94 protein-coding genes and 1 tRNA gene are annotated in these 92,823 nt (G+C 64.2%); 49 read left to right on the top strand and 46 right to left on the bottom strand.

The features are described from left to right. Nucleotides 1-114: 114 nt before the first annotated feature. From AC0L30_RS06690 to AC0L30_RS06675, 4 genes are all read right to left on the bottom strand, one after another. Nucleotides 115-1,764 (bottom strand): ABC transporter ATP-binding protein, encoded by a 1,650-nt coding sequence (locus tag AC0L30_RS06690; protein WP_219683863.1) that lies wholly within the window; start codon nucleotides 1,762-1,764, stop codon nucleotides 115-117. 14 nt (nucleotides 1,765-1,778) lie between these two features. Beyond that, nucleotides 1,779-2,666, bottom strand: coding sequence for an ABC transporter permease (locus tag AC0L30_RS06685; protein ID WP_007602531.1), 888 nt, complete (start codon nucleotides 2,664-2,666; stop codon nucleotides 1,779-1,781). Nucleotides 2,667-2,687: 21 nt separating this feature from the next. Next, entirely contained in the window at nucleotides 2,688-3,629 is a 942-nt protein-coding gene (locus AC0L30_RS06680; protein ID WP_007602533.1) for an ABC transporter permease, read from the bottom strand. 167 nt (nucleotides 3,630-3,796) lie between these two features. Beyond that, nucleotides 3,797-4,927 carry a M20/M25/M40 family metallo-hydrolase gene (locus tag AC0L30_RS06675; protein ID WP_473404054.1) on the bottom strand — a complete coding sequence of 377 codons (1,131 nt, stop codon included), beginning with the start codon at nucleotides 4,925-4,927 and terminating at the stop codon, nucleotides 3,797-3,799. 274 nt (nucleotides 4,928-5,201) lie between these two features. Here AC0L30_RS06675 and AC0L30_RS06670 point away from each other — a divergent pair, with 274 nt between their 5' ends. Together AC0L30_RS06670 and AC0L30_RS06665 are read left to right on the top strand one after the other, a co-directional pair. Beyond that, the gene (locus AC0L30_RS06670; RefSeq protein WP_473404053.1) at nucleotides 5,202-6,809 is read left to right on the top strand and encodes an ABC transporter substrate-binding protein; all 1,608 of its coding nucleotides are present in this window, start codon (nucleotides 5,202-5,204) and stop codon (nucleotides 6,807-6,809) included. Between the two features lie 206 nt (nucleotides 6,810-7,015). Continuing rightward, a complete protein-coding gene (locus AC0L30_RS06665) occupies nucleotides 7,016-8,647 on the top strand; it encodes a glycosyltransferase family 39 protein (RefSeq protein ID WP_473404052.1) in 1,632 nt (543 codons plus the stop codon). Nucleotides 8,648-8,851: 204 nt separating this feature from the next. Here the strand turns inward: AC0L30_RS06665 and AC0L30_RS06660 are convergent, their stop codons facing one another. Both AC0L30_RS06660 and AC0L30_RS06655 read right to left on the bottom strand, forming a co-directional pair. Continuing rightward, a complete protein-coding gene (locus AC0L30_RS06660; protein ID WP_473404051.1) occupies nucleotides 8,852-10,102 on the bottom strand; it encodes a multidrug effflux MFS transporter in 1,251 nt (416 codons plus the stop codon). A gap of 159 nt (nucleotides 10,103-10,261) precedes the next feature. Beyond that, nucleotides 10,262-10,350, bottom strand: a tRNA-Leu gene (locus AC0L30_RS06655). 172 nt (nucleotides 10,351-10,522) lie between these two features. On the opposite strand from AC0L30_RS06655, the gene AC0L30_RS06650 reads away from it, so the two are divergent. Continuing rightward, nucleotides 10,523-10,957, top strand: coding sequence for a hypothetical protein (locus AC0L30_RS06650; protein ID WP_007602541.1), 435 nt, complete (start codon nucleotides 10,523-10,525; stop codon nucleotides 10,955-10,957). 15 nt (nucleotides 10,958-10,972) lie between these two features. On the opposite strand, the gene AC0L30_RS06645 is transcribed toward AC0L30_RS06650, so the two are convergent. Together AC0L30_RS06645 and AC0L30_RS06640 are read right to left on the bottom strand one after the other, a co-directional pair. Beyond that, nucleotides 10,973-12,175, bottom strand: a complete 1,203-nt coding sequence (locus AC0L30_RS06645) for an FAD-dependent monooxygenase (RefSeq protein ID WP_473404050.1) — start codon at nucleotides 12,173-12,175, stop codon at nucleotides 10,973-10,975. A gap of 19 nt (nucleotides 12,176-12,194) precedes the next feature. Then, nucleotides 12,195-12,440 (bottom strand): zinc-finger domain-containing protein, encoded by a 246-nt coding sequence (locus AC0L30_RS06640; RefSeq protein ID WP_007602543.1) that lies wholly within the window; start codon nucleotides 12,438-12,440, stop codon nucleotides 12,195-12,197. Nucleotides 12,441-12,744: 304 nt separating this feature from the next. Here AC0L30_RS06640 and AC0L30_RS06635 point away from each other — a divergent pair, with 304 nt between their 5' ends. Continuing rightward, nucleotides 12,745-13,881: a hypothetical protein gene (locus AC0L30_RS06635; protein WP_007602544.1), complete on the top strand. Its 1,137-nt coding sequence runs from the start codon at nucleotides 12,745-12,747 to the stop codon at nucleotides 13,879-13,881. 34 nt (nucleotides 13,882-13,915) lie between these two features. Then, a complete protein-coding gene (locus tag AC0L30_RS06630; protein WP_473404049.1) occupies nucleotides 13,916-14,671 on the top strand; it encodes an alpha/beta fold hydrolase in 756 nt (251 codons plus the stop codon). Nucleotides 14,672-14,820: 149 nt separating this feature from the next. Here the strand turns inward: AC0L30_RS06630 and AC0L30_RS06625 are convergent, their stop codons facing one another. Then, complete coding sequence (locus tag AC0L30_RS06625; RefSeq protein ID WP_007602546.1) at nucleotides 14,821-15,783, bottom strand: AraC family transcriptional regulator; 963 nt, start codon at nucleotides 15,781-15,783, stop codon at nucleotides 14,821-14,823. A 214-nt stretch (nucleotides 15,784-15,997) separates the two neighbouring features. Between AC0L30_RS06625 and AC0L30_RS06620 the strand changes: the two genes are divergently transcribed. Next, nucleotides 15,998-16,768, top strand: a complete 771-nt coding sequence (locus tag AC0L30_RS06620; RefSeq protein WP_473256057.1) for an alpha/beta fold hydrolase — start codon at nucleotides 15,998-16,000, stop codon at nucleotides 16,766-16,768. A 315-nt stretch (nucleotides 16,769-17,083) separates the two neighbouring features. Here AC0L30_RS06620 and AC0L30_RS06615 read toward each other — a convergent pair whose 3' ends face one another. Further along, a complete protein-coding gene (locus AC0L30_RS06615; protein WP_473404048.1) occupies nucleotides 17,084-18,442 on the bottom strand; it encodes a hypothetical protein in 1,359 nt (452 codons plus the stop codon). Nucleotides 18,443-18,717: 275 nt separating this feature from the next. Here AC0L30_RS06615 and cysE point away from each other — a divergent pair, with 275 nt between their 5' ends. From cysE to AC0L30_RS06600, 3 genes are all read left to right on the top strand, one after another. Next, nucleotides 18,718-19,542 carry a serine O-acetyltransferase gene (gene cysE / locus AC0L30_RS06610; RefSeq protein ID WP_007602549.1) on the top strand — a complete coding sequence of 275 codons (825 nt, stop codon included), beginning with the start codon at nucleotides 18,718-18,720 and terminating at the stop codon, nucleotides 19,540-19,542. Between the two features lie 150 nt (nucleotides 19,543-19,692). Further along, a complete protein-coding gene (locus AC0L30_RS06605; protein WP_007602550.1) occupies nucleotides 19,693-19,911 on the top strand; it encodes a DUF3126 family protein in 219 nt (72 codons plus the stop codon). Nucleotides 19,912-20,005: 94 nt separating this feature from the next. Beyond that, nucleotides 20,006-21,196 carry an FAD-binding domain gene (locus AC0L30_RS06600; protein WP_473404047.1) on the top strand — a complete coding sequence of 397 codons (1,191 nt, stop codon included), beginning with the start codon at nucleotides 20,006-20,008 and terminating at the stop codon, nucleotides 21,194-21,196. Nucleotides 21,197-21,363: 167 nt separating this feature from the next. Here the strand turns inward: AC0L30_RS06600 and AC0L30_RS06595 are convergent, their stop codons facing one another. Continuing rightward, nucleotides 21,364-22,071 carry a hypothetical protein gene (locus AC0L30_RS06595; RefSeq protein ID WP_473404046.1) on the bottom strand — a complete coding sequence of 236 codons (708 nt, stop codon included), beginning with the start codon at nucleotides 22,069-22,071 and terminating at the stop codon, nucleotides 21,364-21,366. Nucleotides 22,072-22,293: 222 nt separating this feature from the next. Here AC0L30_RS06595 and AC0L30_RS06590 point away from each other — a divergent pair, with 222 nt between their 5' ends. From AC0L30_RS06590 to AC0L30_RS06580, 3 genes are all read left to right on the top strand, one after another. Then, the gene (locus AC0L30_RS06590) at nucleotides 22,294-22,623 is read left to right on the top strand and encodes a DUF6949 family protein (protein WP_007602553.1); all 330 of its coding nucleotides are present in this window, start codon (nucleotides 22,294-22,296) and stop codon (nucleotides 22,621-22,623) included. Nucleotides 22,624-22,713: 90 nt separating this feature from the next. Further along, on the top strand, nucleotides 22,714-23,244 hold the full coding sequence (locus AC0L30_RS06585) for a gamma carbonic anhydrase family protein (protein WP_473404045.1): 531 nt from the start codon (nucleotides 22,714-22,716) through the stop codon (nucleotides 23,242-23,244). 174 nt (nucleotides 23,245-23,418) lie between these two features. Beyond that, the gene (locus AC0L30_RS06580) at nucleotides 23,419-25,065 is read left to right on the top strand and encodes a PAS-domain containing protein (protein ID WP_473404044.1); all 1,647 of its coding nucleotides are present in this window, start codon (nucleotides 23,419-23,421) and stop codon (nucleotides 25,063-25,065) included. A gap of 31 nt (nucleotides 25,066-25,096) precedes the next feature. Here AC0L30_RS06580 and AC0L30_RS06575 read toward each other — a convergent pair whose 3' ends face one another. After that, nucleotides 25,097-25,261: a hypothetical protein gene (locus tag AC0L30_RS06575; RefSeq protein ID WP_473404043.1), complete on the bottom strand. Its 165-nt coding sequence runs from the start codon at nucleotides 25,259-25,261 to the stop codon at nucleotides 25,097-25,099. A 143-nt stretch (nucleotides 25,262-25,404) separates the two neighbouring features. Between AC0L30_RS06575 and AC0L30_RS06570 the strand changes: the two genes are divergently transcribed. Continuing rightward, entirely contained in the window at nucleotides 25,405-25,707 is a 303-nt protein-coding gene (locus AC0L30_RS06570) for a hypothetical protein (protein ID WP_007602556.1), read from the top strand. Nucleotides 25,708-25,810: 103 nt separating this feature from the next. Continuing rightward, complete coding sequence (locus AC0L30_RS06565; RefSeq protein WP_354158947.1) at nucleotides 25,811-26,173, top strand: hypothetical protein; 363 nt, start codon at nucleotides 25,811-25,813, stop codon at nucleotides 26,171-26,173. 174 nt (nucleotides 26,174-26,347) lie between these two features. On the opposite strand, the gene AC0L30_RS06560 is transcribed toward AC0L30_RS06565, so the two are convergent. The 6 genes from AC0L30_RS06560 to AC0L30_RS06535 all read right to left on the bottom strand — a co-directional run bounded on the left by AC0L30_RS06560 (nucleotide 26,348) and on the right by AC0L30_RS06535 (nucleotide 31,935). Continuing rightward, nucleotides 26,348-26,842, bottom strand: a complete 495-nt coding sequence (locus AC0L30_RS06560; RefSeq protein WP_473404042.1) for a hypothetical protein — start codon at nucleotides 26,840-26,842, stop codon at nucleotides 26,348-26,350. Nucleotides 26,843-27,018: 176 nt separating this feature from the next. Next, the gene (locus tag AC0L30_RS06555) at nucleotides 27,019-27,750 is read right to left on the bottom strand and encodes an aspartate/glutamate racemase family protein (RefSeq protein WP_007602560.1); all 732 of its coding nucleotides are present in this window, start codon (nucleotides 27,748-27,750) and stop codon (nucleotides 27,019-27,021) included. A 20-nt stretch (nucleotides 27,751-27,770) separates the two neighbouring features. Beyond that, entirely contained in the window at nucleotides 27,771-28,649 is an 879-nt protein-coding gene (locus tag AC0L30_RS06550) for an ABC transporter permease (protein ID WP_007602561.1), read from the bottom strand. Nucleotides 28,650-28,652: 3 nt separating this feature from the next. After that, the gene (locus AC0L30_RS06545) at nucleotides 28,653-29,612 is read right to left on the bottom strand and encodes an ABC transporter permease (protein WP_473404041.1); all 960 of its coding nucleotides are present in this window, start codon (nucleotides 29,610-29,612) and stop codon (nucleotides 28,653-28,655) included. Between the two features lie 4 nt (nucleotides 29,613-29,616). Continuing rightward, on the bottom strand, nucleotides 29,617-30,906 hold the full coding sequence (locus AC0L30_RS06540; RefSeq protein WP_007602563.1) for an ABC transporter substrate-binding protein: 1,290 nt from the start codon (nucleotides 30,904-30,906) through the stop codon (nucleotides 29,617-29,619). A gap of 42 nt (nucleotides 30,907-30,948) precedes the next feature. Beyond that, the gene (locus AC0L30_RS06535; protein ID WP_473404040.1) at nucleotides 30,949-31,935 is read right to left on the bottom strand and encodes an ABC transporter ATP-binding protein; all 987 of its coding nucleotides are present in this window, start codon (nucleotides 31,933-31,935) and stop codon (nucleotides 30,949-30,951) included. 265 nt (nucleotides 31,936-32,200) lie between these two features. On the opposite strand from AC0L30_RS06535, the gene AC0L30_RS06530 reads away from it, so the two are divergent. Further along, a complete protein-coding gene (locus tag AC0L30_RS06530; RefSeq protein ID WP_473254224.1) occupies nucleotides 32,201-32,905 on the top strand; it encodes a GntR family transcriptional regulator in 705 nt (234 codons plus the stop codon). A gap of 18 nt (nucleotides 32,906-32,923) precedes the next feature. Here the strand turns inward: AC0L30_RS06530 and AC0L30_RS06525 are convergent, their stop codons facing one another. Then, entirely contained in the window at nucleotides 32,924-33,133 is a 210-nt protein-coding gene (locus AC0L30_RS06525; RefSeq protein WP_007602565.1) for a hypothetical protein, read from the bottom strand. A gap of 804 nt (nucleotides 33,134-33,937) precedes the next feature. Between AC0L30_RS06525 and AC0L30_RS06520 the strand changes: the two genes are divergently transcribed. Continuing rightward, nucleotides 33,938-35,233 (top strand): metal-dependent hydrolase family protein, encoded by a 1,296-nt coding sequence (locus AC0L30_RS06520; protein ID WP_473404039.1) that lies wholly within the window; start codon nucleotides 33,938-33,940, stop codon nucleotides 35,231-35,233. A gap of 15 nt (nucleotides 35,234-35,248) precedes the next feature. On the opposite strand, the gene AC0L30_RS06515 is transcribed toward AC0L30_RS06520, so the two are convergent. After that, nucleotides 35,249-36,226 carry a Bug family tripartite tricarboxylate transporter substrate binding protein gene (locus tag AC0L30_RS06515; protein WP_219683843.1) on the bottom strand — a complete coding sequence of 326 codons (978 nt, stop codon included), beginning with the start codon at nucleotides 36,224-36,226 and terminating at the stop codon, nucleotides 35,249-35,251. Between the two features lie 115 nt (nucleotides 36,227-36,341). Next, nucleotides 36,342-37,154 (bottom strand): helix-turn-helix domain-containing protein, encoded by an 813-nt coding sequence (locus tag AC0L30_RS06510; protein WP_354128724.1) that lies wholly within the window; start codon nucleotides 37,152-37,154, stop codon nucleotides 36,342-36,344. 326 nt (nucleotides 37,155-37,480) lie between these two features. Here AC0L30_RS06510 and AC0L30_RS06505 point away from each other — a divergent pair, with 326 nt between their 5' ends. Next, nucleotides 37,481-39,241, top strand: coding sequence for a CYTH and CHAD domain-containing protein (locus tag AC0L30_RS06505; protein WP_473404038.1), 1,761 nt, complete (start codon nucleotides 37,481-37,483; stop codon nucleotides 39,239-39,241). A gap of 131 nt (nucleotides 39,242-39,372) precedes the next feature. Here AC0L30_RS06505 and AC0L30_RS06500 read toward each other — a convergent pair whose 3' ends face one another. The 4 genes from AC0L30_RS06500 to AC0L30_RS06485 form a co-directional block, all read right to left on the bottom strand. Continuing rightward, the gene (locus AC0L30_RS06500) at nucleotides 39,373-39,999 is read right to left on the bottom strand and encodes a transglutaminase-like cysteine peptidase (protein WP_354128727.1); all 627 of its coding nucleotides are present in this window, start codon (nucleotides 39,997-39,999) and stop codon (nucleotides 39,373-39,375) included. A 330-nt stretch (nucleotides 40,000-40,329) separates the two neighbouring features. Further along, entirely contained in the window at nucleotides 40,330-40,941 is a 612-nt protein-coding gene (locus AC0L30_RS06495) for a PilZ domain-containing protein (protein ID WP_007602573.1), read from the bottom strand. A 68-nt stretch (nucleotides 40,942-41,009) separates the two neighbouring features. Continuing rightward, the gene (locus tag AC0L30_RS06490) at nucleotides 41,010-42,176 is read right to left on the bottom strand and encodes an MFS transporter (protein ID WP_007602574.1); all 1,167 of its coding nucleotides are present in this window, start codon (nucleotides 42,174-42,176) and stop codon (nucleotides 41,010-41,012) included. A 71-nt stretch (nucleotides 42,177-42,247) separates the two neighbouring features. Next, nucleotides 42,248-43,489 carry an MFS transporter gene (locus tag AC0L30_RS06485; protein WP_473254221.1) on the bottom strand — a complete coding sequence of 414 codons (1,242 nt, stop codon included), beginning with the start codon at nucleotides 43,487-43,489 and terminating at the stop codon, nucleotides 42,248-42,250. Nucleotides 43,490-43,743: 254 nt separating this feature from the next. On the opposite strand from AC0L30_RS06485, the gene AC0L30_RS06480 reads away from it, so the two are divergent. The 5 genes from AC0L30_RS06480 to AC0L30_RS06460 all read left to right on the top strand — a co-directional run bounded on the left by AC0L30_RS06480 (nucleotide 43,744) and on the right by AC0L30_RS06460 (nucleotide 46,550). After that, nucleotides 43,744-44,895, top strand: a complete 1,152-nt coding sequence (locus tag AC0L30_RS06480; protein ID WP_354200964.1) for a zinc-binding dehydrogenase — start codon at nucleotides 43,744-43,746, stop codon at nucleotides 44,893-44,895. Between the two features lie 2 nt (nucleotides 44,896-44,897). Next, complete coding sequence (locus AC0L30_RS06475) at nucleotides 44,898-45,122, top strand: hypothetical protein (RefSeq protein WP_354128730.1); 225 nt, start codon at nucleotides 44,898-44,900, stop codon at nucleotides 45,120-45,122. Further along, a complete protein-coding gene (locus tag AC0L30_RS06470; RefSeq protein ID WP_473404037.1) occupies nucleotides 45,089-45,379 on the top strand; it encodes a DUF5680 domain-containing protein in 291 nt (96 codons plus the stop codon). Before AC0L30_RS06475 ends, AC0L30_RS06470 begins: the two co-directional genes overlap by 34 nt. A 102-nt stretch (nucleotides 45,380-45,481) precedes the next feature. Further along, a complete protein-coding gene (locus AC0L30_RS06465; protein ID WP_354128732.1) occupies nucleotides 45,482-45,922 on the top strand; it encodes a VOC family protein in 441 nt (146 codons plus the stop codon). Between the two features lie 115 nt (nucleotides 45,923-46,037). Then, nucleotides 46,038-46,550, top strand: a complete 513-nt coding sequence (locus AC0L30_RS06460; RefSeq protein ID WP_473404036.1) for a hypothetical protein — start codon at nucleotides 46,038-46,040, stop codon at nucleotides 46,548-46,550. 23 nt (nucleotides 46,551-46,573) lie between these two features. Here AC0L30_RS06460 and AC0L30_RS06455 read toward each other — a convergent pair whose 3' ends face one another. Together AC0L30_RS06455 and AC0L30_RS06450 are read right to left on the bottom strand one after the other, a co-directional pair. Beyond that, nucleotides 46,574-46,927: a cupin domain-containing protein gene (locus tag AC0L30_RS06455; RefSeq protein WP_354128734.1), complete on the bottom strand. Its 354-nt coding sequence runs from the start codon at nucleotides 46,925-46,927 to the stop codon at nucleotides 46,574-46,576. 52 nt (nucleotides 46,928-46,979) lie between these two features. Further along, nucleotides 46,980-47,720: a metallophosphoesterase family protein gene (locus tag AC0L30_RS06450; protein WP_473404035.1), complete on the bottom strand. Its 741-nt coding sequence runs from the start codon at nucleotides 47,718-47,720 to the stop codon at nucleotides 46,980-46,982. Nucleotides 47,721-48,088: 368 nt separating this feature from the next. Between AC0L30_RS06450 and AC0L30_RS06445 the strand changes: the two genes are divergently transcribed. Continuing rightward, entirely contained in the window at nucleotides 48,089-50,083 is a 1,995-nt protein-coding gene (locus AC0L30_RS06445; protein ID WP_473404058.1) for a DEAD/DEAH box helicase, read from the top strand. Between the two features lie 65 nt (nucleotides 50,084-50,148). Here AC0L30_RS06445 and AC0L30_RS06440 read toward each other — a convergent pair whose 3' ends face one another. After that, nucleotides 50,149-50,658 carry a GNAT family N-acetyltransferase gene (locus AC0L30_RS06440; protein ID WP_007602586.1) on the bottom strand — a complete coding sequence of 170 codons (510 nt, stop codon included), beginning with the start codon at nucleotides 50,656-50,658 and terminating at the stop codon, nucleotides 50,149-50,151. A gap of 147 nt (nucleotides 50,659-50,805) precedes the next feature. On the opposite strand from AC0L30_RS06440, the gene AC0L30_RS06435 reads away from it, so the two are divergent. Then, entirely contained in the window at nucleotides 50,806-51,195 is a 390-nt protein-coding gene (locus AC0L30_RS06435; protein ID WP_219683834.1) for a COG4315 family predicted lipoprotein, read from the top strand. Between the two features lie 13 nt (nucleotides 51,196-51,208). On the opposite strand, the gene AC0L30_RS06430 is transcribed toward AC0L30_RS06435, so the two are convergent. Further along, complete coding sequence (locus AC0L30_RS06430; RefSeq protein WP_354128737.1) at nucleotides 51,209-51,763, bottom strand: PAS domain-containing protein; 555 nt, start codon at nucleotides 51,761-51,763, stop codon at nucleotides 51,209-51,211. Nucleotides 51,764-52,228: 465 nt separating this feature from the next. Here AC0L30_RS06430 and AC0L30_RS06425 point away from each other — a divergent pair, with 465 nt between their 5' ends. Both AC0L30_RS06425 and AC0L30_RS06420 read left to right on the top strand, forming a co-directional pair. Further along, nucleotides 52,229-53,065: a rhomboid family intramembrane serine protease gene (locus AC0L30_RS06425; RefSeq protein WP_473404034.1), complete on the top strand. Its 837-nt coding sequence runs from the start codon at nucleotides 52,229-52,231 to the stop codon at nucleotides 53,063-53,065. Between the two features lie 189 nt (nucleotides 53,066-53,254). After that, nucleotides 53,255-53,683 (top strand): CBS domain-containing protein, encoded by a 429-nt coding sequence (locus tag AC0L30_RS06420; RefSeq protein WP_219683832.1) that lies wholly within the window; start codon nucleotides 53,255-53,257, stop codon nucleotides 53,681-53,683. On the opposite strand, the gene AC0L30_RS06415 is transcribed toward AC0L30_RS06420, so the two are convergent. Further along, nucleotides 53,684-54,724 carry a patatin-like phospholipase family protein gene (locus AC0L30_RS06415; RefSeq protein ID WP_219683831.1) on the bottom strand — a complete coding sequence of 347 codons (1,041 nt, stop codon included), beginning with the start codon at nucleotides 54,722-54,724 and terminating at the stop codon, nucleotides 53,684-53,686. Nucleotides 54,725-54,964: 240 nt separating this feature from the next. On the opposite strand from AC0L30_RS06415, the gene AC0L30_RS06410 reads away from it, so the two are divergent. The 4 genes from AC0L30_RS06410 to AC0L30_RS06395 all read left to right on the top strand — a co-directional run bounded on the left by AC0L30_RS06410 (nucleotide 54,965) and on the right by AC0L30_RS06395 (nucleotide 60,140). Further along, nucleotides 54,965-56,038 (top strand): hypothetical protein, encoded by a 1,074-nt coding sequence (locus AC0L30_RS06410; RefSeq protein WP_007602595.1) that lies wholly within the window; start codon nucleotides 54,965-54,967, stop codon nucleotides 56,036-56,038. 356 nt (nucleotides 56,039-56,394) lie between these two features. After that, complete coding sequence (locus AC0L30_RS06405) at nucleotides 56,395-56,634, top strand: hypothetical protein (RefSeq protein ID WP_007602597.1); 240 nt, start codon at nucleotides 56,395-56,397, stop codon at nucleotides 56,632-56,634. Nucleotides 56,635-56,717: 83 nt separating this feature from the next. Further along, a complete protein-coding gene (locus AC0L30_RS06400; protein ID WP_473404033.1) occupies nucleotides 56,718-57,110 on the top strand; it encodes a hypothetical protein in 393 nt (130 codons plus the stop codon). A gap of 567 nt (nucleotides 57,111-57,677) precedes the next feature. Further along, complete coding sequence (locus AC0L30_RS06395; RefSeq protein WP_473404032.1) at nucleotides 57,678-60,140, top strand: putative bifunctional diguanylate cyclase/phosphodiesterase; 2,463 nt, start codon at nucleotides 57,678-57,680, stop codon at nucleotides 60,138-60,140. Here AC0L30_RS06395 and AC0L30_RS06390 read toward each other — a convergent pair. The 3 genes from AC0L30_RS06390 to thrS all read right to left on the bottom strand — a co-directional run bounded on the left by AC0L30_RS06390 (nucleotide 60,126) and on the right by thrS (nucleotide 64,196). After that, on the bottom strand, nucleotides 60,126-61,394 hold the full coding sequence (locus AC0L30_RS06390; protein ID WP_473404031.1) for a serine hydrolase domain-containing protein: 1,269 nt from the start codon (nucleotides 61,392-61,394) through the stop codon (nucleotides 60,126-60,128). The two genes, AC0L30_RS06395 and AC0L30_RS06390, sit on opposite strands and share 15 nt — an antisense overlap. A gap of 63 nt (nucleotides 61,395-61,457) precedes the next feature. Continuing rightward, a complete protein-coding gene (locus AC0L30_RS06385; protein ID WP_473404030.1) occupies nucleotides 61,458-62,021 on the bottom strand; it encodes a nitroreductase family protein in 564 nt (187 codons plus the stop codon). Between the two features lie 93 nt (nucleotides 62,022-62,114). Next, nucleotides 62,115-64,196 carry a threonine--tRNA ligase gene (gene thrS / locus AC0L30_RS06380; RefSeq protein WP_473404029.1) on the bottom strand — a complete coding sequence of 694 codons (2,082 nt, stop codon included), beginning with the start codon at nucleotides 64,194-64,196 and terminating at the stop codon, nucleotides 62,115-62,117. A gap of 186 nt (nucleotides 64,197-64,382) precedes the next feature. Here thrS and AC0L30_RS06375 point away from each other — a divergent pair, with 186 nt between their 5' ends. After that, a complete protein-coding gene (locus tag AC0L30_RS06375; RefSeq protein WP_473404028.1) occupies nucleotides 64,383-65,555 on the top strand; it encodes an MFS transporter in 1,173 nt (390 codons plus the stop codon). A 92-nt stretch (nucleotides 65,556-65,647) separates the two neighbouring features. After that, entirely contained in the window at nucleotides 65,648-66,040 is a 393-nt protein-coding gene (locus AC0L30_RS06370; RefSeq protein ID WP_219683825.1) for a hypothetical protein, read from the top strand. A 33-nt stretch (nucleotides 66,041-66,073) separates the two neighbouring features. Here the strand turns inward: AC0L30_RS06370 and AC0L30_RS06365 are convergent, their stop codons facing one another. Further along, on the bottom strand, nucleotides 66,074-67,414 hold the full coding sequence (locus AC0L30_RS06365; RefSeq protein WP_473404027.1) for an alpha/beta hydrolase: 1,341 nt from the start codon (nucleotides 67,412-67,414) through the stop codon (nucleotides 66,074-66,076). A 329-nt stretch (nucleotides 67,415-67,743) separates the two neighbouring features. On the opposite strand from AC0L30_RS06365, the gene AC0L30_RS06360 reads away from it, so the two are divergent. Both AC0L30_RS06360 and AC0L30_RS06355 read left to right on the top strand, forming a co-directional pair. Then, nucleotides 67,744-69,111, top strand: coding sequence for an APC family permease (locus AC0L30_RS06360; RefSeq protein WP_354128743.1), 1,368 nt, complete (start codon nucleotides 67,744-67,746; stop codon nucleotides 69,109-69,111). A 2-nt stretch (nucleotides 69,112-69,113) separates the two neighbouring features. Next, nucleotides 69,114-70,328 (top strand): hypothetical protein, encoded by a 1,215-nt coding sequence (locus tag AC0L30_RS06355; RefSeq protein ID WP_219683824.1) that lies wholly within the window; start codon nucleotides 69,114-69,116, stop codon nucleotides 70,326-70,328. Nucleotides 70,329-70,347: 19 nt separating this feature from the next. Here the strand turns inward: AC0L30_RS06355 and AC0L30_RS06350 are convergent, their stop codons facing one another. Then, entirely contained in the window at nucleotides 70,348-70,911 is a 564-nt protein-coding gene (locus AC0L30_RS06350; RefSeq protein ID WP_007602622.1) for a helix-turn-helix domain-containing protein, read from the bottom strand. A gap of 357 nt (nucleotides 70,912-71,268) precedes the next feature. Here AC0L30_RS06350 and AC0L30_RS06345 point away from each other — a divergent pair, with 357 nt between their 5' ends. From AC0L30_RS06345 to AC0L30_RS06335, 3 genes are read left to right on the top strand one after another with little or no spacing between them, the layout of a single operon-like run. Next, complete coding sequence (locus AC0L30_RS06345; protein WP_219683823.1) at nucleotides 71,269-72,582, top strand: MFS transporter; 1,314 nt, start codon at nucleotides 71,269-71,271, stop codon at nucleotides 72,580-72,582. 55 nt (nucleotides 72,583-72,637) lie between these two features. Continuing rightward, a complete protein-coding gene (locus AC0L30_RS06340; protein ID WP_473404026.1) occupies nucleotides 72,638-73,159 on the top strand; it encodes an MOSC domain-containing protein in 522 nt (173 codons plus the stop codon). Next, nucleotides 73,156-74,112: a PDR/VanB family oxidoreductase gene (locus AC0L30_RS06335; RefSeq protein ID WP_473404025.1), complete on the top strand. Its 957-nt coding sequence runs from the start codon at nucleotides 73,156-73,158 to the stop codon at nucleotides 74,110-74,112. The genes AC0L30_RS06340 and AC0L30_RS06335 overlap by 4 nt, the downstream gene beginning before the upstream one ends. A gap of 9 nt (nucleotides 74,113-74,121) precedes the next feature. Here AC0L30_RS06335 and AC0L30_RS06330 read toward each other — a convergent pair whose 3' ends face one another. Both AC0L30_RS06330 and yidD read right to left on the bottom strand, forming a co-directional pair. Further along, nucleotides 74,122-74,334, bottom strand: coding sequence for a hypothetical protein (locus tag AC0L30_RS06330; RefSeq protein WP_007602626.1), 213 nt, complete (start codon nucleotides 74,332-74,334; stop codon nucleotides 74,122-74,124). A gap of 90 nt (nucleotides 74,335-74,424) precedes the next feature. Beyond that, nucleotides 74,425-74,763 (bottom strand): membrane protein insertion efficiency factor YidD, encoded by a 339-nt coding sequence (yidD, locus tag AC0L30_RS06325; RefSeq protein ID WP_035994626.1) that lies wholly within the window; start codon nucleotides 74,761-74,763, stop codon nucleotides 74,425-74,427. A gap of 241 nt (nucleotides 74,764-75,004) precedes the next feature. On the opposite strand from yidD, the gene AC0L30_RS06320 reads away from it, so the two are divergent. Next, nucleotides 75,005-75,904, top strand: coding sequence for a COG3904 family protein (locus tag AC0L30_RS06320; RefSeq protein WP_007602628.1), 900 nt, complete (start codon nucleotides 75,005-75,007; stop codon nucleotides 75,902-75,904). Nucleotides 75,905-75,966: 62 nt separating this feature from the next. On the opposite strand, the gene AC0L30_RS06315 is transcribed toward AC0L30_RS06320, so the two are convergent. Further along, nucleotides 75,967-76,422, bottom strand: coding sequence for an iron-sulfur cluster assembly scaffold protein (locus tag AC0L30_RS06315; protein ID WP_473404024.1), 456 nt, complete (start codon nucleotides 76,420-76,422; stop codon nucleotides 75,967-75,969). 231 nt (nucleotides 76,423-76,653) lie between these two features. Here AC0L30_RS06315 and folE point away from each other — a divergent pair, with 231 nt between their 5' ends. The 4 genes from folE (at nucleotide 76,654) to AC0L30_RS06295 (ending at nucleotide 80,344) form a co-directional block, all read left to right on the top strand. Further along, nucleotides 76,654-77,346, top strand: coding sequence for a GTP cyclohydrolase I FolE (folE, locus tag AC0L30_RS06310; protein ID WP_007602630.1), 693 nt, complete (start codon nucleotides 76,654-76,656; stop codon nucleotides 77,344-77,346). A 27-nt stretch (nucleotides 77,347-77,373) separates the two neighbouring features. Beyond that, nucleotides 77,374-77,796, top strand: coding sequence for a phosphoribosyl-AMP cyclohydrolase (hisI, locus tag AC0L30_RS06305; RefSeq protein WP_275168366.1), 423 nt, complete (start codon nucleotides 77,374-77,376; stop codon nucleotides 77,794-77,796). Nucleotides 77,797-77,883: 87 nt separating this feature from the next. Then, nucleotides 77,884-78,963 (top strand): lysozyme family protein, encoded by a 1,080-nt coding sequence (locus AC0L30_RS06300; protein ID WP_035995691.1) that lies wholly within the window; start codon nucleotides 77,884-77,886, stop codon nucleotides 78,961-78,963. Nucleotides 78,964-79,168: 205 nt separating this feature from the next. Next, on the top strand, nucleotides 79,169-80,344 hold the full coding sequence (locus AC0L30_RS06295) for a DUF2336 domain-containing protein (protein WP_473404023.1): 1,176 nt from the start codon (nucleotides 79,169-79,171) through the stop codon (nucleotides 80,342-80,344). 122 nt (nucleotides 80,345-80,466) lie between these two features. Here the strand turns inward: AC0L30_RS06295 and AC0L30_RS06290 are convergent, their stop codons facing one another. The 3 genes from AC0L30_RS06290 to AC0L30_RS06280 all read right to left on the bottom strand — a co-directional run bounded on the left by AC0L30_RS06290 (nucleotide 80,467) and on the right by AC0L30_RS06280 (nucleotide 82,490). Then, entirely contained in the window at nucleotides 80,467-81,045 is a 579-nt protein-coding gene (locus AC0L30_RS06290) for an Hpt domain-containing protein (RefSeq protein WP_007602646.1), read from the bottom strand. A gap of 31 nt (nucleotides 81,046-81,076) precedes the next feature. Continuing rightward, nucleotides 81,077-81,622 carry a response regulator gene (locus AC0L30_RS06285; RefSeq protein ID WP_007602647.1) on the bottom strand — a complete coding sequence of 182 codons (546 nt, stop codon included), beginning with the start codon at nucleotides 81,620-81,622 and terminating at the stop codon, nucleotides 81,077-81,079. Between the two features lie 88 nt (nucleotides 81,623-81,710). Next, complete coding sequence (locus AC0L30_RS06280; RefSeq protein ID WP_007602648.1) at nucleotides 81,711-82,490, bottom strand: NAD kinase; 780 nt, start codon at nucleotides 82,488-82,490, stop codon at nucleotides 81,711-81,713. A 255-nt stretch (nucleotides 82,491-82,745) separates the two neighbouring features. On the opposite strand from AC0L30_RS06280, the gene AC0L30_RS06275 reads away from it, so the two are divergent. Next, a complete protein-coding gene (locus tag AC0L30_RS06275) occupies nucleotides 82,746-84,311 on the top strand; it encodes a S10 family peptidase (protein WP_219683810.1) in 1,566 nt (521 codons plus the stop codon). Here the strand turns inward: AC0L30_RS06275 and AC0L30_RS06270 are convergent. Both AC0L30_RS06270 and AC0L30_RS06265 read right to left on the bottom strand, forming a co-directional pair. Beyond that, a complete protein-coding gene (locus AC0L30_RS06270; protein ID WP_007602652.1) occupies nucleotides 84,298-85,686 on the bottom strand; it encodes a serine hydrolase domain-containing protein in 1,389 nt (462 codons plus the stop codon). The two genes, AC0L30_RS06275 and AC0L30_RS06270, sit on opposite strands and share 14 nt — an antisense overlap. 108 nt (nucleotides 85,687-85,794) lie before the next feature. After that, nucleotides 85,795-86,337, bottom strand: a complete 543-nt coding sequence (locus tag AC0L30_RS06265) for a tetratricopeptide repeat protein (RefSeq protein ID WP_007602654.1) — start codon at nucleotides 86,335-86,337, stop codon at nucleotides 85,795-85,797. Nucleotides 86,338-86,589: 252 nt separating this feature from the next. Between AC0L30_RS06265 and AC0L30_RS06260 the strand changes: the two genes are divergently transcribed. The 4 genes from AC0L30_RS06260 (at nucleotide 86,590) to AC0L30_RS06245 (ending at nucleotide 89,237) form a co-directional block, all read left to right on the top strand. Beyond that, the gene (locus AC0L30_RS06260; protein ID WP_473404022.1) at nucleotides 86,590-86,958 is read left to right on the top strand and encodes a His-rich protein BRANT; all 369 of its coding nucleotides are present in this window, start codon (nucleotides 86,590-86,592) and stop codon (nucleotides 86,956-86,958) included. A 389-nt stretch (nucleotides 86,959-87,347) separates the two neighbouring features. Continuing rightward, nucleotides 87,348-87,743 carry a hypothetical protein gene (locus AC0L30_RS06255; RefSeq protein ID WP_035961651.1) on the top strand — a complete coding sequence of 132 codons (396 nt, stop codon included), beginning with the start codon at nucleotides 87,348-87,350 and terminating at the stop codon, nucleotides 87,741-87,743. A 289-nt stretch (nucleotides 87,744-88,032) separates the two neighbouring features. Beyond that, entirely contained in the window at nucleotides 88,033-88,740 is a 708-nt protein-coding gene (locus AC0L30_RS06250) for an outer membrane protein (RefSeq protein WP_063996919.1), read from the top strand. 254 nt (nucleotides 88,741-88,994) lie between these two features. After that, nucleotides 88,995-89,237: a hypothetical protein gene (locus tag AC0L30_RS06245; RefSeq protein WP_018455389.1), complete on the top strand. Its 243-nt coding sequence runs from the start codon at nucleotides 88,995-88,997 to the stop codon at nucleotides 89,235-89,237. Nucleotides 89,238-89,275: 38 nt separating this feature from the next. Here AC0L30_RS06245 and AC0L30_RS06240 read toward each other — a convergent pair whose 3' ends face one another. Then, nucleotides 89,276-89,530, bottom strand: coding sequence for a hypothetical protein (locus AC0L30_RS06240; protein WP_219683802.1), 255 nt, complete (start codon nucleotides 89,528-89,530; stop codon nucleotides 89,276-89,278). A gap of 304 nt (nucleotides 89,531-89,834) precedes the next feature. Continuing rightward, entirely contained in the window at nucleotides 89,835-90,209 is a 375-nt protein-coding gene (locus AC0L30_RS06235) for a hypothetical protein (RefSeq protein WP_473404021.1), read from the bottom strand. Nucleotides 90,210-90,311: 102 nt separating this feature from the next. On the opposite strand from AC0L30_RS06235, the gene AC0L30_RS06230 reads away from it, so the two are divergent. Next, nucleotides 90,312-90,476 carry a hypothetical protein gene (locus tag AC0L30_RS06230; RefSeq protein ID WP_007602663.1) on the top strand — a complete coding sequence of 55 codons (165 nt, stop codon included), beginning with the start codon at nucleotides 90,312-90,314 and terminating at the stop codon, nucleotides 90,474-90,476. 3 nt (nucleotides 90,477-90,479) lie between these two features. Here the strand turns inward: AC0L30_RS06230 and AC0L30_RS06225 are convergent, their stop codons facing one another. Next, the gene (locus AC0L30_RS06225; RefSeq protein WP_198288282.1) at nucleotides 90,480-90,659 is read right to left on the bottom strand and encodes a hypothetical protein; all 180 of its coding nucleotides are present in this window, start codon (nucleotides 90,657-90,659) and stop codon (nucleotides 90,480-90,482) included. 246 nt (nucleotides 90,660-90,905) lie between these two features. Here AC0L30_RS06225 and AC0L30_RS06220 point away from each other — a divergent pair, with 246 nt between their 5' ends. Continuing rightward, nucleotides 90,906-92,603, top strand: a complete 1,698-nt coding sequence (locus AC0L30_RS06220) for a methyl-accepting chemotaxis protein (protein ID WP_473404020.1) — start codon at nucleotides 90,906-90,908, stop codon at nucleotides 92,601-92,603. The last annotated feature ends 220 nt before the right edge of the window (nucleotides 92,604-92,823 follow it).

Genomic DNA, 92,823 nt, shown 5'->3' with positions numbered 1-92,823 from the left:
AACGTCGCTGCCGTTTCGTCATCTGACACCTCTTGCTGTCTAAGCTATAGGTGTCCACCGATTTAGGGGAGGCTCAGGATTGCTTCGCTGCGCTCGCAATGACGAGGAGAGTGACTAGGCGCTAGCCGCCACGCCCTCGGCCACCGGCCGGAAGTTCGCGAAATCCCAGCCGCGGCCCGGTGCTGCCTCGAGTAAGGCTCTGGTGTAGGCTTCCTTCGGATGCGTCAGCACTTCGGCGGCCGGACCCTGCTCGACGACGCGGCCGTGCTGCATCACCACGACCTCGTCGCAGATCTGCGCTGCGACGCGCAGATCGTGAGTGATGAACAGGATGGCGATGCCGAGCCGCGTCTGGATCTCGTCGAACAGGTCCAGCACCTGCGCCTGCACGGACACGTCGAGGGCGGAGACCGCCTCGTCCGCGACCAGCACGTCGGGATCGAGCGCGAGCGCGCGGGCGATCGCAATGCGCTGACGCTGGCCGCCGGAGAACTGGTGCGGATAGCGCGCGACCGCATCGGCGGGCAGGCCGACCAGCTCGAGCAATTCGCGCGCACGCTTCATTGCGTCGGCATGCGACACGCCGTAATTGATCGGGCCTTCCGCGATGCTTTCGCCGACAGTGACGCGCGGGTTGAGCGAGCGGTAGGGGTCCTGGAATACGATCTGGATCTTCTTCCGATGCGGCTGCAACAGCCGCCGCGAGATGTCCGAGATCTCGCGGCCGGAGAGGCGCACGCCGCCGGAGGTCGGGTCGATCAGGCGGACGATGCAGCGCGCCACGGTCGATTTGCCGGAGCCGCTCTCGCCGACGATGCCGAGCGTGCGGCCCTTGCGCAGCGTCAGCGTGACCTTGTCGGCGGCGACGACTTCGCGGCCTTTACCGAAGAACGCGCGCTCGCGATAGACCTTGCCGAGTTCGTTGGCCTCCAGCACCACCGGTTCCCTGGTCTCAGGCCGCGCCGCGCGCGGCACCAGGCTCGGCACCGCGGAGAGCAGGTTGCGGGTGTATTCCATGGTCGGATTGCGCAGGATGGAATCCAGCGTTCCGGTCTCCACCAGTCGGCCCTGCCGCATCACCGCGACGCGGTCCGCGATTTCGGCGACCACGCCCATGTCATGGGTAATGAACAGCACGGCGGTTCCGTGATCGCGCTGGAGGTCGCGGATCAGGGTCAAAATCTGCTTCTGCGTTGTGACGTCGAGCGCGGTGGTCGGTTCGTCCGCGATGAGCAGCTTCGGTTCGAGCACGAGTGCCATCGCGATCATGATGCGCTGGCGCTGACCGCCGGAGAGTCGGTGAGGGTAGGAGGAAAAGATACGCTCGACCTGGGGCAGGCGCACCTGCTCCATCATGTCGAGGATACGCTTCTTGCGCGCCTTCGCATCGAGTTTGGTGTGCGCGCGCAGGACTTCGTCGATCTGGCGGCCAACCGGCATCACCGGATTGAGCGCCGTCATCGGCTCCTGGAAGATCATCGCCATCCGCGTCGCGCGGAGCTGCCGCAGGCGGCGGTCGGTCGCGGTGAGAATCTCCTCGCCGACCAGCTTGACGCTGCCGCCGGTCGGAATCAGCGTGCCCTTCGGCAGCAGACCCATCGTGGTCAGCGAGGTTACCGACTTGCCCGAGCCGCTTTCGCCGACGAGGCACAGCGTCTCGCGCTCGTGCACCTGGATCGAGATGCCGTCGATGATGTTTGCGGCATTCGGCTTCTTGCCGACGGAGACGACGAGGTTGTTGATGTCGAGGATCGGGCTGGTCATCACTTGATCGGTCATCATTTGCCTTCCCGCTGCTTCATGCGCGGATCGAGTGCGTCGCGGGCGGCATCGCCGATCAAATTAATGCTGAGGATCGCGATCGAGAGCAGCAGGCCCGGCCAGAAGATCAGCGTCGGCTTGAGCTGGAAGTACTGACGACCCTCGGCCATGATGTTGCCCCAGGTCGGCGTTTCCGGCGAGATGCCGGCGCCGAGGAAGGAGAGGATGGCCTCGGTGAGGATCGCGGACGCGCAGACATAACTACCCTGCACGATCAGAGGCGCGATCGTGTTCGGCATCAAATGCCGCCACATGATCTTTGGCAGGGATGAGCCGACCGAGATCGCTGCTTCAACATAGGGCTCTTCGCGCGCCGACAGTACGACCGAGCGCACCAGGCGTGCCACGCGCGGAACTTCAGGGATCGTGATTGCGATCAGCACGGTCCAGAGGCTGGCGCCGGACAGCGACACCACGGCGATTGCCAGCAGGATGCTCGGCATTGCCATCAGGCCGTCCATGATCCGCATCATGACGGAATCGACCAGCTTGAAGAAACCGGAGACCAGGCCGATCGCCAACCCAATGACGATCGACATGATCGCCGAGCCGATGCCGATCAGAAGCGAGATGCGTCCGCCATACATGACGCGCGACAGCAGGTCGCGGCCATAGGCGTCGGTGCCGAGCAGGAATTGCGCCGAAGAGGGCTTCAGCCGCTGCGAGGGCGCAAGCTGGATCGGATCATACGGCGCGATCAAGGGCGCCAGGATCGAGATCAGCACAACCAACGCCAGGCAGATGGTCGCCGCCGCGATGATCGGCGTCGAGGTCAGGAATCCGAAGCGCGGCCGCAGCGGCGACGTGATCGGGATGGACGACTGGGGAAGGGTATCGACCGACATTTTTCGTTGTTATCCTTAGCCCTAGTACCGGATCCGGGGATCGAGCAGCGTGTAGGCGACGTCGATCAGAAGATTGACGACGACATAGATCAAGGACGTCAGCAAAATCATCGCCTGGATCACCGGATAGTCGCGCGCCAGCACCGCATCCACCGTGAGGCGGCCGATGCCGGGGATGTTGAACACGCTCTCGGTGACGACGACCCCGGAGATCAAAAGCGCAAAGCCGGTACCGATCACCGTGATCACGGGCACGGCGGCGTTGCGCAGCGCATGGCGCATCATCACGGCGACTTCGTTGATGCCTTTTGCGCGCGCGGTGCGGACGTAGTCCTCGCCGAGCACGTCGAGCATCGCCGCGCGCGTCATGCGCGCGATCAAAGCGATGTAGATAAAGGACAGCGCACAGGTTGGCAGGATGATGCGCTCGAAGAACGGCCCAAACCCGTTCGAGATGCTGCGGAAGCCCTGCACCGGCACCCAGCGCAGGTCGATCGCGAAGACCTCGATCAGGATGTAGCCGACCACGAACACCGGCACCGAGAAGCCGAGCACGGACAGGCCCATCACGAAGCGGTCGATCCAGGTGCCGTGCTTCCAGGCAGCGATTACACCGAGGGGAACGGCGACGATGACCGCGAGGATGATGGTCGACAACGCGATCGAGATCGACGGCTCGACCCGCTGGCCGATCATCTTCATCACCGGAAGGTTGGAGATGAGCGACGTTCCGAGATCGCCATGCAGCAGCTTGTTCAGCCAGGTGATGAACTGCACGATCAGCGGCTCGTTGAGACCGAGCGAGGTGCGGATGCGCTCGAGCCGCTCCGGCGTGGCGTTGTCGCCGGCAAGAATCGCGGCGGGATCGCCGGGGGTGAGGCGGAGCAGGAGGAAGACGAACAGCGCCACCACGCCCATCACGGGCACGGCGGCGAGAATTCGGCGAAGGAGATATCCGAGCAAGTTGGATCCCGTCAGATTAGAGTCAAATCAGAGGCAGCGGCTGAAGGCTGCGTTCTGCCACCAGCCTAACATTTCAGCAATTCCCATGCCATCCGGGCCACGGTTTTTGCAGTGCGGTCACCTTGTTTTGGTGATCTCACCCCCTTTTGGTGCCGTGGCTCGCGCCATCACTCCAGAGTCGCGAGCAGCCCCGCCATCAGCCGGCCGCGTTCGACCAGACTTTCGACCTCGATATACTCTTCGAGCGTGTGGCCGTTGCCGCCACGCACGCCCAGGCCGTCGAGAGTCGGGATGCCCATTGCGCCGGTGAAATTGCCGTCGGAGCCGCCGCCGGCGCTCGCATGCGGCAGTTCTGCGCCGAGCGATTTGGCGATCCCGCGCGCCTTTTCGTAAAGCGCCATGGTGCCGGCATCGGGCTCCCAGACCGGACGTGTCACGCCGCGCGTCACCTTGAAGGTGACATCATTGGTTGTACCGGAGAGCGCCAGCATCCTCTCGACGCCGCGCTCGAGGTCGGCCTGGCGCTTGGCCATCGAAAGCGCTTCGCCGGTGGCGGTCGTGGCAACGCAATTGACCCATTGCCCCCCGTGCACCACGCCGACCGAAAACGTGCAGTCTTCGCCCGTCATCGCGTCGATGGCGAGGATTTGCCGCGCCATCTCGCGGATAGCAGAGCGGCCCGCCGACAAGGTCGCGCCGGCGTGGCTGGGCCGGCCGGTCGCCTCGAGATTGAAACGCGCAATGGCGTAACGTCCGGTGGTGACGCCGTTGTCAGCGCGGCCGGGCTCGGGGACCAGCACGTATTTGTTGCGCGCGGCTTCCGCCTCGATGATATCGCGCGTGGAGGGTGTGCCGACTTCCTCGTCGGGCGTGAACAGCACGGTGATCGGCAGCGGCGTCGTGAACGAGGCGCGGGCCAGTTGGCGGATCGCTTCCAGCGAAAGATAGTTGCCGCCCTTCATGTCATAGATGCCGGGTCCGTAGCACTTGCTGCCCTCGCGCCGCCATTTCAGCTTCTCGATGGTGCCCGTGGGGTGGACGGTATCCATGTGTCCGGCAATCAGGATGCCGGGCTCGCCTTGCTTCGGATGCGGAAAGCGTGCGCGGATCACGCCGCCAAAGCCCTGACGACCGGCGATGCGCTCGATCGTCGCACCCATGATTGCCATCTCCCGCGCTGCGATATCGAGCATGCGATTCACGGCGTTCGCGTCCCAGGTCGGGCTTTCGCATTCCACCCAGCCGCGCAGACCCTGGAGCATCGCTTCGGAATCGAAGGGAAGATTGGCTGGATTCATCTCAATGTCTCTCCAATGTCTCTTGGGCTTCGGAACATGGAACGCGCATTGCATCGGCGCGGGCAGGCGGAGAGGGTTGTAGAGCCAAACCGGTCCTTGTGGAGCCCGTGCGCGCGCCGCTTGGGCTTGCAGCGAAACCGGATTGACGCGCTCGGCACTGTCTGCAAGTCTCGAAAAGATAAAGGCATTGCATGAGGTTAGTTCGCCTAAAGAACGAACCGGATGCTCAATCAATAACCTGCCTTTGAACAGTTTCACGTCAGGAGAACTTTTTATGTTGAAGTTGATGCGCCGGGGGCCTCGCGCGTTCGCCTCCAAACTTGCGCTGTCGGTCGTCGCGCTTTCGACCGCACTGGCCTCGCCGGTGCTTGCGGCTGGCAAGACCATCACCGCGGTGATGCATTCGGATCTGCGCATCATCGATCCGATCTTCACCACGGCCTACATCACGCGTGACCATGGCTACATGATCTACGACACACTCGTGGCGCCCGATTCGAACTTCAAGATCCAGCCGCAGATGGCGGACTGGAAGATCTCCGACGACAAGCTCACCTACACGTTCACGCTGCGCGACGGCCTGAAGTGGCATGACGGTGCGCCGGTGACGGCGGAGGACTGCGTTGCCTCGCTCAAGCGCTGGGGCGCAGTCGACGGCATGGGCCAGAAACTTTTCGACTTCACCGCGAGCATCGAGGCGACCGATGCCAAGACCATCACGCTGAAGCTGAAGGAGCCCTACGGCCTCGTGCTCGACTCGATCGGCAAGCCGTCCTCCCGCGTTGCCTTCATGATGCCGAAGCGCCTCGCCGAGACGCCGCCGGACAAGCAGATCCCCGAGCAGATCGGCTCGGGTCCTTTCAAGTTCGTGCAGTCGGAATTCCAGCCGGGCGTGAAGGCGGTCTACGTCAAGAACACCGACTACGTGCCACGCAAGGAGCCGTCGAGCTGGACCTCCGGCGGCAAGGTGGTGAAGGTCGACCGCGTCGAGTGGATCACCATGCCGGACTCGCAGACCGCGGTGAACGCGTTGCAGTCGGGCGACATCGACTTTGTGGAAAATCTGCCTTACGACATGCTCCCGTTGCTGGAAGCGAACAAGGAGATCACGATCGAGGTCTCGAACAAGTTCGGTTTCCAGACGCTCGGCCGTATGAACTTCCTTTATCCGCCGTTCGATAATGTCAAAGTGCGCCGTGCTGCCTTTCTGGCGATAAACCAGAAGGACGTTCTCGACGCGCTCGTCGGCAACGCCAAATATCAGAAGATCTGTGGCGCCTTCTTCGTGTGCGATACGCCGTTCGCGACCGAGGCCGGTGCCGAGACCCTCGTGAAGGGCAACGGCATGGCCGAAGCCAAGAAGGCGCTCGCCGAATCCGGCTATGACGGCACCCCGATCGTGATCATGGCCCCCGGCGATGTCACGACGCTGAAGGCACAGCCGATCGTTGCGGCTCAGCTGCTGCGCGAGGCTGGCTTCAAGGTCGACCTGCAAGCGACCGATTGGCAGACGGTGGTGAGCCGCCGCGCCAGCCAGAAGCCTCCGAAGGAGGGCGGCTGGAACATGTTCTTCACCAACTGGGTCGCGGCCGACGTCTCCAACCCGATCGCCAATCTCTCGATCGGCGGTCAGGGCAAGAAGGGCTGGTTTGGCTGGGCCGAGAACGCCAAGATCGAAAAGCTCAAGGACGACTTCGTTCGCGCCGCCTCGCTCGACGATCAGAAGAAGATCGCCGCTGACATCCAGAAGGAAGCCTATGAGCAGGTGATTTACATCCCGCTGGGGCAGTATCTCCTGCCGAGCGGCTGGCGCAAATCGCTGACCGGCGTGCTCGACGGTCCCGCGACCCCGCTGTTCTGGAACGTCGACAAGTCGGAGTAGGGCGAAGGCTCTTCCTTTCGTCCGGATCATCCTGCGGCGCCGCTGTCATCAGCGGCGCCGTTGTCGTTTGTCGATCTTGGTCTGTTGTCGACCTTGCGCCGGCTGAGAAGGCGGAGAATTCAAGCTTTTCCAGTTTCCAATCATTGCTATTTGTTTCCGTCCTGAACTAGATGTGCCGTCCTTGCGCATCACCTTCCTTCCTCCATTTGATTCCAGTGCCGATCGATTTTGCATTCCAGGCGATGGCCGAACGGTCCGATCGCACGCCGGCACGATGGCGCCGGCCATTCCTGCGTTGGCTCGATGGCGTCGAGACGGGCTGGGCGGTGCCGCTTCTCATCGCGGGCTTCGTCGCGATCTGGACACTTTATCTAGCGGTCGCCTATGCCGGCGGCGGTCTGCACCCCGATACGCTGGAGGCCTGGACGCTGGGGCGGCATTTCGCGTGGGGCTATCCCAAGCATCCGCCCTTGACCGGCTGGGTTGCCGCGAGCTGGAGCGCCATTTTTCCGCTCACTGACTGGTCGCTGCAATTGATGGCGATGGCCAATGCCGGGCTTGCGCTGGTCTTCGTCGACCGGATCGCGCGGCAATTCGTGACGGGGCACAAGCGCGTCCTTGTGCTGTTGCTCCTGATGCTGACGCCGGCCTATCAGTTCCATGCCCAGCGCTTCAATGCCAATGCGGTGCTGCTGGCCGTCTGGCCGCTGGCGACTTGGTGCTTCGTCCGCGCATTCGAGACCCGCGCGGCGTCGTGGGCGATCGCCGTGGGATTCACGACGGCGCTGGCCATGGCCGGCAAATATTATTCGATCTTCCTTGTCGCGAGCTTCACGTTTGCCGCGCTGGCGCATCCGGCGCGTCGCGCCTATTTCACTTCCGCCTCGCCCTGGATCTCGGTCGTCGTCGGGCTTGCGGCGCTGTCACCGCATGTTCACTGGCTCGCCACGACCGGGGCGCCGACCTTCACCTACGCGCTGAACCATGCCAACGGCACTGCGGCGAGCTCGCTCGGGGAGGCCAGGAACTTCCTTCTGGGGCTGTTGGCGGCCATCAGTGTGTCATCCGTCACCTGGATGTTGATCGCCGGCACGCGGCTGAAGCAGTTTCCGGACGATTTCGCGGCGATGAATCCGGGCCTGCGGCTCCTCTTTTACGTTGCCGTCGGCACGATTGCGCTGCCGGTTCTGATCTCGCTCGTGATCGGCACCGATCTGCCGTCCCTGTGGGCGTTGCAGGGGTTGTTCCTGTTCGCCATTCTCGTGGTCTGCGGCACAAATTACCCGATCGAGCGCTTTTACACCGTCAACCTCACCTTGGTCGTGGCCGGCGTCGCGCTCACGGCCGTCCTCGTCGCCGCGCCGATCCATGCCGTCTATCGCAACGATCACGGTTACGAAGAGGGGCGCAATTTCTACGCGCAGGCCGCCAGCGAATTGACTCGCGAGTGGCGCGAACTGACGGGCGAGCCGCTCGCCGCCGTTAGCGGCGACGATGCGCTGGCCTTCGCGATGGCCTTCTACAGCCCGGACCACCCGCACTACGCCCAGCCGTTCGAGGATCAATCTCCCGGAGGCTTGCCGCGCAAGACGACGCTGGACCGCGGCTGGGCCGCGCTCTGTTTCCGCGATCAGGATGATTGCAGCCGGTGGATGGACGGGGTGGCCGGGCGGGCCGGGCACTTCGTCAGGCGGGAATTTATCGTACAGGCGCAGCTATGGGGCCGGCCCGGTCTCACGCGGGACGTGGTTGTGCTGATGGTGCCGCCCCGTGAAGGCCGCGCGGCACCCGAGGGCGTTGCGGACGATTTCAGCGCCAACAGGCGCGCAACGGAATAGACGTGTTGCTCAACAGTGGCTGTCGCGGACCCGCTCGAGCCCTTCACTCGCGAATGGCACGGTGACGGCGGTCTTTTCAACGCTCGACGGCGTGCGTTCCGTCTTCGCCCGCTCCGTGGCGTCGTGGTCTTTACGGGGTTTCGGTTCCATTGAAGCGCCTTTTCAGATTGTTGCAGTACAACATCGAGAGCGCCGCGAAGTTCCTCACCCGATGGCGCGATGATGCGGCTTGAACAGCCGTCCTCTCTCCACCACCAGCACGATCGCGAGCGCGGCGAGTGACGACACGAAGAAGCCGACCGAGAACGGCAGCAGCGTGCCGTCGAAGCTTTGTCCGATCGCCATGCCGACGACGATGCCGATAAGCGTGGTGATCGAGCCGTAGAGCGAGGACGCCGTGCCGGCGATGTGGCCCTGCGGCTCCATGGCGAGTGCGGTGAAGTTGGCGACCATCATGCCGAACGAGAACATCATCAGCGCCGAGAGCACCATGAACAGGGGAAGCGGCAACGCGCCGAGGCTTTCGGTCAGCAGCATCACGCCGGCCACCGCGGTGTAGAGCGTCAGCGCGCCGTGCGAGATCACGCGCATGCCGAGGGTCCCGACGAATCGCGCATTGAGAAAGCCGGCAATGGCGGTGCCGGCTGCGATCGCGGCGAAGGCGAGCGGAAAATAATGGCCGAGGTGATAGATGCCGACAAAAACCTGCTGGGCCGAAAACACGTAGGCGAACAGCGCACCCATGACGCTTCCGGCGGCGAGCGCGTAGCCGAGGGTTTGGCGATTGGTCACGGTCTGCCAGTAGGCCGTGAGCACGTCGGCCGGCGCGAGCGACCTGCGTTCGCTCTCAGGCAGGGTCTCTGGAAGCCGCAGCACGGACCATGCAAGCGCGAGCAGCCCGTACAGCATCAGCACGACGAAGATGCCGCGCCATTGCGTCACCAGCAGCACCGCCTGTCCGAACGAGGGGGCGATCACGGGGACGGCGATGAAGATCATCATCGCAAGCGACATCACGCTCGCCATGCGGCGGCCGACATAGCAGTCGCGCACGATCGAGGTCGCGATCACGCGCGTCGCCGAGGTGCCGAAGCCCTGCAGTGCGCGCGCCAGCAGCAGCGTCTCGAACGACGGCGCGGCGATCGCCAGCACGCTCGCCACCGCATAGACCGCCATCCCGCCGAGCAGCACCGGGCGGCGGCCGAAACGATCCGACAGCGGACCCATGACGAACTGCCCCGCGCCAAAGCCGATCAGGAAGGTCGACAGCACCAGCTGAAGATGGTTGGCGACGGGGATATTGAAGGCCGACCCGATGTTGGGCAGCGCCGGGAGCATCATGTCCATCGCAAGCGGATTCAGCGCCATGATCGACGCGATCACGATGACGAATTCGGGGAAACCCATCGGCCGGTGTCCCGAGGACACCCAATCGTCGGCATTGACGTCGGACAAGCAGCTCACCTCTGATTTGAGGCCCCTGTCTATCTTCAATGCTGCGTTGCACAAGCGACGTTTCGGGATAGCTGGCAGGCGGTGCAGGAGCGGACAACATTGACGAGGTATCAGCGCTCGGGGCCGCGGCGATCGGCGGGATCGTCCGCGCGTCTCTCGTGGTGCGGGCAGCCGGGGTCGAACCGGCACAGCGCTTGCGCACCGAGGGATTTTAAGTCCCTTGCGTCTACCAATTCCGCCATGCCCGCTTGATCCAACGAGATCAATCACTTAAGTCCCTTGCCGGCCGTCTGGAATTGGCGTTTGCAGGCCGGAGGGGCGGTTCTTCCTTAGGCGAGCCGGCCGCACAAGGCAAAGCCTCAATCCGGACATCTGTTGTTGCTTTAGGCATTCTCAATCCACGGGGACTATTCATCCGGCATGGCTGCTTTGATCCGATATCGCCTGCGCACGTGCTGCGTGGCCGTCGCGCTGCTCGCGGCCGGCTTCGCACTGTCCGGCTGCGCAGGCATCAGCGAGACGGTCGCTCCGGCCTTTGCCGATCCTGCCAGGTACGAATTGTACGATTGCAAGCTGCTCGAAGCCGAGCGCAAGGGGCTCGCTAACCGCACCGCTGATTTACAGAGGCTGATGGACAAGGCACAGACCGGCGCGGGCGGCGCCGTCGTGTCGGAGCTTGCCTATCGCAATGACTACGTCGCGGTGCGCGGGCACGCGCAGATGGCCGATGACGCTTGGCGCCGCAACAAGTGCCGGGAAACGCCCCCCGAGGCGACGCCCGCCGCTGCGCCGGCGCCCGCAGCCAATCCTGGCCCGATCAAGCCTGCCCCGAAATCGACAAGAGCAGTGCGCTGAAACCGGCGCCTCGCATCAGGGTCGCCAGCCGTAAATCCAGTGCTGCCGTGCCAGCATGCGTTCCGGGCCGAGGGCGCGCACCGCAAGATCGCGCGCGAACGCGAGCGGCCCAGTGAAATGATAGATGCGGCCCTGCTGCCGCGCGGTCCGCTGCACCCGCCGGACGCGCGCCTGGCGCGTACGGCCGTATTGTCTCAGCGCAGCTGTGATGCCCGCGGTGCTGTCGGCGACCTCAAGGCTCAAATGCTGCGCGAGCACCGCGGCGTCCTCGATCGCCATGCCGGCGCCCTGGGCTGCAAACGGCAGCATCGCATGCACGGCGTCGCCGAGCAGCGCGACCGGGCCGTTGCTCCAGGGGCAGTCGTCAGGCACGCCGAACAGCGCCCATTTCCGCCAGCTATCGACCGTGGCGAGCATCATGCGCGCCGCTGGCGGCCAGCGCGGCGCGGCGAAGGCGTCCATCACCTCGCGCGGATCGCCGGGCGTGCTCCAGCCCGGTCTATTCCAGGTGCCCGGCAGCACCGCGACCACGTTGATCTGGCGTCCGCCCGCGATCGGGTAGGCGACGAGATGGGCGTTCGGGCCCATCCAGAGCTGGACCCGGCGCGCGGTGTAGTCCTTCGGCAGTTGCGTGGCGTCGAGCGTGCCGCGCCAGGCGATCAGCCCCGAGAAGCGCGGCTGCACCTCGGGAAACAGATGCTGGCGCACTGTCGACCAGATGCCGTCGGCGCCGATCAGCGCACTGGCGAGATCGCTGCGCCGGATCGTGCCGCTGCGATGGACGACCGTCAGCCCCTTGGCGTGAGGCGCGACGTCTTCGAAGGTCGCGCCGAGTTTCAGGTCGATATCGGAATGGTCGGAGACTGCGCCGGCGAGTGCGGATTGCAAATCGGCGCGGTGCACCACCCAATAGGGGGCGCCGGCGCGCGCGGCGGCGGCTTCTCCCAGCGGCATGCGCAACAGCTCGCCGCCGGCCCGCGCGCTCATGATCGAGACCGCCTCCGGGATCACGGCGCGCAGCTTGAGGCGCTCGGTAAGGCCGAGCTCGACCAGCACGCGGCTGGCATTGGGAGAAAGTTGCAGACCGGCGCCGACTTCCTCGAGCCGCTCGGCCTTTTCCAGCACGACGATGCGGAAGCCGCGTGCCGCGAGCGCAAGCGCAGCCGTCAGTCCACCTATGCCGGCACCGGCGATGACAATCGTTCGGGAGAGCGCCACCCCTGACCGATGGAAGCGATCAGGCCACCTTGTCCTTCAGGACGCATTCCGGCGGACGGGCTTCGCCCGCCTTCAGGTCGGCGGCGAAACGGTACAGCGTCGAGCAGTAGGGGCAGATGATCTCGTTGTCGTTGCCGAGGTCGAGGAAGACGTGCGGATGATCGAACGGAGGGTTGGCGCCCACGCACATGAACTCTTGCGAGCCGATTTCGATGACGGGGACACCGGCATCGTTGTGGAAGTGCGGGACGACATGGTCGGACATCGTACTCATCCTGGAGTGGCAATGGCGGCAGACACAATCACGACTGACGCGGCATTATTAAGGCGCCGCGGACCATACTGGCGGGTGTGGATGATTGCTAGTCCAGCGGAACCGAAAGCTCCGCAATGCCCCATGCTCATTTGCTCATGCAAATTCGACACAATCTTGCGGCCTGAGAGAAGCCCTTCTTTCGTCGGGGACGTTGTGTCGCAATTTTGGCATACTATGTCTGTGGACGAGCGTAATTGCGACGAAAGACCAACCGTTAGGCGTCAACGATCTCAGGACCGTCCAGGCTCTCCGCATGAAGTGGTTGCGAATCAGCACAGCGTTGACCGGTATCGTGGCTTGCGGCTTCATGCTCGCGCAGGTAGCACCGCCTGCCCGCGAGGCCGGGGCGATTCTGGCCGCCCAGGACGATCCCGCCGCGCTCTCCGAGATCAAGCTCGACGCGCTGCTGCGGCACAATGACCGCATGATTCAGGACAACATCGAGGCCGCGCTCGCGTCGGGCGATGCCGATCTCGCCGACAGTTTTGTCGCGCTGGCGCGCGACCGCAACATCGCGCTGCCTGACGACCTCCTGAGCCGTGTCAGCGACGCGGTCAAAGCCGAAAATTCCACCTCGCATGTCGCAAAACGGTTTGCCACGGGTCTCGTCACCGGCAACGCGGACGATGTTGCGAGCCTGTCGGGGACCGTGGCCGGCGATCTCTTCGTCATCGGCGACATCAGGGATGTCGTGCGCGAGGGCAAGCACCTCGCCATGGGCGAGGAGACCGATCGCCTGGTGCTGGGCCTTGCGGCCGCGGGTCTCGCGGTCACGGCCGTGACCTACGTCTCTGTCGGCGGTGCCGCGCCGGTTCGCGCCGGGCTGACGCTGGTGAAGGACGCGCGCAAGGTGGGCCGGCTCGGCGAGGGACTGGCGGCATGGGCCGGCCGGTCCGCGCGCGAGGTCGTCGATACCCCGATGCTCCAGAATGCGGTTGCCTCCGGCTCGGTGCTGCGGCCGGGCCAGACCTTGAGCGCGATCAAGGCCGCGTTCCGCGCCGAGAAGGCCGGCGCGCTGGTTCGGCTCGGCAAGGATGTCACGCGCGTCGTCGAGAAGACCGGCACGCGCGGCGCGATGGATAGCTTGCGCATCGCCGAAGGTCCGAAGGACGTCGCACGCGCGGCGCGGCTCGCGGAAGCGCAGGGCGGCAAGACGCGCGCGATCCTGAAGCTGCTCGGCCGCGGCGCACTCCTGTTGATCGGTGGGGCGTTCAATCTTGCACTCTGGCTGTTCGGTGCGGCCCTGACGCTGTTCGGCCTGTTGTCCTCGATCAAGGCGACGACTGAGCGCCTGACCCAGGCTTGGTGCGATCGCAGACGGGCGCGGCGACTTCGCCAGGCCCGGATCGCCGCCGAAGCCGTCCTGGCAAGCGCTGCCGTCACGGCCTAAGATACCTCTTCCCCTCAAGATTGCGGAACTGATGATGCCGAGCTTTCACAACGGCGCCGTTGAAATTGCCTATCTCGACGAAGGCGAGGGCGATCCGATCATCCTGGTGCACGGCTTTGCCTCCAGCAAGAACGTGAACTGGGTCTATCCGACCTGGGTCTCGGAGCTGCGCAAGAACGGCCGCCGCGTCATTGCGCTCGACAATCGCGGCCATGGCGAAAGCGCAAAGCTCTACGAGCCCGCGCAGTACTCGATCCCGACCATGGCCGGCGACGTGCTCGCGCTGATGGATCACCTTGCCATCCCGCAGGCCGATCTCATGGGCTATTCGATGGGCGGACGGATGACGGCCTGGCTCTCCCTCAACGAGCCGCAGCGCCTGCGTTCGGCAATCCTCGGCGGCATCGGCATCGGCGGCCTGATCGAGGGCACCGGGCCGGGCGAGAACGTCGCGAAGGCGCTGGAAGCGCCCGCGCTCGACGACGTCACCGATCCCGTCGGGCGCACCTTTCGTGCTTTTGCAGACCAAACCCGTTCCGACCGCAAGGCGCTGGCCGCCTGCCTGCGCGGCACGCGCGACCTCATGACGAAAGAGCAGGCCGCACGCATCGACGTGCCCGTGCTGATCGCGGTCGGTTCGACCGACGACGTCGCGGGATCGGCCAGCGCGCTCGGCGCGATCATCCCGGGTTCGGAAGTGCTCGACATTCCGAACCGCGATCACATGCGCGCAGTCGGCGACAAGGTCTACAAGACCGGCGTGCTGGATTTCCTCTCACGCAGGAGCTGAGGCGATGAGGCGGTTTCAGCTATCCTGAAATGTCTCGTTACAATGGGCCATCCACTCCCTTCGGGGCAACCGTCCATTCCTCTACGCAGGCACCGGGGTTCGCTAAGCGCGCATATGAGACTCAGCTCAAAGCCACAGCCTTATCCAGGTCAATCGGATACTTGCAATTCCGATCCGTCCAACTGCGCACGGCCTCCGTCGGCGCGTCGCGCAGCCCGGTAACGGCCGGGCGACTGACCAATGTGCCGGTGAAACAACTTCGAAAACGCCGCTGCAGTCTCGTAACCGACCCGGTTGGCAATCCGTGCGATCGGCTCGTCGCTGGTTTCGAGCAGGAACGCCGCCTCCGTCATCCGGCGTTCGATCACATAACGTTGCATGGGCTGGCCCACGAGCCTGGTGAAGCGCGCCGAAAATGCCGAGCGGCCGAGCCCGACGCGACGGCCAAGGTCGCTCAGCGTCCAAAGCTGCTCCGGACTTTCGTGAATCAGCTTCAGCGCGGGTCCGATATGGGGGTCAGAAATGGCCCCGATCCAGCCGCCTTGTCCGGGGCTGAGAGACGCGATCCAGCTTCGCAGCACCTCGACGAAGAGCACTTCCGTCAGTCGTGAAAGCGCGACGCCTTGGCCAGGACGCTCGAGCGCGGACTCGCTCATCATGCGGCGCAGGATGGCTTCAAGCCAACCACGGTCCGACGTCGGCTTCAGCAAGAGCACGGGTGGAAGCAACTCCAGCACGCTGCCAAACGTCGGCCGCGACACCGTGAAATTGCCGCAGAGCATGGTCGAGAGCGGCTTTGCACGGCTGCCGTGGCGAAGGAAGCCGAGGCGTGGCGACGACCGTTCGATATCCACGATGCGCAAAGGCTCGGCCCGGCGATCCGAATAAAACACATGGGGCTCGCCACGTGTGATGACGACAAAATCGCCCCCGGTGATCTGGATTTCCTCTCCCTGTTCGAGCGCGAGGGTCGCTGAACCTTGGCTGAGATAGTGAAACAGGGCGTAGGGGCGCGCCGGCAACTCAAGATGCCAGGGATGGCCGAGCTCGAAGTGAAAGAGCAGCGTCCCGCCGAGACGAACCCGATCGAGCACCTGGGTAAGTATATCCATCCACCGAGACTAGATCCATGGACGATCGGACACAAGACGCGGACGATTGGTCCCTATCGTCCGATAAGTCCATGGAATAGGTCATGCCACGGCGGGCCGACGCGACGTGCGGCAACCATTTCGCCAACGGCAGATGGAAGAACCGCGACCTTGCTGGAAACGCCTGTCCATTCCCCCGGACTGTGTTCGTCCGACATACCAACAGGAACAATCAATGCTAAATTTCCTACTTTCAGCAGCCGCCGTACTCCTGGCCGGATCGACAATGGTCGGGCCCGCCCGTTCCGCCGAACTGCCCAAGGGGGCAGCCCACAATATCGTGCTCGTGCACGGCGCCTTTGTAGACCAGACGAGCTGGCAGCCGGTTGCCGATATTCTCACGAAGAAAGGCTACAACGTCACGCTCGTCGAAAATCCACTCACTTCGCTCGCCGCCGACGTCGATGCGACCAAACAGGCGCTCGCGAAGCAAGCCGGCAGGACCGTTCTGGTCGGCCACTCATGGGGCGGCGTGGTGATCACGCAAGCCGGCAACGATCCCAAGGTTTCGGCGCTGGTTTATGTGTCCGCCTTTGCGCCGGAGATCGGTGAATCCCTGGCGTCGCTGACGAAGGCCGGTCCGCCGACCGAAGGCGGCAAGGCGATCCACCCCGATGCGAAGGGCAATCTGTACATCGATCCAAAGGTGTTTCCGTCAGCCGTCGCGGCTGACCTTCCTCCGGAGATCGCCGCGCACCTGGCCAACTCGCAGCTTCCGCTGAACCACGTTGCGTTCGAAGCTCCGGTCGACGTTGCGGCCTGGCATGACAAGCCGAATTTCTACGTCATCAGCACGAAGGACAAAGTCCTCGCGCCCGAGGCCCAGAAGTCGTTCGCAGCCAGGATCCATGCTCAGACGACGGAAGTCGCCGGCAGCCATGCCTCGCTCGTCGTCCATGCGAAGCAGGTCGCTGAGGTGATCGAAAAAGCGGCCCTCGCGAAGTGACGGTGCCGCTCCCGGCGCTTTGGCGCCGGGAGCCCGCACGCTTCCGCTCGACCATTTGAGCCAGGCATCCGGAGAATGACATTACCCAACTCGACATGGCGACTGGATGCACAGCTTGCAGCAGTTACGGAGGACCAATGACAATCGCTAAAGTCGAGGTCGAGCGTTTCAGCCTTAGGGGCTCGAAGCCATTCGACGTTGTCGCGGCAGCGTTCAAGTCGGCAGTCGGGCAACCCGACATGGTCGAATTTTCAAGGAGACGAGGGCGACGAATTCGTTCCAAGAACTGGAGCGCGATAGCGCTTCACCCCAATCTCACCGCGCTTTGCTGTCTTCCCCAAGGCGACGTGCCAGCGCCATTAGCACGGTGAAGGTCGCGACCCACGCCATCCGCGCGCCGTAGCGGTCGTGCGGGCCCGAGATCACGCCGCAGATGAAGGCGTTGCCGAGCAGCGCCAGCGTCACGGTTGCCGCCAGCAGCGTCAGGTCGTCGAGCCGGCGGATCGCGAGGGCATGCGCAAGCAGCGCGACAAGCGCCAGCATCGAGGCCAGCGCGACGGGCACGTGCAGCCAATTGACATAGTCGAAATCGACGCCCCAGTGCTGCTGGCGCGCGGCGCGCATCGGCGCGGCCTGCGAGGGGATATAGCGTTCGATGATGCCACGGGTGTGCGGGATCCAGCCATTGGTGCCTTCGCCGGTCGCCACATGCAGCAATTGCTGGCCCAGCGCCCGCAACGCCGCGCCGGCCTGCCAGGCCGGATAGTCGGCGAGCGAACCCACGACGATGATGCCCATTTCGTCGTTCATGCCCTCGAAGCGGCCAAGCGTGTTGAACATGCTCTTGCCCCACAGAAATTCGTCGGCGGTCGCCGGCAATTGGTCGCGATAGGGGCAGAGCTTGAGTTTTTCGCGCGGGCAATGGTCGTTGAGATAACGCGCAACGATGCCGTCCTGCATCATGCGGCCGAAGGCAACGCCGGTGCCGCCGGGCGTCCAGGCCCATTTGCCTGACAGCGCATGGTTGGCTGACACCAGCATCAGCCCGCCCACGACGATGGTCAGGCTCGCCTGCGCCAGTCCTGCGACGGGCAGACGCGCGCGCAGGAACGGCCGCATCATCCAGCCGGCAACGCAGAGCCCGAGCAGCACGCCGAGCGTGGCGCTATGGGTCGCGGCGGCAAAGGCGGTGAAGACGAACAGCGAGATTTTTTCGAGCGTTGATGTCCGCTGGCTGCCGACGACCAGCAGAAACAGCGACAGCACCGAGAGCCCTGCGAAGATGTCCGTGAGCAGCATGCTGGCGAGCCAGGGCAGCGCGGTCGACAGGATCAGGAGCAGACTGATCGCGACGAAGAGGAACGTCTGCATCATCGAGAGCACGCGCAAGGTGAGCTGGAGCAGCCACAATGTCGCCAGCGATTGGATCGCGAGGTTGATCCAGAAGCCAAAACTCTCGCCATAGTGCAGATAGAGGCCGAACACGGTGGAGCGGCTCGGAACGAGATAGCCCTCGTACCAGCGCGCCAGATAGCCGCCGGTATCCCATTGCAACAGCGGGTAGCCGTTCCAGAGCGCCGGCGCGATCATCAGGAGAGGCAGGGCGACCGCGGCGAGCCGCAGCCAGAGTGAGCCCGCGGCGCCCGCGCGCAAATGATCGGTGGTGATGGTCAAATCCGCTCCGTCCTCACTCGGACCATGCCCGCAATCACGGTTGAGGCGGAATTCACCAATAGTTTGACGCCGCCCGGCTTGAATTTGGCGAAACCCTGACCATTTTGAGCCGACCTTGCCGCCGGGGGTGTCGGAAGAAACTGTTGTGATTCAACGTGTTGGCATGCCCCCGCTGGGCAACGCACTGTTCACTCTCAGGCAAGCCCGTCAGGACTTTGTCGCTTAGACTGTGTTATAGAACCATCGAAACGAGCCAATTCGAAAGAGCAGATCTCATGGCAGTGCATCAGGTCAATCCGGGAGGAAAGCTCGCAACGCTTGATCCGATCTGGGATCGGATCCGCGGCGAAGCGGAGGACATCGTCCATCGCGAGCCGGAGCTTGCGACCTTCATCTATTCGACGGTGCTGCATCACAGCCGCCTGGAAGATGCTGTCATCCATCGTGTCGCCGATCGGCTCGATCATTCCGCGCTGTCGGGCGATCTCGTGCGCCAGACCTACGACGAGGCGCTACGCGATGATCCCGATCTCGGCAACGCGTTCCGCGCCGATCTCGTCGCCGTTTACGACCGCGACCCCGCGACGTCGCGCTTCATCGACCCGTTGCTCTATTTCAAGGGCTTTCACGCCATCCAGACCCACCGCCTCGCGCATTGGCTCTATCTGAAGGGCCGCAAGGATTTTGCGTATTATCTGCAGAGCCGGGCGTCTGCGGTATTCCAGACCGACATCAATCCCGCCGCGCGCATCGGCCGCGGCATCTTCCTCGACCACGCCACCGGTTTCGTCTGCGGTGAGACTGCGCTGATCGAGGACGACGTCTCGATCCTGCACGGCGTCACGCTCGGCGGCACCGGCAAGGAGAACGAGGACCGCCATCCGAAAATCCGTCACGGGGTCCTGATCGGCGCGGGCGCAAAGATCCTCGGCAATATCGAGATCGGTCATTGCGCGCGCATCGCGGCGGGCTCGGTCGTGGTCAAACCGGTGCCGCACAACGTGACGGTCGCAGGCGTGCCCGCCAAGGTCGTCGGCGAAGCCGGCTGCGCCGAGCCGTCGCGCACCATGGATCAGATGATCAACGCCATGGGACTTTGAGGCGGGACTCTGAGGCGGACTTCGAGCTTGTCGGAAGGGCGGGATTTCCCGCCCCTTTCGGTCCCCAAATTCTTTGGCAATTCATGCTGGCGGTTGGTCGCGTCTCGTCCTAAAACCCGCGCCAACCTAGATTTCGATTGGAGACTTGCCGTGGACGTCAAGGAAGTTAGGAAGCTCGACGCGTACCTGAAACGCGTATTCGGCAATCCCAAGATCCGCGTCGTGCCGCGGCCTAAGAAGGATGATTCCGCCGAAGTCTATATCGGCGAGGAATTCATCGGTGTGCTCTTCGTCGACGACGAGGACGATGATCGCTCGTTCCAGTTCCAGATGGCGATCCTCGAGGACGATCTGGTCGACCAGGAGTGATGCGACACGACTGGTGAGGCGGAACTTCCCGCCCTCACCATTTGGTGTCTGACGCGGCGGTGCGATCGGCCGCCGCTTTTCCCATATTCCTTCCATGCGAACAGTTCTGATCTCCGGGGCGGGGATTGCAGGGCCGACGCTCGCCTATTGGCTCAAGGCGGCGGGCTACGCGCCGACGCTGGTCGAGCGCGCGAGCGCACTTCGTCGCGGCGGCTACGTGATCGATTTCTGGGGACTCGGCTACGACATCGCCGAACGGATGGGGCTGCTGCCGGCGATCGAGAACGCCGGCTATCGCGCCAGGGAAATGCGGATCGTCGACGATCATGGCCGGCGTATCGCCGGATTTGGCACGGACGTCCTCGACGATCTCACAGGCGGCCGCTACGTCACTCTGGCACGAAGCGATCTGTCGCGCCTGCTGTACGGTACGGTCCGCGACGGTGTTGAAACGATCTTCGATGAGGAGATCGTTGGCCTGGAGCAGCAGCCTGAATGGGTCGACGTCCAGTTGCGGCGCGGCGGGAGCCGACGTTTCGATCTCGTCGTCGGTGCTGACGGCTTGCATTCGCAGGTGCGCAGCCTTGCGTTCGGCTCGATCGGGACGTTCGAAAGAAATCTCGGCTATGGCGTCGCGGCATTCGAAACCCGCGGCTATCGTCGTCGCGACGAGAATGTGTATCTGATGCACAACCGGCCGGGCCGGATGATTGGCCGTTTCGCGCTGTGCAATGATCGCACCTTGTTCCTCTTCGTGTTTCGCGGCGATGCAGGCGGGCCTGCCGCAAAGGCACAGCTGCGTGATCTCTATCGCGACGCCCGCTGGGAATGCCCAGACATTCTGAACGAACTCGAGCGCACCGATGATTTGTATTGCGACCGGGTCAGCCAGATCAGGATGGACGGCTGGTCGCGGGGCCGCGTCGTGCTGATTGGAGACGCTGCCTTCTGCGTGTCGCTCGTCGCCGGGCAGGGCTCGGCTCTGGCCATGATCTCTGCCTATGTGCTTGCGGGAGAACTCGCACGCGCCGACGGGCGCCACGAGCAAGCATTCAGCGCCTATGAGACCCGCCTTCGCAGCTATATCGGCGCCAAGCAGCGCGGAGCGGAGCGCTTCGCCGCGGCATTTGCGCCGCGGACGTCATGGGGATTGTGGTTTCGCAATCAGGTCGTGAAGGCGTTCTCGTTGCCAGGCGCGGCGAGACTCGCCATCGGCCGAGACCTTGCCGACAAGCTTGATCTGCCGACTTATCGCTGGAGCGATCACAAGGAGATCGGCGTTTGAATTGCCTGCGGCTTTGAATCATTTTCGAAAAAGACGAATTCTCGGGAGGGGCCGAATTTTTTGCAGGCTGGCTTCGAAAATACGAAGTCATGCCAGGCACTTGGCTACTGTGCATGGGGTTGTTTTCGCAGTTTTTGTTTTGGAGGCTCGGGGCGCAGAGGCTGCGCTCAGCCCTTCGGGCCGCGCAGTTGCGCCGTCAGCTTCTCCATCGCTTCCGCCGCATCGCGCCACTGCGATAGCCAGCTGCGCGGAAAGCGGAAGGTGAGGTCGGCGCCGCCGACGCGGCGTTCGGCGAGGCACATGCCGGGCGTCGCCGCATCCCGCGTGCAGCGCGCGGTCAGTGCAGGACTCGCGGCAGAATAGAGATCCTCGTTGCCGTAGGGCGTATCGGCGCGGAACATCCGCATTGTCAGCCCGTCCTGGGGCGTTGCCGCGGCCTGGTCGAGATAGCGCGGATAGATCGTGGCGGTGCGCTGCTCGGGCGAGAGCGCATCGCGATGCGCGGCGATCGACAGGAAGATGCGGTCGATCGGCTGCATCGCCGCATCCACACTATCGGCGGTGACGTGCTTCGGCGCGCCCGGCGGCTCGAGCGAGGGATACAGGAAGTCGAGATCGATCCGCTCCTGCGGCCCGGAGTGGCGCTGGATCTTCATGCGGATCGCGTTGGTCGGCAGGTTGAACAGCGTGCCGCCGACGCTCACCGGCAGCTTGTCCGGGGCGTTCACGCCGCTCGGGCCCCAGGTCGGCCACAACAAATAGGCGACGAGCGCGACGGCGCACACCGCGGCAGTGCCGCCGAGCACGATCGGGATGACGTGTGCCCGGGTGTGCGCTCGGGGAGATTGAGGGGAAATTGCCGAAAACACCGTCATGAGCCGCGCGAATGAGCCGGAAGTCGGCCGATGGCCGTCGAATCAGCAGCGAATATGCCACGCGGCTGCGATTTCGCGGAGCGTTCGCCGACTGCAGGGAAGGGAGCCAGGCCTGCGTGGAACGGCCGGCGGCGTTAACCTTCCCTTAAGGATAATGTAGCGTTAACCGGCACTCTTTGTCACAGGAAGTCACCTCGCGTTGCGTAAGGGCGGACCGTTCCGATGACACCTGAAGCTCTCAATACATTCTTCTCGATCGGCATCGGTTTCGCGCTCGCGGGAGCGCTCGTCAGCGGATACCAGACGGTCGCACAGCGGCCCGCCGGCTTCGGTCTGTTGCAGGACGGCGTGGCGCCGAAGACCTTCGCGGCGGTTCCGTTCCTGGTGTTCGCGGCTCCCTTCATCATCATGCGCAACACCCTGCGCGGCAGGCAGGTGGAGAGCCGCCGCGTCGAATTCGTGATGATGGCGACCGTGATCGCCGGCTTCTGGAGCATGATGAGCGGCACCTTCTTCCTGATGACGCTCCGCGCGGCCGGCGTTCTGGTCTGATACGGGCGCTGTAGGGCTGCCTGCGCGGCGGGCCTTTGCGTCAAGGCTGCCGTTTCGCTATGGCTGGGGTTGACCCGACAGGAGACCCTCATGGCGATCTACGAGCTCGACGGGCAGGCGCCCGACCTTCCCGCCGACGGCAATTACTTCATCGCTGAGACCGCCACCGTGATCGGCCGCGTGCGCCTGAAGCCGGGCGCGAGCGTCTGGTTCGGCGCGGTGCTGCGCGGCGACAATGAGTGGATCGAGATCGGCGAGGGATCCAACGTGCAGGACGGCTCGACCTGCCACACCGATCTCGGTTTTCCGCTTCACATCGGCAGAAACTGTACGGTCGGCCACAACGTCATCCTGCACGGCTGCACCATCGAGGAGGGCGCACTCGTCGGCATGGGCTCCATCGTGATGAACGGCGCCAGGATCGGACGCAACAGCATCGTCGGCGCCGGCTCTGTCATCACCGAGGGCAAGGAATTCCCCGAACGGTCCCTGATCATCGGTTCGCCGGCGCGGGTGATCCGCACGCTCGACGACGTCCAGGTGCAGAAGATGGGCAGCGCGGCGAAGTTCTACGTCGCGAACGGCCCGCGCTTCACGAAGGGCCTAAAGCGGATCGACTGAGATGCACGCAGGCCGTGTGCGGCCGGCATCTGGTTCCGTACCGTAAAAATACCCGCCCGTATTTTAATCCTCCGCTAGCGCCATCATGCCTATCCTGGAGCGTTTTCAACCAGGAGGAGTGGCGCCATGGATGCTGCGGCGCTGGGATCCGGACTCGGCGCCGGAACCAAATTTGTGAAAAAGCTCGTTCGTTTCGCTCGCGGCGCGGATACCCTGAGCGTTGCGGAGAAAGTCTACAGCATTGCCGGCTTTCTCGCGATCGTCACCACCTTCCTGCTCGTGATGTCGATCCAGACCGTCCGCCTGCAGACGACCTACCGCCACATGCACGCCTCTTCGGCGGAGGCGGCGATCAATGTCGGGCGTATCAACACGCTGATCTACGCCGTCGTCATGGAATCGCGCGGCATCTACATGTCCGCCGATCGCGGCGCGATGAAGCAGTTCGCCGACGGTCTGGTGCGCCGTAACCGCGAACTCGCCGAGGCGGTGAAGAGCATGGAGCGGACCGTCGCCGCCGACGATGCCGCGCAAGTCTCGAGCTTCCGCCAGCGCATCGCGCAGTTCATCGAATTTCGCCAGGAACTTGTTCGGCGCGGGCTGGAGATCAGTCCGGCCGCAGCGCGCGAATGGGGCGATAACGACGCCAACCGGACGCTACGCAACAAGCTCAATCTCGATCTGGAGACGCTGGAACGGATCTACGGGCAGCGCGCCCGCGAGGCGGACGAACTTGCCAACGAGAACCGCTATGCCGCGGCTTATTTGTTCGTGCTCGGGCTCGTGGCGCTCGTTTTCGCGGGGCTGAACGTCGTTGTGATGCGGGGCTCGGTGGTCGGGGCGCTGGCTGAGATCACGCAAGCGACCGACCGCATTGCCGACGGTGACGTCAAGAGCGAGGTGCCGCATCTCGGCCGTCACGACGAGATCGGTCGTCTTGCGCGAGCCGTACAGAACTTCCGCGATGCGGTGGCGCGGATCTTCGAGCTCGAGGAGATCGAACTCGGCACAGCGCAGGCGCGCGACGCGGCCATGACCGAGCGCGACAAGTTCAACGACAAGTACCAGGCCAAGAAGTGGCAGCTTTCGGCAGCTATCAACAGCATGCCGCAGGGCCTGGTTATGCTCGACGGCAAGGCCAATGTGGTCGCGATGAACACCAACTACCGGGGGATCTACAATCTACCCGAGACGATCCAGGCCGGGTCGACGCTCGAGGAAATTCTCCAGCACAGAGTCAGGAGCGGGTTGTTCAGCGGTAACGTCGCGAAATATGTCGCGGCGGTCCTCGACCGGATCACCAAGCGCGAGCCGGCGGTCGACGAGGTCGCCCTGAATGACGGCCGCATCATCAAGATCTACGAGCGTCCGATGGACGGTGGCGGCTGGGTGTCGGTGCAGGAAGACGTCACCGAGCAGCGTCAGCGCGAGCGCATTCTCGAGCGGATGGAGCGCTTCCTCGCCACCATCATCGAGAACGTGGCCGAGGGCATCATCGCCAAGGACGCGCGCAATTTGCGTTACGTCTTCGTCAACAAGGCGGCCGAGAAGATGATCGGCATGTCGCGCGGCGAGATCATCGGCAAGACCGCGCGGGAGTTGTTCTCCGCGGAGGCAGCCGAATTGATCGAGCAGCGCGACCAACAGCTTCTGGCGCAGAAACAGCAGCTCGAGCCGATCGTCGATACCATCGACAATGCCGCGCGCGGGCGCCGCGTGATCTCCGCCCGCCGTGTCCAGATCGGCGGCGCAGGGGAAGAGTCCCACATGTTCGTGACCATGGTCGAGGACCGGACCGAGGGGATGGTGGCGGCCGCGTAGTTCAACGGCGCGCGCCATTCGAAGCGGCGCCTCAGCTTCCCTCGGATTCGCGCGCTTCGATCGCACCCGCGACCCTCTCGTGACCGGCAGCCCACAACGCGTGTTCGTCGCTGCCGTCCGAGTAAGGATTGGCTTCTGCCGGAATGTTTTCGCGCGCGGCGCGTTCGCCCTCCGCAAAAGGATCGCGATCCGTCATCCTGATTTCGCCTCTCTGGTTTGCAGCGTCGAACGCGATCGGCTTTCGCATGATCGTGGCTCTCCCCCTTTCAAGCTGAACTGACGGCAATTGTTCCGGAACCGGTCATCGATGCGGCGGTTGATCGGTAAAGGAGCATTCGAATGGCAACATCGTCCGCAACCTGTTCAATCAAGACCATGATTGTCATCTTCGCCCTTGCCGCGATGCCGGCCGTAGCGTTCGCGCAAGCGAGCGGCGGCGCAGCGGGATCGGCCGGAGGTGTCGCCAATTCTCCGGCTCCGCCGCCCGGGACCAACAGCCTGGGTACGGCGCAATCATCGGGAGCGAATGCCACCTCCGGAACCACCACCGGGACCGGCGCAGGTGGATCCACCGACGCCGCCGTCAACGCCGAGAACCGGCTGCTCGACAAGAAGCTCAAGAGCATCTGCCGCGGCTGCTGACGCTCGCGCGGAAGTGAGGCAGCGTGGCTGTCCGGAATGCCCAGGGAACGCTAGCTTGATCCTGCTTTGAGCGTGGAGCGTGTCCACGCGGAGGATCGAGTGGATGTTACGCAAGATGATGATGGCGGCGCTGGCCGTCGCGATAGTCGGGCTGTCAGCCCCACAGGCCGCCCAGGCGCGGGGCGGTTTCGGCCACGGTGGTGGCGGCTGGGGCCACGGTGGCGGCTGGGGTCACGGCGGCCACTGGCATGGCGGTGGCTTCTGGCCGGGAATCGCCATCGGGGCGGGTATCGCCGGCGCGGGTTATTACGGCGGCTATTACGGCTACGGCCAACCGTATTACGGCGATCCCTATTACTATGGTACCGGCTACGACGATGGTGGCTATGGCGGCTGCTACGTCGTGCGCAAGCGCGTCATGACGCCGTCGGGCTGGCGCATCCGCTCCGTGGATGTCTGCGAATAGGCGGCGGTACCCGTTAAAAAACAAGGCCGTTGACGCAATATACCGTCAACGACCTTGCCAGCCCCGGACATTGAAATCGGCTCACGCCATCCGGTGACGGCGAGCATCGCTCGGAATCATACGGGCGAATGTGATCCAGTTCACAAGTCCAAAAATTTAGGCGGCGCCGGCTGCTCAGCTGCGCGAGCGCTTACGTGCACTGGCATGGACACGATGCCGCGCCGGTTTCCTGCGGGTAACCGAGGGAGTCTCCGCCTCGGTCGCCCGGGCGCTCGCAAAGGATTGCCGCAGGCCGTCGATGGACTCGTTGAGTGTCGTGACCTGCTCGGACAGACGCTTGGTGTCGGCCTGCTGGAATGCGAGCAAGCGCTTCATACTCTGGAGCTGGTCCTGCACGACCTGAAGCTGGTCGATCGATTCCTGCTGGGTTGCCTCCAGCCCCTTGGTCTTCTCGACCAGCTGCTCGGATGCCTGTGCGGTCCGAGCCTGCAGCTGCCGCGACGCCACCACCCGGTCGGTCTCAGGGGCTGAGCCGGTATAGGCGCGCCAGATCGCGATCGAGGTCACACCGGCGATCAGCAGGAGGAGGGCGGCGGCGGTCAGCGCGATAGGCTGGGCGCCGAGGCGAAGAAGCGGGTTGGACGGTGCGTCCTCTGCGAGATCGATCATCGCTGACAAAACCCAAATTGAAACTTGGTGAGTGGCGAAGACCGGCAACCTGAGGCCACCGGGGCGTCCCGAAAGCGTTACGTTTCGGCAAGGAATGGGACCAAAAAGAGGCTAAGAGCAAAAAAACCAGCAATCAGGATGCCTTAGGGCATCCAAGCGCCCGTCAGAGGCAGAGATCAGGGCTGAAACGGCGAAAACGGACCTGAATAAGTCTTCGATCGGGGCGCCGCATAGGGTCCGAGCCGGGAGGTTTTCAGTCCCAATCGCACCAGTGATTCCGCCAAGGTCACCGCGGCCGCGACGCCGTCGATCACGGGCAGGCCGTGCGTGGCGGCGAGTTCATTGGCGAGATCGGCCATGCCGGCGCAACCGAGCACGATGGCCTCTGCGCGGTCGTCGCGGATCGCGGCCGTGATTTCCGTAGAGATTTTTGCGAGCGCATCGGTGTTGCGCTCCTCCAGCGCGAGCACCGGCACCTCGGCGGCGCGGACGCGGGTGCAGCGGTCGGTGAGGCCGTATTTCCGCAAATTATGTTCGATCGGCACGATGGAAACACCGAGCGTCGTCACCACGGCGAAGCGCGCGGCGATCAGGCTCGCCATGTGGAAGCCGGCCTCGCCAATGCCGATCACGGGCGTCTTTGCCGCGGCGCGCGCGGCGTCGAGACCGGTGTCGTCGAAGCAGGCGATTATGTGCGCATCCGCGCCGTCGCGGTCGGCCTCGCGGATGCAGCCGAGCATGCCGGGCACCGCGAACGCCTCGTCGTAAAATCCCTCGATCGAGACCGGGCCCATCGTGGGCTGGCGCGCATCGATCATCGTGTCGGGCAGGGCGACGCTTCGCGCGGCAGCGGCGATCTTCACCGTCATGGTCGCAGTGGTGTTGGGATTGACGACGTGAAGCCGCATCAGATCAGACAAGCCCCTTTTCAGACAAGCCCCTTGCCGGCGTCCGAGCCTTTGGCCGCCTGTCGCTTGTTCAGCATGTGGATGGTGCCAAGCGCAAGCGCGATCACCGTGAACGAGACGGCCGAGATCACGGTGCCGAGCGCATAGATGTCGGGGTTGGTCACGGTGGTGGTGAGGCCCTGGAGATCGAGAGGCAGCGTGTTCACGGCCCCGATCGCCTGGCTGGAACGCGCGAGTTCGTCCCAGGACAGCGTGAAGCCGAACAGGCCGATACCGATCACGGAGGGCAGGATGATCGGCAGCACGACATGACGGAAGGCCTGCCACGGCGTCGCACCGAGATCGCGCGCGGCTTCCTCGAGCCTGGGATCGAAGCGGTTGAAGATCGCGAACATGATGAGCAGGCCGAACGGCAGCGTCCAGGTCAAATGCGCGCCGAGGCCGGAAGTGAGCAGGCCCATCGAGGTCTCGAAATTCTCGTTGAAGGTGCCCTTGATCACATCGTCGATGATGCGGAATTCAAGCGAGATGCCGAGCGAGGTGATGATCGAGGGCACGATGAGGCTCGCGATCGCCGAGTAGAACAGGATGCTTTGCGCCTTGAACTTGCGGCGAAACGCCATGCCCGCGGCGACCGACAGCACGACGGTGACGATCATCACGATAATGCCGAGCAGCAGCGAACGGCGAAAGGCCGCGCCGAGATCGACGATGCCGGTACCCTGGAACAGTTTTGCGATCCAGAAAGTCGACACACCGTTCATCGGGAAGGTGAGGCCACCCTGCGGCCCCTGGAACGACAGCACGTAGATCGCGATCATCGGGCCGTAGAGAAACAGCGTGTAGGCTGCGAAGAAGATCGCGAGCACGTAGAAAGAGCGCGGGCGTCCTTCCTTCATGCTCTAGAGCTCCTTCTTGATGTCGACGATGCGCGACATCATGGTGATGATCAGGAAGGTGATGACGAGCAGGATCACGGCGTTGGCCGCTGCTGCCGGGAATTGCAGCGCGTTCACCCGCGTCTCGATGATCTTGCCGGCGGCCGCGATCTGCTGCCCGCCCATCACGCCGATGGTGATGAAATCGCCCATCACGATGGTGATGACGAAGATCGAGCCGATCACGATGCCAGGTTTTGCCAGGGGAATGATGACGTTGACGAGGGTCTGGAAACCGGTCGCGCCGGCGTCATAGGCGGCCTCGATCAGCGATTTGTCGATGCGAACCATCGAGTTGAAGATCGGCACCACCATGAAGAAGGTGAAGAGGTGCACAAGTGCCAGCACCACGGAGAATTCGGAGAACAGCAGCCATTCAACGGGATGGTTGATCAGCCCCGTCTTCACCAAGCCTGAGTTGACAAGGCCGTCGCGTCCGAGCAGCGGAATCCAGGCGATCATGCGGATCACGTTGGAGGTCCAGAACGGGATCGTGCAGAGCAGCGACAGTCCCATCTGCCAGGTCTTCGACTTGACGTGGAAGGCGAGGAAGTAGGCGACCCAAAAGCCAATGAAAAGTGTGATGACCCACACGAGGAAGCACAGCTTCAGCGTCTTCAGATAAGTCTTGGCGATCGTGCAGAGATCGGGGAGCTGCGCGATGCAGCCTTCGAACGTGTCGGTGTAACCGCGGCCCGAGAAGGCCGGCAGCAACTGGTATTCGTTGTAGTCCCAGAACGAGACGATGACGACGAAGACGAGGGGGATCAGGAAGAAGGCGAGGAACACCAGCATCATCGGCCCGGCCTGAAGCCAGGAGATGAAGGAGGGTGACAGCCGCGCCGCTTTGCTGCGGCGCGCCGTCTCCGATCCCCGGACCAGGTCCGGGGATGCCTGTTGCAAAATGTCCTCCGACGTGTCCATCAGATTACGCTGCGATGAACTCGTTCCACTTGCGCACCATGTAGTCGTTCTCGTCCATCACGGCGTTCCAGCACGCGACGCCGCCCATGCGGTCCTCGTAGGAGCCGCCGTCGCGCACGGCGCCGGCCTTCTCGAGCAGCGAGCCGTCGGGCGCCTTGATGTCCTTCTCTGCCGCCTTGCCTTCCATCCAGTAGGCCCACTCGTACGGCTCCATATGCGCCTTCGCGGTGGAGAGCACGGCGGAGTAGTAGCCCTGGCGGTTGAGATAAGCGCCGGCATAGCCGGAAAGGAACCAGTTGACGAACTCGTAGGCCCATTCGAGCTTCGCACCCGAGACGCCCTTGGAGACACAGAAGCCGGACGCCCAGGAGCGATAGCCTTCCTTGAGCGGCTGGAAGGTGCAGGCAATCCCCATCGAGCGGACCTTCGTCACCGCCGGCGACCACATCGACTGGATGACGGTCTCGCCCGAGGCCATCAGGTTGACGCTCTCGTTGAAGTCTTTCCAGAAGGCGCGGAACTGACCGGCCTTCTTGGCTTCGGTCATCACCTTCATCGTAAGATCGATCTCTTCCTTGGTCATGTTGCCCTTGTCGGCATATTTGTACTTGCCGGTGGCTTCCACGACCATCGCGGCATCCATGATGCCGATCGAGGGGATGTTGAGGATCGAGGCCTTGCCCTTGAACTCGGGATTGAGCAATTCGGCCCACGAGCTGATCGGACGCTTGATGATGTCGGGGCGGATACCGAGCGTGTCGGCGTTGTAGACGGTCGGGATGAGCGTGACGAACTCGGTTGCCGAGGTCGCGAACTTCTTGGAGTCCTTGCCTTCGAGATAGAGCACCTTCCAGGGCGCGGTGCCCTGGCCGCCGATCTTCTTGCCGCCGGGAGTGACGCCCTTGGTGAAGACGGGCGTGATGTTGTCGAATTCCTTGATCTTCCTGGCATCGAGGGCAAGGATGTTGCCCGACGGCACGATCTTCTTCAGCGCGAAATATTCGGTGTCGAGCACGTCGAAGGAGTTCGGCTGGGTCATCACGCGCTTGGTGACGTCGTCGGTGGTCGCGGTGATGTATTCGATCTTGATGCCGGTGTCCTTCAGGCACTGCTTGGAGATCTCGTCGCCCTCGTTAACCGCGGTGCCGAGATAGCGCAGCACCTTCGGCTCGGCCGACATGACGTAGGGAAATCCGGTGATGGCGCCGGAGCCGGCGGCAAGGCCGGCGAGACCCGCGGTGCTCTTCAGTAGCGTGCGGCGGCTAAGGCCCTTCTTCCTGGTCGTTTCGGTCATATCACTGACTCCTCTGTTGCGCATTCCGGTGATTGATCGGCGCTATTGCAGACGTTGCGCCTTGGCGGGATCCCAGGTGGCCAGCACGCGATCGCCCGGCCGGAACTGGTGGACGTCGAAGGCGGCCTCGGGAAGGTGGGAGAACAGGGCGGTCCCGTCTTCGAGCGTGAGCGAGACGGCGATGTAGGAGCCCTGGTACTCGGTCTGGGTCAGCAGCGCCGGCGCGCCGACCGCGCCGTCGGCGATCGGCACGATGCCGAGCTGATCGGCGCGCACGGCGATGAGTTTGCCTGCGTCGCTGAGGACGTTGTGGCCGCCGATGAAGCGCGCCACGAATTCGGTGCGGGGATGATGGAAGATGTCGCGGGCGCTTCCCTGCTGCTCGATCCTGCCCTGGTTCATCACGACGATGTGGTCGGCCAGCGCCATCGCCTCTTCCTGGCCGTGCGTGACCTGAACGAAGCTGATGCCGAGCTCGCGCTGCAGCCGCTTCAGTTCGCCGCGCATCCTGACCCGCAGGAATGGGTCGAGCGCCGAGAGCGGCTCGTCGAGCAACAGGATCTGCGGCTCGGTGATCAGCGCGCGGGCCAGCGCGACGCGCTGCTGCTGGCCGCCGGAGAGCTGTGCGGGGAGGCGGGCCGCGTAGGGCGTCATCGCCACCAGCTCGAGCAGCTCGCCGGCGCGCTTGTGCCGCGTCGCCCGGTCGATGCCGCGCATTTTCAGGGCAAACGCCACGTTGTCGATCACGGTGAGGTGTGGAAACAGCGCGTAGGACTGGAACATCATCGCCGTACCGCGCTTGGCGGGTTCGAGATCGGTGACGTTCTGCGGGCCTATGATGATGTCGCCCTCACTGACGGCCTCGTGGCCGGCGATCATGCGCAAGGTCGAGGTTTTGCCGCAGCCGGAGGGGCCGAGCAGGCAGCAATAGGTGCCGGCCGGGATCTTCAAATTGACGGTGTCGACCGCCAGCGTCGTGTCGTAGCGCTTGGTGACGGCGACCAGTTCGAGGGCGGCGGGAGTGGCCATGGCGTGTCCGGGGCGAGGGCGATGCTGCGCCTCTCTCCGCAAGGTCCATGCCAATCGCGCTTGAATCGTTCTCGGCCGGCCGAATTCCAAAACAGTGCAGCGGAGTCAGATCGTTAGATCGAATCCCTCGGGCGTGGGCGGCTCGTTGCCTTCGCAGCTGCGTGCACACAAAACAGGCGCGGATTGTATAAAGTTTCGCCTGTGATTGGATACAGCTGGTCGATTAGGATTCGACGCCATCTTCGACGATCGAGTCCTCACCCCCATGGCCGCCAAGTCCCGACCGAAATCCGACGCGCCAGATGCGAGCGATCGCGTCAGCCGCATCCGGGAAGGCGTGACCGCGGCGATCCTCGAGCATCGCCTGCTGCCCGGCACGAAACTCGGCGAGGACGAGATCGGCGAGATCTACGGCTCAAGCCGGACGCTGGTTCGCACCGCGCTGCAACAGCTCGCGCATGAGGGCATCGTCAACATCGAGAAGAACCGCGGCGCCTTCGTCGCGCGGCCGACGCCAGCCGACGCCCGCGAAGTGTTCGAGGCGCGCCGCCTGATCGAGCCGACAATCATCGATCACGCCGTTGACGCGGTGTCGCCGGCCTGGATCGGGCGTCTCCAGCGGCATCTTGCCGAGGAACGCGAGGCGGAGCTGCGTGGCGATGCGCGTGCTTCGGTCCGCCTCTCCGGCGATTTCCATCGACTCGTCGCCGAGATGAGTGGCCACAGCATCTATCTCGGTTTTCTCAAGGAGCTGATCGCGCGCTCGTCGCTCATCATCCTGCTCTACCGCCGGCACGACACGCCGGCCTGCGGCACCGATCATCACGCCGGCATCGTCGCTGCGATTCGCAAATGCGACAGGGAAGCCGCGCGCGCGCAGATGTTGTCGCATCTGAACGAGATCGAGGCCGAGCTGTTCCTGAAGGATCCAGCCGACGAGTTGCGGCTCGCGGACGTGCTGGGCGCGTGAGCAAGCTGCGCCGGCGGCTTATGGCGACGGAGATCCTTCGTTTCGCCTGACTATCTTCAGCACCAGCAAACCTGCGCCAAGAACCAGGAAGAGAACGCCGAAGAAAGTCGTGCCGCCGGATTCGAAGGTTACACCGACCGCGGTCAGCAGGCATCCGAGGATGATTGCGAAGAGCCCGCCGAGCTTCTTGACCAGCAGGACATATCCGTCACTCGTTTGTGCTACCATGTTGCGCCTCGTTCACTTGATGTAGGGCTGTCCTCGCGTCTCCCTTCGCCCATGACCCTCTCGCGTAGCCCGTGGCCGATCGTATTCCAGCGCACGGGTATTGCAATCTCGCGTTGAGAGTTGCTCTTCGCTCTTTTGATTTGAGTTCGATGCAAGCGCGACAGTAGCGCTTACACACGTGCCGAAAATTCCCGGCGTTTTGTGCAGTCATCCATGTCTCATAGAGTCGTATGGCTGAAATGCAAAATCGCCTTATGGTTGTAAATTGACTCGCGGCGATGATGGGAATCAACTGAAGCGTGAGCGTCGAGTTCTAGAACGGAGCCGACATCAGGTGAATCCGTTCTGCGGAGTGCTGCCATGGCGCGAGCTCTGGCTGACGAACGAGAGACCGCCTACGTTTCGACCGGCCACTTGCCCGCTCCCGAGATTGTGCAAGCGCTGGTGAACGAGGCGCAGCGGCGGTTTCAATCAATCGCGACGGAACAAACTCGCAGGTCTACCCTGCGCTCGCCCGCGTTCCGAGCGAGCTGTTCGGGGTCTGCGTCGTCGGAACCAGCGGACAGGTCTAGGCGCCGGCGAGGTCTCATCATCCTCACCGGCTTTCCGCTCACGGGGCTCTGGGTCCTGGGATTGCTGCTCGGCATTGACCTGTTGTCCCACGGCATCGGATGGCTGAGCCTTGCATGGCGGCCTGCAGCTGCCGCTGCCTAGCGCGCGCACCGGATGCGGAGAGCGAAGATGCGGGGTTTGGGTTCGCGGGCTGGACTCGCGAGAGCTGCCGTTCTGCTGACGTTGGGGACGATGAGCATCTTCAGCCCGTCGCCTGCGATGGCCCAGCAGGACTCCGCCGTTCTGTTCCGCAGCGTGCGGATATTCGACGGAAAGAACGGCGCGCTCTCTGCCTCATCCAATGTTCTCGTCAGGAACAAGACGATCGAGAAGATCTCGGCCACGGACATCACGGCAGAAGCCAAGGTGATCGACGGCGGCGGCCGCGTGCTGATGCCGGGGCTGATCGACGCGCATTGGCACGCGATGCTGGTACGGCCGACCCCGATGGCCGTGCTTGCAGGTGACGTCGGCTACAACAATCTGCTCGCTGCCACTGAGGCAGCGGCCACGCTGATGCGCGGCTTCACCACCGTGCGTGACATGGGAGGACCTTCGTTCGGATTGAAGCAGGCCATCGACGAGGACCTCGTTGCGGGTCCACGCATCTATCCCTCCGGCGCCATGATCACCATTACTGCCGGCCATGGCGACTTCCGCCAGCTTGCCGATCTGCCGCGAACGATCGGCGGCATGCTCAGCCGCATGGAGCGGATTGGCGGCAGCATGGTCGCCGACAGTCCCGACGAAGTCCGCGTGCGGGCGCGCGAACAGCTGATGCAGGGGGCTTCGCAGGTCAAGCTCACGGCGGGCGGCGGTGTCGCGTCGCCGTTCAGCCCACTTGACGTCTCCACCTTCACCGAGCCCGAGCTGCGCGCCGCCGTTGAGGCCGCCGACAATTGGGGCACCTATGTCGCTACCCACGCTTACACGCCGGTCGCGATCCAGCGCTCGATCGCGGCCGGCGTGAGATGCATCGAGCATGCCCACCTCATTGACGAGGCGAGTGCACGGCTGATGGCGGAAAAGGGGATCTGGTTGAGCACGCAGCCATTCCTGGATATCTCCGGCGCCGCCGCGCTGGGACCAGCGGAGCAGGACAAGATGCGGCAGGTGGTTGCCGGCACCGACCGCGTCTACGCGCTGGCGAAAAAGTACGGCATCAAGACAGCGTTCGGGACCGACGTCCTGTTCTCGCAGGCGCTGGCGGACAAGCAGGGCGCGATGCTGGCCGCGCTGACGCGCTGGTATACGCCGGCCGAGGCGCTGACCATGGCGACATCGACCAATGCCGAATTGCTGGGCTTGTCGGGCCTGCGCAATCCCTATCCCGGAAAGCTCGGTGTGGTCGAGGAGGGCGCGGTGGCCGATCTCCTGCTCGTCGACGGCAATCCGCTCGAAGACATCGCCCTGGTCAAGGATCCCGCCAAGAACTTTGTGCTGATCATGAAGGGCGGCAGGATTTACAAGAACAGTCTCGCGCAGTGAGGAGCCGCCCCGAATCTATTGCGGCTCCAATCCGAGAGTCTTGATCGACTCGAGCCAGATCGGCCCTTCTTTTTCGTAAAGCGCAATCGAGGAGGCGCGATCCATGGCCGGCTGGTCGACGCCGAAGGCATCGAGCAGCTTCTGCACGCGCTCCGTCTTGCCGCCTTCGACCATCAGCTTGGCGAGCATGTCGATCCGGTCTGCAGGCATCGCAGCAGGCGCCACCAGCGCGGTAAAGCTGATGAGCTGGAAGACATTGCCGGTGACCCCTTGCTCGGCAAATGTCTTGGTCTCGGGCAGCTTCTTCATGCGCACCGGTGTCGGCACGGCAATTGGGCGGCCGATGCCGGTATCGAGCACCGGCAGCGCGGCCTGATAGCTTCCGACCGCCGCCTGGATCACCCCGGCGGCAAGATCCTGCCACATCGGCGCTTCGCCGCGATAATGCACGATGGAAATGTCGAGACCGAATTGCCGGTTGAGCTCGGCGATCGCAATGTGCGCGAACGAGCCGATCCCGTACGAGCCAGCCGTGACCTTGTTGCTACGTGCGTACGCGACGAACTCTTCGATCGTCTTTGCATTGGTGGCGGAATGGACCACCAACGGCAGATGCCCCGAAGGCGTCACCGCGACGATCGTGAAATCCTTGTCCGGATCATAGGCCAGCGATTTCAGCAGCAGCCGGTTACCGAGCAGGGTGGACGAGATCGTGTACATCAGCGTGTAACCGTCGGCCGGGGAATCCTTCACCGACTGTGCCGCCAGCGCGCCGCTGGCTCCGGTCTTGTTTTCGACAATGACCGGCTGGCCAAGCTTCTGCGAGATGTAGTCGCCATAGGCGCGGGCGAAGGCATCGGTGATGCCGCCTGCCGGTGTGGAGACGACGATCTTGATTGCCCGGGTCGGCCAGGCTTCGGCCCAAGCCGTTTCAGAAGCGGCCAGCGTCAGGCATGCAATCGCGGCAGCCCAAATTCTCGCGGATGTCCGCACTTCGGCCTCCCCTTTTCCGTGTGTCATTGGGCAGCCGGCAGCCGCCGCAACGAGGTGTCACATGGGCAAGGAGGAGGGTCAAGAAATCAAAATATCGTTTCACTGTGTGAAATGGTCACGGCCGACCTGCAGGAGAGCCTGGCGCGGCAAGCTTGGCGCCGAGCGCCTCGGCAAGTGCGGAAGCGACCTTCTTCATCGGAGGTACGAAGCGGCGTATGCCTTCCTCCGGACTGACCGCTTCGCGGAGCATCATCACGTTCATGCTGCCGAACAGCCGGTTCGGAAGCGCGACGGGAACGCCAAGCGCCCAGACTGCGCCGCCGAAGATACTGCGGCTGTAGCTGTCGTCCATCACCGCGAACCCGGCTTTGCGGATCGTGCGCAGCGCCTTGGTGAGCTTGTCGGGATTGCGCGCCAGATCGTTCCAGGGCTCGGGACCGAGGGCAAGCCGCGCGGCAATGCGCTCCTGCTCGGCAGGCTCGCAGAAGGCGAGATAGGCGCGTCCCATCGAGGTGCCAAGGACGGGAAAGCGAAAACCCGGCGGGCGGCTGAACAGCAGCGATCCATCCACGCGGGTTGTGTGGGCGATGACCATGGATTCCTGATCGAGCACCGCGATGTCTGACGGCCAATGGATCTGCTTACGGAATTTGTTGAGGATGGGTTCGGCGATGCCGCCAATCCAGGTCGGCTCGTCATAGCCTGCGCTGAGCAGCAGCGCGCGTCCCGTCGGCGCGTAGCTGGCCGGCTCGGTACGGCGCACCACATAACCTTCATGCTCCAGCGTCTCGAGCATGCGGACGATCGTCGCCTTGTTGAGCCCCGTCGCCTTGTGCAGCGAGCCGACGGTCGACTGCCGTTCCTGATTGATCACCCGCAGGACTTCGAGGCCCCTGGACAACGCGATGACGGGACGGAACGACGTCATGGCAGCTCCTTGTGATTGCCTGTGCCGCTACCTGGTGAAGCAACCGCGGGAGGGACAGGGCAGCGCGCTCGACGCCATCGCCTTCACCGATTGCGGGAAGGTTGGCATGAGTCAAGCTCGCTGACGCGTTCATCTCGGTTTCGAGTAGAGCGGAATTCGCAGTCAATTCGATCGCTTGCTGCGCCCGGCGGCAATTTAGTTCCTGTGGTCAAGCCGCTCGCGGCCTCGTGTGGACGGTGGGGTACTGCGACGTAAGGTGACTATTCCTCGCGCGCGGCAGCGGCTATACGCTGTCGCTCTGTCATTGAACTGTCATGTTACCTCAAATGCTGAAGTCAGACGCAACGCCGGTCCGCAAGCATCCGAGCGCGCGGGATGGGAGTCCTGTTGCGAAGGACAACAAGAGAACGCAAGCCGTCGCCGGCTTCCTCAGGCAACGCGAACCCGCCGCGGAACCTGTGATCGTCGAGGGCGCTGTGATCGATCAGACGCCATCGCAAGACGCGGAACCGGCAACGGAACCACTCCGGTCGAGCGCTGCCCCGCATTGTGCCGGTGAGATCGAACTCAAGCTTCTCGTCGATGCCGATCGCATGGCGCATTTCAACGCTGCGCCTGTGATCGCGACGAACGCGCGCAACAAGGGCACGCGCAAACATCTCAAGTCCGTCTATTACGACACGCCGGAGCGGACACTTCGGCGCAACGGCTTGAGCCTGCGCGTTCGTCAGAGCGGTGCGCGCTTCGTGCAAACCGTGAAGACCGATGCGGTGGACGATCCACTCCGCCGTGGCGAGTGGGAGGCGAGCGTGCCTTCGCTTGCGCCCGACCTCGCTTTGGCAGTGCCCTTCATTCCTGAGAAGCTTCGCGGCCACCTGGAAGCGCAGCCGCTCGAAGCGGTCTTCACCGCCGATGTCCATCGCCATGCGCGGCTGATCGAGCTGCCGTCAGGCGCGGTCGAGATCGCCTTCGACCGGGGTGAGTTGACGGCCGGCGACCGTTCACTGCCGGTGAACGAGATCGAGCTGGAGCTCAAGAGCGGCAGCGCCGGCGCGATCTACGAGATCGCGCTGCGGCTCGCGGAGCACGGCGACGTAAAGCCGTCGATCCGCACCAAATCGGCGCGCGGGTTCGATCTTGCCACCGACAAGCCGCCCTCGGCTCGACGTCCGCGAAAACTTCGTCTCGATGCGTCGGTCACGCTCGACGAGGCCTTCGCCACGATTCTGCGCTCCTGTTTCCTCCATCTGCTCCAGTCGCTGCCGGCTGCCGAGGATGGGCGCAATCCGGAAGGAATCCATCAGCTGCGCGTCTCGCTGCGCCGGCTGCGGTCGGTGCTGGATCTGATGCATTCGGCGGGCGTGTCGAGCAACGTCGACACGCTGCGAACCGAAGCCAGATGGCTGGCGCAGGATTTGTCCGCCGCGCGCGACTGGGATGTGTTCCGGCTCGATACTTTGCCGACGATCGCAACAGCCTGTCCGTCGGTCGCGGGCTTTGACGCGCTGGGCCAGGTTGCGGCCGAACGCCAGTCGGATGCCTATCGCAAGGCGCACGATGCGCTCGACGATCGCCGCTGCGCGATGTTCCTGATCAGCCTCGGCGGGTGGATCGAGACGCGGGGCTGGCGCAACGACATCGCCGCGCAGGATCTCGGCCAGCTCGCCGACCCCGCCGTCGACTTCGCGCAGCGCATTCTGTCGGAGCAATATGCGAAGGTGCTCAGGCGCGGCCGCCGCTTCAAGTCGCTTCCCGCCGAAGGTCTGCACCGCGTACGGCTCGCGACCAAGCGGCTGCGCTATCTCAGCGAGTTTCTGCTGCCGCTGTTCGCAGACCGCAAATCCGCGCGAAAATTCTCGCGCAGGCTCGCCGGCTTGCAGGAGCGGCTTGGCGCCTTCAACGACATGGCGGTCACGGCATCATTGCTCGATGGGCTCGACGCCGAGCCCGACGGCGCCATCGCCGCGGCGGCGATCGCCGGCTGGCAGGCGCGTGCGTCGGTCGGGGTGCAGCCGGCCCTACAAAGCACATGGCGCGATTTCACCGCCGCGCGCGTGCCCTGGTCGCGGCAGACGCCGCAGGACTAAGCGAAGTACGTCCCCAAAAAAGTTGCGCCCAGCCATTGGGGGATGGCTGGGCGCGCGCGAACCGGTCTGGGACGGGGAGGGGTGGGGATGTGACCGGTCGCGTATCTCTTTCGTTTGTCTCTACTGATCTGCTACTGGTCCCTTGCGCTGGCGGTGGAGACCGCCGGCTTGGTGTCGCCGAGCGAGACCCAGACATTGGGATCGCTCTGCGACTGGCGCTTGACGAAGCGGTAGCCGGTCTCCGTCCAGGCAACGACGTTCTCGTTCTGATTGTCGAGAACGAACTCGCCCTTGTCGGTCTTCACCGTCAGCACCGCGTGTCCTTCGCCCTTCTTGTCGCGCACGACGGTGATGAGCAGGGCCTCGCGCGGCCATCCGGCATCGATCAGCATCTTGCGCTTCAACAGCACGTAGTCTTCACAGTCGCCGTAACCGTCGGACGGCAGCGACCATTTTTCGATCACGCCCCAGTGCTCCTGGTCGGTCAAAGGCTTGACGGTCTCGTTGACCCAGCGATTGACCTTGACGAGGTCGCGCCATGCAGCCTGCGACATCACGATGTCGCGCGGTTGCGTCGGTGCGCCCTGGCACTGAGCGGCATTGTCCGCACAGAACTCGACCCAGCCGATCGGCGCACGCGTGGTGTCGCCGAGGCTTGCGTAGAGCAGACGGCCTTCGCCGGCCTGCGCTGCCGCGCTCATTCCGAAGAGCATGGCGGCCAGCGCCATTCTCTTCCCCTGTCCCCTGAAATCAAACATTGCGGCCCCCGTTTCTTGTTGGGACCACATTGCGCAGGGAGCTTTTGAGTTGCCGCTAAGTCAGTCAAGTCAAGTCGAGACGAATACAAGTAAAACGCGCGGCGAATTCGATCTATACTTGAGTCAAACTTGAATAAAATTCGATATGACTGCAATTGATTCAAATTTTATCGATTAACGCGGAAACGCTGGCGGAACCGTTGTTTGCACGCACCCGCGACCTCCGCGTTAACCCGCGCGAGGCCCGTCACGACCATGAAAAAGGCGGCGTCCGCATCGCGGAGGCCGCCTTCAGTACTGGAAATGCAGTGGTTTTGGTGCCTTCGCGCTTTACCGCGCGGTAACGCTCTCTTCGAGAGTTTCAATCGGCTGCGAATGCATGAACTCGAGCGCGAAGCCGTCTTCGAGGTTTCGGACCACGCGACCCTGCACCCGGCCGAGCAGAACCGTCGATTTCAGCGGGGGACGGTTTTCCGCGGCGATGGCGGCGCCCGACAGCGAGAGGTCGATGATGCGGCAGGTCATCTTGGTGCCGTCCTCGAGAGTCAGCACCGCGATCGGATTGCGCGGCACGATACGATCGTGGCGGCGGTCTTCCGGCAAATTGAGGATGTCGCGGTTGGCGAGCCAGGTCAGCTGTGCCGCAAGCTTGTCGCGCTTTCGCGGCGTCGCACCGACCGTCATGGCGAAGCCATTGTCGATGATGCGGGTGATCTTGCCCTCGACGCGGCCGATATGGTCGAGATAGGCGACCACGCGGTCGCCGACATTGCCGATGCCGGGGGCCAGCAGCGCCAGCCCGCCCGGCGACATGTTGATCACCTGGCAGGGGAATTCACGGCGGTCCGGCAACATGTAGCGGCCGAGCAGGTGAACCTTCACCCGCTGGAAACGCCGACGTTCCTCGGCGGCCGGAAGAAATTTTTTGTGCGCCAACGCCATTTTCACAACCCGACCCCCCGCCTGGCGGAGTCCGGGACCACCCTAAGGTGCACAGGGTTAATGCTACGTTAGGATCGGGCGCGGCGATGACGAACAGACACGATGCGTTCGAAAAGCCACATCAGGGGCGGGCAGGCCAGCACCGTCAGCGCGCCGAGGTCGAGCGCGACGGCGGCAGTGCCGGCCGATTTGGCGAGCCGACCCGCCACCGCCGGCCCCAGCATCATCGCGGCATAGAAGAGAGTGTAGAACACGCCCATCCCGACCGCTCGTGTCTCCGGCGCGAGTACGCGGGCGGCCAGGCTCATGATCGGGCCGGCGGGAAGGCCGCCGATCAAGCCGCCCAGGACGAGGATCGCGATCACAGCGTCGGACCGGGTCAGCCAGGCCAGTAGGGCGGCCACCACGAGGCTCGCCGCGATCGCCACGACAAAGGGGCGCTTGGTGCGATCGGCGAGATATCCGCCTGATGGCACCGAGATCACCGACAGCCACATCACGAGGCTGATCGCCGAGCCTGCCGCCGCAATGCTCCAGCCGCGCTCGACGAGCAATGAGGGGCCGAACGAGAAAATCATGGCGAAGCCGATATTATAAAGGCCCCAGATCGCACCCGCGACGATCACCGCCAGAAGCGCGAGCGGATCAAGCAGCCTGGAGCCGGCCGCGCTGGCGGTTGCTCCCGGCGGCGATTGGTAGAAAATGATCAGCACGATGCCGATCGCGGTCAGCGCGCCGGCCACGAGGAACACGGCGCCGGCGCCATACGCCGTGCCGATCGCCGGCAGCACCAGCAGCGAGATCGCAACGCCGGCCGGCCAGGAGTTGACGAAGATCGCCATCGCGGTGGCGATCTCCTTACCCGCAAACCAGTCGGTGCCCATCTTGGTGAGCTGCACGGTCAGCAGCACGCCGCCGGCACCGGAGGCGAGCCGGCCCGCCATCTGCCAGCCCCAGACGTCGGTGGTGGCCATGACGAGACTGCCCGCTGTCATCAGCAGCAGCGCCACGATCGTGGTGGGCTTGTCGCCAAGCGTCCGGCCGATCGCGCCGCCCGGCAGCGCCAGCACGATGCCCGGTGTGAAATAGAGTCCGATCAGGATGCCGATATCGGCGAGTCCGACGCCGAAGCTCTGCTGCAGCAGCGGCGCGACCGCGGCCACGCTCTGGAATTGGAACGCGATGGTGAGGCGAACGACGAACAGGATCGCAAGTATGCCCCAGCGATTGCGCAACGCTTCATCTCCCCAAACCCTATATCGAGCGTGCGGTGGGGAGACGCCGGAGTCAACCGCAAGCTCTGAGCTTACGACTTCCTCGTCGCACGCCGATAGAGGAGACATAGCAGCGCCAGCAGCACCGCGGCCGAGAGCCCGAGCGACCAGTGAATGCCGATCGCCGCACCGAACAGGCCGACCGTGATGCCGCTGAAGGCTCGCATCCCGAGCCCGGCCATGTTGTAGAGGCCGACGACGCGGCCGCGAATATCGGACGGCGCGTTCAACTGCACCAGCGCCTGCGCCATTGTGTTGAACGACAGCTCGAAGAAGCCTGCAAAGAACAGCAGCACGATCGCGACCGGATAGATCCGCACCGAGGCGAAGCCGAGCAGCGCCACGCTCCACAGCATGGCGAGCAAGATCGCGGTGCGCGGCGTGCCCTTGAGCCGTCCCCAGGATTCCAGCGCGATGCCGGCGAGCAGCGCGCCGGCAGCATCGGCCGCGAGCAGCACGCTATAGGAGATGCCGGGATCGCCGTGGCCGAGATCGCCGGCAAAGCCGGGCATCTGTGCGTGATAGGCGTTGCCGATCATGAACGAGGTGAGGCCGGCAAGCCATGTCATCGCCGTCAGCACCGGCTGCGTGCCGATGGCACGGATCGTCAGCATGATGTCGGCAAGGCCGCGCACGGCGAAGCGCCGCACAGCGACACTCTTGTCCCGCACCGGCGCCCAGAACAGCCACAGCAGCATCGGCAGATAGAACAGCGTGTTGAAGATGATGCCATGCGAGGTGCCGAGCGTCAGCATGATGATGCCGCCGACGGCAGGTCCGACCAAAATGCCGAGATAGCGCGCCATCGCATTCAGCCGCACCGCGCTCGGAAGATCGGCGGGGCCGACGAGATCATAGAGCAGCAGCTGGTTCGGCGTCTGCCACAACACGCCGGCGCAGCCATGGATCACCAACAGCAGCATGGCGTGCCACATCTCGATGGTGTCGGTGATGAAGAAGAAACCCCATCCGGCCGAAGCAACGATGAACAGCAGCATGCCGCATTGAATGATGCGGCGCGGATCGACCCGGTCGGCGAGCCCGCCAACCGCGACCGAGAACAGCAGGAACGGCAGCCAGTGCGACAGCACCGCAAAGCCCGCCAGCGCCGGCGAATGGAATTTCTGGAACACCACCCAATAACTGATCACATGCTCAATATTATCCGCCATCATCGCCAGCACGTAAGCGATGAACTGGAGCCGGTACGGCACCGACTTCATCGCCGCGAACGAGCCGGACGCGACGACAGGATTTTGAGGGAGGGGGTTCAAGCGGGCACCTGGGGTGGGACTTTTCGCGCCGTGCCTACACGTTCGCCGTCGAGCGCTCAAGACACTTGGGTGTGTGAGGACAGCGGTCCCGTAGCCCGGATGAGCGAAGCGATATCCGGGAACGCCGGCCCCGCGTGTCGCTTCGCTCATGCGGGCTACGAGGCCGCGGCTTGGCACGACCGTGCATCTCACATACGCTGCTCGTCAGCTCGCACCAATCAGCCATAATAAAAGCGGGCATCGAGGAAACCTCTATGGACCAGATCCGCGTCTGCACCCACGCAGGGCCGGGCAGCGAACCCGTCATCCGCTCCGTGCCGTGGCCGAAGGTCGGCCGGAAGGCGGCGCTGATCAAGGTCGGTGCGTGCGGCGTCTGCGGCACGGACCTGCACATTTTGAAGGGGCACTGGCCGAAGCCGCTGCCGTGGCCGTTCACGCTCGGCCACGAGCTCGGCGGAATCATTATCGAATGCGGCGACGAATTCACCGAGGACTTCATGAGCAAGCCGCTGAAGGTCGGATCAAAGGTGATGATCCCGCCGCTGATGCCCTGCGGCCGTTGCTATTACTGCATCCATTTTCCGCAAGTCGCCAACAAGTGCCTGACGCCGGTCTATTACGGCCGCTATCTCGGCTTCGACAAGGCGCCTCACATGTGGGGCGGCTGGGCCGAATATGTCTATGTCGATCTCGATATGCTGCCGGGCACCAAGATCTACAAATTGCCTGACGACATGTCGCTGCGGCTGGGGGCGCTGTCGGAGCCGCTGACCTCCTGCATCCGCGCCTTCAATCGCGCCAGCCGCGCCGGTGGTTTCACCTGGGGCGACACGGTGGTGATCCAGGGCTCGGGCCCGATCGGCATTCTCGCGGTTGCCGCCGCGCAGGAGATGGGAGCAGGGCGCGTCATCTGCGTCGGTGCGCCGGAGGAGCCGCGGCTCAAGCTCGCGCGTGAGTTCGGCGCCGAGGCGACGGTGAACATCGACGAACTGAAATCGCCCGAGGCACGCATCGCCCGCGTGCGCGACATCGTCGGCGGCTTCGGCGCCGATCTGGTGATGGATTGCTCGGGCCATCCCTCCGCCGGCCCCGAAGGCATCGAGATGCTGCGCGACGGCGGCACCTATGTCGAGATGGGCCAGTTCACCGACGCCGGCTCGATCGAGACCTCCTGGCACCGCATCTGCACCAAGGACCTCAATGTGCTGGGCTCCTGGGGTTTTACCGCCAACGATCTGCCGCTCGGCGTCGACATGCTCTATCGCACCCGTGACAAATATCCCTGGCTGAAGATGCAGACGATCTATCCGTTCACGGAAGAAGGCGTCGCGCAGGCGGTCAGGGATGCGATGGCGATGAAGACGGTGAAGTCAACCATCGTGCCGTGGCCGGAGCTGGTGGAGTAGCGATGGCATCGATCCCGCACGAGCTCGCGGCGTTTCTGGTCGAATCCAAGCGCCGCACCTATGCGGGGCTGGACGACGACGCCACCGTGGCCGCTCCGCTGCTCAGAGGCTCCAAGCAGCTCGAGCATCGCGCGTCGCCTTATGCCTATCGCGATATCTATTTCGGATGGGGTTCTTCGTCGGGCAGGAGACCGTGTCCCGGGATGGGCGCGTCATCTGGTCGATGAGCTACAGCGGGGGCGTCCGCGCGGAGATCACGGGGCGAGACACCTTCCTTGCGATCTACAAATTCCTGCGCCAGGCACTACTGGCCGGATCCGTGGAGGAGCCGTACCGGGGGCCGCATCTGTTTGAGCAGGACGGCATGCTTTACCGTAACGAGGTCGAAGGCTCGCTCGATCGTTTCCACGGCATCGAGACGATTGCGCAGGAGGATGGCGCGCTGCTTTACGAGCTGCGCTATGGTGGCGGGCTGCTGCGCTAGATGATCCGTAGCCCGGATGGAGCGCAGCGCAATCCGGGATTCTCGCCTGCGGCTCCCCGCATTCCGCTACGCTGCATACGGGCTACGGGGCCGGCGTTTGGAATGAAGGACGAGATGACAAACGAACAAACGACCGAACCAGGCCAGCGCACCCGCTCACCCTTCAGCTCCATCCGTGCGATCGACTACACCGTCATCTTGGTACGCGATATGGTGGCGATGCGCCGCTTCTACGAGGAGGTTCTCGCATTTCCGGTGCTGCGGGAGTTGTCGGCGAACTGGATCGAGTACGGCCTGGGCCCTAACACGTTGGCTCTCGCAAAGCCGGGCCGGACTGCGACTGACGCGCCTGTGCCGCACAGGAGCGCCTCGCTGCAACTGGCCTTCAAGGTGTCCGCGGCCGAAGTCGATGCATGTGCCGACGAACTCGCACGCCACGGCGTGGCCCTGCTGTCGCCGCCGACGAACCAGTCGTTCGGGCACCGGACGCTGTTCTTCCGCGACCCCGACGGCAATCTCTTGGAGGTCTATGCGGAGATCTGAAACGCGGGAGCGGTGGGCCTGTGTACGAAAAGTTCCATCGGAAATCCGCGAGTTATTCACGCCGGGGTGAAACTTAGACCGGGGTTTCGGCTTTCAGTTCACGGGAGAGTTCATCGTGAAGCGGATCCTGAAACCCGTCACTTACATCCTGGCCGCCATCTACTTCCTGGTGGATGCGGTCTTCATGGCCGTGGCGAGGCCAATCTCGGGCTGGATCGAGCGGCATCTCCAATTGAAGCGATTGCGCGGCTGGATCAGATCGCTGTCGCCTTATTGCTCGCTCGCCCTGTTTTCCGTGCCCGTCATTATCCTGGAGCCGGTCAAGCCCGTGGCGGCCTATCTCGCCGCAACCGGCCAGATCGTGAGCGGGGCCGTGACTTTCATCGTCGGCGAACTGCTCAAGCTAGTGCTGGTCGAGCGCCTGTTCCATCTCACGCGTGACAAGCTGATGCGGATTCCGGCCTTCGCCTGGGCCTATGGGAAGTTCACCGAGGCGAGAGCATGGCTGCAGGCAACCGAAGCCTGGCGCGCGGTCCGCGCCTTGGGCCGTGCGGCGAGGGACACCGTTGCGCGGACCAGAGCCAGGCTGGCCGGCGGCTTCGGCAGGCTGGTGGCCTCCAGGGATTAGGGCTGCGCCGGGCGAGTTGCTCTCTATGCGAGCTTGCGGGCCGCGGCGGTGGCCCTGTCGCCCGTGTTCGGCGTGCCGGTCGGCTCGATCAGCAGGAGATGGACCTCCTCGCGCGCGACCGGGCGATGCTCAACACCTTTGGGCACGACATAGAGTTCGCCCGGACCAAGCGTCACCGTGCGATCCCGCAATTTGATGTCCAGACTGCCTTTCAGGACGAGAAAGAAATCGTCGGTGTCATCGTGCTTGTGCCAGGTGAATTCTCCCTTCACCTTCACCACCATCACGTCGCAATCGTTGAAGGTCGTGATCGTGCGTGGCGACCAGAAATCCCCAAAAGTCGCGAGTTTGTCGGCAAGCGAAATGCCGTCGGCCATGTGTTCTCCCGTTCTTCCGTGCGGCACGATTTGGGTCGAGCGATGCCAGCAGCTATTTGACATATCCCGACGATATGGCCCGCGCCCATTTCGGGTGGTCGTTGGCGAGGGCACGGGACGATGCGGCGTCCCAATCGTATTCGAGGGCCAAGAGTTCGGCCTGCCAGCCCCTTTGTCGCTTCGTGAGGATTGCATATCGCGCGTGCGGCGAGCGGTATTCCAGGTTTGCGACAACGGGAATGTCTGCGAAGACCGGGCAACCAACGCTCCCTGGATTGAGAACCAGACAGTCATGAGGTCCGTGAACGACGGCCTGGCGGTGGCTATGACCACACAGCACCACACGCGCCGTCGGCTCACTCGCGAGGCGCATTGCCAGCACGTCGCGGCGTGCCGGTACGAAGCGGCCGTCGTCGAGCGTTTCTTCCAGCAGGCATGTCGTATCGTTGTCGGGCGTGCCGTGGCAGGCCAGAATACCATCGTCCAGCCGTATTTGGGAAGGCAGGCTGTGGAGTGCGAGACGTTGCTCCGCAGTCAATGCGTTGCGCGCAAACAGGCCTGCGGACGAGAGCTTGTCGTCCGGAAACTCCTCAATCCAGCGATCATGGTTTCCGCGTACGGTCGGCAACGACAGCGCCTCGAGAGCTTCGAAAGTCTCTTTCGGCCACAACGGACTGGTGACGCAATCGCCCAGGTTGACCGTACGATCGACGCCACGCGCCTTGATGTCGGCCAGCACCGCCTCCAGCGCGGCAAGGTTGCCGTGGATATCGGAAATGACTGCCAATCGCATCGTCGTGCTCCCTAGTCCAATCGGCCTGAGCTTAGCCCTGTTGTGCGTCTCCGGCAGCTCCAACCGCGCATAATTTAAGCGAGGTGGCCGTGAAAATCTGCAGCCTCGCCCCAAAATCCCGCTATATGCAGCAAAACGGCTCGAAAACGCTGGATGTAGTGGGTCGAGCTGGCCAGTAAGCTTATTCTCGGCATCGCCAAAGCCATGCGTCATAGGCATGGTGATTTGCCCGCACTTGGCGTAAAGAGCGTCCAAATCAAATCACCACGCGTGCGGCTGGACCATTTGCCGCCTACGCAGCTTCAGGTCGCGCGGCTCGACGTTCCGCGCCTGGACCAACCAAGGTTTATCCCGTGTCTTTTCCGACCATGAGTGCGCCGCTCGCCCGAGCTTTGGCCGAGCGCAACTACGACCGTCCGACCCCCGTTCAGCTCGCAGTGCTCACGGACGAGGCCGCTGACCGCGACCTCTTGGTTTCGGCCCAGACCGGCTCCGGCAAGACGCTGGCCTATGGGCTGGCCATGGCCAAGGACCTGCTGGGTGACGCCGAGCGGTTCGAGCGGGCGGGTGCACCGCTCGCCCTGATCGTGGCGCCGACCCGCGAGCTCGCGTTGCAGGTCCATCGCGAGCTGGCGTGGCTGTACGAGCATGCGAGCGGGCGCGTCGTCTCCTGCGTCGGCGGCATGGACCCCAGGCGCGAGCAGCGCGAGCTTGCGGCCGGCGCTCATATCGTCGTCGGCACGCCCGGCCGGTTGTGCGATCATTTGCGCCGCGGCCGTCTCGACATCTCGGAATTGAAAGTGGTCGTGCTCGACGAGGCCGACGAGATGCTCAATCTCGGCTTTCGCGAGGACATGGAGTTCATCCTCAAGACCACGCCGGACACCCGCCGCACCCTGATGTTCTCGGCGACATTCCCGCGCGGCATCGTCGCGCTGGCCAAGCAGTATCAGCAGCGGGCGTTCCGGATCGAGGTCGCCGGCGACGAAGGCGGTCATGCCGATATCGAGTACCGTGCGATCCGGATCGCGCCCGGCGATGCCGAGCACGCCGTCGTCAACGTGTTGCGCTTCTACGAGGCGCCGAGCGCGCTGGTATTCTGCAGCACGCGCGATGGCGTCCGGCATTTGCAGGCGGCGCTGCTGGAGCGCGGCTTCTCCGTGGTCGCCCTGTCGGGCGAATTGACGCAGAACGAACGAACCACGGCGCTGCAGTCGCTGCGGGACGGACGCTCGCGCGTTTGCGTGGCGACCGACGTCGCCGCCCGCGGCATCGATCTGCCGAGCCTCGATCTCGTCATTCATGCCGACCTGCCCAACGACGCCGAGGTCATGCAGCATCGCTCCGGCCGCACCGGCCGCGCGGGCCGCAAGGGGACGAGCGTCATGCTGGTGCCGCCCGTGCGGCGGCGGCGTGCGGAAATGCTGCTGAACGTCTCGGGCATCGACGCGGTCTGGGGGACGGCGCCGCAGCCGGATGAGATCCGCAAGCTCGATCATGAGCGCATGAAGGACGTGCTGTTCACGGAGGAGACGACCGCCGACGATCTGGCGCTGGCGCAGGCGCTATTGGCCGAGCGGTCGGCCGAGGAGATCGCCGCGTCTCTCGCACGGCTCTATCGCGCGCGGCTGCCGTCGCCCGAAGACATCATGGATTCCGGCGAGCGAGCTGGCCGGCCGCGCGAGGATCGCGGTCGCAACGATACGCGCGCACCGCGCGACGATGTCCGCGCTTCGCGTGGCGATGACCGCCCCGAAAGGGCTCGACCCAAATCGGGGAAATCGTCGAAACATGGCATGGCCGATGGCAGCGTCTGGTTTCGGGCCAACATCGGACGAAAAAAGAATGCGGAAGCGCGCTGGCTGTTGCCGATGATCTGCCGCCGTGGCGGCATCGACAAGAACGATATCGGCGCGATCAAGATCATGGACACCACGACCGAGTTCGAGATTTCCGAGCGGGTCGTGGAATCTTTCGCCGCCAAGATCAAGCGTCCGGACAAGGAAGACAACATTCGCATCGAGTCCATGGCGGATGCGCCGCAACGGCAGGCATCTTCGGAAGAGCGGTCCCACGCGCCGCGGCGCGAGAGCAGCGACAGCGACCATCGTGAACGCCGCGACGATCGCCCGCGCGAGCCGGGCGGGTTCAAACCGCAAGGCAAGCCACACGGCAAGACACACGGCAAATCGCACGAAAAGCCATACGGCGAGCGTACGCCGAAATTCGACGATGCTCCTTCCTTCGCAAAAAAGAAGAAGCACAAGAACAAGCCGGGCTATGCTGAGCCCTCGGTCACGTCGTGGTCTGAGAAGGGCGCTCCCGGGAAAAAGCCGAAGACGAAAAAGAAGTATCGCGCCTGACTGCAGCTGCACGGCGCGGACGGCAATGATGCTGCCGGATTTCACCGGCGGCATTATCTCGGAAATCAAGTCTGAGCAGCGAGGTCGCGCAGCATGTATGTTGCGCTGTCGCTGTAGGTCGCGAGCTTTGCCCGCAGCTTCGCATCAGTCGTGACGGACCGAAAGCCGAGACGCTCCCACAGCGGCCGCGTGGCGTAGACCGACACCAATGCGAGCGTCGCAATCGCTGACGCGCGCGCGAGCTGTTCGATTGCCAGCACATAATCGCGCACGACACCGCCGCGAAAATCAGGCAGCACCGCGACGTCGTGCAAATAGAGGCAATCCGCATCGTCGGGCAATTGCTCGAGCAAGCCGTCGAGCGGGGGAATCCGGTGCTGCATCCAGGGATGCGCGAGACCGTAGCCGACGATCCCGTCGTCCGCGACGAGCACGCGGCAGCCGTCGGGATAGAGCCGCATTTTTTCCGCGAGCACCTCGGGGCGTTCAGGCAGATCAGGATGGATCCGCACTGCGATCGTGCTGATCGCCGGCAGATCGGAGGCGCGCCCGGGACGCCAATGCGGCTTGCTCATGTCGATCCGTCGTTCCGTCTCAATCATTTCCAGTTTATTCCGATGCGACGATGCGTGCAGCGAAAAATATCTTTGCCGCCATCTCAGGAATACGACGGCTCGCGCGGCGTCCTATCGATGCAAGCCCATTGCATGACAGGAGAGACCATGACCACAACCTCGATCCGCCTCGCGCTCACGCTCGCAATATCGCTGGCGCTGGCTCCCACTGCTTTCGCGGCACCGCCGGCCAAGACCGGCAAGACCGACAAAGGCAACGTGCTCACCGATGCCAAGGGCATGTCGCTCTATACTTTCGACAAGGATGCTGACGGCAAGTCGGCCTGCAATGGTCCGTGTGCGACCAACTGGCCGGTGCTGAAAGCCGAGGCCAGCGATGCCGCCGCCGACGGCTACACCGTCATCACGCGCGACGACGGCTCGAAGCAGTGGGCCTACAAGGGCAAGCCGCTCTACACCTTCGCCAAGGACACAAAGCCCGGCGACGTCACCGGCGACGGCTTTCTCAACGGTGCCTGGCATCTGGCGATGCCGTGAGCAGGGTGCACTGCTAGCGCAGCCCCTCATACACCATCAGCCCGCGTGCGATTTGCAGCTTGCGGATCGCGCGTGGCAGCAGTTTTTCCGGCTGGTGCAGATAGCGCCAGGAGGTGAGGGCGAACGGGCCAAGGGCGCCGCATTCGTCGTCGAACGGCGCGAGCACGCCTGTCACGCTCACCGGTGTATGCGGGCGGGCATTGAACGGCAGCAGCAGCAGCTCGAGATGCGCCTTGCTGCCGTCCTCGCGCGCGGCGGTGACGCCGGCGATTGCGCCGAGGCTCTCGTCGGCGACGATGGTCGTGATCTCCTCGATCTCGCGGCGGCTAGCCTCGTTGAACAGCGCCGCAAAACTCGAGTCCTTGAGGTCGCGCCCTGCGAGCGCGCAAACGCGCGTGCCGGCGACGCGGAACGGGAAGCCGAGATGGGGCTCGCAGGACAGCACGAAGATGTCTCCGAGTAGGCCGCGCACGGCAGCCGGATCGATATCGGCCCGGTCTGGCGCCCGCGCAGTGCCGCGCTTTTCGTTCCAATATGCGAAGAATTCGCGGCTTGACGGATGTTTCATGACTGAACGCTTACCCCGGGGCGCAACCTCGCGGGACAAACCTGTCCCGCTTCAGTGCAGCCGCAATCCCTGTGTTGTTGTGCAGGAGGGGCTTTGCAGCGTCCATGCCGCAGCGGCGTTTTCGGCGTCCCTGGCGCTGCCTTTGCGTCGTTAACGTTAAGTTAACTGTGCGCTTTCCGCGCGCCACGCCGCTGCTATGGTGATCGCGGTCGCAAGCTTCGCCGCTTTTCTCCAGGTTCTCGGCGAGGCCTGTACACAGGCGTCAAACAGTTTGGTCACCGGCCGCGGGGAGGGGTGGGGATATTCCCGTCTCTCTGGGTACCGGAAGTCCGACACGGATAGGCAGGGCTTTCCCAGGGCCCTGCCTTTTCCTTTTGTGCACTTGCGCAGGGCGGGCAAAGGCGACTATCTCCAAGGCCTGTCGTCAAGCCTGTCGCTCCGATCGCGCCTGAAAGCGAAGCCGCCTTGGATTCCCCGCCAAATTCTCCGCCGCAAGATCCTCCGTCGCAAGATGCTTCGCTGGCAGTGCCGGCCGTCGTTGAGGAGGCTCCGCGCGAGCCGATCCTGACGCTGCCGTTCGCGCTGACGGCCTATATCCTCTTGCTTGCCGTGATCCATCTGCGGGTGCTGCTGCCGCCGGAGCTCGAGAACTGGACCATCGACGTCTTCGGTTTCATCCCCAAGCGTTACGATTCCTCGCTGCTGAATCTGGAGATCCCCGGCGGGGCCGGCGCCAAGGTCTGGACCTTCGTCACCTATTCGCTGCTCCACGCCAATCTCACCCATATCGGCTTCAACGTGTTGTGGCTGTTGCCGTTCGGCAGCGCGCTGGCGCGGCGCTTTGGCGCCATCAGGTTCTTCCTGTTCCTCGCGGTGACGGCGGCGGCCGGCGCGCTCGCCCATCTCGTCACCCACGAGCACGCGGTGGCGCCGATGATCGGCGCCTCGGCCTCGGTGTCGGGCGCGATGGCGGCGGCGATCCGCTTCGCCTTCGTTCGCGGCAGCTTCCTGTCATTCAGCCGATCGGATGCCGATACCGCCGCAAGAGTTCCGGCGCTGCCGCTGTCGCGCGCGTTGCGCGACGGGCGGGTGCTCGGCTTCCTCGCGGTGTGGTTCGGCGTCAACATCGTCTTCGGCGTCGGCGCGATCGGCGTCGATAGCGAGACCACGAGCGTTGCCTGGCAGGCGCATATCGGCGGCTTCCTTGCCGGCCTATTGCTGTTCACGCTGTTCGATCCCGTGCCGCGCGTGCGAAGCGATGCTGCGGATGCGTCATCACGGGACATTTCAGACCGCATTTGAAGCGGCGCTTGCGGCGCCGCCCGAATTCATCCATCATTCCCGAGAAGAATGTTCCGAAGCGACAGGCCGCTAGAGGCGATGCTTCGCAAAGCGCCTGAGCGTGAAACCGGCGCTGAAACTGTTAGTTGAAGACTCGAAGAACAAGTCCGGACCGCGAACAGCGGACGGTTCCGATTCAGGGAGGCGACAATGACGGTACGTTCGATTCTCAACACCAAGGGCCACCAGATCATGAGCGTCGAGCCGGACGCGAAGCTGGCGGCCGCGGTCAAACTGCTCGGCGAGAAGAAGATCGGCGCGGTGCTGGTGATGAACCAGAGCCGGCTGGAAGGCATCCTGTCGGAGCGCGACATCGTGCGGGTGATCGGCGAGCGCGGCGCCGGCGCGCTCGAGGAGCCGGTCGCTCAGGTCATGACCCGCAAGGTCGTCACCTGCAAGGAGACCGACACGGTCGCCGAGCTCATGGAGATGATGACCACCGGAAAGTTCCGCCATCTGCCCGTGGTCGACAATGGCAAGGTGGTCGGCCTGATCTCGATCGGCGACATCGTCAAGCGCCGGGTGCAGGAATACGAGTCCGAGCAGGAAGCTCTGCGCGACTACATCAAGACCGCCTGATCAGGCTTGCTGGTCGGCTTTGGGCGCGGCGCCCTCGGGCGCCGGCGCCAGCTCGTGGATGGCCTCCTGGATGGACTCCAGCGCACGCTCGGCAGCGCGGGTGCCCAGGGCTATGAGGTCCTCGGAGCGGTGGAAATCGAACCAGCCGAATTGGCCGATCCGCGGTGTGATCAGCATATCGGGCGGATCGCCGGCGAGGCGGGCGCGGGTGATGCGGTCCTGCATGATGTTGAAGGCGTCGACCATCACCGAAGAGAGGCCGGGCCGGGCGCTGCCGCCGCCGAAGAACTCGCGCTTCACCGTCTTCTCGGGCGAGAAGAATCTCGGGAAGCGCCGCTTTGACGGCGGCTCTTCGGCCGCGGGGATCACCGGTTCAGGCATCGCGCCGTGCGAATAGACCGTCGTCGAATAGGTGAAGATGTCGCTGGAAAGATTTGCGGCGATGACGATTTCCGCGCCGAGCGCGCGGGCCGCCGAGACCGGCACCGGGTTCACCAATGCGCCGTCGACCAGCCAGCGATCGCCGATCAGGACCGGAGAGAAGATGCCCGGCAGCGCGTAGGAGGCGCGCATCGCGTCGACCACGCGGCCGCGCGTCAGCCAGATCTCGTGGCCGGTGCGGACCTCGGTCGCGACGGCGGCGAACTTGACCGGGAGGTCCTCGATCTGGCTCTGGCCGCAGGCGGCCTCGAGCCGGGTCGCCAGCTTCTCGCCGCCGATCAGGCCGGAGCCGTTGAGGCGGATGTCGAGGTAGCCGAGGATGTTGCGCATCCCTTGCAGGCTGCGGCCCCATTCTTCCAGCGTATCGAGCCGGCCGGCCGCATAGAGGCCGCCGACCACCGCGCCGATCGAGGTGCCGACCACGACGTCGGGCACGATTCCGTTGGCGAGCAGGGTCCGGATAATGCCGATATGAGCGAAGCCGCGCGCCGCGCCGCCGCCAAGCGCAAGGCCGATGACCGGCCGGCGGATGCTGCCCAGGCCGACTTTCTCGGTGACCTTATCGCTGTTCGAACCCCGACCCTTCAATATGTCCAGCACCGAAACTCTCCTACGCCGGGACCCGCCATCAGACTAGGCACCGTACTCGCGCTCCGCCAGAACCGGGCCGAAGCATGGTTTATGCCGGTTTGGGAAGCGCGCGGGGCAGGAGTATGGCGAGGCGCGGCTGCCTCTCGGGTAATCACGCAGGCGTCAACCGGGTTCCAAAACCTGTCGGGCCGTATTTCTCAGGGGGACAGAGGCTTGAATTTGCCGCGTTTTCGGTGAAAAGCAGGTGGCATGACTCTCGGGGGTGACGGCATCATCGGATGGCGGCGCAGCGCATCGCTGCTGCCGGCCTTGGTCCTTGCTGCCTGCCTCTATACCCTTGGCCAAAATGCTGCGCAGGCGCAGCTTTTCTCCGATCGTCCGCCGCCGGTACCGCCGGCTTCAGTGCCCGATCCCGGCGGTGCCGTCAGCCTGGCGCCGCCCTCCGGCCCGGGTGCCGGACCACCGAGCCTGCCGCCGACCCTGTTGCAGCCGACCACGCCCAGCATGCCGCCGCCCGCGGTCACGACCGTGCCGTCCGCCCCGCCGCTCAACGCGGCCGTACCCGGACAGGGCGTGCTGTCGCTGACGGCGAAATACGGCAAGGACACCCCGCCGATCACCAGCGGTCTGGTCTGGCGCGTGTTTGCCGATCGTCCCGACGAGAATGGCACCTTCAAGCTGATCCGCGAAGACCGCAATGCCACGCCGAACATCGTGCTGCCGCCCGGCAATTACGTCGTGCACGTCGCCTTTGGCCTGGTCAGCGCGGTGCGCACCGTCAGCCTGAAGGCCGAAACCGACCGGGAATCCTTCGTGCTGCCCGCCGGCGGCTTGCGCATCGAGGGCCGCGTCGGCACCAGCCGCATTCCGCAGAACCAGATCTCGTTCGCGATCTACAAGGGCAGCCAGTTCGAATCCGGCGAGCGCGCCTCCCTGGTGCCGAACGTCGCCGCCGGTGACGTCGTGCTGCTGCCGGAGGGCACCTACTACATCATCTCGAATTACGGCGACGCCAATTCGGTGGTGCGCTCGGACATCCGCGTCCAGGCCAGCAAGCTCACCGACGTCACCATCACCCACCGCGCCGCCGTCATCACGCTCAAGCTCGTCAGCGACAGGGGCGGCGAAGCGCTCGCCAACACTGCCTGGTCGGTGCTGACCCCGGGCGGCGACGTCATCAAGGAATCGATCGGCGCCTTTCCGCGCGTCGTGCTCTCCGAAGGCGAATACCGCGCCATCGCCAAGAACGAGGGCAAGGTCTACGAGCGCGGCTTCAACGTCGTCAACGGCGTCGACGGCGAAGTGGAAGTCGTCGCGCGGTAGTGTTTGAGCGGTGATGCCGCATGCGGCCCGACGCTGATCTCCGTGTCTGGTGAACGCTTCTCATTCAGCGCACGGATCCCCCATATCGTATTACCGCCAGTCCCGTGTGCGAAAGCAGATGCTCTCCGCTGCTCCGTTTGGTGTTGCGATTTGCTTGGTGTTTCGATTTGAACAGCTCTGGCAGCGCTACCAAGCAGGACCGATCAACATCGGCATCGCCGGCTTATTCCGGCGGCGCCGCGACTTCCTCACAGCCGGTGCAAGATACCTATTTCCGATAATCAATTTTATTCGCTTTCCATCCTGCCGCGTTATATGTCGGGCATCACTCCAACGGGGGAGGCCGGAGCAGGCTCGTGCGTCTGCGAGACCGGCAAGGAGCAGGGGCCAAGCTCGTCGGCATGTTCGAAGTGATCCTCACCAGGCGTAAGCGGTTCGGCTGGCGGTGGCAGGTGTGCGACCAATCCGGCAAGAAATTTGCCGATGGCTTCGAGCGCACCCGGCCGTCCGCCAAATATCATGGCGAGCGCGCATTGTTCTTCCTGTTGTCGCAGGCCCATCTGCGCAATCGCTTGGCGACGTCCAGCGAGGACTAGTCGCGACTCGCGCGCAGTCGGGTAGGTCTCGTAGCCCGGGTGAGCGAAGCGATACCCGGGACAGCTCGTGGTCGGAATCCCGGATGTCGCTTCGCTCATCCGGGCTACAAGATATCGCGTTGCCCGTCGGGCAAAACACCCAAGCTGCCGGTCAACCCGCGTGGCTCAAAATATTCCACTTTACCGAATTTCGGAATTGCGTATATTTCGCCTCACTCCGGCCCAAGAAAGAGGGGCGTATCGCGATCGTCACGAACGCGGGCCGGACGGCGGTGGACGTGGGCCACATCGGCGCGAAGGGTTTCGCAGGGCGGGCAACCGTGAGCGAAGCCGCCGCGCACACGACCGGTGTGATCGGCGTACGGCGAAATCGTGTGGTCCTGGCGCCCGGGGTCTGTGCGCCAAGCGTTGCGGTGATGTCGCGGCCCAACCGGGGCGCGTGCATCAGCCATCCGCAAGGCGACGGGGGGCAATAGTGCATCGCTCCCCGGGGAGAGCGCGACATAAGCCGTAAAACCACTGCGCAGGGAAGGCCGGATGTTTTGGCTTCACCTGTATGCCGCTGTGCATTGTTCTTACGACAATTTCGCACAGTGGACCGCGGGTGCCAGCCGGCACCCGGTCTTCCCTGCGCCCTCTTTTCATTTGAGGGTGAGGCATCGAAGCAAAGCTCGGGCGAATGCGCCGCGAGGATGCGAAGGTGCGTCTGCGATCGAAAATGTGAATGGAAGCGTGACGCTGCCGCCCAGAGACTCCGTCATTGCGAGCGCAGCGAAGCAATCCAGTCTGCCGCCGTGGAGAGATTCTGGATTGCGTCGCTGCGCTCGCAATGACGATGCTGATGCAGCGGTGCGCCAAAGCTTCGGTCTCACGCGCCTCCTACGCAACGCCTTCGCACAACCGTCACAGTCTCTAACGCGCACTAACCAACGTCCGACTTTAAACTGTCATAATCGCCGAACGGAACCCGCGCTCGTGCGCTCTTTACACGCCGTTAAGCGCGGCTGCATTGGATGCGCCGGGAAAGTGCGTTGGGGACTGCCATGAGTGCCGTGAGGAAAGTGTCGGGAAAACCGGCCGCCGAAATGTTCGACGACATCCCGGTGCTTCAGCGCAAATGGCGTGCCGCGTTGAAGCCGGGCGAACGGCTGCCGCGCTACGAGGACGTGATGCTCGGCAGCCTGGGACGGCTCGCCGACCACATCGCGCTGCTCAAGGGCGACGGCGCGCTCGAACTGTCGCGCAGCGGACGCTACGTGCAGAAATGGCTCGGCGAAGAGCGCTGGGACATCCCGGTCGCCGCGCTCTCGCCCGATTGCGCTACCGCGCTGTCGGAAGCCGCGGCGAGCGCGCTTGCCAACGGGCGGCCACACCTGGCCAGCGCCCATTGCGTGCGCGACGGCATGGTCAGGACATTTGATGTGCTGGCGCTGCCGACGGCGTCGCGCTGGGGCGCGACGCTGGTCGGCGCCTACATCAACGAACGCGGCGCGCAATACAATCTCCTGGACGCGATCTTCGCTTCAACCGACGACGCGGTGGTCTCGCTGGCGACGCTGCGCGACGCGGGTGGCAAGCCGTTCGATCTCCAGATCGTGCACCACAACAAGAGTGCGGCGCTGCTGCTGAAGGCCGAAGGGGCGAGCCTGCTGTGGCGCCGGATCGGCGAGGGCGACACGCTGCTGGCCTCGGTTGAAGTCATGGAATTCTTGCTCAAAGCCGTCTCCGGCGGTCGCGGCGAGCAGCTCGAGATCGAGAGCGACGGACGCCATCTCCGGCTGAGCGCCACCGCGTTTGCCGACGTGGTCTCGCTGACGATCTCGGATGTCACTGTGTTGAAGCGGCGCGACGCCTCTTTCCGCCTGCTGTTCGACAACAACCCGATGCCGATGTGGGTGTTCGACGCCGCGAGCAAGCAGTTTCTCAGCGTCAACGACGCCGCGGTCCAGCATTACGGCTACAGCCGCGCCACCTTCCTACGCATGAAATTGGACGAAATCTGGCCGCAGGACGAATGGGGCAGCCACGCCGAGGCGCTCGAACGCGTCGGCGACGCCTATCACTCCTCGCGCAACTGGCGGCATCTGCGCGCCGACGGCAGCGAGATCGAGGTGCTGACCTTCGGCCGCCGCGTCGCCTTCGACGATCGCGACGGATATCTGGTCGCGGTGGTCGACATCACCGAACGGCGCAAGGCCGAGGCGCGGATCGCCCACATGGCGCACCATGACGGGCTCACCGATCTGCCGAACCGCGAATATTTCCAGGAGCGCTTGAAGCAGGCGCTCGACCAGGCCAGCGGAAAGCGGGTCGGCGTGCTCTACCTCGACCTCGACCTGTTCAAGAACGTCAACGATTCCTTCGGCCATCCGGTGGGCGACCGCCTGTTGAAGGAGGTTGCCACCCGTCTGAGCACCGCGGTCCGCGGCGCCAATCTCGCGGCCCGGCTCGGCGGTGACGAGTTCGCGGTGATCCTGGCGGCCGACGTCACGCCCAACGAGGCCAGCGCCTGCGCGGGCTTGCTGATCGACCTGCTGAAGGCGCCCTACGAGATCGACGGTCAGGAGATGGTGATCGGCGCCAGCATCGGCATCGCGCTATCGCCGGGCGACGGTACGACGTCGGAAGAGTTGATGCGCAACGCCGATATGGCGCTGTACCGGGCGAAATCCGACGGCGGCGGCGTGCATCATTTCTTCGAGCGCGAGATGGATCTGCAGGCGCAGAAGCGCCGTGACATGGAGCTCGATCTGCGCCGCGCGTTTGCCAATGGCGAGTTCGAGCTGCACTACCAGCCGCTGGTCTCGATCGCCTCCGACCGCATCTCCGGCTTCGAGTCGCTGCTGCGCTGGCATCACCCCGACAAGGGCATGATCTCGCCGGCGGAGTTCATTCCGGTCGCCGAGGACATCGGCCTGATCACCCAGCTTGGTGAGTGGGTGCTGCGCGTAGCTTGCTCCGAGGCGGTGAAATGGCCCGTCGACGTCAAGGTCGCGGTCAATCTGTCGCCGGCGCAGTTCCGAAGCCGCAATCTGGTTCAGGTCGTGATCTCGGCACTGGCGCAGTCCGGCCTGTCGCCGAAGCGGCTCGAGCTGGAGATCACTGAGTCGATCTTCCTGGCCGAGACCGACGCCAATCTCGCCATCCTGCATCAGTTGCGCGAGCTCGGCGTCAGCATCTCCATGGATGATTTCGGCACCGGCTATTCCAGCCTCAGCTATCTCCGCAGCTTCCCCTTCGACAAGATCAAGATCGACCGCTCCTTCGTCAAGGATCTGGCAGGGCGGCCCGATTGCGTCGCGATCGTTCGCGCGATCTCGGGGCTTGGCCGCAGCCTCAACATCACCACGACCGCGGAAGGCGTCGAGACCGAGGATCAGCTCGCGTGGTTGCGCGCCGAAGGCTGCAACGAAGTGCAGGGCTTCTTGTTCAGCGCGGCGCGGCCCGCGGCCGAGATCGCAAAGCTGCTCGCCGATTTCGGCCAGCGTGCTTCACGGGCGGCGTAACTCGGACGGATAACAATCATAGACCAGCGCTTTGAAGGCGGGCGTGATGCGGCTGCGTTCGTTCTGGGTCTGCTGCATCAGCAGGTAGACCATGTCGAGCTTGGGATCGACGCCGAAATAGGTGCCGCTGCCACTGTCCCATTTCAACTCGCCGAGCGAGCCCGGCGGCGGCGGTCTGGCGTTGCCGGGATCGGTCCGCACCGCGAGGCCATAGCCATAGCCGAAGCCGTCGCCCGGAAAATAGAAGTAATCGCGTCCGACGCCCGAGCCCGGCCCGACGTGATCGGTCGTCATGGCCTTGAACGCGGCGGGGCTCAGATAGCGCTTGCCGTCGAACTCGCCGCCATTGAGCAGCATCTGCGCGAAGCGCTGATAGTCGGTGATGGTCGAGAGCAGCCCGCCGCCGCCGGACTGCCATTCGGGATGGTCGAGGCGCTCGCGCTCGGCGGCGAGCAGGATGTTGTCGTTCGGCAGCGGCCGCGCCATCCGCGCGAGCTCGTCCTCGGTCGCCAGCGCGAACTTGGTGCTGCTCATAGCGAGCGGATCGAAGATGCGCTGCTTGAGGAATGCGTACAGCGTCTGGCCCGAGATGATCTCGATGACGCTGCCGAGCACGTCGGTGGAATGACCGTAGCGCCACAGGGTCCCCGGCTGCCGCGCCAGCGGCAGCTTCGCGATGCGTTGGGCGAATTCCCTGTTGTCGAATTGACCTTCGAAGATATTGGCGGCCTTGTAGGCCTGCTCGACCCATTTGCCCCCGATATAGTCGTAGCTGATGCCGGAGGTGTGCCGCAGCAGATCCTCGATGTTGACGGGACGGATCGGCGCCACGAGATCCAGATGCAACGTGCCGTCGGGATTGGTGACCTCAAGTCCCACCTTGGTATCGGCAAAGAGGGGAACGTATTTCGACACCGGGTCGGTGAGCGCGAGCTTACCCTCGTCGATCAGCATCATCGCGCCAAGGCACGTGACCGGCTTGGTCATCGAGTGGATGGCGAAGATCGTATCGGGCGTCATCGCGAGGCCCGTCCTGGTGTCGCGCACGCCGAAAGTCTTCAGATAGACCGGCTTGCCGTGCTGCTGGACCAGGACCACGGCGCCCGGCAGCCGGCCGCTCGTCACCTCGTTGTCAAAGTACGCGGTGATGCGGTCGAGCCCCTCGGACGACGGAGCGGGGATGTCGGCGGCGCGGGCCCGCGCCATCGTGCCGGCCAGCAGCGCGGCTCCGACCAGAAATTCACGACGCTTCATCCGGGCTTCCTCCCTTGCCGGGATCAAAGCCGCAAGACGTCGAAGGCGTCAACACGCCTTCGATTAAAATCGCGTCACGATTTCGGAAAGGACCGGTCGCGGACGGTCCTCGCTCGGCTTGGTCGGCTTGCCGATATGGACGAAGCCGGCGAGTTTCTCGTCCGGCTTGAGGCCGAGGCCATCCAGCACGTCGCGATCGAACGCGAACCAGCCGGTCAGCCAGCACGCGCCGTAGCCGAGCGCGGTCGCGGCCGTGACGATGTTCATGACACTGGCGCCGGCCGACAATTCCTGCTCGAAGGCCGGCACCTTCGGATGCGGCTTGGTGAAGCTGACGATGCCGATCACCAGCGGCGCATCCGTGAGGCGTTTGCGCTCGGTCTCGACGTCGGCCGCCGGCGCGCCGGGATTCTTCCGGGCAAACACCTTCGCGATCACTTCGCTGGCGCGCTGGCGCGCATCGCCCTCGAAGATGATGAAGCGCCAGGGCGCGAGCTTGCCGTGGTCGGGCACGCGCGCGCCGATGGTGAGGATGGTCTCGAGCTCGGCCGGGGAGGGGCCGGGTCCGGACATCTCGCGCGGCTTGACCGAGCGGCGGGTCTTCAGGAGTTCGATGGCGTCGGGCACTGCGGTTTCCTCTTCGGCTGGTCGTCGGGCGTGCAGTCCCCACATAGGAATGCACGCCCGCAACCGAAAGCGAGTTTAGACCGATTTCAGATGTCAGGCCGCGCCGCGGCTCCGCTTCACATCCGGCGGGGTCGCCTCGTCGACGAGGGCGGCGATGGCCTCCGCCGTCGTCGTCACCGTCTGGCCGTCGCTGCCGAGGCGGCGGATCGAGACCGACTGCGTCTCGGCCTCTTTCTTGCCGACCACGAGCAGTGCCGGAATCTTGGCCAGCGAATGCTCGCGGACCTTGTAGTTGATCTTTTCGTTGCGCAGGTCGATCTCGGCCCGAAGTCCCGCACGCCGGACCTGCTCAAGCACCTGCTTGGCGTACTCGTCGGCTTCCGACGTGATGGTGGTGACCACCACCTGCACCGGCGACAGCCAGAGCGGGAAGTTGCCGGCATAGTGCTCGATCAGGATGCCGATGAAGCGCTCCATCGAACCGCAGATCGCGCGGTGCACCATCACCGGCGGCTTCTTGCCGCTGTCGTGGTCGATGTAGAACGCGCCGAACCGTTCCGGCAGGTTGAAGTCGACTTGCGTGGTGCCGCACTGCCAGTCGCGGCCGATGGCGTCGCGCAGCACATATTCGAACTTCGGCCCATAGAAGGCGCCTTCGCCGGGATTGATCTCGGTCTTGATGTGATTGTTCTGCGACTGGATCTCGCGCAGCACCGTCGCCATCACGCGCTCGGCGTGATCCCACATCGCGTCGGTGCCGACGCGTTTCTCCGGCCGGGTCGACAGCTTCACCGTGAGATCGCCGGTGAAGCCGAAATCGGCGTAGGTCGACAGGATCAGCTCGTTGATCTTCAGGCACTCGTCGGCGAGCTGATCCTCCATGCAGAAGATGTGCGCGTCGTCCTGGGTGAAACCGCGCACGCGCATCAATCCGTGCATCGCGCCGGACGGTTCGTAGCGGTGCACCACGCCGAACTCGGCGAGCCGCAGCGGCAGGTCGCGGTAGCTCTTCAGGCCATGCTTGAAGATCTGCACGTGGCCGGGGCAGTTCATCGGCTTCAGCGCGAACCAGCGCTTGTCCTCGGCCTCCTCGCCGGCCGACTGCGCCGCGAACATGTTTTCGCGGTACCAGCCCCAATGGCCGGAGGTCTCCCACAACGACTTGTCGAGGATCTGCGGGGCGTTAACCTCGCTGTAGTCGCCGGCGAGGCGTCGCCGCATATAGGCGATCAGCTGCTGGAAGATGGTCCAGCCCTTGGCGTGCCAGAACACGACGCCCGGGCCTTCCTCCTGGAAGTGGAAGAGGTCGAGCTCGCGTCCGAGCTTACGATGGTCGCGCTTCTCCGCTTCCTCGATCTGCTTCAGATAAGCGTCGAGGTCCTCCTGCTTGGCGAATGCCGTGCCGTAGATGCGGGTCAGCATCGGGTTGTTGCTGTCGCCGCGCCAATAGGCGCCGGCCACCTTCATCAGCTTGAAGGCGTTGCCGACCTTGCCGGTCGAGGTCATGTGCGGGCCGCGGCAGAGATCGAACCAGTCGCCCTGGTAATAGATTTTGATCGGCTCGTTGCCGGGAATGGCGTCGACCAGCTCGACCTTGAACGCCTCGCCCTTGTCGCGGAACACCTGTTTGGTCTTTTCGCGATCCCAAACCTCCTTCGTAAAAGGCTTGTCGCGCGCGATGAGCTCGCGCATCTTTTTCTCGATCGCGGCAAAGTCTTCCGGCGTGAACGGCTCGTTGCGGAAGAAATCGTAATAAAAGCCGTTCTCGATCACGGGGCCGATGGTGACCTGCGTGCCCGGCCACAGCGTCTGCACGGCTTCGGCAAGCACGTGGGCGCAGTCATGGCGGATCAGCTCGAGCGCGCGCGGATCGTCGCGGTTGATCAGCTCGATCCTGGCATCGGCTTCGATGGGATCGTCGAGGTCGGAGATCACGCCGTCGAGCGCCATCGCGACCGTGCGCTTGGCCAGCGACGGCGAAATGCCCTTGGCGAGTTCAAGGCCGGTGATGCTCTTGGCGTATTCGCGCCGGGCGCCGTCGGGGAAGGTGAGGGTGATTTTTTCCGGCGGGGTCACGGGTCTCAAATTGCTGAGGCTGTACTGAAAGCCGGATTCGGATTTGGGCTGCTCGGACTTGGATTGGTCCTTGGATTGGTCCGTGGGCTGGTCGGTCATGGCATGTCTCCTGAGGCTCACTCCTGCGAACGAGCGCAGGTAAGCGGGATCGAGCGATATATCAGGCGATTCGGCCTGCGCAATCCGGCATTTCCAAGAAAACGGCGCGCAAAAGCGGGGGCGCTGCACGAACTATTCCGGGCAATGCCCTTTAACTGGTCGCAAGGCGGTTCTACATGCGTTTGCATGGAAAATGCACGCGCCGGCCGTTTCGCGCCAACCGCCCTGATGCTCGGCAATCTCGTCACCGGCTGCTCGGTCTTGGCACCGGCCGGCATGCTGCCGGAATTGGCGACGGGGCTCGACGTCAGCATCCATGCGGCCGCGCTCCTGATCACCTTCGGGGCTGTCATCCTGTGCATCGGCTCGCCGCTGACGGCCTGGCTCACCAGCCGGATCGAGCGCCGGGCGCTGCTCACCACGACGCTGGCGGTGCTCGCCTTTGGCAACCTCGCTTCGGCCTTTGCGCCCGACTATGCAAGCCTCCTCGTCATCCGCCTGGTGATGCTCGCGGTCGGCGCGCTTTACACGCCGCAGGCCGCCGGCACGGCGGCGCTGATCGTGCCGGTGGAGCGTCGCGGCAGCACGATTGCCTACATCTTTCTCGGCTGGTCGCTCGCTGCCGCCGTCGGCCTGCCGCTGATCACCTTCATCGCCAGCCGCTATGGCTGGCGCGCGGCCTATGGCGGGATCGGCGCGCTCGGTTGCGTCAGCCTGCTGCTGTTGCTGATGCGGCTGCCGGCGGGCTTGAAGGGGTCGTCGGTGGATTTGAAGACCTGGAGCGCGGTCGGTCGCAACAGAACCATCCTGCTGCTGCTTGCGATCACGATGTTGCAGATGTCCGGGCAGTTCGTGGTGTTCACCTTCATGGGGCCGCTGCTCAACAAGCTGACCGGCGCAGGGCCCGATGCGATCGGCCTGGTGTTCGCTCTCTATGGCGTCTGTGGCTTCCTCGGCGTTGTCATCGCGACCCGCATCGTCGACACATCAGGACCCTATCGCACCTCGCTGTTGTTCACCTGCCTGCTGCTTGCGGGGATCACGGGCTGGGCGCTCGGTGCCGGTACGCTCGCGTTGATGGCGGGTGCGGTCGCGATCTGGGGCCTCGGCTTTGCCTCGACCAATTCGATGCAGCAGGTGCGGCTGGTCTCGGCCGCACCATCGCTGGCATCGGCGACTGTCGCACTCAACACCTCCGTCCTCTATATCGGCCAGGCGATCGGCTCTGCCGTCGGTGGACTGTTGTTCGCCCGCGGGCTCCTGCATACGCTCGGCTTCGTCGCGGTCGGTTTCGTCGTGGTCGCGCTGATCCTGGTGGTCCTGACCCGGCCCCGGCCGGCAGCTGCCGCCCCGGCCTGAACGGAAGCGTGTCCGTGTGCGCAAGGTGCTTGGCAAACCGCGCGCGGGAGCGCTAGAAGGCGAGGCATGGGGACCAAAGAGGGTTGACTGAAATGAGGATGATTCTGGCGGTTGTCGCGGTGCTCTATTCAGCCTCCGCTTTCGCGCAAGCCGACAAGCCACCGCCGATGGTCGGGGACAAGCCGTTGGTGCAAGTCAAGCCCAAGGGCACCAAGGCGGGGACCAAGGAGGCGGCGGCCAAGCCGGCCGCCGCGCCGAAGGGCAAGCCACAATCGATCGCGGCGCGGCTCCAGGCTTGCCTCGACCTCGATGACGGCACCAAGGACCGGCTCAATTGCTACGACGCCGTGATCCCCCCGGCGCCAAAGCCGAAGCCGGCGAAGGCCAAGGGCTACGCCGATTGCCGTTTCTTCAAGGAAGAGGACGAGCGGCTGGCCTGCTTCAATGGGTTTGCCGAGAGCATTCCGAAGCTGCCAAAGAGCTGAGCGACAGACGTAGGCTTAGCGAGTCACGTCCAATCAGCGACTCGATGCGGATGACGCCGTAGCTGCGACGCGCGTCAGCGCCAGTGCCGGCGTCGCTGACATCTTCACCAGCACGTCCTTGAGCGGATATTGCGTCCAGGCGCGATTGACATAGTCACGATGGGTGATGCCGTCCCCGGTTTCGACGAACACCACGCTGCCCGGACGCAAGGGGCCGTCCATATCTTCGGAGACGGTGATGCCCTTCTGCCGCAGCGTGCTCATCAGTTCGCGGTCGCGCCGCGCGGTGTAGCGGGTGTAGGAGCTGACGAAGAAGCCGGAGCGGTGGCTCTCGATCCATGAGGCGAACTTGTCCATCTCGCCATAGACGGCGTCGAGCAACACGACGCCGCGGACGCGGTCGCTGATGCCACCAACCTCGAGACTCCAGGCCGTCGGCAGGAAGCCGCCGCTGTAGCCGACGATCACGATCGGCATGTTGGCGAAGGCGCGGGCGCTGTTGGGATCGCCGGTGAGGCGGGCGAGATGGTTTGCCGACTCGTCGATGAAGCGCTTGAGGCCGCCGGCCTGCCAGAATTTTCCTGCGCTGGAATCGGCGGCGTCGACCGCCATCTGCGGTGCGAGCAGGATGGCATTGGCGCCGGAATCGGTGATCTGTTGCGGCACCAGCTGGCGGTCGCGCACGTCGCGCTCCAGCGTCGCGCCATTGCCGTGGAAGAACACCACGATCACGCCTGGCTTCCGCACGTCGAAATGTTCGGGCACGTGCATCAAGACGCGGTTGTCGTTGTAAGTCTCGTCCTGCCAGAACACGCGCCCGGAATAGCTGCGGTGGCCGCGGCGGTCGCCCTTGGAGATGTTGAGGAACGGCGCGTCGGAGGCAGGGTTGTTGCCGAAATAGGGGAAAGCTGACGATTTCATGCTGACGAGCGTCGTCAGGTCCTCGCGTGGCGGACGCTGGTAGGGGGCCTGCGGCGCGAGCGAAGCAACCTTGTAGGGCGCCTGCTCCGGCTGCTGCTGCACGGCGCGCTTGGGTGAGAAGTCGGACATCTGCCGTTGCAGAAAACCCTCGCTCGCGGATGGGAAGCGTTCCCTGAACTGGGGGGCCGGGAAGCGATCCTCGAACGTGTCGCTGCTTGCTAGCTGGTTTGTCTTCGCGACGACCTGGACGTTGGCTGGGACGTTGCCTTGGACATCGGCCTGCGAGTTCGCCGCGAGCGCTGCCGGATTGGGCGCCTTGCCGCATTGAACCAGCGTCAGCGACAACGGCACCAAGGCTGAGATCAGAGCGGTCCGAAGCGCACGACCGCGTGCGCCGGACGTGGTCCGGTCGGCGCGGATGTCAGCTCTCGGTTTCGGAACGGCCCCGACCATTCACCCATGACCCCAAGTCATGACCACAAGTCCATCGGCAATCATTAAGGCGATTGAGCCGATGGGCGTTTAGGCGACGTTAAGTGTCCGGAGAAACTTCCCCACATCCGGAACGCTCAAAGGGACCACGCAATCGTGTCGTGATTGTGGGGGAGGGAAGCGGGATGTCCCGGTGTTTACGAAGCTTTATTGTCCGGATCGTGCATTAATGGTGCTGCAGTACCGATTTGGCCTCGCCTCATTTAACCCTTGTTAACCCTGCTTGAATTGACTGGACCGAACTGCACGATGCTTCCCACGAGGCGCAACGCCTGAGGTTGAGGACGGCGATGACGGCATCAGATGCGGGTACTGCACCCTGGACCGGCCGGCTGACCGGACGCGGGTCGGGGGTCTCCGTTCTGGTCGCAACCGCCATCGTCGTGGCCGACATGATCGGGGTCGGCGTCTTCACCAGCCTCGGCTTCCAGGTCAAGGACATCCCCTCAGGCTTCTCGATCCTCTTGCTGTGGACCGTCGGCGGCATCGTCGCGCTATGCGGGGTATTCTCCTACAGCGAGCTCGGCGCCATGTTTCCGCGCTCGAGCGGCGAGTACAATTTCCTCGGCCGCGCCTATCATCCCGCCTTCGGCTTTCTCGCCGGCTGGGTGTCGGCGACCGTTGGCTTTGCAGCACCCGTCGCGCTCGCCGCGATGGCCTTCGGCGAATACGCCAAATCGGTCGTGCCCGGTGTGCCGCCGATCCCGCTTGCCATCGCCGTGGTGTGGCTGGTCTCGCTCGTGCAACTGACCGGGGTCAGGCACTCCTCGACCTTCCAGTTGATCTCGACCATCCTGAAGGTCGTGCTGATCGTTGCCTTCCTGGTTGCAGGATTCATTGTCGGCGTGCCGCAGCCGATCGCCTTCACGCCGCAGGCGGGCGATCTCGCGCATATCGTCAGCGCGCCCTTCGCGATCGGGCTCGTCTTCGTGATGTATTCTTTCTCGGGCTGGAATGCCGCAACCTACATCATCGGCGAGATGAACATGCCGCAGCGGGACCTGCCGCGTGCGCTGCTCGCGGGCACGCTGATCGTGCTCGTGCTGTACGTCGCGCTGAATGCGGTGTTTCTCCATTCGACGCCGGTCGGTGCGCTCGCGGGTCAGCTCGACGTCGCCAGCATCGCCGGCAGCGCGATTTTCGGCAATCTCGGCGGCCGGATCGTCGGCGCGATGATCTGTTTCGGCCTGATCTCCTCGATCAGCGCGATGATGTGGATCGGCCCGCGCGTGATGATGACGATGGGGGAGGATATTCCGGCGCTGCGCGTGTTTTCGCAGAGGTCGGTGCGCGGCGCGCCGGCCTATGCCATCCTGTTTCAGCTCGCCGTCGCCAATCTGCTGCTGTTCACGCGCAGCTTCGAGGCCGTGCTCGACTTCATCCAGTTCGCGCTGCTGTTCTGCTCGTTCTTCACGGTCGCCGGCGTCATCAAGCTGCGCATCACGGATCCCGATTTGCCGCGGCCCTATCGCGCCTGGGGATACCCGTTCACGCCGCTCGTTTTCCTGCTCGTGACCGGGTTCATGATGTACTATTTGTTGACCGAGCGGCTCGTGCAATCGCTGTCGGGGATGCTCGTCATGCTCTCGGGCCTGTTGATTTATGCTGTTTTCCGCAGGCGGCCGGTCGCCGCTGGCACGTCACACAATCGCGAATAGACATGTTTCGACCCATGAGAATTGCGGCCGTGGCTCTCGCCTTGCTGGCTGCGGCCGTCCCGTCCGCACGTGCTGCCGAGGCAACCTTCGACGACACCGCGCGCTTCCTCGCGGGCATGCAGCCTTCGGCGGATTCGCCGCTGGTGCCGCTCACAAAGGACCCGGGCTGGCAGCGCCACGCGAGATTCTTCGACGGCGCCTTCGCCCAGCTTGAGGAGCGCCAGCTCTCGAAGATCCGCAACTGGGCCGACGTCAATCTGGCGGCGCCCAGACCGACCATGTTTTATTTGTTCAGCGGCCCCGACTTCCTCTACGCCAACGCCTTCTATTCGAAGGCCAGCACTTACGTGCTCGGCGCGCTGGAGCCGGTCGGTGCGGTGGCTGACCTGACGCGATTGCCACGCGGTTCGGTCGGCGCCGCGCTCTACAATGTCGAGCGCTCGCTCGGCTCGATCCTGAGTTTTTCCTTCTTCATCACCAAGCAAATGAAGGTCGACCTGCACACCAACCAGGTCAACGGCACCTTGCCGATCCTCTACGTCTTCCTCGTCCGCTCCGGCAAGACCATCCGCAATGTCGAAATGGTTGCACTCGACGACAAGGGCGGGATGCATGTCGGCAACGACAACCCCGGACCGAACGCGACGCGCGGCGCCCGCATCACCTTTGCAGGCCCCGACGGCGAGGCGCGCACGCTGTATTATTTCTCGACCGATCTCTCCAATTCAGGTGCACGCGCAGCCGGCTTCCTGAAGTTCTGCGAGACGCTCGGCCCCGGCAACAGCCTGATCAAGAGCGCGTCTTATCTGCTGCACTCCGGCAATTTCACCGTCGCGCGCGACTGGTTGCTCGCCAACAGCGCGACCATCGTCCAGGACGATTCCGGCATTCCGCTTTCGAGCTACAATTCGCGGCAATGGCGCTTCTTCCCGTTCGGCCGCTATCTCGGACCCATCAGCGAATTTCCCGGCCGCTACCAGGAACGCTACGCCGCGCTGTTCACGCGCGCCCAGCCGATCGATTTCGGCGTCGGCTACCGCTGGCGGATGCACGAATCGAACTTGCTGCTGGCGGTGAAGGTGCCGGCAAGCGAGACAGCGCCCGGCGCGGAGACCACCTCGTCCGCCGAGCCCTCGCCGAAACCACCGCGTCCGAAGCGGCCACGTCCGCCCGAGCCGGTCCCGCCGCCACCCGGGCGCTTTTTCTGGTCCCGCTAAACCTGGTGCTCGGCCGGCGTTACGCCGCCGGGCTCTGGGCGACCACAACCAGGACCTCCGCCTTCTGTCGGCCGAGGCTCCTGACCTCGTGCGGTGTCTCGCCTGAAAAATATAGGCAATCGCCCTTGCCGAGGACGAGTTCTTCGCCGTCGAGCTTGATCGCGATCTTGCCGTTGATGACAAACAGCAACTCCTCGCCCGCATGCGAGGCGCGCGTCGCCGATTTGTGCGGCGGGCTCAGGAGGAACGGCTCCATCATCTTGCGGGTGCGGCCGGTTGCCAGTGGCACTACGCCAAAGGTGTCCTGAAACAGCGGCACGCTGCCGCCTTCACGGCGGAACAGCGTGTAGCGCGGCGCGGGCTCGGCGTTCGGGTCGAAGAAGGTCGCGACGTTGACCTCGAGCGCGGCTGCCATCCGTAGCAGGGCGGCGAGCGAAGGGATCTTCAGGTTGCGCTCGACCAGCGAGATATAGCCGCGCGTGAGATCACTCTGTTTGGCAAGCTGGTCCAGTGTCAGGCCCTTGGCGATGCGCGCCTGGCGAATGTTGGCCCCGACGGCTGCCGCTTTGCTGACGTCAAGCACGCATGAGTCTCCCGAATTGCTGACGTCTCTTTTGCAACAGATGCCGCTCGACTGCCAGTCCGGCGGGTGCGCGCTGTCCCTTCCGTGTACGCGCCGGCTGTATTCCAAAGGAAAACATATGTGCAGAAATTTAGAGCAAGGTCGCAGATATTGTAAGCAAAGACTCTGGTTTATCGCCTAAATCAGCTCAATTAAAGGGCAATAAGCGTGCTTTGCCGCTCCGGACGGCATTTGCCGCGTTCCGCACCGTTGATTTCCAACAGTAAACATGATCGAATTTTACCGTCCGGGCTGCCGATGGGCTCCGCGGACAGAACCAACTGCTTTCCCTGGCGCCGGTACTTTTTGGAGACATCGATGACCGTAGCAGACGACGTAACCCTGAACGTAGCCCCGGACGAGGCGGCGAGCTTGCGGCGGATCGTGTGGTCGAGCGTGATCGGCACCGCGGTCGAATGGTACGACTTCCTCATCTACGGCACGGCGACCGCGCTGGTCTTCAACAAGGTCTTCTTCGCTGCCGGCAACCCCGCGCTCGCCACGATCGCGGCCTTCGGCACTTATGCGGTCGGCTTTCTGGCGCGACCGCTTGGCGCCGCGATCTTCGGTCACTACGGCGACAGGGTGGGCCGCAAGGCGATGCTCGCGATCACGATCATGGTGATGGGCATCGGCACCTTTCTGATCGGCTTGCTTCCGACCTATCAGCAGATCGGGATCGCCGCGCCGCTGCTCTTGATCGGCCTGCGATTCCTCCAGGGCATTGGCCTCGGCGGCGAATGGGGTGGTGCGGTGCTGATGGTGGTGGAGAATTGTCCGACGCACCGCCGCGGCCTGCTCGGCAGCATGGTGCAGGTCGGCAATCCCATCGGCAATCTCGCCGCGATCGGCATGTTTGCGCTGGTGGCGAGCCTGCCAGAAAGTGAGTTCATGTCCTATGGCTGGCGCATTCCGTTCCTGATCTCGATCTTGCTGGTCGGCGTCGGTCTCTACATCCGCCTCAACATGGAAGAGACCGTGGCCTTCCGCCAGGTCCAGGCCAAAAAGGAGGTCGCAAGTCTGCCGCTGGTCGAGATCTTCAGGCATCACCGCCGTCCTTTCTTTACCGCGGTCGGACTGAAGATCTCGGAGATCGCCTATGCCAGCATCGGCGGCGTGTTCGTGATGTCCTACGCCACCGCGAATCTTGGCTTATCGCGTACGGTGGTGTTGAACGGCGCCTTCGCGGCATCGCTGGTCGCGCTGCTCGCCATTCCGCTGTTCGGTTGGCTGTCCGACATCGTCGGGCGCAAAAAGATGTTCTATGCAAGCTGTCTGTTTTCGGCGCTGTTTGCCTTTCCGCTGTTCTGGCTGCTCAACACCCGCGATCCCACCATCGTCATCTGGACCATCGTGGTGGCGATTACTTTCGGGCAGATGGTGATGTTCGGCATCGGCGCGCCCTGGTACTCCGAGCTGTTTTCCGCGCGGCTGCGCTATAGCGGCGCCTCGCTCGGGTTCCAGGTCGGGGCCGCCATCAGTGGCGGATTGACGCCGCTGATTGCGGCGGCTCTGATGGGCTGGAGTGGCGGCGCCACCTGGCCGGTTTCGCTGCTGCTGATTGGCTGCGCCGCCATCACGGCGACCGCGACCACGTTCGCGCCGGAAATGGCGAACAAGGAACTGACCTGATCCCGCGGCGCGCCGCTGCCGGCGGCGCGCCATTGCTTCTCACAAGGATTTTGTCATGCTCGATGAGATAGGCGCCGGCTCGGCCGATAGCACAGCACGCCTCGGCTGGACTGGCTTGGTCCGCTTCCTCCATCTCGCTCCACGCGCGTTCCTGCCAATGCGCGCGATGGAGCACCTCGTTCTCGTCGCCGGCCAAGGGATAGAAGGCGACCGCTACATGATCGGGCGCGAGGAAGGATTTTATTCGCACAAGCCCGAAGAGGGCCGGCAGGTCACCTTGTTCGAGCTCGAAACCTTGGTTGCGCTCAAGCGCGACGCGGGAATCGAACTCAGTCCCGAGGAGCATCGCCGCAACGTGACGGTCGAGGGCGTGCCGTTGAACCATCTGGTCGGCCGCCGCTTCTGGTTAGGTGAGACCTTGCTGGAAGCAACCCGATTATCGATCCCATGCCGGCATATCGAGGAGATCACCGGCAAGGCGATCTTCAATCCGCTCATCAACCGCTCGGGCCTCAACTGCAGGATATTGCAAGGCGGCATCGTCAGGGTCGGCGACACCGTGCGGAACATGGCATGAGCGCACGGCCGATAACGACGATCAAGACGGTTGTCGCCGGCATCGAAGAGGCCGGTGCGGGGATCAAGGTGTTCACGTTGGCCGATCCCGACCGTTGGGACCTGCCGCCGTTCAAGCCCGGCGCCCACATCGACCTGCATCTGCCGAACGGTCTCGTGCGGACCTATTCGCTGTGCAACGAGCCCGCCGACAACTCGCGTTACGTCATCGCGGTCAAACGCGAGGCCGATGGGCGCGGCGGTTCGCGCGCGCTTCACGACGAGGTTGGCATAGGCGACGTCATCGGCGTGTCACTGCCGCGCGGCGGGCTGGAGCCGGGTGCGGACATTGCGCATCATGTGTTCGTCGCCGGTGGCATCGGTGTAACGCCGTTCTTGTCGATGGCCCGTCACCTCCTGCAGATTGGCAATACAGGCTTTGTGCTGCACCTCATCGTGCGCGAGGAGGTGCCGCTTGCCGCACACCTCGCGCCGCTGATCGATGCGGGGCGTGTCGTCGTGCACCGCACGTCCTGCGCCGGGCGTCCGAATCTCGCTTCGCTGGTCGGCGAAGTTGGGGGGCAGACGATGGTCGCCTGCTGCGGGCCGGAAGGCATGACCGACGAGTTCGAGCGCCTGACCGCAGCCTGGCCCGCAGCCAATGTTCACATCGAGCGTTTCGTCGCGCCGCCACCGGTGATCGACCCTGACGCAAAGCCCTTCACGCTGTTGCTGGCGCGTACGGGGACCGAAATCCCGGTTCGCGCCGGCCAGACCATGCTGGCGGCCTTGCAGGAAGGAGGAATCGATATATCGACGTCCTGCTGCGGCGGTATCTGTGGCGCCTGTAGGGTCGGCTGGATCGAGGGCAAGCCCGTGCACCGCGACCGCGTCCTGTCGCCGTATGAGCGCGAACGCTTTCTCATGATCTGCGTCGCCGGATCGGATGCCGACCGGCTGGTGCTGGACCTCTAAAGTCTAGCTCTACCAGTGCACGCTCTGGCTCGGCACGATGAACGCCGTCGTACTGGGCGGCGTGGCAGTGCTCGTGGCCAGATACCAGCCGGAGCCGACCGCGAGCATCAAGAGGACGATGATGGCGAGCATGTCGAGGGTTCTGGGATCGTGGCCTCGCGAACCAATCCGCGAATCCGGTCCAGACCTGAAGTGAAAATGAGGGCTGATTTTCCAGCGCATTGTTTTTCCTCCCGCGGGAGCGTCACATCAACGCGAGGGGAGAATTTCGGTTCCACTCAAGGTAGCGACGCGTGAGGCGCCGCGCCGTGCTTAGGATGCATTGACACCGCGCCAGCGGCCGTAGCGCCAGGGCGAGTACCAGCGCGCGCCCTGTGGCGCGGTGAGGGGCACGTTGTCGATGCCCGAGGTGCCGAAGGGGTTGCAACGGAGCAGGCGCGCCAGCGTCATCCAGCCGCCGGCCCACAGCCCGAACCTTTCGATCGCCTCGTCGCCATAGGCGGAGCAGGTCGGCAGGTGCCGGCAGTTGTAGCCAACCAAGGGCGAGAGCGTGTGGCGGTAGATCCAGATCAGCGCGCGGCCGAATCTGCGCGGAAGCCGGAGCGCGCCCGCGACGGAATTGGAACAGTGCTCGCAGGCTGATTGCTTCATGGGCGCTTTGCTGAGATCGTAGGCGAGGTTTTGCGTGGTTCCGATGCAGGGAACTGTAAGCTGTTGTTTGCACGCCATATTTTGCGTGCTTTTTGGGAGCAGTGCAGCAAGTACCTATGGACGATCTGTATTCCCCCGGATACCATTTTTGTGACGCCCATGTGAGACTCATGGAACGTCAGAACGGGGCTTGCCTGAATCGGCTTTGGCTTATTGCTTTGGGCTTGGGGAAGGGACCAGTTTGAAACTTCTGAAGTCGCTCAAACTTCGCGGCTGGTTGCTGGTAGGAACCGCTGCTTGTGGAGTCGTGCTGGCTGGCGCCGTCGCGACGCTCGGGTCGTCGGCCCGGGCCGGTGCTGCCCTCGAAGAGCGCAAGCTGCCGATGAAGTTCAATTGGGTCGCCTGCGAGCCGAATTGCCGCGGGTGGGTCAGTGCGGTCGGCATCATCACCGCCGATACGCCCAAGGACTTCGAAGAGTTTTCCCGCGGGCGCCAGCTCGGCGGCGCCACCGTGGTGCTCGATTCCAGTGGCGGTTCCGTCAACGACGCGATCACGCTCGGCCGGCGCTTTCGCAATCTCGGACTTTTGACCACGGTCGGTATCAGCGTTCAGACCCGCGGCGGGCAGACGGTTCGGCCGGCGGTCGCGCCCGAGGCCTATTGCGAATCCATGTGCGTGTTCCTGCTGCTGGCGGGCAAGAAGCGCTACGTGCCGGAAGCGGCCCATGTGCGGGTCCATCAGATTTGGATGGGTGATCGCGCCGACGATGCCAAGGCCGCGAGCTACAGCGCGCAGGACCTGATGATCGTGGAGCGCGATATCGGCCGGCTCGCCAAATACACGTTCGACATGGGCGGTGCCGGCGACCTGCTGTCGCTCGCGCTCAGCGTCCCGCCGTGGGAAGATTTGCACGAGCTCGATGCGGGCGAGCTCAAGCTTACCAATCTCGTGACGACGGATCTCGTGGCCGACGTGTTGCCGCATGTCGATATCTCCGCGCCGGCAATGGCGGAGCTTGCACCGAAGACCCAGGCGAGGTTCGGTGCGGAACCGGAGCAGCCTGCCAAGTCGACCAAGACGGCGGAAGCCCTGGTGCCGACGGGCCGCGTGGCCACGCCGGTCGCGGCATCGCAGAAGTAGCCTCGGAATCTCTGATCTATATCCGGGCCCAGCGACGAGCCCGGGATCAACCTCCGCCGGAATCAGCCTTGCGCCGCAGCCGGCTGCTTCGCCTTCGCCTCGATCTGGCCGATGGCATCGACCACGGCATCGAAGGTCAGGAGCGTCGAGGCGTGGCGCGCCTTGTAGTCGCGGACCGGCTCGAGGAACTTGATCTCTTCCCATTTGCCTTCAGGAGGCGCGCCGTTCTCCTTCAGCATCTTGCGAACAGTTTCGCGTAACTCACGGAGTTCGCTCGCAGTCGATCCGACGATCTGACTTGCCATGATGGATGAAGAAGCCTGTCCCAGCGCGCAGGCCTTCACGTCATGGGCGAAGTCGGTGACCTTGTCGCCCTCCATCTTGAGGTCGACCTTGACGGTCGAGCCGCACAGCTTGGAATGGGCGGTGGCGGTGGCATCGGGATCCGGCAACCGCCCGAGCCGCGGAATATTCCCGGCCAGTTCGATGATCCGCTTGTTATAAATGTCGTTCAGCATGTGATGGAGTCCAGCAGGATCGGCCTTGGCGTGCGCCGTCCACGGCCTTATATAGGGTCGGAACTGGCGGAAAAACAGTCCAGCGCTGCAGCAGTGGTGTGATGCAGAACCCTGCTGCCGGCGTTACAGCTTGCAGATTTTTTCGCCGAAGCTGTTCTCTCAGGCGTCCGGCGGTTCGCCGCCCCGTCTGCCGGTGACACTCCGGCCGCAAGGCCGTCGAACGGAGTCGACATGGACGCTACCATCAAATCCATCCGCCCCAACAAGCCCTCCGACCGGCAGCCCGAGAGCCGTCCGGCGGAGCTTGATCCTTCCGAATTCCTCGCCGCCGCCGTCCGGGCCGACCAGCCGCGCCCCGCGCGCGCCGAGGCCGAGCAGGCAGTGAAGACGCTGCTCGCCTATATCGGCGAGAACACCAACCGCGAGGGCCTGCTCGACACGCCGCGCCGCGTGGTCGAGGCTTTCGACGAACTCTATCAGGGCTATCACCAGTGCCCGGCCGAGGTGCTCGATCGCACCTTCGGCGAGACCGCCGGCTATGATGATTTCGTGCTTGTGCGCGACATCGAGTTCACCTCGCAATGCGAGCATCACATGATGCCGTTCTACGGCAAGGCGCACATCGCCTACACGCCGGTGGAACGCGTGGTCGGGCTGTCGAAGCTTGCGCGCCTCACCGACATCTTCGCCCGCAGGCTCCAGACCCAGGAGCACATGACCGCGCAGATCGCGGCGGCGATCGACGAGATCCTCAAGCCGCGCGGCGTCGCCGTGCTGATCGAGGCCGAGCATACCTGCATGTCGGTGCGCGGCGTCGCCAAGCATGGCGCTTCCACCTTCACCAGCCGCTTCACCGGCATGTTCCGCGACAATCCGGCGGAGCAGGCTCGTTTTCTGTCCCTGGTGCGAGGTCTGCAGCGCTGACCTCGCGAACAGACCGGCGAGGGCGTTGTGTCCGCTCACTCCCATGAAACCGAGGAAGGTCTCGCCTTCCTTCCCAGATTCGATGCGGCCGGGCTCGTGACGGTCGTCGCGACTGACGTCGCCACCGGTGACGTGCTGATGGTCGCGCACATGAATGACGAGGCGCTGCGCAAGACCATCGCGACCGGCGAGGCCTGGTACTTCAGCCGCTCGCGCAATGCTTTGTGGCGAAAAGGTGAGACCTCAGGTCAGACCCAGCGCGTGGTCGAGATCCGCACCGATTGCGATCAGGATGCGGTCTGGCTCCGTGTCGAGCAGATCGGCGCGGCGTGTCACACCGGCCGCCGGTCCTGCTTCTACCGCAAGGTCGAGGCCGAAGACGGCGGCGCCAGGCTCGTCTTCGTCGATGCGGACAGGCTGTTCGATCCGGACGCGGTGTACAAGAAGTAGTCCTGCCGTCATTGACGGTAGGGCTGACGGCCGAATTAACCCCGCATTAACCATACCTGTCCCACGGTGAGACGACAGGGCGCCGAATTGCCGGCGCCACTCAACGCCGTGCGGTGCGGGCACTTCATTATGTCGGTCGACAACTCCAGTGCCTCTCAGACGGCGGTTCTCGATCCGTCGCGGGCACGCGTCGCCGGTGCGATCAATCAGGTCTCCAACCGGACCGGCATCAGCTTCCAGTACATGCTGACCACCGCCAAGATGGAATCGGATTTCGATCCCACGGCGGGGGCGACTACGTCATCCGCGCACGGGCTCTACCAGTTCATCGACCAGACCTGGCTCGGCACGGTGAAGGAAGCCGGCACCCAGCTCGGCTATGGCAATTATTCCGACGCCATCACCAGGACGTCGTCGGGCACCTACACCGTCGATGATCCCGCGATGAAGCGGTCGATTATGAAACTGCGCGACGATCCGGAGGCCGCCTCCAGCATGGCTGCGGCGCTGACGCAGTCGAACAGCTTCAAGCTCACCGGCCTGCTCGGCCGCAGGCCGTCCGACAGCGAACTCTACATGGCGCATTTCATGGGCGTCGGCGGCGCCGCGAAACTGATCGCCAATGCCGAGGACAATCCGCAAGCGGTCGGCGCGCGTTTGTTTCCCAACGCGGCGTCCGCCAATCGCTCGATCTTCTACGCCAAGGACGGCCGCGCGCGCAGCGTTTCCGAGGTCTATTCGGTGCTGGATGCACGCTACGCCGGCGCGGCAAATTCGAAAACCACCCGCAGCGCGATGGCGATGTATGGCGGCACGCCGTCGACCACGCAGGTCGCGAGCGCCAACGGCGTACAGCCTGCCGCGCCGCTGATCGACAATGCCGCGTATCTCCAGTCCTTTCCGAACACACGCGCGGTGACGCCGGTCAGCGCGACGGCGCCGACGACGGTCGCGGACAATGCACCGAGCACGCCGGTGTTTCGCTCGATCTATCAGCCCGGCGACACCACCCAGCCGGTCTCGACGACCGTGCAGAAATTGTGGGGCAACAATGCCTCGCTCACTTCGGTCGCACCCGCGACCTCGGCCGCGTCGGCAACGCCCGACGTCCGGCCGCCGCAGCCTCTTGATCTCTTCAGCGATCGCAGCGGTACGTTCTCAAGCTAATTCGCGCGCCCGTGTCTCGGATACGTCGCAGCGTGAACGCTGCGCGCAGGTCCCGGCGCGTGAACGGGCCGCCTTTGTTCCCTTAACAAAACGTCAATAAAACCAGCCAGTTATGGTGAACGCTTTGTTAAGCGTCGTGGTTTATTTTGTGTTGCAGGTGACAAGCCGTCACCGCTTCGTCTTCGTTGCGTAAGCCGGAAGCACCATGATTGTTCGGCAGTTCATCAATTGGATCAGGACGGCGCCCGCTGGCGAGCGGGCCGAGGCAACGCGGGCGCTGGCCCGGGCCTGGCTGATCTCAGACCTTTCCCATGATGACCGTGTTGCCGCTGAAGGCGCGCTTCTGATGCTGCTCGACGATCCCTCGCCGCTGGTGCGGCAGGCGATGGCCGAGGCGTTTGCGCGCAGTACCGAGGCGCCCGCGTCGATCGTGCGGGCGCTGTCGGGGGACCAGCCGACCGTCGCGTTGCCCGTGCTCGAACATTCTCCGCTGCTGATCGACGCCGATCTCGTCGACATCGTCGCGACCGGCAACGACGAGGTGCAGTGCGCGGTCGCGCGCCGCATCGCGCTGCCGGTATCGGTCTGCGCCGCCATTGCTGAAGTCGGCTGCGCGGCGGCAGCGCTCGAGCTGATCGAAAATCCTCATGCCGAGCTTGCGCCGTTCTCCTGGGATCGCATCGTCGAGCGTCACGGCCATCTCGCCGCGATCCGCGAGGCGATGCTGGTGCTGGAGGATCTGCCGTCCGCAACGCGCGCCGCGCTGGTGGCAAAACTCTCGGAGACGCTGGCTCAATTCGTCGTGGCCCGGAACTGGCTGAGTGCCGACCGCGCCGAGCGGATCGCGACCGAGGCCCGCGATCGCTCCACCATGAACATCGCGGCGCGCTCGCGCGGCGAAGACATGGAAGGGCTTGTTCGGCACCTGCGCATCACCGGCCAGCTCACCGCGGGTCTCATTCTGCGCGCGCTGCTGTCGAGCAATCTGGATCTCTTCGATGCGGCGCTGGCTGAGCTCGCCGAGCTGCCGCTGGCGCGCGTGTCCGCGCTGCTGCACGATCGCGGCGGCAATAGCCTGCACGCGCTGCTCCGCCGCGCCGGGCTTCCCGAGGCGACGTTTGCGGCCTTCCAGGTCGCCCTCGATGCCTCCCACGAGCAGGGCTTCGTCGACAGCCACGACAATGCGGCGCGGCTGCGCCGCCGCATGGTCGAGCGCGTGCTCACCCATTGCGAGACCGACCGCGGCGCGACCGAGCCGCTGATGGTCCTGCTGCGCCGCTTCGCCACCGAATCCGCACGCGAAGAGGCAAGGCTGTTCTGCGACGAGCTGGTCGCGGAGGAGATGGTTGATCCGGTGTATGGCGAGCTGATTGCAGCGTAACGAGACGACGTAGGGTGGGCAAAGGCGCATTGCGCCGTGCCCACCGTCTCTCCGCACAATTCATGGCGACTGGTGGGCACGCTTCGCTTTGCCCACCCTACCACACCTCGCGAACGGCGAAGCTACCCCGCCGGCGCGATGCTCGGCGCCAGGATCACCTCGAGATGCTCGGGGCGATCGCGGTTGGCGTCGGCGAGATAATCGTCGGCGACCTTGCGCAGGCGCCGGCTGAGCTCGGCGGAGACGCTGATGCTGTCGAGCTTGGTGTTCTCGTGCACGATGGCGAGGATGGCGTTGATGTGGTGCGTGAACAGCTCGGCCGGCACCTTTTCGAGATCGGGCGCGTGCTCGATGACGCGGCACAGGCTCTCGGCTACGCCCGCCGCCACCGGATAGCCGAAAGTCGCGGCATCGCCCTTGATGTCGTGCGCGGCGCGAAACAACTCGTCGCGCCTGTCCTTGGTGAAGCCGTCGTGCCGGATGGCGACGTAGGCCGCCGACAGCCGGTTGATCTCGGTCGCCATCCAGTCCTTGAACTCGCCGGCAAGGCCCGCGAGCGCCTGTTCGGCGCGGCCGACCGGATCGTCCATGTCCTTGTCTTCGACGCGGCGCAGGACCGACCGCAGCGGGTTGGGCTGCGTGATGATTTGATGCGTGGCGAAGGCCGTGATCTCGATGTCTCTTGCGCTGTTCTTCGCCATGATATCGGCCTCGATCGTGAGAGACGTTGCGCTAGATGGTGGAGCGGGCCTTGTCGAGCAGCGAGGGCTGCTGCAGCACCTCGTGCTTTTCGCCGACGCGGCGCTCGGGGCCCATATAGGCGGAGTTGATGTTGCGGCGCCGGTCCGGGCCGAAATAGGTCTTGGTTTTGATGAAGGGGCGGGGACTGGCGACCACGTTGAGGATGCGCTGGTAGAGTCCCTTGGCCGAGATCGGCTTGGCCAGGAATTCGGTGACGCCGGCATCGCGCGCCACCGTGACGCGGCGCTTCTCGGAATGGCCGGTCAGCATGATGATCGGCGCGTAGGGATTGCCCTTGGATTCCGGCTGCCGGATCATCTGCGCCAGCTCGAGCCCGTCGAAGATCGGCATCGCCCAGTCGGTGATGACGATGTCGGGCACGTAATGGCTGTACATTTCCAGCGCCGTGGCGCCGTCCTCGGCCTCGTAGACTTCGCGCGCGCCAAAGGAATGCAGCAGCGTCCGCAGGATGCGGCGCATGTGCGGATTGTCGTCGCAGACGAGGAAACGCAGCTTGTTGAAATCGATGCGGAACATGGAGCCCGGGCCGGAGCGGTCAACTTTCGTTAACCATATCTCGCCGGGGGTTAATGAAGGGTTGCGATCGGCAGTCCGGCGAGGCGGCTCAGGACCCGAACTGCTCGCGCAAAATGCGCTCTTCCAGGCTGTGACCGGGGTCGAACAGCATGCGCATCGAGATGGTCCTGTCGGACAGCACCTCGACGCGGCGAACGTCGCGGACCTCGTCGTGGTCGGCGACCGCCGCCACGGGGCGCTTGTCGCCCTCCAGCACCTCGATCACGACATAAGCCGTGTTCGGCAGCAGCGCGCCGCGCCAGCGTCGCGGGCGGAAGGCGCTGATCGGCGTCAGCGCCAGGAGTGCGGCGTTGATCGGCAGGATCGGTCCCTGGGCGGACAGATTGTAGGCGGTCGAGCCGGCCGGCGTTGCCACCATGATGCCGTCGGCGATCAGCTCGGACATCCGCTCGCGCTCGTCGATCAGGATCCGCAGGCGCGCCGCCTGGTAGGTCTGCCGGAACAGGGCGACCTCGTTGATGGCGTGGTGCAGGTGGACGCGGTCGTTGGCGTCCGTCGCGCGCATCAGAAGCGGATGGATTTCCGACTCCTGCGCCGCCTCGAGACGGGCTCGAAGATCGACCGTCGAGTACTCGTTCATCAGGAAGCCGACGGTGCCGCGGTGCATGCCGTAGATCGGCTTGCCCGTATGCATGTGCTGATGCAGCGTCTGGAGCATGAGCCCGTCGCCGCCGAGTGCGACCACGATGTCGGCGTCCTTCGGATCGCAATTGCCGAAGTCTCTGGTGAGCTGGCCGAAGGCGGCTTGCGCCTCGCTGCTCGGGCTGGCGACGAAGGCGATCCGGTCGTATCGCGCTGGCTTGGTCATGGCTTCCGGGCAGGGCCGCTGGCTGGAGAAAGTTCCGCCGGGCTCGTCTAACGATCTCGCCCCCGATTGTCGAGGATGACCGCCCTTCACGGCAGACCGGCAACTGCCGATTCCGATTTGAGCACGAAACCGGGTCGGTTTGTGCCCAACCGGGCTCTTCAGGCACCACCGGAGCCATGATCCCCCAAACCGTCGCAATTCCGCGCTAGCCTTACGGTCCGCACCGGCGGTCGTCGCCGGACAGGGAGAACGATCATGGCCACGAATATGCCGGCGCTCCGCCGCGCGACCCTGGTGCTGGCGGTGTCGGCCTTCGCGCTCGCAGGATTGGCGCGCGCCGACGATCCGCCGCAGCCGCGCGCCGAGGCGGCGGCACCAGCCGGACAGAAGGGCGGACGCGGCGGTGCACAAGGCGCATCGCAAAATTCATCGTCATCCGCCGAGCCGCACCGTCTTCCGTCGGATTCGACCACGAAGCAGACGCTCGATCTTCCCGGCCGCACCCTCAATTTCGCAGCGACCGCCGGATCGATCCGCGTGTTCGACGGCAAGGGCGAGCCTGTGGCCGACATCGCCTATACGTCCTATGAGCTCGACGGCGCCGACCGTGCGACGCGCCCCGTGACGTTCCTGTTCAACGGCGGGCCCGGTGCGTCCTCGGCATGGCTCCAGTTCGGCGCGGCCGGGCCTTGGCGGCTGCCGCTCGATGGCGAAGCGCTGTCGCCGTCCGCCTCGCCCGAGGTGAAGCCGAACGCGGAGACCTGGCTCGACTTCACCGATCTCGTCTTCATCGATCCCGTCAGCACTGGCTATAGCCGGTTCGTCGCGACCGGCGATGACGCGCGCAAATCGTTCTACTCCGTTGATGGTGACGTCAATTCGATCGCGCTCGTGATCCGCCGCTGGCTCGAGAAGCACGACCGGCTGACCTCGCCCAAATACGTCGCCGGCGAAAGCTATGGCGGCATTCGCGGGCCGAAGGTGGTGCGCCAGTTGCAGCTCCAGCACGGCGTCGGGGTCAGGGGATTGATTCTGGTGTCGCCGCTCCTGGACTTCCGTGAGTTCACCGGCACCAGCCTCCTGCAATATGTCGCGACGCTGCCGAGCTATGTCGCGGTGGCGCGTGAGGCGAAAGGTCCGGTCAAACGCGCCGATCTCGCCGACGCAGAGGCTTACGCGCGCGGCGAATTCCTGGCCGACCTCGTCAAGGGTGAGGCGGACAAGGAAGCGACCAATCGTCTTGCCGACAAGGTCGCCGAGCTCACCGGCATCGACCAGTCGGTGAGCCGTCGGCTTGCGGGCCGCTTCGACGTCGGCGAATTCCGCCGCGAATTCGACCGCAAGAACGGCAAGGTGACGGGGCGCTACGACGCCTCGGTGCGCGGCTTCGATCCCTATCCGGATTCCAGCAGCTCGCGGTTCGGTGATCCCTCCGGCGATGCGCTGCAGGCGCCGCTAACGAGTGCTGCGGTTGACCTGTTGACGCACAAGCTCAACTGGCGGCCCGATGGCTCCTACGAGGTGTTGAACGGCGCCATCGAAGGCCACTGGGATTTCGGCCGCGGCATCAACCCGCCGCAGTCGGTCTCCGAGCTGCGCCAGATCCTCGCCACGGATGCGAAGCTGAACGTGCTGGTCGCGCACGGCCTGTTCGATCTCGCCACGCCCTATTTCGGATCGAAGCGGGTGCTCGACCAGTTGCCGGCCTTCGCAACGCAGCGGGTCAAGTTCGTGGTTTATCCCGGCGGCCACATGTTCTATTCGCGAGACGGCTCGCGGCAGGCCCTTCGGAGCGAGGTCGAGACTCTCATTCGGGAGTAGGCGGGCGCTTGCGCGGCTTGTATCTCCGCGCGATCTCGCGGGCGACGGCGGCCGCAGGCTTGATGTTGGCGCCAGCGATCCAGACGTCACTAACCTTGCCGCGCTTGTCGCGGACGCGGCGCACCGGCTCGCTGTGGCTGGAGTAGCCGGCGGCCCAGGCGAGCTTGCCGGTGTCGCGGCCGGTGACCTCGATCTCGCCGGCATCCATGAACGGGTTGTTGAACTGAGGATTGGCGACCAGCACGCGGTTGCCCACGGGTACCAGATCGGTCGCGCCCCAGATCGTCCACCAGCGGCCGGTCCAGTCGCTCACGCGGCGGTCGGGTGCGCCACGGGTCTGGAAAACGCGCAGGATCTGCATCGCGCCGTCCATCCAGAACGGCGCTGCGCCGTCGATGGAGTTGCTGATGATGCTGATCGCGAGTTCGCAGGCGGGAATGGCGCAGGTCCGCGAGATATAGCCCTGGAAATGGCCGCCGTGGCCAAACCAGTCCCAGCCGTCGAGCCTGCCGGCGCCGATACCCAAGCCGTAATAGGCCTCGAAACTCTGCGGGATGCGCCAATGATGTCGCGTCATCTCGCGGCGGCTTGCGACCGACAGCAGGCTCTTTCTTGCGTTGGGCGCGAGCTGCGCGAAGAAGCGGGCGGTGTCGGCGGCGGTAGCGGCAAAGCCCGTGGCGGAAGCCATCGCGTGGGTGGGATTGTCGCCGGGGATCACGCATCGCTCTCCGTAGGGCACCCTTCGTGTGTGGCCGCGCGCGAACGGCGCCCCCTTGGGAAGCGGCGCGTCCGGCTCGGTCTCGCGCAGGCCCGCAGGTTCGATGATCTCGCGCTTCATCCAAACCCGGTAGGGCTCCTTCGTCACGGCCTCGATGATGAGACCAATCAGCCCAAAGCCGTGATTGGAATATTTGAAGCGTGTGCCCGGCTCGATTACGGTCGGCAGCTTCAATTCCGCGAGCAGCTCGCTCGCGTCGAGATAGGGACGGCTGTCGATGAACTGACCGGAATCGGCGCCGTCGCGCGTCAGTCCCGCGCTGTGCGACAGCACTTGCGCAATCGTCGTTTCCGCGACGCGCGGATGCAGGCCGGCGACATATTGGCCAATGGGATCGTCGAGCCGGAGCTTGCGCTGCTCGCGCAGCTTCATGATGCCGGCCGAGGTAAAGCTCTTCGAGTGCGAGGCGATGCGGAAACGGTGGCGCGGGGTGAGCTTCTCGCCGGTGTCGAGATTGGCGAGGCCGAACGCGTGCTCGGCGACGATTTCGCCGCGATGGGCGAATGCGATGACGACGCCGGGCTGCTGGATTGTGGTGTGCTGGAATTCGATCCAGAAGCCGATGTAGTCGATCGCGGATCGCAGCCAATTGTCCATTGCGCACCGGTTTGCGAGGGGAGGTTTGGTGGGCAAGCTAGCCGAGAACGCAGAACGGGCACAACCCTGCGGTTGTGCCCGTTCGCCTCGTGCGAAGATGCGATGCGTTTAATAGACGAGGGTCGCCCCGGTCGGCTTGTCGAGCGCGGCGGCGAGCGAGCGATATTCGGAGCTGTCGGTGCCGGCGAGCGAGGCGAGCTTGTTCAGGTGATACTGCGCCTGCTCGCGATTGCCCTGCTCGAGCTGCCAGAGGCCATAATACTGCCAGGTGCGGACGTGGTTCGGATCGTCCTTCAGTGCCAGCTCGTAATAGATCTTCGACGACTGGTAATCGCCGAGCTTACGATAGGAGTAGCCGATCAGATTGGCGACGTCGGCGACGTCGTCGCGCTTGAGCGACTTCAGCTGGCCGATCGCGCCGGTGTAGTCGTGATTGTCATAGATCTTGGTGTAGGCGGTGCGATAGGCAGCAAGGAATTTCGGATCGCTGATGGAGGAGCTCTTCTTCTTGCCCTTCTTGGTCGAGGTGTCCGACGATGGCGGCGACGAGGGGGTGTCGCCACCTGCGGCATAAGCGCTGGTCAGAGCCGGCCCGGCCGCCAATGTCATGGCGACAAGTCCCGGCACAAGAAGCGTTGAGAGTTTGCGCATCTAAGTTCTCCGGTATGGAACGTGGCGATCCTACACGATTGCCTAAAGACCGGAACACCCATCAGGCAAAAACATTCCCGGCATCCTGGCCTATTCGCCCTGCGGGCGGATGACAAACTTGTCATCCAGATGAACGGAAGCCTGCTGCGGGCTTCAGATTGGGTTCAGTGCGTGCCCCCTAGGCTCCAACCTACGATCAAAGGGTTGGCGAGAGGGCGCCCGCCTCAAGATCCTTCCAAGAGGAGACCAACCATGTTGAAGACCATTTCCGCAGCCTTGCTCGCAGCTTCCGTGATCGCAGCCCCGGCCTTCGCAGCCGAGGCCGGCAAGACCACCACGACCACGCCGGTGATCAAGGCAGACCAGAGCCAGACCAAGGTGTCCACCACCGCCGCGAAACCCGATGCCGGCCTCAAGGCCGGTGCCAAGACTTCGGACGTCAAGGCGGACGCCAAGGTGGACACCAAGTCGAAGGCGATGAACGCCAACGCCGCGGTCACGCCCGACGTGCACAAGACCGTGCGCACGCATCGCCACCACCACAAGCATCTCTCAGCGAAGAAGTCGCTGAAGACGCAGCCGGACGTGACCAAGCCGGCGACGATGGAGAAGCGCAGCTAACGACTGGTCCTGCGCGGCGGTGTCCCAGCATTGCCCCAGCTGCCGCGTGAGGAATTCAGGCCCGGCCCGTTCGTCACGCCTTGGGCGAAAGCTCGAGGTGCTGGCGGCGGGCCGGTACGACCATGCTGAAGCCCGCAAGCAACGTCCCAGGTTTGGCGGCCGCAAACAAAACCTCGAAAACAACCCCATGCACAGTAGCGGGTCGTAGATAAATCAATGGCTTGACGGGTGGCTCATCTGCGGATTTTACGAAGCCGTTTGACTCGTCGGGCAAAACACCTGTAGACATGCATCATTGCAACCTTGGGGCTGGAACGTCTCCGAGACTGATCGAGCGGAGAGCGTAAGCGGTGCGGCGACTAGCGGAACGCGCAGTGAGCTTGGCGTTGATGCTGGCACTGCCGCTGGCGCTCACGGGATGTTTCGGCAGCGATGGTGACCGTCCAACTCTGATGGACGGGACTCAGGCCGGAGGTCCACAACCGTTCCCGGATAATTTCCGTGGCGACACGCTGGCCTTGATGCGCAGCTATTTGAACAATCCTGTCGGCGTGCGTGACGCCAGCATGGCTGAGCCGGTGCAGCGCGAGGTCGGAGGCCGGCAGTTCTATGTCAGTTGCCTGCACTTCACCCCACGCGAGACCGACGGCACCTACAAGGCCATGAGGGAGCGCGCCGTGATCTTCGTCAACGGTCGGGCGGACCGCGTCGTTGATCGTGCCAGCGAGCTGTGCGCGGGCGCGGTTTACGTACCCTTTCCGGAACTTGAAAAGATGACGCGGTAGCGCAAAGCCCACCTTCATCGCTTGGTGATAGGACAGAGCCCGCCGGAGCTGCCGGATCACATTTCGGGGAGCTTTGAACGGAGTGGTTTTGCGTTGCGACTAATCGTTACGGCGGGTTCTGCTTCCGACGGAAAAAAACCGTCGGCACGCGCCTGCGGGACGGAACAAAATCGCGTTGTTGCCGCTCCGTCACAGTCACGAACGATCAAGGTTCCGGCATCGCCTCGAAGCAACCCAATTCACGCCACGTTGTTTCCTGAGTGTCGAATTTGAAAGAACGGGGATGATCATGAAAAGGATTTTGCTGGGTGCAGTTGCCCTGCTTGCGCTGGCCGCGCCGGCTGCAGCAGCCGACATGCAGGCGCGCACCTACACCAAGGCTCCGGCCTACACGCCGCCGCAGGTGATCTACAATTGGACCGGCTTCTACATCGGCGGCCATGTCGGCGGCGCCTTTGCGGGCGACAGCAGCTTCCAGTCGAGCGACGCGCGCTTCCTCGGCGGTGTCCAGGGCGGCTTTGACTACCAGTTCGCGCCCAATTGGGTCATGGGTGTCGAGGCCCAGTATTCCTGGCTGCCGACCAACAACGGCGGCGCTACGTTCCCGCTGGGCACGCAGGTGACCTCCAATACCGACCAGCTCGGCTCGGTGACCGGCCGCATCGGCTACACCTGGGGTCCGGCGCTGCTTTACGCCAAGGGCGGTTATGCCTGGCGCAATGGCGGCCTTGGCGTCAATGTCGCCGGCGTCCCGCAGCCCTTCACCGCCACCGGCAACAGCAAGGATGGCTATACCGTTGGCGCTGGCCTCGAATACATGTTCGCGCCGAACTGGTCCGCCAAGGCCGAGTACCAGTATTACAACTTCGGCAGCACGACGATCACCTCCGGTCCGGTCGACGTTGTCGGCGTCCGCGGCCGGGAGGACGAGCATACCGTCAAGGTCGGCGTGAACTACCGCTTTGGCTGGGGCGGTCCGGCAGCCTCGCGCTACTGACGCGCCACCAACAACCACGATCTGACAAAGGCCGGCTCCCGCCGGCCTTTCGTTTGCCGGGCTCTGGTTGCCAGCCTCCTGTCGTTTGCATTGCGTCAACCATCTGGCGCGTCATTTGCAAGCAAACGTTTTGGCGCGCGCTTTCTCACGCGCGTCATGGAGCTCGGGTAAAGCAAAAATAATTTTTGCAGCTTACGGAACTCGCGCGCCGGAACGCGTTATATGAGAATTACCGGGCTGGTGGGACGACGGACATGCGTATCTTGGTGTCGGCTGTGGTGCTCTCGTGCTTCGTCAGTTTGCCGTGCGCTGCCCAAACAATCCTCAAATCCGAGCCTCTGATGCTGGCACCCTATGAGGTGGCCTTCGTCAAGGACGCCTCGTGCTCCTCCGGCAAGGTGCTGAAGGTCACCGGCGCGATCCGCGGGCTGCATCGCCGGAAGGCCTGCGTGGCTCTGGCGGGCGAGCAGGCCTCGCTGGCCACCGCGACGCCCTGAGCTTTCCTGAGCTCCGGCTTCCCAGCTTCGATCCGTCTTTACGAATTCAGCTCGAGCTCCATCCTCGCCTGGCGATCGGCCTCCGCCTTGTTCCTCGCGGGGTCCTCGCCCTGTGCGGCCTGGCACGGCTTGATCTCGTAATCGTTGTCGAGCACCCGGCGTGGCCCGGGGCGGTCGTCATCCGCGGTTACGTCCACGACGAGGCCACTTCGCTGCGCGAGGCTCCAGACGTCGGACTCATCAGGATAGGCCTTGCTGATCTGGGCGTCGTTGCAGAACAGGGCGTAGGGCATTCTTCCCGCTCCCGGAAAGCGCATTAACGACTTTGCGGAGGAGGGGTTCCATTGGGCCGCTCGGTCACGCGGCCGTGATCGGGGTCGCGGGGGCCTGAGTCCTTAACGAGTCCTGAATCCCGAAAAAAAGAATCCCCGGGACTCATTTGGCGGAATCAGCGGATGTTTTCGGCCATGACGACGGACCTGAAAACCTCTTGCGGGCGCATGCTGCTGCCCCTCACGCTGGCCCTGTTCGGCGCCTGCGCGGCCAATCTCTGGCTGGTGTGGTCCTGGCTTTAGGCCAGCGACGGGAGATCCGGCTTCACTGGTCAGCCGGTGGACGGGAGGAGGGGTCGCGGATGGCGGCGCGCAGTTTGGTCAGGGTGGCCGCGCAATATTCCTCGCGCTCGCGCTCGAACCGCTCCTGATGCTTGCGGAAATTGGCGATGCGGGCCTGCATCTCGGTGCGGACGTCGTGGCTCGCCACCCGCGGCGGCGGGAGAGGCAAGGGCTGCGGCGGAGCGGCCTGAAGTGGCTCGGTCTCGACGACGGTGTTGGCGGGGACGATCTGCACCGACGCGGCCACTGTCGCCATCGGGATCTCCGGTGGATGCAAGCCATCCTTTTTGCCGGTGACCGATTGGACGAAGGCCATTGTCTGCGCGATCAACGCGTCGCGTTCCGTGATCCACTTCATGGTGCACCCCTGTCGGGGCTATTCCAGCAAAGCTGGCCGGCCGAATCAAGAAGCTGTTGCGTGGGGGATTGCATATTTTTCCCGGCCGCCCGACAGTGGGGAATGGATGCCAAAGCAGACCATTCAGCCGAAGCCGAGGGCTTGAGGCTCGTCCGCGCGTTCCTCTCGCTGCCGCCCGACAAACGGGCGGAGGTGATCGCGTTCGTTGAGGAGTTGGCCCGCGCCAAACGCCGTCCCGAGGAAGGCGCCGACGTCTCGCCGGGGTGAGGGCTAGCGCTCCCGCGGATTGAGGTTGGGCCGGAACGGAGCCCCGACCACCCGAACCGGCGTCGAAGCGGGCACGTCGATCGCCGCCGTTTCAGCCTGCCGCTTTGCCGGAGCCGGTTCGAACAGCGCAATTGCCGCGGCCAAGGCGCTACAGCACAGCGTCACGGTGGCCAGCAGAAACATGTTTCGGTTTTCTTCCCTGATCCGCATGGGCCGACAACGGAGGACACCGGCGACCGGTTCCGGCATTCCACGCCCGGCTCGCGCCCCGGAATAGGCCGAAGCTTACGCGAAGCTTACGGCGGAAGCCAAAATAGTTAGTTTTCCGTAAGACTACCCGGGACATTTGGCATCAAATCTTAACGTCAGCTGGTTCCAATGCACGGTGCTGGGAATATGCATCGGCAGAAAATCACTGGGGCGGCTGCAATGAGCGTTTTGAACAATCTGAAAATCGTGTGGAAGGTCGCGCTGATCGTCGCCGTGATGGGCTTTGCCATGGTCGCCGTCGCCGGCTTCGGCACGCGCGAACTCTCGGCAACTGTCGACGGCTTCGCCGAGCTTTCCGCCGCGCAATCCTCGGCGCTCAACCTGACGCGGGCCCAGCGCCGCGCCGAGACCTATCATGCCGCGCTCTATGCGGTCTTCACCGAGGCGACGGAGGCGGGCAACGCCAACCGCCTCAAGACCGCGACCCAGAACCGCGACGAGATCCGCCAATACCTCGAGGCAGCCGAACAGGACGATCCCGCGCGCGCGAGCCAGATCAAGAGTATCGGCGACCAATTGAAAGCCGTGTTCGCCGGCTGCGATCCGGTGCTGAAGGCAGGCTCGCTCGCGAGCAGCCCGGAAGAGAATGCCAAGGCGGCCGAGCGTGCGCACAAGGAGTGCGATCCGGTGATGGATGCGGCCTTGGGGCGCGTTGCCAAGTTCGTGGGCGAGACCGCAGAGGCGGTCGCCAAGAGCAAGGACGCCATCAACCGCGACGCCAGATCCGCGACCTGGACGGTGATCGGCGTCAGCGCCGGCGGCCTGATCCTGGGTATCGCGATCGCGCTGTTCATCGGCCTCAATGCGATGTCCCGGCCGATTGCCCGCCTCAAGCTCGCCATGGAGGGCCTTGCCCGCAACGATCTCAAGACCGAGGTGCCCGAGAAGGACCGTCGCGACGAGATCGGCGACATGGCCAGGACGGTCGAAATCTTCAAGACCAACGGGATCGAGGTCGACCGCCTCAAAGCTTCGCAGGTCGAAATTGAGAAGCAGGCCGCCGATCAGCGCAAGCGCGACATGGTCAACCTTGCCGACGGTTTTGAGCGCGCGGTCGGCGAGATCATCGAGACGGTGGGCTCGGCGTCCACCGAGCTCGAAGCGTCGTCCTCGACGTTGGCCACTACGGCGCAGCGTGCGCAGGAACTGACCTCGGTCGTCGCGGTTGCCTCGGGCGAAGCCACCAGCAACGTGCAGTCGGTCGCGACCGCCACGGAGGAGCTGTCCTCCTCGGTCAACGAGATCAGCCGGCAGGTGCAGGAATCCGCGCGGATGGCGGGCGAGGCCGTCACCCAGGCCCGCACCACGACGGTGCGTGTCAGCGAGCTCTCGGTTGCGGCGACGCGCATCGGCGACGTCGTCGAGCTGATCAACACGATTGCCGGCCAGACTAACCTCCTGGCACTCAACGCCACGATCGAGGCGGCACGCGCCGGCGAGGCCGGCCGCGGCTTCGCGGTCGTCGCCGCCGAGGTGAAGACGCTGGCCGAGCAGACCGCGAAAGCGACCGGCGAGATCAGCCAGCAGATTTCCGGCATCCAGACCGCGACCCAGGAATCCGTCAACGCGATCCGCGACATCTCCGCGACGATCGAGCGGCTCTCGGAAGTGTCGTCGACCATTGCCGCGGCCGTCGAGGAGCAGGGCGCCGCGACCCAGGAGATCTCGCGCAACGTGCAGCAGGCCGCCCACGGCACCCAGCAGGTCTCCACCAACATCGCCGACGTGCAGCGCGGTGCAGCCGAGACCGGCTCGGCCTCCTCGCAGGTGCTTTCCACCGCCAAGATGCTGGCGACCGACAGCAACCGGCTGAAGGATGAGGTCGGGAAATTCCTCCACACGGTGCGCGCCGCCTGAGTCCAGCGCGGCGGCTTCGTCCGCCGCGCTGCGCACTCATCGCGCCAGCAGAAATCCCATTGCGAATGCGAACAGCACGGCCGTCATGACGACGGCCGCCGGCGCGCCGGCGGCGGGGCGGGGCGGGGGGGTTAAGGGGGGGGGGGTAGGGGGGGGAAAATAACCAAAGTTTAAAACTGGATGAAAATAAAGTGTGTAGAAGCCGCCCCCCCCACCCGCG

This window comes from Bradyrhizobium sp. MI1.11 (assembly GCF_055811255.1).
The sequence above is the reverse complement of the archived record's forward strand: the minus strand, read 5'-3'. Positions and strand labels throughout refer to the sequence as shown.

Bases quoted from the DNA above. Each gene is read 5' to 3' on its own strand.
- AC0L30_RS06690 (WP_219683863.1), bottom strand. From the start codon at position 1,764: ATGACCAGCCCGATCCTCGACATCAACAACCTCGTCGTCTCCGTCGGC.
- AC0L30_RS06685 (WP_007602531.1), bottom strand. From the start codon at position 2,666: ATGTCGGTCGATACCCTTCCCCAGTCGTCCATCCCGATCACGTCGCCG.
- AC0L30_RS06675 (WP_473404054.1), bottom strand. From the start codon at position 4,927: ATGAATCCAGCCAATCTTCCCTTCGATTCCGAAGCGATGCTCCAGGGT.
- AC0L30_RS06670 (WP_473404053.1), top strand. From the start codon at position 5,202: ATGTTGAAGTTGATGCGCCGGGGGCCTCGCGCGTTCGCCTCCAAACTT.
- AC0L30_RS06650 (WP_007602541.1), top strand. From the start codon at position 10,523: ATGGCTGCTTTGATCCGATATCGCCTGCGCACGTGCTGCGTGGCCGTC.
- AC0L30_RS06640 (WP_007602543.1), bottom strand. From the start codon at position 12,440: ATGTCCGACCATGTCGTCCCGCACTTCCACAACGATGCCGGTGTCCCC.
- AC0L30_RS06635 (WP_007602544.1), top strand. From the start codon at position 12,745: ATGAAGTGGTTGCGAATCAGCACAGCGTTGACCGGTATCGTGGCTTGC.
- AC0L30_RS06630 (WP_473404049.1), top strand. From the start codon at position 13,916: ATGCCGAGCTTTCACAACGGCGCCGTTGAAATTGCCTATCTCGACGAA.
- AC0L30_RS06625 (WP_007602546.1), bottom strand. From the start codon at position 15,783: ATGGATATACTTACCCAGGTGCTCGATCGGGTTCGTCTCGGCGGGACG.
- AC0L30_RS06620 (WP_473256057.1), top strand. From the start codon at position 15,998: ATGCTAAATTTCCTACTTTCAGCAGCCGCCGTACTCCTGGCCGGATCG.
- cysE (WP_007602549.1), top strand. From the start codon at position 18,718: ATGGCAGTGCATCAGGTCAATCCGGGAGGAAAGCTCGCAACGCTTGAT.
- AC0L30_RS06600 (WP_473404047.1), top strand. From the start codon at position 20,006: ATGCGAACAGTTCTGATCTCCGGGGCGGGGATTGCAGGGCCGACGCTC.
- AC0L30_RS06595 (WP_473404046.1), bottom strand. From the start codon at position 22,071: ATGACGGTGTTTTCGGCAATTTCCCCTCAATCTCCCCGAGCGCACACC.
- AC0L30_RS06590 (WP_007602553.1), top strand. From the start codon at position 22,294: ATGACACCTGAAGCTCTCAATACATTCTTCTCGATCGGCATCGGTTTC.
- AC0L30_RS06585 (WP_473404045.1), top strand. From the start codon at position 22,714: ATGGCGATCTACGAGCTCGACGGGCAGGCGCCCGACCTTCCCGCCGAC.
- AC0L30_RS06575 (WP_473404043.1), bottom strand. From the start codon at position 25,261: ATGACGGATCGCGATCCTTTTGCGGAGGGCGAACGCGCCGCGCGCGAA.
- AC0L30_RS06570 (WP_007602556.1), top strand. From the start codon at position 25,405: ATGGCAACATCGTCCGCAACCTGTTCAATCAAGACCATGATTGTCATC.
- AC0L30_RS06565 (WP_354158947.1), top strand. From the start codon at position 25,811: ATGTTACGCAAGATGATGATGGCGGCGCTGGCCGTCGCGATAGTCGGG.
- AC0L30_RS06560 (WP_473404042.1), bottom strand. From the start codon at position 26,842: ATGATCGATCTCGCAGAGGACGCACCGTCCAACCCGCTTCTTCGCCTC.
- AC0L30_RS06555 (WP_007602560.1), bottom strand. From the start codon at position 27,750: ATGCGGCTTCACGTCGTCAATCCCAACACCACTGCGACCATGACGGTG.
- AC0L30_RS06550 (WP_007602561.1), bottom strand. From the start codon at position 28,649: ATGAAGGAAGGACGCCCGCGCTCTTTCTACGTGCTCGCGATCTTCTTC.
- AC0L30_RS06545 (WP_473404041.1), bottom strand. From the start codon at position 29,612: ATGGACACGTCGGAGGACATTTTGCAACAGGCATCCCCGGACCTGGTC.
- AC0L30_RS06540 (WP_007602563.1), bottom strand. From the start codon at position 30,906: ATGACCGAAACGACCAGGAAGAAGGGCCTTAGCCGCCGCACGCTACTG.
- AC0L30_RS06535 (WP_473404040.1), bottom strand. From the start codon at position 31,935: ATGGCCACTCCCGCCGCCCTCGAACTGGTCGCCGTCACCAAGCGCTAC.
- AC0L30_RS06530 (WP_473254224.1), top strand. From the start codon at position 32,201: ATGGCCGCCAAGTCCCGACCGAAATCCGACGCGCCAGATGCGAGCGAT.
- AC0L30_RS06525 (WP_007602565.1), bottom strand. From the start codon at position 33,133: ATGGTAGCACAAACGAGTGACGGATATGTCCTGCTGGTCAAGAAGCTC.
- AC0L30_RS06520 (WP_473404039.1), top strand. From the start codon at position 33,938: ATGAGCATCTTCAGCCCGTCGCCTGCGATGGCCCAGCAGGACTCCGCC.
- AC0L30_RS06510 (WP_354128724.1), bottom strand. From the start codon at position 37,154: ATGACGTCGTTCCGTCCCGTCATCGCGTTGTCCAGGGGCCTCGAAGTC.
- AC0L30_RS06505 (WP_473404038.1), top strand. From the start codon at position 37,481: ATGCTGAAGTCAGACGCAACGCCGGTCCGCAAGCATCCGAGCGCGCGG.
- AC0L30_RS06500 (WP_354128727.1), bottom strand. From the start codon at position 39,999: ATGTTTGATTTCAGGGGACAGGGGAAGAGAATGGCGCTGGCCGCCATG.
- AC0L30_RS06495 (WP_007602573.1), bottom strand. From the start codon at position 40,941: ATGGCGTTGGCGCACAAAAAATTTCTTCCGGCCGCCGAGGAACGTCGG.
- AC0L30_RS06480 (WP_354200964.1), top strand. From the start codon at position 43,744: ATGGACCAGATCCGCGTCTGCACCCACGCAGGGCCGGGCAGCGAACCC.
- AC0L30_RS06475 (WP_354128730.1), top strand. From the start codon at position 44,898: ATGGCATCGATCCCGCACGAGCTCGCGGCGTTTCTGGTCGAATCCAAG.
- AC0L30_RS06465 (WP_354128732.1), top strand. From the start codon at position 45,482: ATGAAGGACGAGATGACAAACGAACAAACGACCGAACCAGGCCAGCGC.
- AC0L30_RS06455 (WP_354128734.1), bottom strand. From the start codon at position 46,927: ATGGCCGACGGCATTTCGCTTGCCGACAAACTCGCGACTTTTGGGGAT.
- AC0L30_RS06450 (WP_473404035.1), bottom strand. From the start codon at position 47,720: ATGCGATTGGCAGTCATTTCCGATATCCACGGCAACCTTGCCGCGCTG.
- AC0L30_RS06445 (WP_473404058.1), top strand. From the start codon at position 48,089: ATGAGTGCGCCGCTCGCCCGAGCTTTGGCCGAGCGCAACTACGACCGT.
- AC0L30_RS06440 (WP_007602586.1), bottom strand. From the start codon at position 50,658: ATGAGCAAGCCGCATTGGCGTCCCGGGCGCGCCTCCGATCTGCCGGCG.
- AC0L30_RS06435 (WP_219683834.1), top strand. From the start codon at position 50,806: ATGACCACAACCTCGATCCGCCTCGCGCTCACGCTCGCAATATCGCTG.
- AC0L30_RS06430 (WP_354128737.1), bottom strand. From the start codon at position 51,763: ATGAAACATCCGTCAAGCCGCGAATTCTTCGCATATTGGAACGAAAAG.
- AC0L30_RS06420 (WP_219683832.1), top strand. From the start codon at position 53,255: ATGACGGTACGTTCGATTCTCAACACCAAGGGCCACCAGATCATGAGC.
- AC0L30_RS06410 (WP_007602595.1), top strand. From the start codon at position 54,965: ATGACTCTCGGGGGTGACGGCATCATCGGATGGCGGCGCAGCGCATCG.
- AC0L30_RS06400 (WP_473404033.1), top strand. From the start codon at position 56,718: ATGTCGCTTCGCTCATCCGGGCTACAAGATATCGCGTTGCCCGTCGGG.
- AC0L30_RS06395 (WP_473404032.1), top strand. From the start codon at position 57,678: ATGAGTGCCGTGAGGAAAGTGTCGGGAAAACCGGCCGCCGAAATGTTC.
- AC0L30_RS06390 (WP_473404031.1), bottom strand. From the start codon at position 61,394: ATGAAGCGTCGTGAATTTCTGGTCGGAGCCGCGCTGCTGGCCGGCACG.
- thrS (WP_473404029.1), bottom strand. From the start codon at position 64,196: ATGACCGACCAGCCCACGGACCAATCCAAGGACCAATCCAAGTCCGAG.
- AC0L30_RS06375 (WP_473404028.1), top strand. From the start codon at position 64,383: ATGGAAAATGCACGCGCCGGCCGTTTCGCGCCAACCGCCCTGATGCTC.
- AC0L30_RS06370 (WP_219683825.1), top strand. From the start codon at position 65,648: ATGAGGATGATTCTGGCGGTTGTCGCGGTGCTCTATTCAGCCTCCGCT.
- AC0L30_RS06365 (WP_473404027.1), bottom strand. From the start codon at position 67,414: ATGGTCGGGGCCGTTCCGAAACCGAGAGCTGACATCCGCGCCGACCGG.
- AC0L30_RS06360 (WP_354128743.1), top strand. From the start codon at position 67,744: ATGACGGCATCAGATGCGGGTACTGCACCCTGGACCGGCCGGCTGACC.
- AC0L30_RS06355 (WP_219683824.1), top strand. From the start codon at position 69,114: ATGTTTCGACCCATGAGAATTGCGGCCGTGGCTCTCGCCTTGCTGGCT.
- AC0L30_RS06345 (WP_219683823.1), top strand. From the start codon at position 71,269: ATGACCGTAGCAGACGACGTAACCCTGAACGTAGCCCCGGACGAGGCG.
- AC0L30_RS06340 (WP_473404026.1), top strand. From the start codon at position 72,638: ATGCTCGATGAGATAGGCGCCGGCTCGGCCGATAGCACAGCACGCCTC.
- AC0L30_RS06335 (WP_473404025.1), top strand. From the start codon at position 73,156: ATGAGCGCACGGCCGATAACGACGATCAAGACGGTTGTCGCCGGCATC.
- AC0L30_RS06330 (WP_007602626.1), bottom strand. From the start codon at position 74,334: ATGCGCTGGAAAATCAGCCCTCATTTTCACTTCAGGTCTGGACCGGAT.
- yidD (WP_035994626.1), bottom strand. From the start codon at position 74,763: ATGAAGCAATCAGCCTGCGAGCACTGTTCCAATTCCGTCGCGGGCGCG.
- AC0L30_RS06315 (WP_473404024.1), bottom strand. From the start codon at position 76,422: ATGCTGAACGACATTTATAACAAGCGGATCATCGAACTGGCCGGGAAT.
- folE (WP_007602630.1), top strand. From the start codon at position 76,654: ATGGACGCTACCATCAAATCCATCCGCCCCAACAAGCCCTCCGACCGG.
- AC0L30_RS06295 (WP_473404023.1), top strand. From the start codon at position 79,169: ATGATTGTTCGGCAGTTCATCAATTGGATCAGGACGGCGCCCGCTGGC.
- AC0L30_RS06290 (WP_007602646.1), bottom strand. From the start codon at position 81,045: ATGGCGAAGAACAGCGCAAGAGACATCGAGATCACGGCCTTCGCCACG.
- AC0L30_RS06285 (WP_007602647.1), bottom strand. From the start codon at position 81,622: ATGTTCCGCATCGATTTCAACAAGCTGCGTTTCCTCGTCTGCGACGAC.
- AC0L30_RS06280 (WP_007602648.1), bottom strand. From the start codon at position 82,490: ATGACCAAGCCAGCGCGATACGACCGGATCGCCTTCGTCGCCAGCCCG.
- AC0L30_RS06275 (WP_219683810.1), top strand. From the start codon at position 82,746: ATGGCCACGAATATGCCGGCGCTCCGCCGCGCGACCCTGGTGCTGGCG.
- AC0L30_RS06270 (WP_007602652.1), bottom strand. From the start codon at position 85,686: ATGGACAATTGGCTGCGATCCGCGATCGACTACATCGGCTTCTGGATC.
- AC0L30_RS06265 (WP_007602654.1), bottom strand. From the start codon at position 86,337: ATGCGCAAACTCTCAACGCTTCTTGTGCCGGGACTTGTCGCCATGACA.
- AC0L30_RS06260 (WP_473404022.1), top strand. From the start codon at position 86,590: ATGTTGAAGACCATTTCCGCAGCCTTGCTCGCAGCTTCCGTGATCGCA.
- AC0L30_RS06255 (WP_035961651.1), top strand. From the start codon at position 87,348: ATGCTGGCACTGCCGCTGGCGCTCACGGGATGTTTCGGCAGCGATGGT.
- AC0L30_RS06250 (WP_063996919.1), top strand. From the start codon at position 88,033: ATGAAAAGGATTTTGCTGGGTGCAGTTGCCCTGCTTGCGCTGGCCGCG.
- AC0L30_RS06245 (WP_018455389.1), top strand. From the start codon at position 88,995: ATGCGTATCTTGGTGTCGGCTGTGGTGCTCTCGTGCTTCGTCAGTTTG.
- AC0L30_RS06240 (WP_219683802.1), bottom strand. From the start codon at position 89,530: ATGCCCTACGCCCTGTTCTGCAACGACGCCCAGATCAGCAAGGCCTAT.
- AC0L30_RS06235 (WP_473404021.1), bottom strand. From the start codon at position 90,209: ATGAAGTGGATCACGGAACGCGACGCGTTGATCGCGCAGACAATGGCC.
- AC0L30_RS06230 (WP_007602663.1), top strand. From the start codon at position 90,312: ATGGATGCCAAAGCAGACCATTCAGCCGAAGCCGAGGGCTTGAGGCTC.
- AC0L30_RS06225 (WP_198288282.1), bottom strand. From the start codon at position 90,659: ATGTTTCTGCTGGCCACCGTGACGCTGTGCTGTAGCGCCTTGGCCGCG.
- AC0L30_RS06220 (WP_473404020.1), top strand. From the start codon at position 90,906: ATGAGCGTTTTGAACAATCTGAAAATCGTGTGGAAGGTCGCGCTGATC.